This window comes from Shewanella marisflavi, assembly GCF_023283925.1.
Lineage (GTDB): Bacteria > Pseudomonadota > Gammaproteobacteria > Enterobacterales > Shewanellaceae > Shewanella > Shewanella marisflavi.
On sequence record NZ_JAKIKX010000001.1, the window covers coordinates 459,772 to 575,114 of the forward strand.

The 115,343-nt window shown below is 50.3% G+C and carries 85 protein-coding genes (2 of these 85 only partly in view); 39 read left to right on the forward strand and 46 right to left on the reverse strand.

Annotated features, from left to right (window positions below):
- On the reverse strand, positions 1-1,368 hold the beginning of the coding sequence (locus L2712_RS02010) for an ImpA family metalloprotease (protein ID WP_248976740.1). It extends 1,596 nt beyond the left edge of the window; 1,368 of the gene's 2,964 nt are visible here — the first part of the coding sequence; it begins with the start codon at positions 1,366-1,368; its stop codon lies off the left edge, out of view.
- Positions 1,369-1,963: 595 nt separating this feature from the next.
- Between L2712_RS02010 and L2712_RS02015 the strand changes: the two genes are divergently transcribed.
- Positions 1,964-3,619: a methyl-accepting chemotaxis protein gene (locus L2712_RS02015; protein ID WP_248976741.1), complete on the forward strand. Its 1,656-nt coding sequence runs from the start codon at positions 1,964-1,966 to the stop codon at positions 3,617-3,619.
- Between the two features lie 133 nt (positions 3,620-3,752).
- Here L2712_RS02015 and L2712_RS02020 read toward each other — a convergent pair whose 3' ends face one another.
- From L2712_RS02020 to L2712_RS02075, 12 genes are all read right to left on the reverse strand, one after another.
- Positions 3,753-6,632, reverse strand: coding sequence for a valine--tRNA ligase (locus L2712_RS02020; protein ID WP_248976742.1), 2,880 nt, complete (start codon positions 6,630-6,632; stop codon positions 3,753-3,755).
- A gap of 20 nt (positions 6,633-6,652) precedes the next feature.
- Complete coding sequence (locus L2712_RS02025) at positions 6,653-7,117, reverse strand: DNA polymerase III subunit chi (RefSeq protein WP_248976743.1); 465 nt, start codon at positions 7,115-7,117, stop codon at positions 6,653-6,655.
- An 856-nt stretch (positions 7,118-7,973) separates the two neighbouring features.
- On the reverse strand, positions 7,974-8,858 hold the full coding sequence (locus L2712_RS02030) for a hypothetical protein (RefSeq protein WP_248976744.1): 885 nt from the start codon (positions 8,856-8,858) through the stop codon (positions 7,974-7,976).
- 101 nt (positions 8,859-8,959) lie between these two features.
- Positions 8,960-9,466: a hypothetical protein gene (locus L2712_RS02035; protein WP_248976745.1), complete on the reverse strand. Its 507-nt coding sequence runs from the start codon at positions 9,464-9,466 to the stop codon at positions 8,960-8,962.
- Positions 9,467-10,936: 1,470 nt separating this feature from the next.
- A complete protein-coding gene (locus L2712_RS02040; protein WP_033540628.1) occupies positions 10,937-11,359 on the reverse strand; it encodes a nitrate reductase cytochrome c-type subunit in 423 nt (140 codons plus the stop codon).
- Complete coding sequence (gene napH, locus L2712_RS02045; protein ID WP_248976746.1) at positions 11,356-12,243, reverse strand: quinol dehydrogenase ferredoxin subunit NapH; 888 nt, start codon at positions 12,241-12,243, stop codon at positions 11,356-11,358. Before napH ends, L2712_RS02040 begins: the two co-directional genes overlap by 4 nt.
- 8 nt (positions 12,244-12,251) lie before the next feature.
- Complete coding sequence (napG, locus tag L2712_RS02050; protein ID WP_248976747.1) at positions 12,252-12,983, reverse strand: ferredoxin-type protein NapG; 732 nt, start codon at positions 12,981-12,983, stop codon at positions 12,252-12,254.
- A gap of 58 nt (positions 12,984-13,041) precedes the next feature.
- Complete coding sequence (napA, locus tag L2712_RS02055; RefSeq protein ID WP_248976748.1) at positions 13,042-15,525, reverse strand: nitrate reductase catalytic subunit NapA; 2,484 nt, start codon at positions 15,523-15,525, stop codon at positions 13,042-13,044.
- Complete coding sequence (locus L2712_RS02060) at positions 15,522-15,791, reverse strand: chaperone NapD (protein WP_033540625.1); 270 nt, start codon at positions 15,789-15,791, stop codon at positions 15,522-15,524. Before L2712_RS02060 ends, napA begins: the two co-directional genes overlap by 4 nt.
- Positions 15,792-16,392: 601 nt before the next feature.
- Positions 16,393-17,493: a lipocalin-like domain-containing protein gene (locus tag L2712_RS02065; protein ID WP_248976749.1), complete on the reverse strand. Its 1,101-nt coding sequence runs from the start codon at positions 17,491-17,493 to the stop codon at positions 16,393-16,395.
- Positions 17,490-20,141, reverse strand: a complete 2,652-nt coding sequence (locus L2712_RS02070; protein WP_248976750.1) for an ABC transporter permease — start codon at positions 20,139-20,141, stop codon at positions 17,490-17,492. The genes L2712_RS02065 and L2712_RS02070 overlap by 4 nt, the downstream gene beginning before the upstream one ends.
- Positions 20,134-20,799 carry an ABC transporter ATP-binding protein gene (locus tag L2712_RS02075; protein ID WP_248976751.1) on the reverse strand — a complete coding sequence of 222 codons (666 nt, stop codon included), beginning with the start codon at positions 20,797-20,799 and terminating at the stop codon, positions 20,134-20,136. Before L2712_RS02075 ends, L2712_RS02070 begins: the two co-directional genes overlap by 8 nt.
- Positions 20,800-21,305: 506 nt before the next feature.
- Here L2712_RS02075 and L2712_RS02080 point away from each other — a divergent pair.
- Both L2712_RS02080 and L2712_RS02085 read left to right on the forward strand, forming a co-directional pair.
- Positions 21,306-26,600 carry a PAS domain S-box protein gene (locus tag L2712_RS02080; protein ID WP_248976752.1) on the forward strand — a complete coding sequence of 1,765 codons (5,295 nt, stop codon included), beginning with the start codon at positions 21,306-21,308 and terminating at the stop codon, positions 26,598-26,600.
- Positions 26,601-26,760: 160 nt separating this feature from the next.
- Positions 26,761-27,780, forward strand: coding sequence for a response regulator (locus L2712_RS02085; protein ID WP_088905302.1), 1,020 nt, complete (start codon positions 26,761-26,763; stop codon positions 27,778-27,780).
- Positions 27,781-27,848: 68 nt separating this feature from the next.
- Here L2712_RS02085 and ygfZ read toward each other — a convergent pair whose 3' ends face one another.
- Both ygfZ and serA read right to left on the reverse strand, forming a co-directional pair.
- Positions 27,849-28,820, reverse strand: coding sequence for a tRNA-modifying protein YgfZ (gene ygfZ / locus L2712_RS02090; protein ID WP_033540619.1), 972 nt, complete (start codon positions 28,818-28,820; stop codon positions 27,849-27,851).
- Positions 28,821-29,081: 261 nt separating this feature from the next.
- Positions 29,082-30,311 carry a phosphoglycerate dehydrogenase gene (gene serA, locus L2712_RS02095; RefSeq protein WP_033540618.1) on the reverse strand — a complete coding sequence of 410 codons (1,230 nt, stop codon included), beginning with the start codon at positions 30,309-30,311 and terminating at the stop codon, positions 29,082-29,084.
- 426 nt (positions 30,312-30,737) lie between these two features.
- On the opposite strand from serA, the gene L2712_RS02100 reads away from it, so the two are divergent.
- The 9 genes from L2712_RS02100 to katB all read left to right on the forward strand — a co-directional run bounded on the left by L2712_RS02100 (position 30,738) and on the right by katB (position 45,698).
- The gene (locus L2712_RS02100; RefSeq protein ID WP_033540617.1) at positions 30,738-31,343 is read left to right on the forward strand and encodes a DUF2238 domain-containing protein; all 606 of its coding nucleotides are present in this window, start codon (positions 30,738-30,740) and stop codon (positions 31,341-31,343) included.
- A gap of 259 nt (positions 31,344-31,602) precedes the next feature.
- On the forward strand, positions 31,603-32,268 hold the full coding sequence (locus L2712_RS02105; protein ID WP_033540616.1) for a helix-turn-helix transcriptional regulator: 666 nt from the start codon (positions 31,603-31,605) through the stop codon (positions 32,266-32,268).
- A 1,065-nt stretch (positions 32,269-33,333) separates the two neighbouring features.
- A complete protein-coding gene (locus tag L2712_RS02110; RefSeq protein WP_248976753.1) occupies positions 33,334-34,386 on the forward strand; it encodes a porin in 1,053 nt (350 codons plus the stop codon).
- 32 nt (positions 34,387-34,418) lie between these two features.
- Complete coding sequence (locus L2712_RS02115) at positions 34,419-37,631, forward strand: ExeM/NucH family extracellular endonuclease (RefSeq protein WP_248976754.1); 3,213 nt, start codon at positions 34,419-34,421, stop codon at positions 37,629-37,631.
- Between the two features lie 75 nt (positions 37,632-37,706).
- Positions 37,707-40,349, forward strand: coding sequence for an endonuclease (locus L2712_RS02120; protein WP_248976755.1), 2,643 nt, complete (start codon positions 37,707-37,709; stop codon positions 40,347-40,349).
- A 166-nt stretch (positions 40,350-40,515) separates the two neighbouring features.
- On the forward strand, positions 40,516-42,249 hold the full coding sequence (gene ushA, locus L2712_RS02125; RefSeq protein ID WP_248976756.1) for a bifunctional UDP-sugar hydrolase/5'-nucleotidase UshA: 1,734 nt from the start codon (positions 40,516-40,518) through the stop codon (positions 42,247-42,249).
- 544 nt (positions 42,250-42,793) lie between these two features.
- Positions 42,794-43,231 (forward strand): PaaI family thioesterase, encoded by a 438-nt coding sequence (locus tag L2712_RS02130; protein WP_033540613.1) that lies wholly within the window; start codon positions 42,794-42,796, stop codon positions 43,229-43,231.
- A 251-nt stretch (positions 43,232-43,482) separates the two neighbouring features.
- Entirely contained in the window at positions 43,483-43,734 is a 252-nt protein-coding gene (locus L2712_RS02135) for a YgjV family protein (RefSeq protein WP_088905295.1), read from the forward strand.
- Positions 43,735-44,237: 503 nt separating this feature from the next.
- Positions 44,238-45,698 (forward strand): catalase KatB, encoded by a 1,461-nt coding sequence (gene katB / locus L2712_RS02140; RefSeq protein WP_248976757.1) that lies wholly within the window; start codon positions 44,238-44,240, stop codon positions 45,696-45,698.
- 113 nt (positions 45,699-45,811) lie between these two features.
- On the opposite strand, the gene L2712_RS02145 is transcribed toward katB, so the two are convergent.
- Positions 45,812-46,366 (reverse strand): TMEM165/GDT1 family protein, encoded by a 555-nt coding sequence (locus L2712_RS02145; RefSeq protein ID WP_248976758.1) that lies wholly within the window; start codon positions 46,364-46,366, stop codon positions 45,812-45,814.
- Between the two features lie 631 nt (positions 46,367-46,997).
- Here L2712_RS02145 and L2712_RS02150 point away from each other — a divergent pair.
- Positions 46,998-48,197 (forward strand): amino acid permease, encoded by a 1,200-nt coding sequence (locus L2712_RS02150; RefSeq protein ID WP_033540609.1) that lies wholly within the window; start codon positions 46,998-47,000, stop codon positions 48,195-48,197.
- A gap of 224 nt (positions 48,198-48,421) precedes the next feature.
- Positions 48,422-50,578 carry a S46 family peptidase gene (locus tag L2712_RS02155; protein WP_033540608.1) on the forward strand — a complete coding sequence of 719 codons (2,157 nt, stop codon included), beginning with the start codon at positions 48,422-48,424 and terminating at the stop codon, positions 50,576-50,578.
- Between the two features lie 577 nt (positions 50,579-51,155).
- On the opposite strand, the gene L2712_RS02160 is transcribed toward L2712_RS02155, so the two are convergent.
- Together L2712_RS02160 and L2712_RS02165 are read right to left on the reverse strand one after the other, a co-directional pair.
- Complete coding sequence (locus L2712_RS02160; RefSeq protein ID WP_248976759.1) at positions 51,156-52,112, reverse strand: hypothetical protein; 957 nt, start codon at positions 52,110-52,112, stop codon at positions 51,156-51,158.
- A gap of 272 nt (positions 52,113-52,384) precedes the next feature.
- A complete protein-coding gene (locus L2712_RS02165; protein ID WP_074546113.1) occupies positions 52,385-53,296 on the reverse strand; it encodes a LysR family transcriptional regulator in 912 nt (303 codons plus the stop codon).
- A 112-nt stretch (positions 53,297-53,408) separates the two neighbouring features.
- On the opposite strand from L2712_RS02165, the gene L2712_RS02170 reads away from it, so the two are divergent.
- From L2712_RS02170 to L2712_RS02185, 4 genes are all read left to right on the forward strand, one after another.
- Positions 53,409-54,560, forward strand: a complete 1,152-nt coding sequence (locus L2712_RS02170; protein WP_248976760.1) for an alanine racemase — start codon at positions 53,409-53,411, stop codon at positions 54,558-54,560.
- Positions 54,561-54,562: 2 nt separating this feature from the next.
- Positions 54,563-55,486 carry an ornithine cyclodeaminase family protein gene (locus tag L2712_RS02175; protein WP_017066871.1) on the forward strand — a complete coding sequence of 308 codons (924 nt, stop codon included), beginning with the start codon at positions 54,563-54,565 and terminating at the stop codon, positions 55,484-55,486.
- Entirely contained in the window at positions 55,479-55,952 is a 474-nt protein-coding gene (locus L2712_RS02180) for a GNAT family N-acetyltransferase (RefSeq protein WP_248976761.1), read from the forward strand. Before L2712_RS02175 ends, L2712_RS02180 begins: the two co-directional genes overlap by 8 nt.
- A 142-nt stretch (positions 55,953-56,094) precedes the next feature.
- Complete coding sequence (locus L2712_RS02185; RefSeq protein ID WP_248976762.1) at positions 56,095-56,448, forward strand: hypothetical protein; 354 nt, start codon at positions 56,095-56,097, stop codon at positions 56,446-56,448.
- A gap of 664 nt (positions 56,449-57,112) precedes the next feature.
- On the opposite strand, the gene L2712_RS02190 is transcribed toward L2712_RS02185, so the two are convergent.
- From L2712_RS02190 to amrB, 3 genes are all read right to left on the reverse strand, one after another.
- A complete protein-coding gene (locus L2712_RS02190) occupies positions 57,113-57,619 on the reverse strand; it encodes a DUF4823 domain-containing protein (RefSeq protein WP_232479448.1) in 507 nt (168 codons plus the stop codon).
- Positions 57,620-58,026: 407 nt separating this feature from the next.
- The gene (gene amrA, locus L2712_RS02195; RefSeq protein ID WP_248976763.1) at positions 58,027-58,602 is read right to left on the reverse strand and encodes an AmmeMemoRadiSam system protein A; all 576 of its coding nucleotides are present in this window, start codon (positions 58,600-58,602) and stop codon (positions 58,027-58,029) included.
- The gene (amrB, locus tag L2712_RS02200; protein ID WP_248976764.1) at positions 58,580-59,380 is read right to left on the reverse strand and encodes an AmmeMemoRadiSam system protein B; all 801 of its coding nucleotides are present in this window, start codon (positions 59,378-59,380) and stop codon (positions 58,580-58,582) included. The genes amrA and amrB overlap by 23 nt, the downstream gene beginning before the upstream one ends.
- 64 nt (positions 59,381-59,444) lie before the next feature.
- On the opposite strand from amrB, the gene amrS reads away from it, so the two are divergent.
- Positions 59,445-60,533 carry an AmmeMemoRadiSam system radical SAM enzyme gene (gene amrS / locus L2712_RS02205; protein WP_248976765.1) on the forward strand — a complete coding sequence of 363 codons (1,089 nt, stop codon included), beginning with the start codon at positions 59,445-59,447 and terminating at the stop codon, positions 60,531-60,533.
- A gap of 205 nt (positions 60,534-60,738) precedes the next feature.
- Here amrS and L2712_RS02210 read toward each other — a convergent pair whose 3' ends face one another.
- The 6 genes from L2712_RS02210 to L2712_RS02235 all read right to left on the reverse strand — a co-directional run bounded on the left by L2712_RS02210 (position 60,739) and on the right by L2712_RS02235 (position 73,302).
- Positions 60,739-61,383 carry a class I SAM-dependent methyltransferase gene (locus L2712_RS02210; protein WP_248976766.1) on the reverse strand — a complete coding sequence of 215 codons (645 nt, stop codon included), beginning with the start codon at positions 61,381-61,383 and terminating at the stop codon, positions 60,739-60,741.
- 211 nt (positions 61,384-61,594) lie between these two features.
- Positions 61,595-62,479 carry a tetratricopeptide repeat protein gene (locus tag L2712_RS02215; protein ID WP_248976767.1) on the reverse strand — a complete coding sequence of 295 codons (885 nt, stop codon included), beginning with the start codon at positions 62,477-62,479 and terminating at the stop codon, positions 61,595-61,597.
- Between the two features lie 180 nt (positions 62,480-62,659).
- A complete protein-coding gene (locus L2712_RS02220; RefSeq protein WP_248976768.1) occupies positions 62,660-63,427 on the reverse strand; it encodes an EAL domain-containing protein in 768 nt (255 codons plus the stop codon).
- Between the two features lie 248 nt (positions 63,428-63,675).
- Positions 63,676-67,254 (reverse strand): S8 family serine peptidase, encoded by a 3,579-nt coding sequence (locus L2712_RS02225; protein WP_248976769.1) that lies wholly within the window; start codon positions 67,252-67,254, stop codon positions 63,676-63,678.
- 69 nt (positions 67,255-67,323) lie between these two features.
- A complete protein-coding gene (locus L2712_RS02230) occupies positions 67,324-71,070 on the reverse strand; it encodes a S8 family serine peptidase (protein ID WP_248976770.1) in 3,747 nt (1,248 codons plus the stop codon).
- A 192-nt stretch (positions 71,071-71,262) separates the two neighbouring features.
- Positions 71,263-73,302 carry a winged helix-turn-helix domain-containing protein gene (locus L2712_RS02235; RefSeq protein WP_248976771.1) on the reverse strand — a complete coding sequence of 680 codons (2,040 nt, stop codon included), beginning with the start codon at positions 73,300-73,302 and terminating at the stop codon, positions 71,263-71,265.
- A gap of 297 nt (positions 73,303-73,599) precedes the next feature.
- Between L2712_RS02235 and L2712_RS02240 the strand changes: the two genes are divergently transcribed.
- Positions 73,600-73,980, forward strand: a complete 381-nt coding sequence (locus tag L2712_RS02240) for a hypothetical protein (RefSeq protein ID WP_033540161.1) — start codon at positions 73,600-73,602, stop codon at positions 73,978-73,980.
- A 76-nt stretch (positions 73,981-74,056) separates the two neighbouring features.
- On the opposite strand, the gene pepA is transcribed toward L2712_RS02240, so the two are convergent.
- Positions 74,057-75,565, reverse strand: coding sequence for a leucyl aminopeptidase (pepA, locus tag L2712_RS02245; protein WP_248976772.1), 1,509 nt, complete (start codon positions 75,563-75,565; stop codon positions 74,057-74,059).
- Between the two features lie 221 nt (positions 75,566-75,786).
- Here pepA and lptF point away from each other — a divergent pair, with 221 nt between their 5' ends.
- The gene (gene lptF / locus L2712_RS02250) at positions 75,787-76,899 is read left to right on the forward strand and encodes an LPS export ABC transporter permease LptF (protein WP_033540159.1); all 1,113 of its coding nucleotides are present in this window, start codon (positions 75,787-75,789) and stop codon (positions 76,897-76,899) included.
- A complete protein-coding gene (gene lptG / locus L2712_RS02255; protein ID WP_088905281.1) occupies positions 76,896-77,954 on the forward strand; it encodes an LPS export ABC transporter permease LptG in 1,059 nt (352 codons plus the stop codon). Before lptF ends, lptG begins: the two co-directional genes overlap by 4 nt.
- Positions 77,955-78,101: 147 nt before the next feature.
- Here the strand turns inward: lptG and L2712_RS02260 are convergent, their stop codons facing one another.
- Genes L2712_RS02260 through L2712_RS02270 form a run of 3 tightly spaced genes read right to left on the reverse strand, consistent with a single transcriptional unit; the run spans position 78,102 to position 79,439 of the window.
- Complete coding sequence (locus tag L2712_RS02260; RefSeq protein ID WP_248976773.1) at positions 78,102-78,611, reverse strand: RDD family protein; 510 nt, start codon at positions 78,609-78,611, stop codon at positions 78,102-78,104.
- Positions 78,612-78,664: 53 nt separating this feature from the next.
- On the reverse strand, positions 78,665-78,916 hold the full coding sequence (locus L2712_RS02265) for a DUF2960 domain-containing protein (RefSeq protein WP_088905279.1): 252 nt from the start codon (positions 78,914-78,916) through the stop codon (positions 78,665-78,667).
- Positions 78,917-78,956: 40 nt separating this feature from the next.
- Positions 78,957-79,439 (reverse strand): GNAT family N-acetyltransferase, encoded by a 483-nt coding sequence (locus L2712_RS02270; protein ID WP_088905278.1) that lies wholly within the window; start codon positions 79,437-79,439, stop codon positions 78,957-78,959.
- Positions 79,440-79,710: 271 nt separating this feature from the next.
- Here L2712_RS02270 and L2712_RS02275 point away from each other — a divergent pair, with 271 nt between their 5' ends.
- Together L2712_RS02275 and L2712_RS02280 are read left to right on the forward strand one after the other, a co-directional pair.
- A complete protein-coding gene (locus L2712_RS02275) occupies positions 79,711-80,346 on the forward strand; it encodes an OB-fold-containig protein (protein WP_248976774.1) in 636 nt (211 codons plus the stop codon).
- Positions 80,347-80,413: 67 nt separating this feature from the next.
- Positions 80,414-82,201, forward strand: coding sequence for a flotillin family protein (locus L2712_RS02280; protein ID WP_248976775.1), 1,788 nt, complete (start codon positions 80,414-80,416; stop codon positions 82,199-82,201).
- 142 nt (positions 82,202-82,343) lie between these two features.
- On the opposite strand, the gene L2712_RS02285 is transcribed toward L2712_RS02280, so the two are convergent.
- The 4 genes from L2712_RS02285 to L2712_RS02300 form a co-directional block, all read right to left on the reverse strand.
- The gene (locus L2712_RS02285) at positions 82,344-83,852 is read right to left on the reverse strand and encodes a carboxypeptidase M32 (protein WP_248976776.1); all 1,509 of its coding nucleotides are present in this window, start codon (positions 83,850-83,852) and stop codon (positions 82,344-82,346) included.
- 110 nt (positions 83,853-83,962) lie between these two features.
- Positions 83,963-84,595: a DUF2913 family protein gene (locus tag L2712_RS02290; RefSeq protein WP_248976777.1), complete on the reverse strand. Its 633-nt coding sequence runs from the start codon at positions 84,593-84,595 to the stop codon at positions 83,963-83,965.
- 110 nt (positions 84,596-84,705) lie between these two features.
- Positions 84,706-85,362 carry a peroxiredoxin-like family protein gene (locus tag L2712_RS02295; RefSeq protein ID WP_248976778.1) on the reverse strand — a complete coding sequence of 219 codons (657 nt, stop codon included), beginning with the start codon at positions 85,360-85,362 and terminating at the stop codon, positions 84,706-84,708.
- Between the two features lie 161 nt (positions 85,363-85,523).
- Positions 85,524-86,822, reverse strand: a complete 1,299-nt coding sequence (locus L2712_RS02300; RefSeq protein WP_033540149.1) for a DEAD/DEAH box helicase — start codon at positions 86,820-86,822, stop codon at positions 85,524-85,526.
- A 316-nt stretch (positions 86,823-87,138) separates the two neighbouring features.
- Between L2712_RS02300 and L2712_RS02305 the strand changes: the two genes are divergently transcribed.
- Positions 87,139-88,338, forward strand: coding sequence for an EAL domain-containing response regulator (locus tag L2712_RS02305; RefSeq protein WP_033540148.1), 1,200 nt, complete (start codon positions 87,139-87,141; stop codon positions 88,336-88,338).
- A 36-nt stretch (positions 88,339-88,374) separates the two neighbouring features.
- Here the strand turns inward: L2712_RS02305 and L2712_RS02310 are convergent, their stop codons facing one another.
- Positions 88,375-90,162 (reverse strand): aminopeptidase P family protein, encoded by a 1,788-nt coding sequence (locus L2712_RS02310; RefSeq protein ID WP_248976779.1) that lies wholly within the window; start codon positions 90,160-90,162, stop codon positions 88,375-88,377.
- Positions 90,163-90,434: 272 nt separating this feature from the next.
- Between L2712_RS02310 and L2712_RS02315 the strand changes: the two genes are divergently transcribed.
- From L2712_RS02315 to L2712_RS02325, 3 genes are all read left to right on the forward strand, one after another.
- Entirely contained in the window at positions 90,435-91,634 is a 1,200-nt protein-coding gene (locus L2712_RS02315) for an MFS transporter (RefSeq protein WP_248976780.1), read from the forward strand.
- Between the two features lie 146 nt (positions 91,635-91,780).
- On the forward strand, positions 91,781-92,575 hold the full coding sequence (locus tag L2712_RS02320) for an ROK family protein (protein WP_033540145.1): 795 nt from the start codon (positions 91,781-91,783) through the stop codon (positions 92,573-92,575).
- Between the two features lie 290 nt (positions 92,576-92,865).
- Positions 92,866-94,098 carry a M24 family metallopeptidase gene (locus L2712_RS02325; RefSeq protein ID WP_248976781.1) on the forward strand — a complete coding sequence of 411 codons (1,233 nt, stop codon included), beginning with the start codon at positions 92,866-92,868 and terminating at the stop codon, positions 94,096-94,098.
- Between the two features lie 60 nt (positions 94,099-94,158).
- Here L2712_RS02325 and bamJ read toward each other — a convergent pair whose 3' ends face one another.
- The 4 genes from bamJ to L2712_RS02345 form a co-directional block, all read right to left on the reverse strand.
- Positions 94,159-94,632, reverse strand: coding sequence for a BamJ family beta-barrel-assembly machinery protein (gene bamJ, locus L2712_RS02330; RefSeq protein WP_248976782.1), 474 nt, complete (start codon positions 94,630-94,632; stop codon positions 94,159-94,161).
- 96 nt (positions 94,633-94,728) lie between these two features.
- Positions 94,729-95,085 carry a DUF1294 domain-containing protein gene (locus L2712_RS02335; protein ID WP_248976783.1) on the reverse strand — a complete coding sequence of 119 codons (357 nt, stop codon included), beginning with the start codon at positions 95,083-95,085 and terminating at the stop codon, positions 94,729-94,731.
- Positions 95,086-95,260: 175 nt separating this feature from the next.
- Positions 95,261-96,721 carry a hypothetical protein gene (locus L2712_RS02340; RefSeq protein WP_248976784.1) on the reverse strand — a complete coding sequence of 487 codons (1,461 nt, stop codon included), beginning with the start codon at positions 96,719-96,721 and terminating at the stop codon, positions 95,261-95,263.
- Between the two features lie 158 nt (positions 96,722-96,879).
- Positions 96,880-97,356: a hotdog fold domain-containing protein gene (locus tag L2712_RS02345; RefSeq protein WP_088905265.1), complete on the reverse strand. Its 477-nt coding sequence runs from the start codon at positions 97,354-97,356 to the stop codon at positions 96,880-96,882.
- A gap of 213 nt (positions 97,357-97,569) precedes the next feature.
- Between L2712_RS02345 and L2712_RS02350 the strand changes: the two genes are divergently transcribed.
- Positions 97,570-98,496: a polyprenyl-phosphate transporter gene (locus tag L2712_RS02350; RefSeq protein WP_033540140.1), complete on the forward strand. Its 927-nt coding sequence runs from the start codon at positions 97,570-97,572 to the stop codon at positions 98,494-98,496.
- Positions 98,497-98,697: 201 nt separating this feature from the next.
- Here the strand turns inward: L2712_RS02350 and L2712_RS02355 are convergent, their stop codons facing one another.
- Positions 98,698-99,042, reverse strand: a complete 345-nt coding sequence (locus L2712_RS02355) for a DUF3634 family protein (RefSeq protein ID WP_088905263.1) — start codon at positions 99,040-99,042, stop codon at positions 98,698-98,700.
- 125 nt (positions 99,043-99,167) lie between these two features.
- On the opposite strand from L2712_RS02355, the gene L2712_RS02360 reads away from it, so the two are divergent.
- Positions 99,168-99,338: a hypothetical protein gene (locus L2712_RS02360; RefSeq protein WP_248976785.1), complete on the forward strand. Its 171-nt coding sequence runs from the start codon at positions 99,168-99,170 to the stop codon at positions 99,336-99,338.
- Between the two features lie 58 nt (positions 99,339-99,396).
- Here L2712_RS02360 and L2712_RS02365 read toward each other — a convergent pair whose 3' ends face one another.
- From L2712_RS02365 to aptA, 4 genes are all read right to left on the reverse strand, one after another.
- Complete coding sequence (locus tag L2712_RS02365) at positions 99,397-100,116, reverse strand: TorF family putative porin (RefSeq protein ID WP_033540138.1); 720 nt, start codon at positions 100,114-100,116, stop codon at positions 99,397-99,399.
- A 110-nt stretch (positions 100,117-100,226) separates the two neighbouring features.
- Positions 100,227-100,592: a cupin domain-containing protein gene (locus L2712_RS02370; RefSeq protein WP_033540137.1), complete on the reverse strand. Its 366-nt coding sequence runs from the start codon at positions 100,590-100,592 to the stop codon at positions 100,227-100,229.
- A gap of 57 nt (positions 100,593-100,649) precedes the next feature.
- On the reverse strand, positions 100,650-102,140 hold the full coding sequence (locus tag L2712_RS02375) for a CoA-acylating methylmalonate-semialdehyde dehydrogenase (protein WP_033540136.1): 1,491 nt from the start codon (positions 102,138-102,140) through the stop codon (positions 100,650-100,652).
- A 49-nt stretch (positions 102,141-102,189) separates the two neighbouring features.
- On the reverse strand, positions 102,190-103,530 hold the full coding sequence (aptA, locus tag L2712_RS02380; RefSeq protein ID WP_248976786.1) for an omega-aminotransferase AptA: 1,341 nt from the start codon (positions 103,528-103,530) through the stop codon (positions 102,190-102,192).
- A 247-nt stretch (positions 103,531-103,777) separates the two neighbouring features.
- Here aptA and L2712_RS02385 point away from each other — a divergent pair, with 247 nt between their 5' ends.
- Together L2712_RS02385 and L2712_RS02390 are read left to right on the forward strand one after the other, a co-directional pair.
- Entirely contained in the window at positions 103,778-105,274 is a 1,497-nt protein-coding gene (locus tag L2712_RS02385; RefSeq protein ID WP_088905260.1) for an aldehyde dehydrogenase, read from the forward strand.
- A 209-nt stretch (positions 105,275-105,483) separates the two neighbouring features.
- On the forward strand, positions 105,484-106,323 hold the full coding sequence (locus L2712_RS02390) for a sulfurtransferase (protein ID WP_248976787.1): 840 nt from the start codon (positions 105,484-105,486) through the stop codon (positions 106,321-106,323).
- A gap of 228 nt (positions 106,324-106,551) precedes the next feature.
- Here the strand turns inward: L2712_RS02390 and L2712_RS02395 are convergent, their stop codons facing one another.
- Positions 106,552-107,856: an NAD(P)/FAD-dependent oxidoreductase gene (locus L2712_RS02395; protein WP_248976788.1), complete on the reverse strand. Its 1,305-nt coding sequence runs from the start codon at positions 107,854-107,856 to the stop codon at positions 106,552-106,554.
- A gap of 183 nt (positions 107,857-108,039) precedes the next feature.
- On the opposite strand from L2712_RS02395, the gene L2712_RS02400 reads away from it, so the two are divergent.
- The 7 genes from L2712_RS02400 to L2712_RS02430 form a co-directional block, all read left to right on the forward strand.
- Positions 108,040-108,588, forward strand: a complete 549-nt coding sequence (locus L2712_RS02400) for a cupin domain-containing protein (protein ID WP_088905257.1) — start codon at positions 108,040-108,042, stop codon at positions 108,586-108,588.
- Positions 108,589-108,975: 387 nt separating this feature from the next.
- On the forward strand, positions 108,976-109,737 hold the full coding sequence (locus tag L2712_RS02405; protein ID WP_248976789.1) for a gamma-glutamyl-gamma-aminobutyrate hydrolase family protein: 762 nt from the start codon (positions 108,976-108,978) through the stop codon (positions 109,735-109,737).
- A gap of 5 nt (positions 109,738-109,742) precedes the next feature.
- Positions 109,743-111,092 carry a glutamine synthetase family protein gene (locus L2712_RS02410; protein ID WP_248976790.1) on the forward strand — a complete coding sequence of 450 codons (1,350 nt, stop codon included), beginning with the start codon at positions 109,743-109,745 and terminating at the stop codon, positions 111,090-111,092.
- A gap of 289 nt (positions 111,093-111,381) precedes the next feature.
- The gene (locus tag L2712_RS02415) at positions 111,382-112,482 is read left to right on the forward strand and encodes a polyamine ABC transporter substrate-binding protein (protein WP_088905255.1); all 1,101 of its coding nucleotides are present in this window, start codon (positions 111,382-111,384) and stop codon (positions 112,480-112,482) included.
- Positions 112,483-112,657: 175 nt separating this feature from the next.
- Positions 112,658-113,758 (forward strand): polyamine ABC transporter substrate-binding protein, encoded by a 1,101-nt coding sequence (locus tag L2712_RS02420; protein ID WP_283104728.1) that lies wholly within the window; start codon positions 112,658-112,660, stop codon positions 113,756-113,758.
- A 101-nt stretch (positions 113,759-113,859) separates the two neighbouring features.
- Entirely contained in the window at positions 113,860-114,996 is a 1,137-nt protein-coding gene (gene potA, locus L2712_RS02425; protein ID WP_033540126.1) for a polyamine ABC transporter ATP-binding protein, read from the forward strand.
- 10 nt (positions 114,997-115,006) lie between these two features.
- Positions 115,007-115,343 carry the beginning of an ABC transporter permease subunit gene (locus tag L2712_RS02430; protein WP_033540125.1) on the forward strand. 572 nt of this gene lie beyond the right edge of the window, so only the first 337 of its 909 coding nucleotides appear in the window; the start codon lies at positions 115,007-115,009; its stop codon lies beyond the right edge, outside the window.

The following is a 115,343-nucleotide window of genomic DNA, read 5'->3' on the forward strand; positions in this document are numbered from 1 at the left end:
CTCAGAGGTGTCGAAGATAGCCGTCTTCTCTGTGTCCAGACGTTTGATACTGTTTTGGATATGGCTAAGGGCTGTGCGATAGGTCTCGCTAAAGAGAGGATCGCAAGTGTCCGCGCAGCTGGCCAGGTTAAAGCTTGGGGTTTCGCTTTCCAGCAGTTCGAGCCAGAGGGCTTCCTGGGTCAGCGACGGTTTGGCGGCTTGCATGGCGAGGTAATCGCTCCAGTCCGCCTTGTCTGGACTATAGAAATTGCCCGGACCACCAGGTCCCTGCATGGCAAACCCCATGGCGCCGAGTACGGTTTGAGTCAGCGGCACACTGTTCCAGCTGTGCATGTGCAGATACAAAAGCGGTGTCTTGGCCTCTTGCAGGGCGTCGAGTCTCGCCGACACCAGGGTTTCATCAAAGGATTCGATAGAGCCTGTGATCACCAGTTCGGCCTCGCCCAGGCAGCTCGCCAATTCGCTGGCGACCTCACAGCGGCTCACCTGCCAGTTGGGATAGTGACTGGCGAGCCAGGTGGTGATGCGACTCTTACTCCAGTCGCTGATGAGGAATAGACGCACCTGCTTGCTGGCGGCGACAGTCTCTTGCTTCTCACCGGTTAACCAGGCCAGCAGTCGCATCATGCTGGGCTCAAAGCTCAAGTTATTGCCGCCTTGCATGCTGGAGATGATATCTGTACCGAAGGCGGCGTTACGCTGGCCATTGAGGTCGCTGGCCGCCGCAAATAGGCGTCCCTGATTGCCCCTTATCAGCTCGAAACTCTGGTTAATGGGAAAGCCTTTACTGGCCAGCGGCATCTGAATCATCTGCGAGTGTTGGCCCGAATCATAGCTGACTCTGTCAGCCTGATAGATGGTGCTTAAAAAGTGCTTGTGGGCGCTGCGATAGTCTTGGATCAGCTTGAGGCCGCGGGCGATCACCTTAGGCTCAAGATCTTTGATGAGATCGGCATCACCGCTCTGACTGGCGGCGCTGATCTTGTCTTTCAGCTTAAGAGTGAGACTATCTTGGCTACTCAGGCCTGCAGCATCTGTCACCGTCAGGGAGACCATTATCTCCTCATCCTGCATCAGGTCACTGGCATCCAGGGTGAGGGTATCGCTGTTAAGACCGGTTAGTGTGATCTCTGGGCCTTGGGTTTGCTGCCATTGGTAGGTCGCGCTGCCCGGATTAAATAGGGTAACGTTCGCGGTAAGTGAGAGGGTTTCATGATTCCAGATTTGCTGATCTGACCCCAGGTCAATACTCGGCGCCTGTGCCAGTGGTGGCGTCACCACGCCTCCGTTGCCCGCATCCGTATTGCTATCCTCTGAACCGCCGCAGGCCGATAACCCTAAGGCGATAGCGAGTATCCATGGTTTCATTGTTAACCCTCATTTTCAATTTGTGACATTCTGATAGCATTTGCTGCTGAAATCAAATCAAAATTAAGAATTATTCAATAAAAACAATGGTTAAGTCGATATTTTGACGTCTTTGTTTTTTTGACGCTAGCCTTCTACTGTGCCTCGTCGACCAGGGCCGGCTTGTCAGGCACCACCTCGATGAGCGTCTCACTGCTAAGCCCTTTCGCCTCACTGCGAGCTAACCATTAATTTTCAGCTATGCCCAAGAGAAGCTTTGACCCTGACCTTTTAACTCAGTTTGCAGGGCGAAGTGCACCGTCATTGAGGTGATTTCCAAAAACTTTGGCTAAATGTGATCTATTACTTATTGGGTATGTCACAGTACTGTTACTTTAATGCTATAAGTAAAAGTACTATAGATTGCGCTGCGTGAAATACCTTTGTTTTAAATGATTTATGTTTTAAATGGCTAATGCTTTATATGGCTTAAGTTCTAAATTATTTAGGCTTTGAACAAGCTGGCAGAGTCGGCGTTATACAAGCTTTGCGGGTAAGTCAAAATGCGCGATGGCAAAGGTCTTAGGGGAAGTTGATGTCTCAACAGGGAGTAGGAATGATGGATCGTATTAAGTCGGTTCGTTTTCAGTTAAAACTGAATGTCTTTTTAATCATCTTTGCCTTTGTGTTTCTTGGGTACAAAGGCATTACCGGCATGTTAGATGCGGGGGCGTCGATTGGTGAGCTTTATGGTCAGGGGATGCAACACAGCATCAGGGCCGGAAAGATTTTGCATGAATTGGAGATGGCCCGCAGTGGTCTGCTCCTCGGGTTTCAGCATGCTCCCGATAACGCCTTTGCAGATATGCACAATCACCCACTGAGCTTTCATGTGGAGTCGAGCCGCGAATCGATTAAGTTGCTGCATGACATTATAGATAACCAGATCTTAGCGTCGGATCTCGATAGTGATGAGCGTACTCAGGTGAATCGTTTAGTCTCACTGCTCGATAAGGTCACTCAAGAAGGCTTTAACCCCGCAATCGAGGCGCTAAGCCAGGGCGATTACCAGCGTTCTAATCAACTCTTGCTGGAAAATATCAACCCGCTGTTTAAGGACATCACGGCCCAGGCTCAGGCTTTCCTGGATTTGCAGATAGCCGAAGCTAAAGCCAGTTACCAGGACTCTGAGGAAACCGTTTCTCTCTATATCTGGCTGGTGGCTATCTTCTCAGGTGTCGCCATGTTGACCATTACTGCCAGCTCGGTATTTATCATACGCAGGGTCAGCCAATCCGTGGTGCAACTGGAAGAGACGGCGGTGGATATTGCTGCCGGGGATTTGACCAAGCGGATCCAGTTGGGCGGACAAGATGAGTTTGCCCATATTGCCGAACATGTGAACCGCATCGCAAGCGATTTCCAGCAGGCGGTGACCAATACTCATGCCTCCACCTCGCGCCTGGCCAGCGCGGCTGAAGAGAATGCCGTGGTCTCAACCCAGACGCAGCGAAATGTGCTGGATCAACAACAGCAGACCCAGCTGATCGCTACCGCCATCCATGAATTTACCGCCACAGTGCGCGAAGTGGCTCAGAGCGCCGCATCGGCTGCCACTGCCTCCCATGAAGCCAACGAGGCCGCCCATGGCGCCCAGGGGGTGGTGGATGAGAGTATCGCCGTTATCGAAGCCCTGTCTCAGGAACTGACTAGCGCCAGTGAGGCGATGACGCTACTCGCGCAGCATTCGGATGAGATTGGTAGCGTAGTCGATGTGATCCAGGGGATTTCTGAGCAGACCAACCTGCTGGCACTTAACGCCGCGATTGAGGCAGCGCGGGCGGGCGAGCAGGGCAGAGGCTTTGCCGTGGTCGCCGATGAGGTGCGCTCCTTGGCCAAACGTACCCAGGACTCGACCGAGGAGATTCAGAAGATGATCCAGCGTCTGCAACAGGGGGCGCGTGGTTCGATGCAGATGATGCAAAGCGGTACCGAGCAGGTCAAACTCAGTGTGGATAAGTCTCTGCTGGTGCGCGGCGCCCTGCAGCAGATCTTAAATAGCATAGAGGAGATCAATGCCCTCAACGCCCAGATAGCGACCGCCTCAGAGGAGCAGAGCTCGGTGACCGAGGAGATCAATATCAACATCACCAATATCAGCGAGATCTCAGATCAGACCGCCGAGGGCGCCAGACAGAGCAGTGATGCTACCGAAGATCTGGCCAGACTGGCAGAATCTATGGAGGCGGATATCGCCCACTATAAGGTGTAGTCGGCTATTAAGAGGTTACGCCAGGTTTAAGTGAAAAACAGCAGACAAGAAAAAAGGCAGTCAACTGACTGCCTTTTTAGTATCTCAAACCGGGTTAGCCTTTCAGCTTAGCCTTTGAGCTTAGCCTTTGAGCTTAGCCTTCGAGCTTAGCCAGCTCGGTCTTCTGCTCGCTGAGCTTGTCCATATCGCGTTGGAACTCGGCCAGCTTGGCGCGCTCCTTCTCGATAACCGCTTCTGGCGCCTTGGCCACGAAGCCCTGGTTATTGAGCTTGCCTTCGATGCGCTTAGCTTCACCGGCAAGCTTTTCAAGTTGCTTGTCGATACGCGCCATCTCGGCGGCCACATCGATAAGGCCAGCCATAGGGATCAACAGCTCCATCTCGCCAACCAACTGAGTGGTCGACATAGGCGCTGTGTCACCGTCCGCCAGAATCGTCATGCTTTCAAGTTTGGCCAGAGTCGCAAAGAAGGTCTGGTTAGCTTCGACGCGTGCCTTGTCTTGCGCGCTCACGCTGCGTAGCAGGGCATTAAGCGGCTTGCTTGGGGCTATGTTCAGCTCGGCGCGGATGTTACGCACGGCAACGATCACCTGCTTAACCCATTCCAGATCCGCCATGGCGGTTTCATCCACCTTGTCCGCCTGATATTCAGGGAACTCGGCCAGCATCAAGGTATCACCCTCGACGCCCGCCAGCGGCTTAACGCGCTGCCAGATGGTCTCTGTCAGGTATGGCATCATAGGATGCAGCAGACGTTGCATGGCTTCCAGTACCGTCACTAGGGTGTGACGGGTACCGCGCTGCTCGGCCTCGGTGCCGTTTTGCAGTACAGGTTTGGTCAGCTCCAGATACCAGTCACAGAACTGGTTCCAGGTGAACTCGTACAGGGTATTGGCCGCCAGGTCGAAACGGTAGTTTTCCATGTGCTCGTCAAAGGTCTTAACCGTTTGGTTAAACAGGCCGACGATCCAGCGATCCGCCAGTGACAGCTGCATTTCGCCGTCAGCTTTTCCGTTTGGAGACTGATGGCCACAATCTTGCTCTTCTGTGTTCATCAACACATAGCGCGACGCGTTCCAGATCTTGTTACAGAAGCTGCGGTAACCGTCCAGACGCTTCATGTCCCAGTTGATGTCACGGCCGGTAGAGGCCATGGCTGCCAGGGTGAAACGCAGGGCGTCGGTGCCGTGGGCCTCGATGCCATCGCTAAACTCTTTACGGGTGCTCTTCTCGATCTTAGCGGCCAGCTGTGGCTGCATCATGTTGCCGGTGCGCTTCTCAACTAAGGCTTCGAGATCGATACCGTCGATCATATCCAGCGGATCCAGTACGTTACCCTTAGACTTGGACATCTTGTTGCCCTGCTCGTCACGGATAAGACCGGTCACATACACTGTCTTGAACGGCACCTGCGGCTTGCCGTCTTCATCCTTGATGAAGTGCATGGTCATCATGATCATGCGCGCCACCCAGAAGAAGATGATGTCGAAACCTGTCACCAACACATCGGTTGGGTGGAAGGTCTTAAGTGCCTCGGTATCGTCTGGCCAGCCTAGGGTTGAAAAGGTCCACAGCGCTGAGCTGAACCAGGTATCCAATACGTCTGGGTCTTGGCGTAGCACCACTGAATCGTCGAGGTTATGCTTGGCGCGAACTTCGGCTTCGTCGCGGCCCACATACACCTTACCAGCTTCGTCGTACCAGGCTGGGATACGATGACCCCACCACAGCTGACGCGAGATACACCAGTCTTGAATGTCGCGCATCCAAGAGAAGTACATGTTTTCATACTGCTGCGGTACAAACTTGATGTCGCCGTTCTCAACCGCTTCGATAGCCGTCTTGGCCATAGGCGCTACGGCCACATACCATTGGTCGGTCAGTAGCGGCTCGATCACTACGCCAGAGCGGTCGCCGTAAGGCACCTTGAGGGCGTGTGGGTCAATCTTGCCCAGCAGGCCGAGTGACTCGAACTCTTCGACGATAGCAGTGCGCGCCTTAAAACGGTCCATGCCGGCAAAGCGCTCTGGCAGGCTGTTATCTAACTCGTTGTTGGCGGTGCCGTCGGTGTTAACCACTTCAGCCGTTGAGCGAATCGCCGCATCAATCGTTAAGATGTTGAACATAGGCAGGTTGTGGCGCTTACCTACCTCATAGTCGTTGAAGTCGTGCGCCGGGGTGATCTTCACGCAGCCGGTACCAAACTCCATATCCACATAGTCGTCGGCCACGATAGGGATGCGGCGGTTAACGATAGGCAGCAGGATAAACTTGCCGATCAGTGACTGATAACGCTCGTCGTCAGGATGTACGGCAACCGCGCTGTCACCCAGCATGGTTTCTGGACGCGTGGTAGCGACTTCTAGGTAGTCTTTACCGTCGGCGGTCAGCGCGCCATCGGCCAGCGGGTAGCGGAAATGCCACATGCTGCCCTGCTTCTCTTTGTTTTCGACTTCGAGATCTGAGATGGCTGTGTGTAGCTTAGGATCCCAGTTAACCAGGCGCTTACCACGGTAGATGAGTTCGTCGTTGTACAGACGCACAAACACCTCTTGCACCGCGGCAGACATGCCTTCGTCCATGGTGAAACGCTCACGATCCCAATCGACCGAGGCGCCCAGGCGACGCAGCTGCTTGGTGATGGTGCCACCAGATTGGTTTTTCCAATCCCAGATACGGTCGATAAAGGTCTCACGGCCCAGGTCGTGACGGCTCTTGCCCTCTTCGGCTTCGACTTTGCGCTCCACCAACATCTGAGTGGCGATACCCGCGTGGTCGGTACCCACTTGCCACAGGGTATTCTTACCCTTCATGCGATGGTAACGGGTCAGGGTATCCATGATGGTGTCTTGGAAGGCATGACCCATGTGCAGGCTACCAGTCACGTTTGGCGGCGGGATCATGATGCAGTAATTGCCCTTCGACTCATCGCCGTGCGGCTTAAAGTAACCTTTCTCTTCCCAGTTCTGGTACAGAGCCTGTTCGATTGACTGTGGGTTGTATGTCTTTTCCATAGGAGCGTGTGCTTCTCAAACTAATTAATTGGTTGTTGGGTCGTTAGGGGGATCCCTAACTCGCGATACTGGCGATAGCGATCGCGCGCGGTCGCTTTCATAGCAGCATCGTTGGCAACGAAGTCGATAATCTGGCCAAAGTTTACCGCAAATTGCGGCGCTTGGTCTGCAAGATTAATCAGAAGATGACGATTTTTATTGGGGCCCAGTTTATCAAAGCCTATCTCTACTGGCGCACCACCCGTTGGCCCTTCACCTTTGAGGTTGTGGGGCACAAATGCTGTGGGTTCAAATTGCCATAATATTTCGTCAATCTCATAGGCCTGCTGTTGATCATTACAGTGGATATAGACCAGTTGTTGATCGCGATATGCCTGCTCGGCGAGCCGACAGGCAAACAGATAGACATTCTCTCGCTCTGCCTTGGCAACATCGGTTGCGGCAGAAGCTGCTTGTGGCATCAAATAAAACAAGGCGTTAGGCATTATCTGGCTCTATGTTGCTCGAGTATGGCTAGCGTTGACGAAAGAGAGAATTCTACACCTAAAAGGGGGCGTTAAACCAGAGGGGGAGGGGATTTGTCGAATAACAAATTGGGTAATATTTTGGATTTGTTGGCCAAGGCCTTTTGGAATTGAATTTTGCCTGCTGAAGGCCAATGCTTCATTGTCTTGAATTGCTTGGCAGCAGGCCTTTCGTGCAGGTACTGCTGTGACGCGCCGCAAGTACGTTCCCTGTAGGCTCTGCCGTGACATCCCTGTCACGGAAGGTCACAGCCGTACCTACACCGAGTTATCCGTTTCTTCGATTTGGCCGTATTTGATATCCGATCGTATTGAAGTTGCGTTTGCCTAGAGAGGCCTATGTTTCAGTGAGGCTGTAAGTAGTTATTGAAACATCTACCTGACTAGGGTACTTGGTCGGGAGGGCTTTAAACCATAGCTTCATGGTTTATCAATCGCCTGTCCGGCGGGGAATGTGCATGCACTCTTTTGGCACGCTGTGGATATGTCCCTATACGCTCCGCGGCGGCATCTGATGTGAATGGATTCACAAATGCAGCGATGACATGGATGTCAAAGAGCTGCCATGCCGCCGAGGGCCAAAAGCGCGCATACACGGAGTTATCCATCTCTTCGATTCAGCCGCACTTGGCAGCCATCATCTTCTAAAAGCTAAGACCTTTTTGGACAAAAATGAGTTAGAACTTTAGAGCTATATATGTGAGCTTTAGGTTAATGTTTTTATGTGCTAACGCCCGCATAAGGGGTGAGTAAACGTGTGCCATGTTTGAGCAAAGCGAGTTCGGCACGCGTTTACGAATTCCTCTTGAAGCGCTTGTTAGCTACTGACTTTTTCAAGTTTGATACTGCCATCTTCAAAAACTAGAGAACCGTTTGCTTCTCTCACAGCTGCTGGTAAATTGGCTACCTCAGACTTAAGAAGGAGGCCTGCCGATTCAGCCTGTTTGACTACAGGAACAATCTGATGGTCGACAAAATCGATGATTTGAGCACCAAGCTCACCGCCAAGAGTTGATGCGTTAATCTTTAACTTCTTAATATCGTTTAAATGTTTGGATGAAAGTTCAGATAGTTCAATAACTTCATTTCTTAGCAGCTCTCGCGTACGATCAAATGCATCATAAGCCGCCACCTGAGAAATTGATCCTGCTTGCTTTTCTACATCTACCCCTTCTATCTTTCTAGGTTTACTACCATCAGAAGACATGAGGTTTGCGTTGTAATTAATAGTACTAATCACCGCTTTCAATCCATGCCTCAGTCCATTAACGTCATCAATTAGCCCATTGATATTTCGCATATTTTGATAGTGTACCGAAAGACTTGATGCATGAATCTTCACATTTTTCATGGATCTATCGATTATATCAGCAGACCCTCTTAGGCGAGAGAGTTCAACCTGTAAAGCCATGACTTGCTTTGACTCTTTAATTTCAGAATCGTGCTGAATCAATTGACGACTTTGCTCGTTCAATTTGTTCTCTACTTCCGTTGAACTTTTGCTATCGAAAAAATCAGGAGCATTATCGCTAGGCTTTGGGGCTGGCTTTTCTTGATGATATTTGTCAATCACTCGCTCCAGACGATCATAGGCATCCACTGCACTATCTGAAGTGCAAACTTCATAGACTTTTTTTACAACTTTGGATACAGCAGAACCAACTGATTTAACTGTTTCCCAAACACTAGAAAACCATCCCATCAAATATCTCCTTATTTAAAATTTCCACACATGTTGCATGAGCAGCTAACGCCCGCGTCAACTGCCGGAGGTCAGATTGCACGCGCTTGCTAAGCATATCTCTACAAAAGGCCCAACAGTGACGATGCACCCGCGCCAATCAGGCTACCCACAGTACTATTTTCAAGTAGCTTTCTAAGTAGAGTTTTTGCCTCGGGATCATTAGTTTTGGAAACCTCTTCGACCAATTTGTGAATACTAATATTTACAGTCTGAGTATTTCCATTGCCCACCTGTACTTGCTCACCATTTAGAGTTCCAATATTGATCGTACTAGGCGCAATATTTTGAGTGTGGGGTTTTGCGGTCGTATTCTCGACTTTTAAAGCAGCTATATGGGGATGATTTGTTCCTATATTTAACGAACTGTTCTCCGAAAATGATAAATCTAAAATCTTTAAAGCAATTTCTCGTTTCCCAGATTTTAGACTAATTACATCTCCTATCCCGATATCAGGCTCTTCAGTATAAGGAATATCTACTGTCCCTTTGTCCATATCACGATTAGCTTTGTATTCTTCACCTTCAATGTAGACAATCTCAGGATATGCTAAGGCATCAAAGTCCATGTTTTCTTCCTCTTCTTGTTCGTGTGCTTAACAACTTATCAATGAGACCTTGCAAGGTACGCTACCTTGTAAGGTAGGAGACCAAGCATGTAAATAAATGGGGTCAGAGTTAACTTTATAAGGGAGTTGATTGGCGTGTGGAGATTGGCTTTTTCATTCCCTGAATGGCGTGGTCGATGTTTGATTCGATTTGGCCCAGCTCTGTCCTTGATTGGTTACACATTAAGCTATTGCTCAGGAGGCAATCAACAAGTTCTGTCACATTTTTGTACGTTTTTTTCTTAAAAAGAATAACTTGTCTCAATGGCACTCAATGAGGCCAAATCGAAGAGACGTTAGATACCGAGTGTAGATGCATCTGCGGACGTCGATGGCAGGGATGCCATCGTCGAGCCTCCAAGGATGGATTTACGGCGTGTAGCAGATGTATCTGCACATAAGCTCACCGCAGGTGATAGATTGCCATGAAGGTGCGACCTTCAAATCCACTTAGCCAATGACCATGACGCTTAGCGCTAATATTCTGTTTCTCAGACACTAATTACAATGCGTCTCCATATTCCCCCGCCGGGCAGGCGTTAAGTAACAGCGAAGGTGCGACCTTCAAATCCACTTAGCCAATGACCATGACGCTTAGTGCTAATATTCAGTTTCTCAGACACTAATTACAATGTGTCTCCATATTCCCCCGCCGGGCAGGCGTTAGGTTACAGCGACGGTGCGACCTTCAAATCCACTAAACCAATGATAGTGACGCTCAGTGATACCAATCTAAATAGCGAACATTAATCCTTGAGGTGTTGTCACACATCCCCCGTCGGGCAGGCGTTAGGTTGCAGCGAAGGTGCGGCCTTCAAATCTCCTGTAAATACAAATGTGGCCAAATGTTTCTCACCAATGGGCACCCAATGAGGGCAAATCGAAGAGACGTTAGATACTCAGTGTAAACACGATTTTGGCCTTCGAAATCATGGATGATTTCGCAGAGCCCACATGGATGTGCTTGCGGCGAGCCAAAATAGTGTTTGCACAACCCCCGCCGAGCAGGCGTTAGGTTACAGCGAAGGTGCGACCTTCAAATCCACTAAACCAATGATAGTGACGCTCAGTGATACCAATCTAAATAGCGAACATTAATCCTTGAGGTGTTGTCACACATCCCCCGTCGGGCAGGCGATAGATTGCCATGAAGGTGCGACCTTCAAATCCACTTAGCCAACGACCGCGACGTTAACTGCTTACACTGAGTTTTTCGCACATTAATTACAATGTGCCTCCATCCCCGCTAGGCAGGCGATAGATTGCCATGAAGCAGCGATTCTCAGCGCGAGGCCAAACGGCAATACGGTTAGATGCTAACAACTAGCTAGGCCAAGGTTGCGGCCAGGCAATAAAAAACCACCCTTTGTTGGGTGGTTTTGGTGTTTTCAGCGTCTAACGTTCAAGTCTGCAAGACCCGAACTTCAAGTTTTATTGATTCGAGAAATTATTCTCAACCAACTTCTGCTTGTTTTCCGCCTGTGGCACGTGACACTGAGTACAGTTGAAATACTCATAGTTGAGCTTGCTGTCTGGCAGAATGTGCGACGCGTGAATTTCGGTCGCCTTCATGCGCTTAGCTTTCTCTGGGCTGTGACAGGTCATACAGCCATTCTTCTTGATGCTGATTGGGTAGTCGGCCTTGTGCGGGATCAGCGGTGGCTGGTGGACGAAGCCACGCTCGATTGACTGACCTCGACTTGGATAGGTCGGCATCTCGTCAGCGGCACGTACCGCGGTGATCTCGCCTTTTCCGAGTGAACTGATATTCACAGGTTCGGCCGCAATGTCGCTTTGCTGACCGGAACAGGCACCTAGCGCCATCAGCGCGACTAAAGTGAGTACTTTTTTCATTGGTTGTTCTCCGCCTTTAGGGCAATTCGATTTTGATACTGGAAAACGCGTTGGGCACAAACATCGATACATCGGCCGCACTGAGTGCAATCACTGTCGACTATCATGGGGTTGTCGCCTTTAAGAGCAGGCTTTAACACCTGCCGCTCGGGACATACCTCAAAACAATCCATACAGTTGTCGCATGCCTTGGCATTGACCGCAGACACCTTAACCGGGCTCGCCTTGCCCAGCAGGGCAAACATGGCGCCGGTGGGACACAGGTGACCACACCAAGCCCGTTCACTGATGAAGAGATCCAGCAAGAAGATCATCGCCAGTATCCACAGCCCACTACCGGCACCAAACAGCAGGGCGCGGTAGAGGATAGGCACTGGGTTGACCCACTCCCATGCGGTAATGCCTGTGACCAAGGGCAGTAGTAGCACCAGGGCCAGCAGGTAGTAGCGCAGGTTCCTGGGCATCTCGGCGGTGCGTGGCAGACGCAGTTTGCGTCTTAGCCAGCTGGCAGCGTCGGTGACCAGGTTGACCGGGCAGACCCAGCTGCAGAACACCCGTCCACCCGCAAGCAGGTAGAACAGCGCGATGATGAGCGCACCGACAAGCAGCGCGGTTTCGGGAAGGTGTCCCGTCATCAGCACCTGCAGGGTGGCCAGGGGATCTGACAGGGGCACAGCCCCCAGCAACTCGCTGGAAGAGAGATTACCTTTGAGTATCCAGAGTCCCATCCAGGGGCCGATGGCAAAGGTCAGTAGCACACACAGCTGACTGGCACGACGCAGGAACAGGAACTTGTGGGCACGCCACCAGCCTAGTTCATCGATCGCCGCCTGAGCGAAACGTGTCTGAGCCGCGCCTGGCGCTGTCATCTTCGTATTACTCATGCCGTTCTTCATAGTGTGAGCCCCTTATTCAACATCTCCAGCGTGGTCTCTTCTGTGTTGATATAGGTATCGTGGGTTGCGGTTTTACCGAGCGCAATATGAGCAGGCAGCACCTTAATGGCCGCTTCTTCCAACACGCAGGCATGTTCACACTTGCCACAGCCGGTACAGGTGTCGCTGTTGACCGTGGGGATAAACATGGCGTGGTGGTCGCTGCGGTGGTTACGCTGCCGTTCGAGCGTGATGGCGTTGTCGATCAAGGGGCAGACGCGGTAACAGACGTCACAACGTAGCCCTTTGAAGTTGAGACAGTTTTTCTCGTCGATCAGTACCGCTATCCCCATCTTGGCCTCTTCGATATTGGTCAAGTCGTGATTCAGCGAGCCCGAAGGGCAGGCTTTCACACAGGGGATATCTTCGCACATCTCGCAGGGCACTTTGCGGGCCGTGAAGTAAGGCGTACCCGTGGGGGCACCCTCAAACCAGCGAGCCAGTTTCAGGGTGTCGTAGGGGCAGGCCTCAACACAGAGTCCGCAGCGTACACAGGCCGACAGAAAATCTTGCTCATCCAAGGCGCCTGGTGGTCGAACCGCCATAGGGGCCAGGTGCGAGGATTGCTTGGCAACCCCACTGACACCTAGCCCTAAGAGACCCATAGCGCAACCTGCCTTAGCCGTAGTTGCTAAGAACTGGCGGCGATTGACCCCCTTAGTTTTACTATTGCGATTGACCTGGCTCATATCTAGCTCTTCGTATCTGATGTTTAACTCAAGCGATTAAAGGGTTCACTGAACCGCTTTAGGCTTTCATCACTTTTACCGGACACTTCTTGAAATCTGTCTCTTTCGAGAGAGGATCGGTGGCGTCCAGTAACAACTTGTTGACCAGTTGGCGCGCATCGAAGAATGGCATAAATACCACGCCTCGTGGCGGTTTGTTCCGGCCTTTGGTTTCAACACGTGTCTTGACTTCACCGCGAGGCGAGGCCACGACCACTTCATCACCACGTTGTAGACCACGGGCCTTGGCGTCTTCCGGATGCATGAAGATCTGTGCATCTGGGTAGGCGCGATACAGCTCGGGAACGCGGGCGGTCATAGACCCTGTATGCCAATGTTCGAGCACGCGGCCCGTCGACATCCAGAGATCGTATTCTTCGTTCGGCTCTTCGGCGGCAGGCTCGTAGGGTAGGGCGAAGATCACCGCCTTACCGTCTGGCTTACCGTAGAAGTTAAAGCCTTCACCGGCTTTGACATAAGGGTCGCTACCTTCGACGAAGCGGCGTAGCGTCTCTTTGCCATTGACCACAGGCCAGCGCAGGCCGCGGGTCTCGTGGTAGGTGTCGAAGTCGGCTAAGTCGTGGGCATGGCCGCGACCGAACTGGGCATACTCTTCGAAGATACCCTTTTGCAGGTAGAAGCCGAAGGCTTCTGACTCATCGTTTAGCTCACCCTTGCAGTCTGAGGTGGGGAACTTGTTGATCACCCCGTTGGCAAACAGCACATCATAGAGCGTCTTGTCGGCGTATTCAGGCTTCTTGGCCACCAGCTCTGCTGGCCAAACTTCTGATACCTTGAAGCGCTTAGAGAACTCAACTAGCTGCCAAAGGTCAGACTTGGCGCCTTCTGGTGCCTTGACCTGCTGGTGCCACATATGGGTGCGGCGCTCGGCGTTACCATAGGCACCTTCTTTCTCGACCCACATGGCGGTCGGCAGAATCAGGTCGGCAGCCATGGCGGTGACCGTTGGGTATGGATCTGACACCACGATGAAGTTTTCTGGGTTACGGAAACCTGGGTAGATCTCATCGTTGATGTTAGGGCCAGCCTGCATGTTGTTGGTACACATGGTCCAGTAACAGTTGAGCTTGCCATCTTTGAGCATGCGGCTCTGCAGTACGGCGTGGAAACCAGGCTTAGGCGGAATTGTGCCTTCTGGTACTTGCCATAGCTCCTCGGTCACGGCTCTGTGCTTAGGATTGGCCACAACCATGTCGGCAGGTAGACGGTGCGCGAAGGTACCCACTTCACGGGCGGTACCACAGGCTGACGGTTGACCCGTTAGCGAGAATGGGCTGTTACCTGGGGTAGAGATCTTACCGGTCAGCAGGTGGAGGTTGTAGAGCATGTTGTTGGCCCAAACACCACGTACGTGCTGGTTGATACCCATGGTCCACAGACTCATGACCTTCACCTTAGGATCGGCGTAGGCCTTGGCCAGGGTCTCGAGTTTTTCTGGCTCGACGCCACTCATCTTGGCGGCGTATTCCAGGGTATAGGTGCTGACGAACTTAGCGTACTCGTCGAAGCTGATGGCGCTAGACTTGCCATTGCCTGGGTTTTTGGCTTTCTTCTCAAGCGGATGATCAGGACGCAGGCCATAACCGATATCTGTGGTGCCCAGGGCAAACTTAGTGTGCTTGCTGACAAATTCTTTGTTCACCGCACCGTTTTGAATGATGTAGTTGGCGATGAAGTTAAGGATCACCAGATCAGACTGAGGGCGGAACACCATAGGGTTGTCGGCGAGATCGAAACTGCGGTTCTCGAAGGTCGACAACACATGCACGCGGCTATCAGGGCTACTTAGGCGACGATCCGATAAACGTGCCCAAAGGATTGGGTGCATCTCGGCCATGTTGGCGCCCCAGAGCACAAACTGATCGGCGGCTTCTAAGTCATCGTAACAGCCCATAGGCTCGTCGATACCGAAGGTACGCATAAAGCCACCTACGGCCGAAGCCATACAGTGACGGGCGTTTGGATCTATGTTGTTGGTGAGGAAGCCTGCTTTGTGCAGTTTAGAGGCGGCGTAACCTTCCCAAACGGTCCACTGGCCTGAGCCGAACATGCCGACGGCGGTAGGGCCCTTGGTTTTCAGGGTGTGCTTCCACTTTTCAGCCATGGTATCCAGGGCTTTGTCCCAGCTGACCGGGGTAAATTCACCCTCTTTGTCATACTGGCCATTCTTCATGCGCAGTAGCGGCGTGGTAAGACGGTCTTTACCGTACATGATTTTGGATAGGAAGTAGCCCTTAATACAGTTAAGGCCCTTGTTGACCGGACTTTCTGGATCGCCCTTGGTGGCAACGACTTTGCCGTTATTGGTGCCGACCAATACGCTACAGCCCACGCCGCAAAAACGGCAGGGGGCTTTATCCCACTTGATGTTGTCATTCTGCTCAGCGGCTTCAACGATCTTCACTGGCAGAGTGACACCAACCGTGGTCGCAGCGGCAACTGCGGCGTTGGCTTTTAGAAACTCGCGACGGCTAATGCTCATGGTGTTTCCTCACTCTTTTCTTCTAATGGTTCAACTTGGTGATAGACAAGACTGCTTGATAACACCCCGCTAAGGGCGTTGATGGCTTCGACGTTATCGAGGATGGCACCTTGGGTGGCGCCTTCCAGAGTAATGACTAACTTACCCTCGTCGGTAACGGCGTGGATATCGGCGCCCGCGAGGGCGTTGATATCCGCTGTAACTTGAGTTACTGCGCTTGGTGAGGCGTGAACCACCAGGCTGGTAACATGATATTCCTGTGTCATGGGTTAACCCTGTTGTGGCGGCTGGACACCCGGGATATTGGCGATATTTAGGGTGTTGACCGCATAAGGATATGATTCAGTCTAAACCTTGCTGGTTATAGGGGTATACCTCTTGAGAGGTAACTGACGCTTTTGTAGATCGAGATCAAAGTTTTTCGTGTGACCTAACTCTCAGTTCGAAATTTAAACAGGATTTAGCGCTGGACATTGGCTGATTTTTACCTCAACAAGCTTGGATAATTTGTCCAATATTGCCTAGCGACCGATTTAAAACGGTCGATAAAACGAGGTTTTGAAACTCGCGTGAAAGCCTTAAATTAATTGGGTTTGTGCTAATTTAGCGATTTATCCCGCGACGGGATGCAAGGGGAATATCCAAGATTGAAAAGCATCGGCGGCTTGCTTGCAGGTGACTGCTATATACCTTGAGACCACAAGGCCTTGTCGGCTCGGGTTAACTTGGCTCATTTCATCTTATAAGAAGGTGAGGGCAAGCCAGGTAAACATGGATGACGCTTATATCATCATAGGTATATAGCGCTGCGGATCATCAGCGCGCTGATGGGCTGCTCACCATTGACGATCAGCTAGTGACGAGCCGCTAGTAGCCGGTGAGCTCCATATACCCTTGGCCCTGATGGGAGCCGCTTATCTGGATAGGCCCTTCCCAGTAGCGCACGCTCAGGGGCATCAGACTGTCTGGATTGAGGGGCGAGATCGTGAGCTTTAGCTGCTCGCTGGGGATGGCGATCTGCCAGGCCACAGGGTAGCTGGACTCGCCTATCTGTTGCCAGTCGGTGGCTTTCATTGTGATGGCCTGGCTCTCTATGTTGCGGCCGCGGCCATCTGGGTACATGCGCCGGGCGCTGAAAAAGGGTTTCTCCTGGGTGTTTGTTCTGAGCTGAAACAGCATCAGCGCCGAGCCATCATCCAGACGCAGGGCAAACCAATCCCAGCCCTGTTGATGTCGGTCTAAAAATTGTGAGCTCCACTCACGATCTAACCAGCCTTTACCCGTCACTTTTTGGGTTTGGCCGTCGATTTTGACCGTACCACTGATCTCGATAAAGGGTTGGCTGTAGTAGTAGGAGGCCACCTTACCACTGGCGTTTTTGATGCTGTAGCCCTGATCGCCCTGCAGCTGCAACGGCGCGTCACTCTTAAGGGTTAACTGGTAACTCATCTTGTCGCCAACGACCTGTAACTCGGCGGGAAACAGCTGCTCGCCCTGACTCTGCCAGCGCCACTCATCGAGCTTAATCGTCAGCGGCGCCGTGCTGGTGCCTGCCAGTTCAGGGTGGCCGCGAGACCAGCGCTCCTGCGTCAGGTGTTTATCACTTGTGGTCAGTGCGCTATGGGCCATATAGAGCTGATTGGTTGCCCAGGAGGAGCTTGCACTGGCTGACTCAAGGGGGGATTCAGCTGGGCCAGGTGACAGGGCGATACGAAATTGGGTCCACTGCACCCCCAGAGGCTCACCGGATTCTGTGGTGAGGTTGGCGGTCAGATACCACCACTCTTGCCTAAAATCATTATGGTCCTGGTGATCCTTGGGAAAGCTAAGCGCTTTGCCTTTGATGACCTGGGCATAACCATCTGTGTTAGAGCCCATAAGGTTACCCATGGCGCCCGCCGTTTCCTCTTTAGGCGTATCACAGCCCAGTAGCAGAGCGATGAGACTGAGCATCAGTAAGCGTGTCATAGCACCTCCCTCTGTAGGCTTGAGATCAATGGACGTCTGGTCTGTTGGTAGAGGGGGAAGGCGACCGCCAAGGCGCTGGCGAGTAATGCCAGCCCCACCAGTTGCAGATAGGCCTGCCAGTCCCAGACCATGGCGATACTCCAGCCAAAGGCCTGCAGCGTCACCTTGTGGATCAACAGATAGCCCAGCAGCGCTCCCGTCGGCAGCGCCACCAGGCAGGTGAGCAGCACCATTAAGAGCATCTGACCGACGATCATTTGCACCAGCTGGCGGCGATTCACCCCCAGGGCATAGAGGCGGGCGATGGGAGCCAGCCGAGCCTGGGTCAGCATATAGCAAGCACTGAACAGGCCGATGGCGGCCACCATCAGGGTCAGGCTATTGAGCACCTGAGTGATAGAGAAGGTGCGCTTAAACATGGTGATCGCCTGGGCCTTTATCTTCTCCTGGCTGTAGACCAGTGCATCGGGCAGGTTGAAGCGCGCCTGCAACTGCTGGCTTAAGTTATCTAGGTCGCCATCATAGGTGAGCGCCAGGCTGAGCGGTGTATCGCCGAGCTGCGCCTCTTGCCACAAGGCTGGCGCGATGATCACCTCGCCGTAGGGATTGCCGTAATCATAATAGATGGCGGCTATGGTCAATGGTGTCTCCCCAAGTGCGGCGAGCTGAATCTTATCCCCCAGTTGCTTGCCATGCTTGATGGCAAAGGGTTCGCTGACCAGGGCCTGCGGCGTTGTGGAATGCGACGCTGAGTCAGGCATTGATGAGAAAAACGCCTGCCACAGTTCAGCCTGGGCCTGTTTGATGATGGTGGTGTGCTCGATGGAGTAAGGATCTCGCGTCAGCAAAAAGATAGGGGTCTGCTGATAGCGGGTCTTAATCTGCCACTGCTTATAGAGTCCCGTCACCTCAGGCGTTTGTGCCAGCGCCTTTTCCACCTCGATCATCTGGCTGGCGGGTGGTCGCAGATAAAGCTGGGCATGCAGTCTGGCATCCAGCCATTGCTTGAGGGTGATCTCGAAGCTGCCCACCAGGCTGTTCATGGCGATGTTGGCTGTTAGCGCCAGTAGCATGGCCATCATGGCCAGTGAGAGGGGCGGTAATAACTCTTTGGTTTCGGCAATTTGGTAAGCGATAAGCCCCTTTGGACTCAGGCCCTGTATCAGGCCGATAAGCTTTCTTAGCAGATAAGGTAAGGCCATGGGGATGGCCAGCACCACAAGCCCCAGTAAGGCCATGGTGAATTTATAGTCCTGGCTGAGAGGCATGAGTATCAGGGTGATGCCACCGAGAAGAAGGGCGACCAGCATGAGGCGATTTTGCGCCTTAGTCGCGCTGCGTTGCAGGCTGAGCTGGCCACTGCCCTGGGCAAGTGGTTGATGTATCAGCTCGCGCAGCAAGGAGCTACAGGCGAGCAGCGCGGCGACCAGAGTGAGCAGGCTAGCCTGAGCCAGCCATTGCCAACGCCAGCTGCCGGGCAGTATGTGGGCGCCATAGAGCTGCTCCAGAGTGACCGACACCATAGGTTGCAGCCAGTAGCTTAGCTGAAGCCCCAGAATAAAGCCGATAAGTGAGCCCAGCAGCACCAGCACCATAAGCTCCATGCCTAAGGCGAGCATGATGGCGCTGCGCCGTACCCCTTGCTGTTGCAGTTGTATGATGAGTCGCTTGCGCTTGAGCAGGCTATAGCGCACGCCGTTATAGGCGATAAACAGCCCGACAACAAAGGCCAGCAGGCTCATGGCGGTGAGGTTGAGATGAAAACTGTTTGTCAGCGCCTTCATCGCCTCGCCGTTATCACTCTCAACCAGACTGGCCTTATCACTGAGTAGCTGTTCAAGCTCGGCCTGTCTGGCGCCGGGTTCACTGAACAGGGCGATGTAGCTAAGCTCTCCAGGTTTGGCTAACACTGTTTGCGCCAGCGAGATATCCATAAGCAGGCGATCCCCTAGCTGATAACTGTCGTCGATGGCCTGCACTGTCAGTAAGGTGCCATTGAGAATGAGCTGCCCGCCTTCTAGGGCGTCAGCCCGGCTTTGACTCATTAATACCATAGGCTCGCCGGCCAATAGATCGCCAAGGGGGAGCTCTCCCCGTATCGATGGCACAGGTGGCGCGTCTTTCTTGTGGTTTGAGTCTTGGTTTGAGCTCTCTTGGGTTGAGGACTCTTGGGTTGGCGCCGTTGATACCGCCGCCAGCGCGGCAACCAGATCGCTGCCCTCTATCTGCCAAGCCTGCTGGTGTTGATCCAGCGCTCGCCCCTCGAGTACGGCAAGGCTGTGGGAGAAGCCTCGCTGCCTTAGGGTAAAGTAGAGGCTTTCATCAAGGGCTTGGCCCGTGCGCGGCATGATGAGAGAACTGGCCTGGTGGCTCAGTAGCTCGGCGGCCTCGCTGTAGCTGTCGATGGCGCTTTCGTTGGTGGCCCTCACTCCGGTCAATAAGGTGACGGCTAATATGATACCGATCAGAATCGCGCCTGCTTGCAGGGGCGCCTGACGATAGTGAGCGTTAAAGACCCTCAGGGTCTGACGGGTGGCTAACCAAAGGGACGAGTGCTTAGGGCTATTTACATTATCGCCCTTATGGGGCGAGCGCTTAGGGCTATTTACATTATCGCCCTTGTGGGACGAAGGCTTAGGGCTATTCATGTACCCGCCCGAGATCCAGATGCCAGCGGCGCTGCATAAAAGCGGCGCATTCCATTGAGTGGGTCACCATCAATATACTGGTGTTGTTTTCGCCTGCTAGGGCGCAGATAAGCTCCATCACCTCAAGGCTGGTGGTTTGATCCAGGTTGCCTGTGGGTTCGTCGGCCAGCAGTAAGGCGGGCTTATGGGCCAGTGCTCTGGCGATGGCAACCCTTTGCTGTTGGCCGCCCGATAAGGCATCCACATGACGTTTTAGGAGTGGCCTTAGTCCGAGCGCGTTCACCAGGTGATCGCACCAGCTATTCCAGGCCGCGCCATTAAGATGTAGCGGAAAGGCGATATTGTCTTCCACATTGAGAGGGGTGAGTAGGTTGAACTGCTGAAAGACCACACCCAGCTGATGATGTCTGAACTGACTCCAGCGTCTGTCGTCCCAATGGGTGCTGGCCTGATCGAGCAGGGTGAGGGTGCCGCTGGTGGGGCGCTCGAAGCCAGCGATAATATTGAGCAGGGTGCTTTTGCCGCTGCCGCTGGGGCCGGTGAGCGCCACGGTTTCACCCTGGTTGAGGGTTAAATCCAGTTTATCCAATACCAGATGAAACTTATCGCCATCGTTAAACCCTTTAGAGATCTCACTTAGCGTCGCGACACTCGTCATTGTCTGTCCTTAGGTTTTTGCCTGAACCTATAGTCTGGCAAAGTATGATGAAACCCATTGATAACCCCATCGATAGCAGATTGCAAGGTGCAATCAGTAGGGGATGTGATGGCAGTTTGCCTGTGCTTTGCTCACTATACGTATCAAGTGCTCGGTGCGATCCCTTGATGCCTAAGAAATAGGGTTGATGGGGGGAGAGAAATATAAAAAGTCGCTTATTTTTCGCCTGTTTTATACTTAAAACCTAATGGGTAAAGATGTTGTTAAGTTGTTGATTACGGTTAAGTAAGGTGATTTAATGAACAAGTATTTTTCTGGTTCATCATGAAGTTAGCAAGTTTTCACTATTTTGAAGAACCAGATTTTGTGTCAGAAAACGGCAATGACAGACACAAGAGAGTGAGCGCTAATACGGCACCTATGGCCCCGCTTTTTGGGGAGTTAGGTGAGGATAGATGTAAGCAACAGCAGGGCCTTAGGGTCAAGCGCCGATAGCACTGTGGATTATGGATATGAGCAGACTTCGTACCTTTCGTAGCCGGATACTTGTACAAATTGCCTTGCCGCTAATTGCCATCATGGCCATGGTCTTTAGTCTCTATGCCTGGTTTAATTATCAGGCCGAGGAAAAATACCTCTACGGCGATCTGGAGAAACAGGCGGAAATGGTGGCCCGGAAGGTTCATTATTTCCTCTCCTTTGCCGAACAAGATACCCGCACCTTTGCCGATCTGCTGGGGCAAATGGGCCATGACAAATTATTCGCTGAGGATGCCGAGCTTAAACTCCTGCTCACCCGTCGCCTGGAGCGCCAGACAGATTTCTACGCCAGCGCCATCGCCTTTCGCCCCGAACTCACAGACAATCAAAAACCTTATGCTCCCTATGTCTACCGCGACCAAGCGGGGATAAAGATGCTGGATATCGGCGCCGATAGCTATGACTACACCGATGGTCAGTGGGCCTGGTGGAGCGAGGCTATCGATAATATCGACGGTTACTGGTCGCTGCCCTATTTCGATGAGGGCGCCGGTAATATCTTGATGATCACCTTCTCACAACCCTTTGGCCCGTCGCGTCCCTACTGGGGGGTAGTGACGGTCGATCTGGCGTTAGATACCTTGCCGAGTATGGCGGGCATCGAGGCGGATCGTATGCTGGTATTAGATGAGAACGGGCAACTTATCTACCATCCAAACAGTCAGTTGATTATGTCTCAGGGCAAGGATAACTGGCTGTCTTCGTCGAGTGAAAATCAGGATTTTTTGCAATTAATCGGCGGGGCAGAATCTGGCAATAGTCGCATGATAGCCAAAGATGGCCAGGCCTATCTGGCCAGCGTCGGTGTGGTGCCTAAGCTCAACTGGCGCGTGGTGATGATGACCCATGAGGAGAAACTCTATCATCAGCTTTATATGGGCCTCTCTTCGCTGGTGATCACCTTACTGCTTATCTCGATAGTGCTTTATTTAACTGGCTATCTCACCGCCAGGCGCCTGTCGCTACCCATCGAGCGTCTGGCGGCGGGGATAGTTGCCTTCGGCGCGGGTAAGACCAAACGCATCGACAGCCCCAGAGGCGCGGTGACCGAGGTGGTGACCCTGACAGATAAGTTTAATGAACTGGCCGAGGTGTTGGCTCAGCGTGAAGAGGCGCTACTGGATTCCCGGGGGAACCGCTTTGCTAAGTTGATTGATGGAATGAGCGATAAATCGTTTTACTGCTCCCTTGAGCCCGACGGCCAGATAGCCCAGGTCAGCGCCGGCGTTGAGAAGGTCTTGGGCGTAAGCCCAGATCTGCTCAAACGCAAATATCAGCGCATGTTCTCCGATAACCCCATCAACGAGGTGAACTGGGAATATATGGACAGTGCCCTGCAGGGCAATAGCGTGCCACCCCATCAGGTGGAGATGATTGCCGCCAATGGCACGTTACGACGGTTGGATCTCTTTATGCAGCCGCTGCTGGCCGATAACGGTGAACTCCTCTCTATCGAGATGTTGTTTAACGATGTGACCGAGCAGTTCTCGGCGGCGGCCTGGTCCAATGCCGTACTGGAGTCGGCCCCCGAGGCGATGCTGATTGTCGATGAGCAGGGCAAGATAGTCTTTAGCAACAGTCGTTGTCAGCAGCTGTTTGGATATGATGCGCAGCAGATGTTGGCCTTGAGTGTCGATCAGCTGGTGCCCGATACCGTGGACAATCATGCGGCGCTCAGGGCTAAGTTTGTCAGCGAAGGGGTCGATCGCCGCATGGGGCAGGGACTGGGGCGAACCCTGAAAGCCAAGAAGGCCGATGGCAGTCTGTTTTCGGTGGAAGTTAGCTTAGGCCTGTTGCCAGCCGATGTTGATGGCAAGCGTCAGGTCGCCGCTTCGGTGCGGGATATGACCGAGGAGTTGGCGATCGCTAAGCGGATTAAAGACAGCGAGAGTCGTTTTCGCGGTCTGGTGAGCAATATTCCCGGCGCCGTCTATCGTACCCGCCTGGGTGAGAGCTGGGTGATGGAGTATGTTAGCGACAATATTGCCGAGATCACCGGCTACGGCGCCGAAGACTTTATCGAAAGCAGTAAGCGCACTTTTGCCAGTTTGATCCTTGAAGCCGATAGGGCGCTGGCAGATGCGGCGATCAACAAAGGGATCGCCGAGCAGCAGACCTTCGAGGTGCAGTACCGTATTCAGCACAGAGATGGCAGTGTCCATTGGGTGCATGAAAAGGGCAAGGCCAGCTATGACGACGAGGGCAAGGCGCTCTGGTTTGATGGCAGCATTCAGGATATCACCCAGAGTAAGCTGGCTCAGGAGAAGATTGCCCAGTCTCAGCAGCAGCTTGAGACCATCACAGAATCCATTCCCAATACCGTTTATCAGCTGCGCTGGTTCGACAATGACAAGCGTTATTTTACCTTCCTCTCCAGTGCCTGTATTACCACTTTAGGTTTTCATCGCGATCAGCTATTGGCCAACTTTGACCTGGTGGCTAACTGTATTGTCGACTCCGAGCGCCCCCGCATTATTCGGGCCTTGTCGGAGAAAAGTGACTCAGGGCTCAAGTGGACCGAAGAGTTTCGTTACCTGCATCCATCGGGTGAGGAGCGCTGGCTGCAGGCGGGCGCCCGCGGTGACAGGGAGGCAGATGGCAGCCTAGTGTGGCATGGCTACCTCATGGATATTACAGAGCGTAAGCGGATGGACAGAGAGCTGGCCAAACGTGAGGCGCATTTCAGGGCGCTGTTTGATAACGCCGGCATAGGGATTGTGAATGTCGATGAACGTGGTGTCATCCTGGACTGCAACGAGCAATTTAGTCATTACATGCAGCTACCCAGGGCGCTGCTTAAGGGCAGTCTCTTCTTCGATTATCAAGACCCAGAGCAGGGACTGGAGGCGAAGAATCGCTTCAAGTCACTGATGAGTGATGGTGGCGATAGTGCCAACTTGGATATCCGCCTGATCAATCATAGCGGCCAGGCCATGTGGATGGATGCCAACATGACAGGGCTATCGGACAAGCAGGGAGAGTATCGCTCAGCGGTGATCTCTATGGCGGATATCAGCTCCCTCAAGCAGCTGTCGCAGGAGCTTATTTTGGCCAAAGATGCCGCCGATGCCGCCAGCAAGGCTAAGAGTGACTTCCTGGCCAATATGTCGCACGAGATCCGCACGCCGATGAATGCCATCATAGGTATGTCGCAACTCTGTTTACAGACAGAGCTGGATAAGAAACAGCAAAATTATGTAGAGAAGATAGACCGCGCCTCTAAGTCGCTGCTGGGGATCATCAACGATATCCTGGATTTCTCTAAAATTGAGGCGGGCAAGTTGGATATCGAGGCCGTGCCCTTCCAGCTCGATACCTTGCTTGAAGATCTCAGCGACATGTTCTCGGCCAAGGCGGCCGACAAACAGTTGGAGCTGTTGTTTGCCGTAGCGCCCAATATTCCGCGCCACTTGGTGGGCGACCCGTTGCGCCTGGGTCAGGTGCTGATCAATTTAATGAACAATGCCATCAAGTTTACCGAGCAGGGAGAGGTGATGCTCTCGATCAGCCAGCTGGTGCGAGAGGATGAGGAGATACTGCTGAAATTTAGCGTGCGCGACAACGGTATCGGCCTCACCGAGGAGCAGCGCGCCAAGTTGTTCAAGTCATTCAGTCAGGCGGACAGTTCGACGACGCGCAAGTATGGCGGCACAGGTCTCGGCTTGGCGATTTGTAAGCAGTTGGTGGAACTCATGGGCGGTGAGATTGGCGTGGAGAGCCAGTTTGGCAATGGCAGCACCTTCTTCTTCAGCGTCCGCTTTAAGATCTCTGACAGCCAGCTGATCAAGGTGGAGCAGGAGCTGGAAGGGATGCGTATTCTGGTGGCCGACGATAACGCCACCGCAAGGGATATTTTACGCAGCACCCTTGAGAGCATGGGCTTTAGCGTCGATACGGTGCGTAGCGGTAGTGAGGCCCTGACCCGTTGTCAGGAGACAGATTACCAGGTGGCCTTGATCGACTGGCGTATGCCTGAGATGGATGGTCTGGAGACTTCAAAGCAGATGCTGTCTCTGCTGCCGACCCCGCCTAAGATCTTGATCGTCTCGGCTCATGCCGACAGTGATTTTATCGACAAGGCGGAGCAGGCGGGGATCACCGGCTATATCACTAAGCCGATCAGTGCCTCCAGGTTGCTGGACGGTATCATGTCGGCCCTGGGTAAGGAGGGGGCCGTGTCTGTGCGCCGCAAGGGCAAAGAGATCAGCCAGGCATTATTGGCTCAGCTCAAGGGTAAGCGAATCTTGCTGGTGGAAGATAACGAGATGAACCAAGAGGTCGCCAGCGAGTTTCTCGAGCAGGTAGGGGTTGTGCTCTCTATCGCCGAGAATGGGCAGGTGGCCCTGGAGAAGCTGGCGATGCAGAGCTTCGATCTGGTGTTGATGGATTGTCAGATGCCCGTGATGGACGGTTATCAGGCCACGGCAGAGCTGCGCAAGAACCCCGATTGGGCCTCGCTACCGGTGATCGCCATGACGGCTAACGCCATGGCCGGTGACAAGGAGATGTGCTTGCGGGCGGGCATGAATGACCATATCGCCAAGCCGATAGAGGTCTCACTCCTCTATAAGACGCTGCTGGAATACCTGGGGGATAATCTTTCAGCCCCTGATACCGCAGAGGGGCAAAGCGCCCCCCTTGAGGTGGAAGATGCTTATTGGCCTTCTCATCCTTTGCTGGATGTGGACAAGGGGTTACAGCTGGTTCAAAACTCTGCCCGTTTGTATCGCAGAATATTCGAGCGCTTCTACACAGGCCAGTCTCGCTGCGCTGAGCTTATCGCCACCGCCTTGAGTCAGGGCCAGCATGAGGAGGCGATTCGTTATGCCCATACCCTGAAAGGGGTGGCGGGTAACCTCTGTTGCCCAGAGTTAGTCGAGATGGCTAAACAGATAGAGTCGAGTCTGAGTCAAACGCCCGAGGCCGATATTAAAGAGGCGCTGGAGCAGATGGGTGAGCTTATCGACAGTCTGTGCGGCGCCATCGGCGATTGGCTGCGACAGACTGGCGGTGATGACAATCTGCTGGGGGCCGGTGCAGCTCAAACGCAGCCCGAGATGACGCCCCAAGAGCTGGATAGCGAGATAAAGGCCTTGCTACAGATGCTCGAAGAGGCCGACTCTGAGGCGGTAGCTAAGGTCGAGTCTATTCGCGAGCGCCTGCCATCGTCATTGGCGCAGAAGATGGTGCCAGTGCTGAATATGGTCAACGCCTACCAGTTTGATGAAGCGATAGAGTTGGTTGAAGAGATATTTGCTTAAGTTTGATGATCTAAGCCAAAAGCTTGGGACTGGAGCGTTGAGGAAGAGTGCTTAGAGGAAGAACGCTTAGAGTAAGAGTGAAAGCAATACTCTGCCTAGGCTGAGTGCCAACTATACTCAATTGTGATTAGCCCAACGGGGCGCAAAAGGAGAGGGATTGATGGAGAAGGCCACGATATTGGTTGTGGACGACACCCCCGAGAATATCGATATCTTGGTGGGGATCTTAGGCGATGAGTACAAGGTTAAGGTGGCGATCGATGGCCCCAAGGCCCTGGCGATCGCCACTAAGAATGCCCCGGATCTCATTTTACTCGATGTCATGATGCCGGGGATGAATGGCTATGAGGTGTGTAAGCGCCTCAAGCAGGAGCCTCAGACCAGCCATATTCCGGTGATCTTTGTGACCGCCCTGACCGATGTCTCCGATGAAACCCAGGGCTTTGAGCTCGGTGCGGTGGACTATATCACTAAACCTGTCAGCGCCCCCGTGGTGAAGGCCAGGGTAAAGACTCATCTTGCCCTCTATGATCAGAAGCGTTTATTAGAGCAGGAGGTTAAGGCGCGTACTCAAGAGCTGACGGACACTCGCCTGGAGATCATACGCCGCCTGGGCCGCGCCGCCGAGTACAAGGATAACGAGACGGGGATGCATGTTATTCGCATGAGTCACTATGCGCGTTTGTTGGCCCGCCAGGCCGGAATGTCAGAGCGTTTTTGTGAGCTGATCTACAACGCCTCGCCCATGCATGATATCGGCAAGATAGGAACCCCAGATGCCATCTTGAAGAAGCCAGCCAAGTTAGACCAAGATGAATGGCAAGAGATGCAGCGTCACGCCGAGATAGGCGCCGAGATCATTGGCGAGCATCCGGATCCCCTGCTGGAGATGGCGCGGCGTATCGCACTGACTCACCATGAAAAGTGGGATGGCTCGGGTTATCCCAGTGGGCTGGCGGGAAAAGATATTCCCATTGAGGGGCGCATCGTCGCTATTGCGGATGTGTTCGATGCCCTGACTTCCATCAGACCCTATAAGAAGGCCTGGAGCATAGAAGATACCCTGGCGCTGATTGAGCGTGAAGCGGGTAAACATTTTGACCCTGAGCTGGTGGAGCATTTCAAGGTGATCGTCGGTGAGGCGGTGAAGATACGCGATACCCATAACGACAATGAATAATTAAGAAGAACCTAGCTAAAACAGCAAGTAATAAAAAAGGCGCTTATCGCGCCTTTTTTTGTGCTGACTTACTCTTCTTCATCCAGCGAGTAGGGCAGTGGTACCAGAGAGAGCTCGGAGGCCTCATCTCCTGCCACTCTGAGCTTGGCGCTCATGGCGGTATCATTGGGTAGTACGGCGGTTAGCAGCAATTGACCGTCACGTTGTACGGACTCCAGTATGCTGCCAGCACGGCGATAGCCTTCTCCCTCTTCCATTTGCATCTCAAGCTGCGCATCTTGACGTAGCGCGTGGCTGGCGGTGCCTTTAGCGATATAGAGGGCGCGCTTATTGCCGCCGCGGTATTTCATGCGGGCCACGGTTTCCTGGCCCATGTAGCAGCCTTTGGTGAAGCTGATGCCATCGACAGCCTGCAGGTTACACATCTGCGGCACAAATTGTCCCTGGTGACGGGCATAAATATTGGGCAGACCGGCGGCAATTTCCTCGGCCTGCCAGACACTATAGTCGTAGATGGGCTGCTCTATCTTGGCCAGTAATTCTGCCTGAGCCTCTTTCTTGATAGCGAGGATGAAACGCTCGCCGTCACGTAAGATAACGCCGCCTGGTACTGTGGTGAGTGATGGGCTTAGCTCACCAAAGTGTTGGCTCATCCAGTTAGCGGCATCAAGGCCTGTCACGCCCAGCAATAACCAGTTAGCGCTATCATCGACCAGCTCAGCCTTGCTAAATACAGCATACTTTTGTAGCTGAGGCAGATCTAAGGCCAGGGTTTCTTTGGGCATCAAGAGCAACAGGGCCTCTTGATGGGAGAAGGTTCTGAAGCTAGCCAGCATTTTTCCTTTAGGGTCGCAGTGCGCGCCCCAGCGCCATTGGTCGTCTGTCAGCGAGCTGATATCTGTCGTGACCTGACCATGAATAAAGCTGCGTCCCTGCTCGCCCGTGACTGAGATAAGGCCTAGATGAGACAGTTGGCAGAAGACGACGGGAGGCAGTTTTTCGGTAAGAGACCATTGAGGTTGAGAAACGGTAAGCGTCATATCATGTTCCTGGGCGAATGGGAGAGGCTAAAGGTCGATTGTAACCTTTATGGGTTCATTGTCATTAATATAGTGGCGCAGGATTAATTTTAAAGGGGGCGGAGGATGAATCTTCAAAATGATGCCGGGAATTGGTTAAATTTATGAAGTAAATTGCTTTTTAGCGCCAGCAAAGCCTATCGGCGAGACCAGGATGAGAGCCTTCGGGCATTAAAAAGGCATCACCTAGGTGATGCCTTTTGGGTAAGAGCGAGTTTGCGCTTAGTGCAGCAGACGGGTTCTGATAGTGCCGTCGATCGCCTTCATCTCTTCGAGCGCCTCATCGGCCTGATCTGAGTTGACCTCCATCACCACGTAACCAATCTCTGCCGTAGTTTGCAGGTACTGGGCCGCGATGTTGATTCCCTTCTCGGCGAAGGCCTGGTTAATCTTGATCAGAATACCGGGACGGTTGTGGTGAATATGCAGCAGACGTGAGGTGTCTTTATGCTGAGCCAGCGATACTTCAGGGAAGTTAACGGCCGTCATGGTTGAGCCGTTATCTGAGTATTTCGCCAGTTTACCAGCCACTTCGATGCCGATATTCTCTTGCGCTTCCTGAGTGCTGCCGCCAACATGAGGGGTCAGCAGGACATTGTCTAGCCCGCGTAGTGGGCTGATAAACTCGTCATCGTTGGACTTAGGTTCAACCGGGAAGACGTCGATGGCGGCGCCGACGATATGCTCGCAGCGGATCGATTCGGCCAGGGCATCGATATCCACCACAGTCCCCCGTGAAGCATTGATCAAAATGCTACCTTGACGCATAGCTGCCAGCTCTTTGCTGCCAATCATGTTCTTGGTTTGCGGGGTTTCAGGCACGTGCAAACTGACCACATCGGCTAGGGAAAGCAGTTGCTCTAGCGAGTGGATCTGCTGCGCGTTACCTAGGGGAAGCTTATCTTCGATATCAAAAAAGATAACACGCATGCCTAAGGTTTCGGCCAGAATCCCCAGCTGAGTACCAATATGACCATAGCCAATCACGCCGAGAGTCTTACCACGGGCTTCGAAGCTACCAGATGCACTCTTGAGCCAACCGCCACGATGAGCCAGGGCATTACGTTGTGGAATACCACGCAGTAACATGATGATCTCACCCAGTACCAGTTCGGCGACCGAGCGGGTATTGGAGAAAGGAGCGTTAAAAACAGGAATGCCCAGTTTTTCTGCCGCAGCAAGGTCAACCTGGTTGGTACCGATACAGAAGCAACCTATCCCGACCAGTTTTTCCGCCTGTTCCAGCACGCTCTTGGTCAGTTGGGTACGAGATCGAATGCCAACAAAGTGTGCATCTTTAATCGAGGCTAGCAGCGCCTCTTCCCCCAGTGATGCCTTGTGATATTCGATGTTGTTGTAACCTGCACGCTTGAATACATCTACCGCAGATTGGTGGACGCCTTCCAACAGCAGGATCTTGATCTTATCCTTGTCCAGCGAATGTTTCGCCATGATTTAGGTACCCTCTTTGTCGGTTGTTGCTAGGTCAGTATCGCTTTTAGGGCGGCTTTTATTACCCACAGACCTGTTCCCCTTAGATCTCAATGGCCTAATACTTGGTGCAAATCCAGATTAAGCGATTAACATCGATAGCGGCAGGACGCTTAACCTTGCTGCGCAAGGTTAATGGTGACTCTATGCTGTTTTCTTGCTTACTTGTGTAGAATGACTACAAAGAGAAAGTGATTAAGCGCAAAGTACCTGTGTTGCCGTAAAAATGCGCCCAGAAAGGTCTACAAGCCCTGTTCTTATGGTGATTTTTATCTGTTGCATGTCAATGCCTCCACAAAATAGCACCTTTTTTGGTCAGTGTGGAGGGCTAGATGGCTAAAGTTATTATTCTGATATTAAAACAATATCATCTAAGGAGTTCTTATTTTGAATAAAAGCACTGTGTGGCTCACAATTTTTTTCGCCGTGCTGATCTGGTCAGGGATTGAACCTAAAGATAGCTTTACCTGGTTTTTAGAGGTTGTCCCTGCGTTGATCGCCTTGCCTATCCTCTATTTCACCCGCAAACGCTTTCCGCTGACCTCACTGGCCTATGGCCTGATTTTGATACACGCCGTTGTTCTTATGGTTGGTGGGCACTATACCTACGCCGAGGTGCCCTTGTTTGACACCATAGCCGAATGGATGGGCAGCGAACGCAATAACTATGACAAGGTGGGCCATTTTGCCCAGGGCTTTATCCCTGCGTTATTGGCACGAGAGGTGTTTCTGCGTCTTGAGGTGGTGAAACCTGGAGCCTGGTGTCATTTTGTGGTGTGTTGCTTTGCCTTGGCATTGTCGGCCTTCTATGAGTTGATCGAGTGGTGGGTGGCGTTGGCAACGGGCGAAGATGCCGAGGCATTTCTCGGTACCCAGGGCTATGTGTGGGACACTCAGTCAGACATGGGGATGGCCTTGATCGGCGCCCTAGCGTGTGTCATTTTACTGTCTCGCTGGCATGATAGTCTGCTGCAAAAATTGAAAAAGCAATAATAATCTGTAGCTTGTCTCCGACATCAGAAGCATTATTATATGCTTCTGATGTGATAAATTAGCTTGATATAACCAATAGTGATAACTATTCTCACCAGAGTTAGCTAATATAGCTGATACACTTTTTTACTAGTCCTGGTCGATTGAATTCGGTGATGACTTGGACTTTGGAAAGGAAGTTCATAAAGATAAATAATAGGGATAGCTGAACTCATTATGATTGATGATGCGATGAAATGCTTTTCAGGGAGAGAAGCGTATGAGTAAAATTGATGAACTGGTGTTCCTGCATCAAGATTCGACACAATGTCATTTGGCCGTTCTGGCCGAATCTATCGGGTTAAAGACACGCATAGCGCGTCAGGTCAGCGACTTAGATCCTGAGCGAGACCGCAACAGTTTTTATCTGATCGCTCAAAAAGGCGCAGCGTTAGATAGCAAGGGTGTGCCACTGATTGTCGCCCGTTTACTCCCCCATGTGCCTCTGGCCCTCTATCATGTGGATCGCGGTACCCTGGAGCCCGAATCGGCGCTATTACTTGGCGTACGCGGTTTACTCTTTTCCGACCAGCGGATGGATCTCTTGTTAACTGGCCTGCGTAAGATGGTGAATGACGAGCTATGGTATGACAGACCTCTGATCTCTAAGGTGTTTCGCCAACTCGTTAACCGCCAAGATAGCGGGGTGGAGCTGACTCAAGACATGGTGGCCATGCTGCAAAAGTTAACCAGCCGTGAGCGCACCATCATACAGCTGGTCTCAAGCGGTGCCCGCAATAAAGAGATCGCCGATCGTCTTTGTATCAGCGAGCATACGGTGAAGGCCCATATCTCTTCTATCTTTCGTAAGACACAGTCACGCAATCGTGTTGAGCTGCTACGCTGGTCTCAGGCAAACGCCTGTCATTTCGAGTTTTGTTCTTAGGTAGGAACGCTAAGCACAATAGTCCATATATCCCCTTGATTGAAAGCTTCAATTATCGATGTTTGTGTGGACTTAATTGAAAAATGGCGCTGGGTAAAAATGAGTCAAATTTAGTTCGGACTCTGATTTTTATGGCGCCCTTCGATAAACCTATTCATCAAGAGTTGCGTTGGCACCTTGTTATGCAAGGCCACATCTTATTTCTACAATAAGTTTTTAAGTTTATAGATCGATTTCTAATCTCCCCCCCCCAAAAAAAAAAGTCATCGCTAGTATTCTCGTTACTATTCTCGCAACTATTCTCGCAACTATTCTTGCGACTTAGAGTTGAAATTTCTCTTGAGTTAAACACTGGCATTCTGCAATTAAAAAATCACGATATTCCATCAGTTAAACTTTAACGGCAACACAGCAGTATTAAAGGTCAGTAAATGCCTGTTTGAGTTATCTGAGAAGGTATAAAACCTTGGTGGTTCTGGTTATACATTCGAGAGTGCTTAAATCATTCTAATCATGGCGGGTTACCAATGAGGGGCTGATAACTTCTACTTTAAAATGTGGTTAAAAACGGCAGATTTGCCGATTTTACGACCCACCTCTAGTTTGTAGTGGCAGTTTAGTGATCTAAATTTAGTTTTTCATAAAAAAAACATTCAAATTTCACATCAAGTTACACAAAAATAACAGGAAACCTTGTTTTTTATTAAGTCTATGATTAGTTAGAGTTTATGCTCTATGTGTTTTTAGCTTGTTCTTTATCGTGGTCATTCCTGGGCTATTTTTCTTTGCTTAACAACTATTTATGCACGTCAAATGTGACTAACCCTTCTTTTTTTTGTTGCTACATTTTGCAACAATCGCGGCGCACGTTAATGGGATTTAGCGTGATTATTATAAAAATGGGGTTGATATATGAAAAGCGTAATCAAGGTATCGTCGATATTGCCATCGAGTGCTCCACCTACCTAAGTAGTTGGCAGTTTAAGAATTTACTAATAAACATTTTTAATTTTAAGTTCGGCCTTCAACTATTGGCTGACAAATTACTAATTGGAAGTAACAGGAATGTTAAAAAAATCTGTAGTTGCAATCGCTACCGCCACAATGCTTAGTGCCGGTTCAGTGAGCGCGGTGATGTTAGATGGTGATAATCAAGGTGATCACGTTCGCTTATATGGTGAAGTAGGTGTTGGTGGGCATTTTGATACTCATCCAGATTACAACCATGATGAGTTTTACGATACCAAGGGCTATGTCGATGATAGCTTCGCCACCATGGGCGTGGAGGGCCAACGTCAACAGTTTACCTATCGTCTTGAACTCGATTACCAACGTCGTAACTGGCTTGGCGGCGACGGTGAGTTTGAGTTGGCCATCGACAAATTGTACGTAGGCTATCTCTTAACCGATAACCAGTGGATTGAACTCGGCTTGACCGATACTGCATTCGACGATTATGACCACTTTGGTGACTTCACTTTCAACAAGTCTGTTGAAACGGGTGAAGCGGGTGATCAAGAAAACACTGTTAAATATCAAGCTGCGTTTGAAAACCTTATTTTCGGCGTTTCTTACTCATACGAGGGTGAACACAAGAGTGGTGCTCTGCAAGGTGACATAGTTAACGGATATGTTGGCTGGATGTCTGATCTGGTATCTGTCGTGGTTGGCTTAGAAACTCGCGGCGGTTCTAACGGCATCAGTAAATATGGTGAACAGCAACAGATAGGGGTGGGTGTTCGACTGAAAGTGATGCCTGACTTTTCTATTGGTTTAAATGGCTTTTTAGAAGATGAAGACCTATCCACACGCAAGAGTGGTGACGTGCACCTAGATTATCAGACCTTCCGTAATCAGGGGCTAACGGTTAGTGCTAAGTACGATCTGAATGAACATTGGGAATTCATTGGTTCTGTAAACCATGAAGAGTACGAGGGCTGGGATTTGATCGGTCCGAATTACGACTACTCTGAGCTGCCACCTGAGTACGGAAAAGAGCGTCAGTGGGCCAGTTTAGGTTTCAACTATCGTCCTGCCCGCGACATCGTGCTGTCTGTAGAAGGCCGAGTTGGCGAAGCCCCTGAAGCTGGCTATGCGTACGCGCGTATCTACTTCTAGTCCGAATCGAATTCAATTTTATAGAGTTTACTATGAAGAAAAGTTTCCTGTCGCTGGCCATTGCCAGCACCATCAGCATGGGCGCCTTTGCTGGCGTTGAAGACCTGCTGATCACCGAAATGACCCAAAAAGATCATTACCCTGCCGATCCTGGTGCAGAAATGAGCGCTGTTGAGATCACCAATACTCATGCAACAGAAGCCTTTACTTTCACCGATACAACCAAAGCATTTTTGCGTGGTAACGGTAAATACAATAATGAACTGAAAAAGGCGGATGGTTCTCCTCTTTTGACTGGAGCAACCATTGAACCGGGTAAGTCTTTGGTCATTCTTAATAAGGATGCCAGCCAAGACTACAAAGATACGGTAACTGGTAACGGTGGAACCTACGTAATTAGTGATGGCGACCCATCGACCTATTCCCATTTAGATTTAAGCGGGAATGACGGGTTTTTCATCCAACATGATGGCAAACCCATAGACCGTATTGGTGGTGTCGATGACACCAGTTTTTGGGCTAAGAACGTCACTCTTCGCCGCAGGTTGACTCTAGATGGCAATCCACCACCTCAATCAGATAAGTACAATGCATCTCAATGGGAACAACTTGAACTCACTACCGAAACGGTAGGTGCGCCCAACTTTGCCGAAGCATATGTCCCCTTTGTGTGTGAGAACCTTACTCGCATTAATGATATTCAAGGAACTGGATTTGTCTCTCCTGTAGAGAACGAGAAGGTTGCCGTAGAAGGTATTGTTACTGCAGTTGTATCTCTACCCAATAAAGGTTTTTATCTGCGGGATGTGCAAGTTGATGGCGACCCCATGACCTCTGACGGTATCTTCGTTAAGAGTGGCAGTGCAGACAGCGGTATGGTGGGTAAGAAGGTTTGCCTTGGCAGCGTTGTCACTGAATTGGAAGGCCAAACTACGCTTGCTGCAGATACTTGGGAAGTTACCGACTCCAGCATATCCGTAACCGTCCCGACTCCCATTGAGGTGCTAGAAGCCGATAACGGCTCTTTCGATAAGACCCTAGAGCGTTACGAAGGTATGTTAGTTAGCTTGCCTACAGATCTGGATCCTCAGACTGAAGGTAACCAAGATATGCGTATCACTCGCAGCTTCAGTTACAACTACCTCGACAGTCAAAAAGGGCATAACCGTAACAACATGGTGGCGGCTTATAAGCGTCCTAACTTGCAGCCCAACCATTTGCATGTTGCGGGAAGCCCTGAGTCTAAGGCGGCCTATGAGCAAAACAATGACTATCGTTTAGTGATTGAAAGTGCCACTAAGTCAAATGGTACCGAAATACCTTATTACGCTGGTTTCAACAGTGACCCACACACCAACTATATTCGTATCGACGATAGTCTGGTTAACGCCCAGGGTGTGATCAGTCAATATGAAACTGAGTTGATCCCAGGTACTGACACGTATGATCAGGATTACAGCCTGACGATCACTAACCAGTTGACCAGTGATAACTTTATTCACAACCTACCGCGTACGACTAAGCCTGATCTGAAAGAGAACGTGGCAAAAGATGAGTTTGCTATCCGCGTTGCCAGTCAGAACCTGTTTAACTTCTTCAACTCTCCTTTCGGTGGCGACAATAACAACTATGGTCAAAGCCGAGGTGCAGAGAGCTATGATGAATACATTAATCAGAGAGCTAAGCTGGTAGAAATTATCCGTGCTCAGGATGCCGATGTAATGGCCCTGATGGAGATTGAAAACAACGGTTTTGGAGATGCCAGTGCTATCGCTGAGATCGTTAACCAGGTCAATATCGAGTATGTGGAAGAGCGCGCTCAAGATTATAATGGCCCTAACTCCACAGAGAACCGTTATGTGTTTGTTGGCTTCGACAACAACGGCAATCAAATGTTGGATAACCTGGACGCCATTGGTTCTGACGCCATCGCTACCGGTATCATATATCGTCCAAGCAAGATGAGCATTGAACGTACTCGCGTTATCCCAATGCCTCAACAGAAAGCGCCTACCATAGTGAACAATCTCGGTGAGGTGATCAAAGATCAGTACGAGGAGATTCTTGAGAACGGTCAGAATTACCATCGTGATGCCTTGGTTGTAACCTTTATCATAAACCAAACAGGTAAGCGTTTGACGTTATCTGTCAATCACTTTAAGTCAAAAGGCTCTACTTGTTGGGAAGAGTGGCAAGGTGTTGAGTTTGGTAATGCCACGACTTGGAACAACCGTACTGCTCCGGATCTAGATTACCAAGGATCTTGTGCCGAGTTCCGCGTCGCTGGCGCTGTGCACTTAGGCGAAGAGATGGAAGATATTCCAGGGGATAAGATTATCCTTGGTGATTTGAACGCCTATGGTAAAGAAGATCCAGTACTGGTGCTTACTGAGAACCCACGTAACAAGACGATTGTTACCGCTAGCCACACTTTCCTTGGACCTAAGCCCCAGTTTAACGAAGATGGCTCTTCGGTCACCATCACTAAGACCTATGGCTACATAGATATCGTTGGTGAAAAGTTTAAGGAGAAGGGCAAGACACCGTGGAGTTACTCATTCAGTGACGAAATTGGTTCACTTGACCACATCTTGATCTCACCGTCTCTAAAAGATCGCGTGATTGATGCGACTGATTGGCACGTCAATGCGGCAGAGACTAGCCTGTACGACTACCAAAACGCCTTTAAAGGAAGTATCGACGGTACTGGAACGCATAAGTTCTACAAGCCAAACATCTATCGCGCGTCGGATCACGACCCAGCACTCATTACCCTGAGTTATAAGCCAGGTGATGCGGATGCTAACGTGCCGCTTAACCTGCCAAAACTGAGAAAACTGATCAAGGTTCCTTACCAGCTCCCAGCTGACATTGTTCAAGTTGGCGATGTTGCGACCATCAGCATGACGCCAGCAGATGATGAACAGCGCTTAGATTTGACCCAAATGGTTCTACCTAATGTTGTCATTGCGAATGAAGAGACAGCTTTGGTGAATTTCGAGGTCTTTGGCGCGCCGTCAGCTATCTACAAGGTCACCGTAAGCCTACTGCGTGATGGTGAACTTGTAGCAGGATCTAAGCAAGAGTTCCGAGCTAAGGTATCTAACCGTGACGCCTTGATTGCAGACATTGTCGAAGAGGAAGTCGATCACACTGGCGGTAATGGTAAGGCTGGTAGCACCGGCTTTATCAGCTTGTTGTCCCTGTTCGGGCTGGCTGTTATGCGCCGTCGTCTTCGCAAATAAGCGTTGATCTCGATAATGAAACGCCTGCCTTTGGGCAGTGCGTTTCCCATCAAGGATTTAAATAGAGATACGATTATGAGAATTAAAAAGAATGCAGTTGCTGCGGCTACTGCTATGGTTTTGGGCAGCCTATCAACAGGTGCCAGTGCTAATTTAGTGATTACAGAATACATCGAAGGCAGCAGCAACAACAAAGCCGTTGAAATTTCCAACCTAGGTAGCAGCGCTATCGATCTTGATGCCAATGTTTACAAGCTGACGCTGTTTGGCAACGGAAGCACTGACCCAGGTAATACCGAGACGCTGACTGGTACGCTGGAGCCTGGCAAGAGCGTTATTTTCCATAACGCAAGTGCTGCTGAAGAGTTCAAGAAAGGCAGTGCATCTACCGTTACTTACTTCAACGGTGATGATGCCTTGGTATTGACCAAAGACGATGCAGTCATAGATCGTTTCGGTAAGCGTGGTGAAGATCCGGGCTCGGCTTGGAAGGATTCAAACGATGCGAATTTCTCTACTGCGAATAAGACACTGCGTCGTAAAGCCAGCGTCACCACTGGAGATACTGTAGCCGAGGCTGATTTCCCCGGTACTGACAATCAATGGGTGGTCTTCGACCAAGACACATCTGACGGCCTTGGCTGCCCGGGTGAAGGCGCTTGTAGTTCTGAAGCGACGCCTGGCGTGCTCTTGATTACCGAATATATTGAAGGCAGCAGCAACAACAAAGCGATTGAGATTTCCAACGTCGGTGGCAGTGCCATCGATCTGGATGCCAACGTTTATAAGCTGACCCTGTTTGGCAACGGAAGCACTGATCCAGGTAATACAGAGACCTTGACTGGTATTCTGGAACCAGGCAAGACCATTATATTCCACAACGCAAGTGCCGCTGAAGCGTTCAAGAAAGGCAGTGCATCTACCGTCACTTACTTTAACGGTGACGATGCGCTGGTATTGACCAAAGATGATGTGGTTATCGATCGCTTCGGGAAGCGCGGTGAAGATCCGGGTTCTGCCTGGACAGATCCAAACGACGCCAACTTCTCTACTCAAAATAAGACCCTGCGTCGTAAAGCCAGTGTCACTGCTGGTGACACGATAGCCGAAGCCGATTTCCCAGGTGCCAACAACCAATGGGCCGTATTTGATAGCGATACCGCTGATGGTCTGGGTTGTGCTGGTGAGGGGGCATGTGATGGTTCTGTAACGCCTCCAGAACCAGAGCCAGAAACAGGTCCTTGTACGGGGTGTGAGACCCTGACTCCGGTTGCCGATCCTGCTAGTTTCAATGGCGAAATCTATTACTCAGAAGTTTTGAGTGGCGAGTTTGCCAATGCAGAAGAGTTGAAGAATGCCTTGTCAGTTATCATTGCTAAAGATCATAAGCAACTGACTTATAAGCAGGTGTGGAGTGCATTGACCTACGCTGACCAAGATCCCGCTAACGATAAAAATGTTATCGAAATCTACACAGGTGAGTCGATTTCCAAGTACGACAACCAGACGAGCGGTAGTGGTGTAGGCAAGTGGAACCGTGAACACGTTTGGGCCAAGAGCCATGGCTTCCCAAGCGAGTCTCAGTGGGGGTATACCGATGCCCATCACCTACGTCCTTCTGATCCTGGTATCAACACGGCGCGAAGCAATAATGACTTTGGAGCCTGTAAGGATACAGGTGAAGAGGTGCTATTTAATGGTGTGGGTACCGGTAACTATCTGGACTTGGCTACCGACTGCTGGGAGCCTCGCGATCAAGTGAAAGGCGATGTCGCCCGTATGATCATGTATATGGATACCCGCTATCAAGGAACCGATACCGCGACGACTAATATGCCTGATCTCGTTGCCGTTGATCGTTTAACGACGACAGACGAGGATAGCGCTCCGCTGATTGGTACGCTCTGTACGCTGTATGCATGGAACAAGTTAGACCCTGTTGATAGTTACGAGCAGAACCGTAACAACCAGGTATATAAATACCAGGGTAACCGTAATCCTTTCATTGACCGTCCAGAGTTAGTGCAAGAAGTGTATGGTGCCGTCTGTGGTGACGACCCAAACCCCGTTTTGGTGGTCGACGGTGATCTTGTAACGCCTGAGAGTGTCACCGAAGGCGCTGAATACACCCTAGACGCTTCTGCAATCACTGCTGGTGAAGGCGTTGCTCTGACTTATAAGTGGGAGCAAGTCCTTGGTGAAGAGAAGACGCTTGTTGGCGACCAGGCAATATTGTCTCTGACTGCGCCAATGGTTAACGCCGACGAGACGTTGAACTTTACTGTGACCATCAGCGACGGCACTTTGCAAACAAGCAAAGCGGTGAGCTTAAGCGTGATCAATGTGCCTTTGAGTCTGAATGTGGAGTTTGCCGGTACCACCATAGTGAACGAAGGTGATGCTACTTCTATCACAGCAACTGTTGCCGATGCGCCAGAAGGCGCTAGCTATAGCTGGAAGCAGGTATCTGGAAGTTCGGCAGAGTATACCGCTACTGGCCTGACACTTAATGTGACGTCACCTAGCGTCAATATTGACCAAGAGCTTGTGTTTGAGCTCACGGTAACTGTTGACGGAGAAAGCGTCAGCGAGTTTGTTAGCATCGAGGTCAAAAACACCGAAGAGCCTGGTTGGACTAAGCCAGATGGCGCAGGTAGTTTAGGTGGTCTTGTGATGCTGCTACTACCGGTAATGTGGTGGCGTCGTCGCCAAGGTTAGTCATCAGCTAAGCCTGAAAAAGCAGCACCGGAATCGCTCTGGGTGCTGCTTTTTTTAACTCTACAGACGTTGTCTACACCTTACCTTGTGGGCTTAGTTCATTATATCGACATAAAGCCTTTAGGGTCAGTGACAACGCTGATCTGAATAATTTTGAAGGATTATTATGAATACTTCACTCCGTCCTTCTGGCCCGGTTCTAGCCGGCTGCGCTATCGCTATGTCGTTAGCATTGAGCGGCTGTGGTAAGAAAAAGGTGGAAGAGGCGCCTAAGACGACTGCATCGATTGCCTGTCAAGCCGCCGGTGATGACTGTAAGCGTTTCACCTTGCTGCATACCAACGATCATCACGGCCGTTTTTGGCATGGCTCGAGAGGCGAGTATGGTATGGCGGCACGAAAAACCATACTTGATCAAATTCGTAAAGAGGTCGTCGGACAAGGTGGGCAGACGATACTTCTCTCAGGTGGCGATATCAATACAGGTGTACCAGAGTCCGATCTTCAAGACGCTGAGCCTGATTTTATCGGCATGAATCATCTTGGTTATGATGCCATGGCCGTGGGTAACCATGAGTTTGATAATCCATCCGTTGTGATGGATAAGCAGAGAGGCTGGTCAAAATTTCCTTGGTTATCGGCCAATATCTATCGTCAGGTCGATGGTGAATGGCAGCGCTACTTTGAGCCCTACAAGCTATTTGAGATTCAAGGCTTGAAGCTAGCAGTGGTTGGACTGACGACAGAACATACTGCCGAGATCGGTAACCCAGAGTTTGTTGAAGATTTTAAATTCACTTCTCCTCAAGCTGAGGTGAAAGCTATTTTGGCCGAGCTTGAAGAGAAACATCAACCGGATCTTGTTTTTGGTCTCACCCATATGGGCCACTATGAAAATGGTCGACATGGTAGTAACGCGCCTGGTGATGTTGCACTGGCTAACAGCCTAAAGTCTGGCCAAATCCAAGCCATCATAGGCGGCCATTCGCAGTTGCCTGTTTGTATGGAAGGCGACACAGGTGAGTACGTAGAAGATTATGGTCGAGATGAGCCTTGTAAGCCTGACCGTCAAAATGGCACTTGGATCATGCAAGCCTATGAGTGGGGCAAGTTCGTTGGTCGCGCAGATTTTGAATACTATGGCGGCCAGCTACACTTGGCTAATTACCAGCTGGTACCAGTAAATACTGAAACCAAGTTTGGTTCCTATTATCCAGCGCATATGTTGACTCCCAAGGATAAGGAAACCCTTGAACTGCTTCGCCCTTATCAGGCAAAAGGGCAATTGAAGTTGAGAGAACAGATTGGTGTTGCCAAGGCTGATTTCGTTGGTAAGCGTAAGGTTGTCCGTAATCAAGCGACGCCGCTAGGCATCATGATCGCCCATGCTCAGACTCAGCTCCCCGTGCCAGCCGATTTCGGCATCATGAACTCAGGGGGGATTCGCGCCACGATAAAGAAAGGGCCTATTCGCTATCGTGATGTGCTTAAGGTGCAGCCTTTTTCCAACAGTGTGACAGTGACTGAGATGGATGGTGCCGAACTTAAGAAATATCTGTCTAAGGTTGCACTTAAGACTCGAGGTTCTGGCGGCTTTGCCCACTTCAGTGGCATCAAGATGACAGTTGACTGTAAAGCTAAAGATGTCGATATCAGAATGGTGGCTGACAAGCCCTTCAAGTTAACGGATAAGTACCGATTTACCCTTCCTAGCTATAATGCTGCGGGCGGTAACAAATATCCTAAGTTGAAGGAAAAGGCGAGGGACACAGGCTTTATTGATGCCGATATGCTTTATCAATTTATCAAAAAGCATGGTACGCTCGATCCTGCTAGCTATGACAGAGCGAAAGATGTTCGCTATATCAACTCTAGAAGTCCTGATGGCTGCGGCAGTTAGGTTTTAATTTGATATGGTAAATTAACCGATATCTTAGTATTTGAATCAGAGCCCAACCTTTTGGTTGGGCTTTTTTATGGCCTCTTCGCTGTTACGCTTTGGCCCCAATTATGTGTCATCTCTTTAGGCGTGAATTTGGCGCTATGTTAGCGGTTGTTTTACAGAGTGTAGCGCGCGCTCATCAAATCTGTGTCTTAGGTAACGCTGTGATATTTTTCTATTTTGACTCGACTCATCGGGCTTGTTTATTAGGTTTTTCAGGCTAAACTGTCGCGCGAAAATGGCGTGGTACTCAAGGCTTAATGCGGCGCCATAACCTGCAGAAACAGAGACAAATTTTACCTGTTACCCTAGGTCTTCATTCGTCACACAAACACACTTGATGCAGCTTATTGGCGGCAGACGAGACTAATAATTCAGGGCGAATGAAGGCCACCCCTAAGGCCGGGTGTATATAGATAACACCTTGGTTCCTATATCTTATAATCAGTTTCCACAGTAGACTAACTGCTCAGTTTTGATTTTGTGAATAATGGAATGAGCAATGAGTATTTGGTTTAGACCTGTCACCCTTGAAGATTGCGCTAAGATGGACGCCGGTATGCACGGCAAAGGTACTTTGATGCAGACCCTAGGGATCACCATCAGCGAGATTGGCGACGATTATATGAAGGCGACCATGCCGGCATCCCCTGCGGTGCATAATCCTTTAGGTATTGTTCATGGCGGTGCCAATGTGGCCCTGGCCGAGACGGTTGCCAGCTATGCGGCCAATTTTGTGGTGGATTTTGAGCAGTATTACTGCGTGGGTCAGGAGATCAACGCTAACCATCTTAAAGCCTCACGCAACGGCACATTAACCGCAACCGCCAAGCCGGTTCATCTGGGTAAACGTAGCTCAGTGTGGGAGATCTTAATCCACAATAGTGCGGGCGAGCTATGCTGTATCTCCCGTATGACGGCGGCCGTCGTAAAGCGTTAAGACCCAAGTGTTAAGGGCTTAGGTGTTAAAGCTCTAAGTGTCGAAGCTCTAGATGTTAAAGCTCTAGGTGTTAAAGCTCTAGGCGTTAAACATCAGGCGTTAATGGCTTCAGCGATAGCGCCGACGGCGAGGTGTCTGACAATAGCATGGCCATGCATCTGAATTGCAGAGATAATTTTTCGCCTTTGCTGTCGCTTGTTGGTGCTAGTGTCCATAATTAAGGAAAGTTATTTTAGGGTTAAGGAGTGCCTATGGAAATGGCAACAATTTGGGAGTGGGTCGGTTATCTGGCCTCAGTGGTGGTCGCCATCTCCCTGATGATGTCCAATATCAAGAAACTGCGCTGGTGGAACCTGATCGGCGCCGCCCTGTTTGTCGCCTATGGATTGGCTATCGACGCTTTGCCTGTGGCTTTGGTGAACTTTTTTATCGTGTTGATCGATGCCTATTATCTGGTGAAGCTGTATCGAGCCAGTACTGTGACCCTGGATAAAGACCATTGATGGTTAAGGTGCGGGCTAAGGTCCGCGCCTAAGCTTACCCGCACAGCTCTCCCTACTCCACTCCTACTAAACAGTGCCACACCTTAAATCTAAACTTATCTTTAACTGACTGATGGCGACCGGAGTTGTCAGGCCTATCGCTCACTAGTGTCTATGTCTTCAGGTGTGCAAACTTGTTGTTCCAGCGTCAAAGCGCTGTGGGGCTGGCACGCTTTGCTGCGCGCGCCTTGCAGATCACATCACTTGGGAGATAACCGATTTAGCTTTTTATTTCTAATCTAAAAAACAGTTTAGCGTTATTCATTTTAATCGTTTTCGCTTTGTTGGCTTGTCGACTAGTCTTACTGCATCGACAAGTTAAATGCTGGGCTTAGCCACTCAAGGGTGGGACTCAGAGGAGCATAAATCATGGCCACAATATTTGATGTTATCGAAGACTGGTTGAGCTGACTCGACCCCAAAAGCCATTGACCGAAAATAGATCACACAGGATGGAGCGAATTATGACAACGAACTACTTAACCAGCCAAAGCGGTGCCCCGATTGCCGACGACCAAAACTCACTTTCAGCCGGTGAGCGTGGCCCGCTGTTACTTCAAGATTGGCACCTTATCGAGAAGCTGGCGCACTTTAATCGCGAACGCATTCCCGAGCGTATCGTTCATGCCAAGGGCACAGGCGTCTATGGTACCTTCACCCTGACCAAAGATCTGAGCGATTACACCATTGCCGATCATTTTAATGGCGAAGGTAAGCAGACAGAGACCTTTGTACGCTTCTCTACCGTGGGCGGCGAGATGGGCTCAGCCGATGCCGAGCGCGATCCCCGTGGATTCGGCCTGCGTTTTTATACTAAGCGCGGTAATCACGATATCGTCGGTAACAATACGCCAACCTTCTTCTTGCGTGATGGCATCAAGTTCCCAGACTTTATCCATACCCAGAAGCGTAACCCTATGACCAACCTGAAAGATCCACAGGCGATGTGGGACTTTTGGTCACTCAACCCAGAAGCCATGCATCAGGTGACCATCTTGATGTCAGACCGTGGTATTCCGGCGAACTATCGCCAGATGCACGGCTATGGTTCGCACACCTTCTCTTTCTGGAATGCCAAGGGTGAACGTTTTTGGGTTAAGTTCCATTTTAAATCGCAGCAAGGCGTGGCGAATTTGACCAACGAGCAGGCGGATAAGCTTAAGGGGATCGATCCTGACTCGTCACAGCGTGACATGGTGGCGGCGATCCAAGATGGTAACTTCCCGCGCTGGACAGTGAATGTGCAGATCATGCCGGAAGAGGATGCCAACTCTTACTATATCAATCCGTTCGATCTGACTAAGGTTTGGCCACATGGTGACTACCCACTGATCGAGATAGGTGTACTGGAGCTTAACCGTCTGCCGCAAAACTATTTTGCCGAAGTGGAGCAGGTGGCCCTGGCGCCGAGTAATCTGGTGCCCGGTGTCGGTGCTTCGCCGGATAAGATGTTGCAGGCGCGTCTGTTCGCCTATGCCGATGCCCAGCGCTATCGTATTGGTGCCAACTATAACCAGTTGCCGGTGAACTGCCCCCATGCGACTCAGGCTAACCATCATCAACGTGGTGGCGCCATGGCGGGGACTCAATGCCCCTTCAGCGGCAGTCAGACGGGCGGCGATGCCAGTGCCAACTATGGTCCGAATAGCACCTCTGAAGCCTTGGTTGAGCCCACTCAGTTTGCCGAGCCGCCGCTAAGACTCGACGGCGAAGCCGATCGCTATAGCCGTTACGATCAGGATGACTATACCCAGGCGGGTAACCTGTATCGCATCTTTAGTGAGGAGGAGAAAGCCAGATTAGCCGCAACCATCTCAGGTTCGCTAAGTCAGGCAAGCGTGGATGTACAAGAGCGCATGTTAGCCCACTTCTTCAAGGCCGATGAAGACTATGGTCAGCGCATCAAACAGGGATTGGGCCTATAACCGCCTGTAAATAAGTAACCTGTAGAACAAAGCCAGTGACTTGAGTCACTGGCTTTTTTGTTAAGGCTTAATCTGATTTTCGAGTCAGGGCCTTGGTTTAATAGAACCTTGGTTTAATAGATCAGGGTTGCGACACCCAGCAGGGCAAACAGGGCGGCGCAACCACGGTGGATCCATGTCATCGGCAGTTTCTCGGCGCTGAAGTGACCGGCAAGGACGACGGGCACGTTGGCAATCATCATGCCCAGGGTGGTACCTAACACGACTAGGGCTAAGGCGTCATACTTGGCCGATAGAACCACTGTGGCAACCTGAGTCTTGTCGCCCATCTCGGCGAGGAAGAAGAGAATAAAGGTCGCGACAAAGGGACCCATCTTATAAAAACGACTCTCTTCGGCATCAACTTTATCCGGTACCAGTACCCAGAGGGCGATAGCAAAGAAGGAGAAAGCGACAATATAGGTGGCGACTTCTGGGCTTATCCAGTTGATGGCCCATTGGCCTAACCAGGCGGCGGCGAAATGGTTTGCCAGGGTCGAGAGAGAGATCCCTAAGATAATGGCGGTTTTATTTCTAAAGCGTGCGGCGAGTATGAGTGCCAGCAGCTGAGTCTTGTCACCGATCTCGGCAATAGCGACGGTGAAGGTTGAGGCGAGTAAAGCTTCCATCATAGTTCCTAAGGGGGCAAAAAATCCAAGCACGATCCGCCGCCCCCTAATGAATGAACGGTAACCGTGCTCAGGTCTTGCAAAGTAAAAGGTGTTCCCCCTTACCGTGAGTACCATGGCATGTGGCCAAGTATGTTGACACTCACTCAAGGCAATTGCTCGCCTTGTTAGCTACTCCCCTGAAGCAGTGGCGGCAATTATACCCAAATCCGTTTGAGGCGCAAGCTGGTGAGTACCAATGAGCAATTTTTATGCGCAATGATTACGCTGTAGACAAGTTGTTTCGCGCTTTTTGCGCCTTTGTGTAATCTTGCGCCCAATCCCGCGCGATACCTTGTGCGCTGGCAACGCCTCTGTTAATGTGCCAAACAGTCAAATTTATAGAGTAAAGGTAGTGATTAAACAAACCTATCGATATTGTTACCGATTTAGACAGCCTCAGGGGCTTAGTTAAATCGGAAGATAGTGTATAGCTAAGCTGTTGAGGCCAACCCAACGCGTACTAGGACAGAGTTCCATAGTTCGGTTAGGAGGCTATCGCTTAGTGTGTTTTATGACTAATTCCCGCCTTCGCAGCCGTTCTAAATCTGACCTTCCAAAAAGAGAAAATTAAAAAAGACAGGACAATTTTGTGAACTTAAAAATGCTTGGCTCTATTGCCATCGTTGCGGGCACCGCAATTGGGGGAGGCATGTTGGCATTGCCTCTGGCTACCGCTTCATTGGGGACAATACCAGCCTTACTGCTATTGGTGGTGATTTGGGGGGTATCTATTTATACCTCGCTGCTGATGTTAGAGATTAACTTACGTGCTGGGGTAGGGCTTAATGTTCACGCCATCACGGGCAAGACACTCGGCAAGGTTGGACAGCTGATCCAGGGGGGCTCCTTCCTCAGCCTGCTGTTTGCTCTGACCATGGTTTACCTGATGGGGGGATCTTCCCTGTTAGAGTCGCGCTTTGAACCTCTGGGGATCAAGGTGAGTCATGAGGCGGCAGTGTTACTCTTTACCTTGATTTTCGGTGGTTTTATTGCCATTGGTGTGTCTTGGATCGACAAAGTCTCACGGGTGCTGTTTACAGCCATGGTGGCACTGTTTGTTATCGTGGTGCTGTTTTTGCTGCCCGAGGTAAGCCCAACTTATATTCTGCGTGAATCCTCTGCCGAAATCGTCTCTAAGGGCGAGCTGGGTAACCTTTGGTTGGCGGCGATCCCTGTGGTCTTTACCTCTTTCGGTTTCCATGTCTGTATCGCCACTATTGTGCGTTACTTAGATGGCGATGCCATGTCACTGCGCAAGGTGCTCATGATAGGTTCTAGTATTCCACTGCTCTGTTATATCCTTTGGTTGATGGTGACCTTAGGTACAGTAGGCGGGGCAACAGTGCACGGTTTCGAGGGGTCACTACCTAAGTTAGTGTCGGCGCTGCAGGCGATTGCTCACTCAGACATTTTGCGTCAGTGTATCGATCTGTTTGCCAATCTGGCGCTGATCACCTCTTTCCTTGGGGTGACCATGAGCCTGTTTGATTATATTGCCGAGCTGACTCGTGCCAGAGATAACCTCTTAGGTCGCGTACAAACCTGGCTGGTCACCTTTGTGCCTCCGCTGCTGTGTGCACTTTACTACCCAGATGGATTTATTAAGGTGCTAGGTTTTGCCGCTTTGCCATTGGTGGTGATGATCATCTTCTTGCCTATCGCTATGGCGCTGGGGCAGCGTAAACAAAACCTGGGTGGTTACCAGGTCGGTGGCGGTAATTTTGCCCTAGGGGCATCAGCCTTAGTGGGACTGGTGATTATTGCCGCTCAGCTTTGGGTTGCGCTGTAAAATTCGCCTGAATAAAGTGGTAAACGCTAAGGTGTTCCCCTAGCCGGAAATAACTGCTTACTTTTTAGCTTTTTTGCTAAGCTGTTTGTCACTCAGCAATTTATGATAAAGTCGGGCGATTGCCCGACTTTTTTGTAGGGCTTTTTGAGTCTTCATTGCGCTGAATACTCAAAAAGCCAATGGGTATTATAAAAATTTTTATAACGATAAAACGGACTTAGCAAATGAAAAAGTTACTCGTAACAGTGGCGTTCGCTGCTGCTTTCGGCGCACAAGCCGATGAGGGAATGTGGCAGCCATATCAACTGCCCGCCATGGCTGATGAGCTGAAAGCCAAAGGGCTGGAAATCGACGCCAAATCTATCTCTAAACTCACCGAATTTCCTATGAACGCCGTGATCAGCCTGGGTGGCTGTACCGCGTCTTTCGTATCGCCAAAGGGATTGGTGGTCACTAACCATCACTGTGCCTACGGCTCAATTCAATACAATTCGACCCCAGAGAATAACCTGCTTAAAGATGGTTTTCTGGCCAAGAGTTACAGTGAAGAGCTACCCGCTACCCCTGGTTCGCGAATCTATGTCACCGAGGAAGTGACTAATGTGACCGACAAGGTGAAAGCGGGCCTGGAAAACAAGGTCGGTAACGACTTTTATCAAGGTATCGAGGCCAAAGAGAAGCAACTGGTTGCTCAGTGTGAGGCCGGTGGCGGCTACCGTTGTCAGGTATACAGCTTCCACGGCGGCTTGGAATATTACCTGGTTAAGCAGCTTGAGATCCGCGATGTGCGCCTGGTATATAACCCAGCGGCCAGCGTAGGTAAGTACGGCGGTGATATCGATAACTGGATGTGGCCACGCCACACTGGTGACTTCTCCTTCTATCGTGGCTATGTCGCCAAAGATGGCAAGCCAGCAGATTTCAGTAAAGACAACGTGCCTTACGAGCCAAAGAGCTTCCTTAAGGTATCGGCCAAGGGCGTGAGCGATGGCGATTTCGTGATGGTGGCCGGTTATCCGGGTCGCACCAACCGTTACCGCACCGCCAACGAAGTGGAAAACCAGTTCGAGTGGGCTTACCCAGAAGGCAAGATGCTGCGTGAACGCTTTATCGAGATCATCAAAGAAACCGCGCCCGAGGGCAGCGACGAGCGTATCAAGTATGAGAGCTTAATCGCCGGTCTGGCTAACTATGCTAAGAACTTCACTTCGATGATCGAGTTCTATGGTAAGTCGACCATGCTCGAAGATCGCAAGGCTCGCGAGGCGGCTCTGACCACTTGGATCAATAAAGACAGCCAGCGTCAGGCCAAATATGGTGAGACTTTGGCCGAGCTGGACAAGCTGATCAAAGAGAGCCAGGAGCATCAGGCCCGCGACATCATCTTAGGCTATATCGGCTACACCACCATGTTGCCGACTGCACGTAGCCTCTACCGTCTGGCGAATGAGAAGCAGCTTGATGACATGGCCCGCGAGCCAGGTTACCAGGAGCGCGACATGACTCGTTTCAAGTCAGGTCTTGAGCGTATCGACCGTCGTTATGCGCCGAGTGTCGATAAGGCCGTAGTGCTGGATCTGCTGACGCGTTACGCCAACTTGCCTAGCGAAGAGCGTATCCCTGCGCTGGACAAAGCCTTTGGCATAGGCAAGAAGTTTGACGCCGCTAAGCTTAGCAAGACGTTAGACAAGATGTACGCCAAGACTCAGCTAGGCGACAAAGAGACTCGTTTAGCCTGGATGGATAAGTCAGTGGCCGACTTCAAGGCGTCTAAAGATCCTTTCATTCAGTTTGCTGTCGCCATGTATGACACAGATATGGCCCAGGAAAAGAAAGAGAAGGAGCTGTATGGCAAGCTGATGAAGGTGCGTCCTCAATATATGGATGCCATCATCGCCTATAACAAGGAGCTGGGTAATCCTGTCTACGCCGATGCTAACTCTAGCCTGCGTGTTACCGTGGGGCACGTGAAGGGCTACTCGCCGCAAGATGGTCTGCAGGCCGTACCATTCACTCGCCTTGAAGGCATACTGGCTAAAGACACGGGTGAAGAGCCGTTCGATGCGCCTAAGAAGCAGCTTGAGCTGATTAAGCAGAAGCAATATGGCGACTACTATATGAAGTCTATTGACTCTGTGCCGGTGAACTTCCTGTCAACGCTGGATACCACAGGTGGTAATTCAGGTTCACCAACCCTAAACGGCCGCGCCGAGCTTGTCGGTCTGCTGTTTGACGGCGTCTATGAATCTATCATCGGCGACTGGGGTTACGATACCGACACCAACCGCTCTATCCAGGTAGATAGCCGCTATATGCTATGGGTGATGAAGTATCTGGATAACGCCGATAACCTGTTGGCGGAAATGGAGATTGTTCACTAATTCTAGCGATTAGTGGAGGCGCTGGTTGGATGCTATCTAGTTAGCGTTAAGGTTAAAAGGGTTTAGATGAGAATCTAGGCCCTTTTTTACGTTAAAGGGGTAACTTTCTTGGTGTTTACTCTTTGTATTTAGTTGAAATTCATTACCCTTGTTTTAGCGTTAGCCGTAACTGATGTTAATTGCTTGCGGGAGGTTAAATGCTGATAGCATCAAGGTTGCAATGCACTGGAAATCATTAATCTGGTGGGGTAGAAATTTAATACCCTTGCTATAGCGTTAGCCGTATTTTTAATCTATTGCCTGCCGCAGGCTCATGTGCAGATACGCTGGTGAGACGCCGTGAATACATCCTGTAGGCTCTGCCGAAACATCCCTGTTTCGGAAGCTCACCAGCGTATCTACACCCGGTTTTCCATTTCTTCGATTTGCCCTTACTTGTATCACTCAGACAATCAAAAGCTAAATTGTTTTTGGACAAATCCGTGTTATACCTTCAACGTAAGAAGGTAAGTTTTGGATTAAAATATATATTGAAAACGCTAAGAATAGGTGAAAATATGGTGCCATGAATCTCTTATTAAAGAAGGTCATGAACCCCCACATTCCACATTCCACACTTTGACAGAATCAACCGTCGAGCAACGCACTGCACATTATGAACGTCATATGGTCCTAAAAATGACGAGTTTTCACTAAATTTATGAGCAGTCATGAAATTTCGAATATAACTACAGTAGTGTATAGCATCTGGAAGATTGAGCTCTATATCTCGAATAGCTACATTATGTTCATCAATCAGATTACCTAGTCTGGGTTTGACATTATTTTCAGCGGGTGATTCATCACCTCTGAGAATCCATCTAACCTTTTGCTCAGGATCAATTCCAGACTCATGTAATCTGCATTTTATATCTTTAAGAACTTCTGGATTCCAAAATCCAGCTTTATTATCTATAAACCGTTTTTTCTCGCTGCTAGACTTAATTTGAAGCTGAAGTTCTTCGATTGCAGAGAATGCTAGATTTATCGCTACAGACGTACTGACATGTTCAGAGTAATATTCAGAAGATTTTTCAAATACCTGCCCGTACATAGGAGCTGCTGACCACCAAGTTATGCAATCAATAGCTAGACTTCGTGCTAACTTATGAATTGCATAAATCAGAGATTTATCGCGCCATGCCTTCGTAGCAATGTGTATCGCCACTGGTAGTTCAGGTCTATGGACAAACTTTTCAAAGTAGCCATGAGTTTGAAATACATTACAAAAAAGAGACCTCTGTTTCTCCACATCACAAGGAATTTCGAAAGCAGATCGTAACCCTATTCGATCTGTAGGGTTTCCTTCTAATACATCATAAGATGCACAAATAAGTTGGATGATATTATTAGCAGTTATCTCATCAGCTTTAAATACCATTAATTTGCCAGGAATATCATCAGCCAATTGAGAACCCAATGCCGAAGGGTGAGATATTTGGTGAATAACTCCCGTAGATGAAAACCAATATCGCCCTGACGGGTCAGAGTTCATTTCTAAGCTCCAATCATCTATTGAATTTAATGATTTCAACGAACTGAGGTGATAGGGATTAGCTACGAGAAAGCTGCAATATGAATTCATATAGTCTTCTTATTAAATTGTCTGTGAATCGCCACTGATATCGAAGACACTTTCTAGCATTACTAAAATTGGGTCAACAGGCCAATACCAAGCAGAGCTAGTTCAGTCATGCGAAACAAGTAATGGGGCAAAGGTGTGTTTGCCATGATCGGCGCTAGCACACCTCTGGTAACAACATACTATCAACTTAACCACGGCGCTTTTTGGCATTGATCTTTTAATAGTGATAAAAAGCCAGTGACTCGCGCTGACCTCTCATGCGCAGCAGAACTCACGAGGGCAACAATATCGGCATTTGGAAGCTCATAATCTGGCAATAATCGCACTAATTTACCACTATCAATCTGTGATTGAATATCCCATTCAGATCGCATGATAATCCCTAAGTCTCTTAAGGCCCAGTCTTTAATTACTCTGCCCTCATTACTTGCAAGTGAAGGACGAATTCGAACATTTTCTATGGATCCTGAGACTGTATGAGTAAAGCTCCACAACGTGACATCTTCATTATTTTCTCTCAACGCAATACATTGATGCTTCTTAAGATCTTGCGGAGTTTCAGGCTGCCCATAACGTGATAAATACTCGGGCGAAGCGCAAACAAAGCGCTTGTTTGGGGCTAAACTCACCATCTTAAGGCTGGAATCCGCCAGGTGACCAATGTAGATGATAATGTCCCATTTATGATGGTTGGCCCAGTTTGGCTTATCTGATAACTCTAGCTCCACCTCTAGGCGAGGATGAGCTTTTTTATACTCACCTAATAAAGGGGCTATCACATCGTTGCCAAAGCCAAGGGGCGCCAATACTCTTAGACAACCACTGACATCCCCTCTGCTTTCATTGAGTTTATCGGTGAGCTCGTCCAAATCTTCAAGGATCGAAATACCAGTATCAACTAAAACGCGCCCTTCTTCTGTTAAGCTAACCACTCGCGAAGGCCGTTGAAGTAACTTAAGCGATAGCTTCTTTTCGATATGTTGAATACGCTGAGTGACTGATGGCGGCGTTATATTGAGCGTACGAGCCGCATCAGCCAATGTTCTATGGTTAGAAACTACCACAAGAAATCGAATATCTTCTGTCGTTAACATTAACTTCCAACCTAATGTATAAGTAGATTTTTGTTAATATAATTCAACTTCTTCCTACTTCATAATCATTTCATCAATAGTTAATTTCACTTTGCAAGTTTAGGTAAATGAAATGATTAAGCATACGGAACACCCTGATTTAGAAAAAAAATACAATGCTATCGGCACACCATTTCTCTATTTGGATAAACAAAAATTTTTGAGCAACCTTGCTCAAATGCGCAGCCATATGTCGAAACTAGACACACCACTAAGGCCCCACTTTAAGACCGTAAAATCGTTAGATGCGCTTCCGTACTTAATTGACTCTATAGAGGATCCAATCACTGTATCCACCCTTGAAGAAGCAGAACAGCTTGCCAGTTATGGTTGTAAAGACATTCTCTATGCTGTTGGCATATCAAAAGAAAAGCTATTGCGAGTCGAACTGCTACTCAAACGTGGTATGAGTATTGTGGTTTTACTTGATAGCATGGAACAAGTCGATTTCGTTAACACCTACTGTCAAGAACGTGGGTGTGTTATTAGCTGCCTGATAGAGATTGATTGCGACGGACACCGAGGTGGAGTAAGTGCAGATTCCGAAGCCCTGATTGCAATGGCTAAGAGCTTAGATAAGGGGTTGGGCAATTTTAAAGGGGTGATGCTCCACGCAGGTGAGTCTTACCACTGTAAGTCTCGAGAAGCGTTAAACCAATCCGCCAGTAATGAAGTAGCGACTGCACAACTTGCGGCGAAACGCCTCGAGTCGGTTGGGATTTACTGCGAAATAGTCAGCGTGGGGTCTACCCCGACGGCATGCTCATACACAAACACAAGTGGAATCACAGAAGTCAGAGCTGGCGTCTATTCATTGTTTGACTTAGTGATGCATCGGCTTGGAGTGTGTACTTTAAACGATATCGCAATCTCAGTAGTAAGTAGTGTTATTGGACACAACAAATCGAGGGGGCAAATATTTGTTGATGCTGGATGGATGGCTCTTTCTTTAGATAAAGGTCATGACGAACAATGTTATGGCGTGGTTCTCCAACCGAATGGCCAAGAGAGTCAAATACTGAAAGTAGTGCAGGTAAATCAAGAGCACGGCATACTCGAAGCGGCTTCTGGAAGCGAGATCGACTTCGAATGTTTTCCCATTGGTTCTAGAGTACACATCGTCCCAAATCATGCATGCTCTACAAGCGCTATGCACAGTAAATACTATGTCTTTGACTTGGTCGAGGGTCAAATTGAGCAATGGCAACGTGTTTCAGGGTGGTAAACATGATTTATCTAGATGAAAAAACGACAGCAGCGTTAATTTCTCACGAGCTGGCATACAAAGCGGTCAAAGCGGCATTTTCTTCAGTACAAGATCAGCACTCATCAATATTTCCGGTCGTTAACGCATCAGGCCCGATCGAAGGCTCAATGTTTTCACTCAAATCAGCATGCACAAATCAATTACTTGGTTGGAAAATGGGAAGCTATTGGCCTTGCAATAATCAGTTTGGGCGACCGAACCATGGTACTCATATCTTTCTTCTTTCACCGGATACGGGGGAAATGAAAGCCATTTTGTCAGCAAGTTTGGTCAATGCCTACCGAACTGCAGCAGCTGATGCCATCGCTGTTGATCTACTGGCGAGACAAGATTCATCTGTACTCGCGTTATTTGGCACAGGTCATCAAGCTAAATACGAAGCGCTTGCCATTTCAAAAGTTAGGAATCTATCTAAAGTCCTGATTGTTGGTAGAAATCAGACTAACGCCAACCAACTAGCGAAAGAGCTAAGCAAAGAAGGGTTAACAACAGACATCAAATCCGCTCAAGAAGCCTGTGAAAGCGCAGATATTATTGTTACCGTTACAGCGTCCACCGCTCCTTTGTTTGAATCTTCATGGGTAAAACCTGGAACTCATATTTCTGCAATGGGAGCAGATAAAATAGGAAAACAGGAACTTCCACCATCGCTATTTGAGAACGCCACCCTCTATTGTGATTATTTATCTCAGTCCAAAACGATTGGTGAGTTCCAGCATGCGCCAGATAAAGAGATCTATCAGATCGGTGACAAGCTTCAATTAAAAGAAAGGAACAAAAACGACATTACTATTTTTGATAGCTCAGGAATTGCCTATCAAGATCTTTATATTGCGCAAATAGTTTTAGATAAATACCTATCCAAGGGAGATGACCATGAATAACGTTAGCTTTTTAAAAATAAACGGTAACACCATCGATGACATTATCGACCTCTCTGTGGAAGGGTCCCAAAAACATCTCATTGCTAATAACGCAGAATGGCTTGCAGAGGCGAGTTTCAACGACGATAGCGTCAGTTACGGCATTTATTTAGACGACAAGCCAGCAGGGCTCATCTCTCTTATCGATCCAAGACTACTCGACAAGTTCGATGATCACTTTCAAAAGGATCATTTGTACGTGTGGCGCGTCATGATTGACCATCGTTTTCAAGGAAAGGGATTGGGAAATCAAGCGATTAACTTTAGTAAGCGATACGCTTCCATTATCGGTTTACAAGGCGTGTCCCTGACAACAATGGATAAAGAGGAAGGGAATGCTCTCCATATTTACCAAAAGCTCGGATTTATACCAACGGGTAGAAGACTTGATGATGAAATTGAATTAATTTTTAGCTTCAAGATATGATTTAATAATCGGTTTAGATGGTTCAATAAATTACTAACAATTAAACCTTATAGTAAAACATGAAGTGATTATTTTAATCTTACAATCACTCGTTAATTAAACACGTAAAAATGAATTTTAATTTTATCAATTTGGATGGCTAGTGAAAAATATACTTGTATATACCATTTTTATTATTTTATTTTCAGGGTGTAACTATGAGTATGAATCATACTCGGAATCATATACCTCAAAGATTATTAAAAATGTTGTTCTAGACATAGAATGTGTTAAATCTTCTCTTGATAAAAATTTAGAATTTAATACAGTGACTGAAAGTAAAAACTCTCTTAGAACCAGCATTTCGGATATTGAAGTGCAAGTAAAGGTGACTGAGAATGAATTAGTCATCTTGTCTAAATACAAAACAGAGAGTAAACATGACAAGGATATTTATATTGTAAGTGCTGTTGGAAAGAGAGTTGAAAGAATCATTTTTAATGATTGTGATTATTAAAAATGAACATCACCGTCTAAATAATTGCATCCTTGCTTATAAAGTTCATGAGTTCCATCAGCTTGAAAATTTATAGTTAACCCTGTTTATTGATAACATTTTCTAGACAAGCTAATAGAATCGAATTTATATGCATACGGTCAAGTAAAGAGGGTTATTGATGGTAACTTGGCATTAACAAAATTCAAGTAAAATAAATGAATTACTTCCATTCGATTTCACAAGGCTAGCAAGCTTTGGGGCAAAAATCAGTTAGCTTTCACGTCTTAAATACACCAATACCGCCAAATCGAAGAGACGTTAGATACCGAGTGTAGATACGTCGGTGAGCTTCCGAAACAGGGATGTTTCGGCAGAGCCTAACGGGACTTATTCACGGCGTCTCACAGGCGTATCTGCACATACGTCGTTCTTTCACATCCATGTGATCACGGCATTGGTACTTCCATGTACTGCACCCGCCGGGCAGGCGATAGATTACCATGAAGAGGTGACCTTCAACTGCCTCTCCAGCATCGATGAAGGTCAAAGGTACACAGCATGCCGAAACGGTTTGCACATAAGCCCACCGCAGGTGATAGATAACCATGAAGGTATGATCTTCAAATACCTATCAAACTTCAATCTCGCCTGACGCTAAATCATAAATCATACAATCAACAGCCTATTTATATAGGCTGCTCACAAACTCATTGGTGGGCTCGGGTAGGAGATCTTGAGGATGATCACCGCCGAAACTGGCCCATTTGCTCTTGCCTGTGTATGAGGCGTTGGCGATCTCTTGCTTGGTCATTGCATCCAAGACAACAAGCTGAATCTCTATGGTATCTGATATCCCTGACCATTCGGTTGCCCTGTCTTCCCAGTGAAGAATGATTGGTTTTACAAAATAGCCGAATTGATTAGCATCGAGCTGTTTTAGGCAATCGTCACCCACGCAATTGTCCGCGATAATGACCTTATTGGTGTATTTGGAGAAGGCGCTGCGGACAGCATTGGCCGTCATCTGGCCTGAGTTACGATATTCTTTGTTGCCATACCAGCCATCTTTGGGCATGGCGATCAGCACGCCTTTGGCGGGATTTAATTTAGCTGTGGGAGTCTGTAACGCCGAGTGCTGATATGTAGAGCTGCAACCTGCAAGTAGAAACGCGGAGGTAAGAAGTATCATCGCCTTTATCATTGTTGAACCTCATAAAATTAATCCATTAAAACGTAAATCAGCCTAGCTGGATTCTATGACATAATCCATGAACTGCATCACTAACAAATATCTCATTTAGAAATAAAGATTTCATTGTTATCAATATAGTCAAATCGAAGTGAAGTTGGATACTGTGTAGATATGTCGGTGACCTTCGGTTTCAGGGACGAAAATGTTCCTGACATTTTTCGGCATTCCCTCTATCCTTTGAGGTCAGTGGCTTTCAGTGTGTCATATGCGTCTCTGCCCCCACTGGGCAGGTGGAGATTGCTATAGAGATATGACCTTCAGCCCCCTTACCGAATAACCAATTAGCCAGATGCTAACCCCTAGCCTATGCCAAGTGCTAATTTTGGCCGAAGTCGGATTTAAGGTCATGATGAAATGACTTGGGTGGTAAACCTCTGCAGCATGATGCTGTCATGCCAAAAATTTGGGGGCCAGCCGCCTTTCTGCTTGAGCGCGGTAACAAACGCCTTGGGCGTGGGTAAACTGCGCCAGACCGAGGGGAGAAACAGGGCGCGGCGCCGGCCATCATCCATCAGCAGCCCATCTATGTCGGGTCTGAGTGTATCGAGCAGGGCTTGTTCGCCCTGGTTTTCTATCGGCATGAGCGGTGAGAGAATCGCGATATCCAGGCTGAGTTCGGCGCGCTCTGCCAGGGTGAGCGGCAGAAACCTTTGGTCGTTAAAGCCGCTGGCATAGGCGTTTTCACAGGCGACTCGCCATAGGGGATCCTTGGTCTGCACTGTGCCGATACAGCCTCTTAGTTCGCCGCCGTGGTAAAGGGTAACGAAACAGGCGCAGTGGCGTTGCAAGGCTTCACTGCTGGGTGGTGACGGTAAGATCAAGCCTCGCCCTGCTAAGGCATGATCCAGTACCTGCCAGACCATGCGGATCAGTTCACGCTTATCTGCCTGACTCAGCTCAATAGAGGACGAAGCTGGCATAGCCGACCACCTCTTCATTATCTCTGGGTTGGCGTGATTCACTGCGGGCGATAACATCGCCTGAGTTGGTATGGGTGACACATTTTATTTGCCAATTGACCTTCTTCGCAAACGCCAGCAGGCCATTGAGGGGATGGCAGCCACAGGCCTGTTCGGGGCTCAGGTGGGCGTCGAGGGACAATATGTTACTGCGGGTGTCGGCATCGATGCGGTTGGCTTCGCCATAAGGGTGATAGTGACTCAGATCGCTGCTCACTATGATCAGAGTGTCTTGGTCTGCGACCTCGTTGAGCAAGCGATGCACAGCTTCGGGGCTGGTGGCGCCGACGACGACAGGTAGCAGGGTAAACTCTTCCAGGCAAGATTGCAGCAATGGCAGCTGAACTTCCAATGCATGTTCTTTTTGATGTGCCGTATCTGACTCTATGGCTAACCTTTGCGCCAGTAGCTGTGTTACACCCGCCTTGTCGATAGGAATTTCACCTAGCGGTGTGATAAAGGCATCGCTGCGGGGCAGGGCACAGCCATTGAGTCCCACATAGTGGCTGGGGCCTAATAGGAGAATACGAGTGTAAGGCTGTTGACGATTTCTTAGTAGAGTCAGGGCCTTGGCGGCAACGACGCCTGAATAGAGATAACCTGCGTGGGGTAAGATGAGGGCTTTAGGGATGATGTCACAGCATGGAGGCTCGCTGAAATAACCATTAATTTGCTGCATCAGCAGCGGGGGATCGGCTGGGTAAAAACGGCCTGCGACGGCGGCGGGTCGGTATTTCATCTTCTCTTCCCTAGACTGGGCGTCAACTATACTTTTAGTGTAGGTCAACGACAGGTAAACACCCATGTTAACGACGCCGCCCACATACTTTCCCACCCACTATTGGCATGCCTTAGCGGATGGTCGGGTGTGCTGCGATCTCTGTCCGCGAAAATGCACTATGCGTGAGGGGAAACGCGGTGCCTGCTTTGTTCGTATGCACCATCAAGGCGAGATAGTGCTCACCAGTTATGGGCGCTCCTCCGGCTTCTGTATCGACCCTATTGAGAAAAAGCCGCTGAATCATTTCTATCCCGGCTCGAGCGTGCTGAGTTTTGGCACGGCGGGTTGTAATCTGAGTTGCCAGTTTTGTCAGAACTGGGATATGAGTAAGTCCCGCCAGATGGATACCTTGTGTGACACTGCCATGCCAGATGAATTAGCGGCCACGGCTCGTCGACATGGCTGCAAGAGCATCGCCTTTACCTATAACGATCCCGTGGTGTTTATGGAGTACGCCATCGACGCCGCCCAGGCAGCTAAAGAACTCGGGATCAAAAGCGTGGCGGTGAGTGCTGGCTATATCTGCGAGGCACCCAGGGCCGAGTTTTATCAATATATGGATGCAGCCAATATCGACCTTAAGGCCTTTAGTGAACGCTTTTATCACAAGATCTGTCATGGCCAGCTGCAACCTGTGCTGGAGACCTTGCTTTACCTTAAACGGGAGACACAAGTCTGGTTTGAGATAACGACCTTATTGATCCCGGGGGAGAATGACAGCGATCAGGAACTCAACGCCATGTGCCAGTGGTTGATGGAGAATTTGGGCCCGGATGTACCGCTGCATTTTAGCGCTTTTCATCCCGACTTTAAGCTGCGAGATAAACCCGCCACGCCCCTATCAACTTTGCAGCGGGCTCGCCAAATCGCCCTGAATCATGGCTTGCATTATGTCTATTGCGGCAATGTTCATGATCCTGATTCAGATGCTACCTATTGCGCCAACTGCCATAGGCGGGTGATCGAGCGAGACTGGTATCAGCTGGGGCAATATGCACTGGATGAGACTGGTGCCTGCAGGCATTGTGGTGCGCCCTTACCGGGGCGCTTCGATAAGGTTAGGCAAGACTTCGGAGCCCGGCGCATAGCGGTGCGTATTCATCGGAATTAAGCTGACGGTATAGCTTGGCGGCTTAGCCTGGTGGTTTGGCTTGGTTGTTCGGCTTAGTGGTTTAGCCTAGTGGTTTAGTTTGGTATTTGGCTTAGTGGCTTAGTGGCTTAGTGGCTTAGTGGCTTAGTGGCTTAGTGGCTTAGTGGCTTAGTGGCTTAGTGGCTTAGTGGCTTAGTGGCTTAGCCTGGTATTTGGGCCTGGTGATTTAGCTTGGCTGTTCAGGCTGTTGCGGTTTACGTGCGACACCGCGAATCGTTGGTCTGGCAAGGGAGAACGCCTTACGCATACTCTCGCGTCTTATGGACTCTATCTCGAATCCCGCGAGGCGGAGCTGCACCTCAGTCTCTCTGTTGAGGTGGCAATTACCGGCAATTCGGCGCCAGATGAAGTTCAGTCTATCTTGCCAGCGTCGCCGCCTGCTGCCCGGCTCAGCAGCGACATGTTCGAGAAAGAGCAGGTGAGCGCCGGGTTTGAGTACCCGCCAGATCTCCTTTAGCGTCCTTGGGAGATCATTGACACTGCAGCAGACCAGGGAAACAAATACCCAGTCGAAGCTCGCATCGTCACAGGCAAGCGATTCGGCCGGGCAATCGAGCAGAGTGATCTGACAATCTGGCATCTTGGCGATCGCAGCAGCTAGTCGACCTCTCATATCCTTATCGGGTTCTGTGAGTACCAGTTCGAGCTCTTGCTTTTTGGGATAGAGGGGCAGGCTGGCCCCTGTGCCGGCACCAATTTCCAACACGCGGCCACTGACTTGGCTCAGTAATTCCCTGCGCCAGTCGATGAGGCAGGCCTGCTCTGGCCCGCGCATCAAGTAGTCGTAACAATAGGCGATAATACGTGACATCTTAGCCCCCGATTTGCGACCACAATATTTGCCGTGCATATCGTGGATAGGACATTTCACCTTTGGCTTATTTAAGCACCAGCTTATTTAAGTGTCGGCTTATTTAAGTATGGTCACTTTTAATGATGGGCGCTGTTAATTATGGGGGCGGGCGAAAAGGGACACTCATCCCTTTTCTGTGGCCGTGGCGGTGCGGCGCTAGCCGCTGGTTTTAGCTCTCGCTGGTGGAGATCAGAATATCGAACTTAGGATTGTCTCTCAGGTTATCAAAGTCGGCTTCGTTGGCCGCGACCTCTTTAAAGCTGACGCTGTTTTCGATGGCTTGTTCCAGATCCGACAGGGCGCGATCTTCCTGACCCAGGCAGGCAAAGGCGCAGGCGCGCTGGTAGAGGGCATGAGCGTTACTGCCATCGACCTCAAGTACCCTGTTACACAGGCTCAGCGCCCAGTTAAATTCGCGCATCTCCATGGCCGCATCGGCTTTGTAGGTCATGGCCTCAAGGTCACCGGGGCGTATGGTGAGGATCTCGTTATAGACGGCAATCTTCTGCTCTGGGGTCTGAGCGCTCTGGGCGTGTAGCCATAGCGTGTGGATCTCGTTGATGATCTCGATCTCACGGTTGTTCTTGGTGATGATTCGGCTCTTACGCTTAAGGTCTTGTTCCAGCACCTTGAACTTCTCTTCATATTGCTCAGTGATGGATTGTAACTGCTCCGCCGCGAGCTTGGCGGTATTGGTCTTAATCTCCCGAAGGGATTGCCAACCAATAAAGGCGATGAGCGACGCAACCCCCGCGATGATGTAGAAGAAATAGGTCACGGTCACATTGGCATAGTTAAGAGATTTGTCGGCGACGGCCAATTCCCTGTCGGTGATCTCCACCGTAAGCCTGCGCTCGAGATCTTGCTGGTCGGTGCGCAGCGTCTTAAGCTCATCGAGTATGTAGCGCTCTATGAGGGGCTTATCTAATATCGGCTGCTGAGAGTGTGGCAAGTTGGCTTTAGGCGGTTCAATTTTGGCCTCTTCGGCTGCCTTCAGGGTGAGGGGCATGGTGAATGAAATGATGGCGATTAACATGCAAAGTAAGCGTGGCATAACTGATTTCCGTCGTTTATTTGGTGTGAGTCGTCCTAAATTAAGGTCACACTAACAACATAGGGCTTGTGATGCCAATCTAATTGGCAAAAGTTCAGCTTTGCGGCGCGAAAGAGGTAAGCGCCATGCCAACACTGTTTGTTGTGATTGAAAGCGCGTGGGTCATTACCCACGCTTGGTTTAGCCAATAGAGAAGTCGACCTCTGGCAGGCACTCGAAACCGGGCTTAGCAAACAGGTATCCTTGCATCAGACTGATACCAGCGGTCTTGAGCCAGCGCATTTCATCAACTGTCTCTATGCCCTCTGCTAGGCAGGTGATGTTGAGCTCGCGGCAGATGTTGAGCGTGTGCGTGACTATGATTTGTCGCGTCTTGTCTTGGTGGACATTACGAATCAGCTCCATATCCAGTTTGATGATATTGGTTTGAAAGTTGGCCAATAAACCAAGCCCCGCATAACCTGCACCAAAGTCATCGATGGCGGTGATAAATCCCAGTTCTCGGTAGTATTCCACCACGCGTTTGACGTGTCCGCCGTCTTTTATCTTTTCGGCTTCAGTAAATTCAAACATGATTCTTTCTGTCGGAAAACCATATTCCTTGGCGGCGGCCAGTGTGGTGCGGATACAACGTTCTGGTTGATAGATGGCGTTGGGCAGAAAGTTAATACTCAGCATAGTGTCTAAATCTAACTTTGCTGCGAGGGCGATGGCTTTGACACGGCAGGTTTGATCGAAGGCGTAACGGTTTTCATCATTGACCTTGGCAAGTATAGATGCGGCAGATTCATTACTTGGGCCGCGCACTAAGGCTTCAAAGCCAAATATCTCTTGCTTATGAATATCTATGATTGGCTGAAAAGCCATGGTGAAATCAAAGTCGAGAAGAGGATTGTTGACGCACTGCTGGCAGCCTTTGGTGGCTAACTGAGCCTGATCTGCTTCCATCTAGTTATCCTTAATCTATGGCGCACTGTATTGTCCTGCTTAGTGTCGAAAAGATACTACGCAGTGCAGCAGCTTGATTCGACTCGCCGGAGAGTCTAATGATTCAGTATAGTCGTGATTTTAATCGTTTTTGAAGTGAATTCTTTGAGGAAAGTACATTCGGTAAAAAAATTTTGGCTAACGTCCCTGTTAGCCAAAAAAGTTAAGCGATTGCTATGATTGAAATTAGTTATTATTAGTATTGGTTGTTATGAGTACTGTCTGCGGCGTATTCCCAACAGGAGCAGGGGCAGCAGGGCATATAAGCCAATAGCACCGCCGCCACTCGATTCACTAGGTGGCTCGACTGGTGGTAAAGGCGCATCTTCTACAGTAACCACAAATTGGGTGCTCGCCTCAAACTCGCCGTCACTGGCGGTGACCACGAGAGTGAATGTGCCGCTAGCGGTGAAGGTTAGCTCAAGCTGCTGCTCTGACAGGCTGATCCCCTCAATGCCTGAAGCCGACAATGTAAGCGCATCTCCCTCTGGGTCGCTAAATACCTGGCTGAGATCGACGTTGACCACAGCGCTACCAGCGGTGCTAAGTTGTGCTTTAACATCTGCAATAGGGTTAGCGACTACCGGCGGTGTATTGAGCGGCACTTCCACTGGCGTTAAGCCTTTTACCTTGATCAGTGTTGCGCCAATATTGCGCTTAAGATCTGGGGTCGTCCCCAGCTCAAGCAGACCATAGTAGGTGGCGTCAGCTTCCAGTGGCTGTAGCGTCTGGCTATCGTCAAGGTAGCCATTAACGGTCAAGCTAATGTCAAAGCGCTCATCCTGTGCCACCTGGCTTGGCGCCGTGATGTCGAAGCTCGCCTGGTTGCTATAGTTCACATGGGTAATTTCCATGGTCACTTCGTCGGCCTCATCTTCTACTGTGCCTTCGTAGTTATGTGCAAAGACCCAATAGTTACCTGACGGCGGATTTTCTATGACACAACGTTCTTTCGAGTCAACTTCGCCGCTGAGACAAATCAGGGAATAGAACATCTCATAGGCATCTGGCATGCCATCACCGTTCTCATCGATACCGACAAAGAGATCCATATCAGGCGATGTAGTGTCTGTGATCTCAACTACCAAGCGTTTGGTGTAGGGCTTGACCACAGTCGGCACGCTGAAGATCACTTCAGGGTTAGAATAAGGACTGTTACGTTCGATATCATTAGATGAGCCGATCGCGCTGCCAGTGTAGGATTGCGCCTTAAACAGACCAAAACCACGGCTCTGCAGGTCATTACTGCCAGAAGTAAAGATATCTTCTATGAGTATGCTGTTATCGACATTATTCAGCTCGGCGGCGATCTCTTCGATCACTTGTCCAGCTTTAAAGCCAATGGTGGCTTGCAGATGAGTGTCGCTCATGCTGGCATCAGCATTATTAAGCTTGATATAGCCATGCACCCATTCATCTACCAAGTTGATGTTGGCAGTTGCTTTGATAGTGATTACTTGAGATTCACCAGCATTTAGCGAGAAGCTGGCTGGCGTCACTTCCAGGGTGAAACCTGGGTTGAGGTACTCATATTCAGCCGTCCAGCTGCTGCTTTGGGTCGCGGTGACAGTGCGAGTCCAGCTGCAGTTTGAAATACACTGATTTTGCACCATAGAGCTGGTGTTAAGATTAGTTGGGTCGCCTCCTATTTCAGGGTTGGCAGCTAGATACTCCTCCTTGCTAACATCCAGCAGCAGACCGGCCTTCAATGCCTTATTGATGCGCAGGCTACCCGCGCCTTGATCGAAGAAGTCCGAACGCTGGGTGACGCCATCAAAGTCATCGTCTTTATAGGTCGTCTGATGGGCGGTACTCATGATGGCCGACTGTGCTTGTGCCGGTGTCCAAGTTGGATGAGTCGCTTTCAGCAGCGCATAGGCACCAGCCACATGAGGACTGGCCATAGAGGTACCAGAAAAGCTGACATATGGGATGTGGCCAATCTGTCCGTCAAAGATTCTGTCTTCGGCGTTGGCAGCATAAATGTTTACCCCTGGCGCGGCAATATGTGGCGAGAAGATATTGGTGTAGGGCAGGTTAGGGCCACGAGAGGTAAATACGCCGGCGATATCGCCAAGACTTGGATCTCTTGTGGTCTCTGTGGCTTCAATTGTCGCCTGATGACCTTCACCGCTTGCCAACCATTGCGTCAGACGCTCACCGTTATCGGCATTGAGATGAATGGCCGGTAATACATGGTTGTCATGGTTGAGTGAGTCAGCACCGCCAGGCATGTTAATCAAAATCATGCCGCCCGCGCCGCCTGCTTGAACATTGATCCCTTTGCGGACCCTGGCGTTAACGCCGCGTTCGCAGACAACGATTTCACCGTTAAAGCTACCTGGTTCAAACGGTTCGGTGCATTGTGCGTTGTCAGCGCTAACACTTGAGGCCAAGATAACAGGTCCTGTGATCCCTGTTGTCGCGCCAAACCCGCTCATGTTGCCGGGAGGTGTCTCGCCGCCGGTCATGCCGGTTATCTGCTTTTCTTTAAAGGCTAAGTCGTGGCTATAGGCCGCTACTGTGGTTACCCAAGGGGCGTTACCCGGTGCGCCAATGGTGCCGGCTGTTGGGCCTGCGTTACCCGCCGCGACGGCCACGTGAATACCAGCCTGGCGAGCATTGAGGAAGGCTTCGGCGTCGATAGAAGACCAAGGATCTCTTGCCGAGCCTCCCACTGAATAGTTGAGCACTTGTACGCCATTTTCGATGGCATGTTCAATCGCCTTAAGGGTAAATTCTGGATAGCAAGCCCCTCCATCGTCACAAACCTGGTAAGAGACTAGGTTTGCGTGAGGTGCAACGCCGCTAATCGCGTCGAATTCAAAGGCACTCTTTTGAGCGATGATTGTGCCATCTTCCTCTTCCACCTGCAGGTATAAGTTGACGTCATGTAATATATTGCCTGCTGCCGTAGAGGCGACATGTGTTCCATGACCATTGAAGTCATAGCCGACCTGGGTCTTATTTTCTAAGTCATCATACTCAGGGTTATCCAGGCTATCGGCGCTATCGAGACGATATTGAATCAGCTCAGGATAACTGACGATGCCTATGAGTTTGCTATTACAAAATTGGCTATATTGCTGGCAGTCACCTAAATATTGACCCTCTCCCAGAGGGTTGGTGTGGCGGTATCCATCGGCACCCACTTCGGCAAAAGAGGGGTGGTTGGCATTGATGCCTGAATCCATGATACCCACGATGACGCCTTCACCTTGAGTCGCGCTGACTTGCGCATCACCCTGCCAGACCTGTTTAGCGCCAATAAATTCTGGGCCTGTTGAAGTTTGAATAAAGTGCAGGCCGATAGGCTCTACGCTAAGAACATTGGGGTCTTTTGCAACCATGCTGGCTTCGCTCGGACGCAGTTCAACCGCCATGGCATTGACCACAAGCTGGTATTCATGGGTTGGATTGAGCGAACGTTTAAGCAGGTTGTTGAGTCTTTGTTTGGTCTCTGCTTGCTGCTGCTTCAAATAACTTTTGTACTGCAGACTTGCCTTTGAGTGGCTGTTTAACAGGCCTGAGGCTTGTTTGTTTGCGGTGTTAATCTGAATATTGGTCGCCGCATAACCGGCAAGTGAGCCGTCATAACTGGCAACAGGGCTTTCCTTGAAACGTACAAAGTACATACCGTCGTTGCGTTGTTTATCGGCGCGTTCGAGTTTTAGTTTTTCTTGGCCAGGGATAAGGGTTTGCAATGGCTTAGTATCATCGGCATGGGTTGAGCAAGCGATGGCAGCCGTTAATGCACTAAGCAACAAACTTCTACGACTTAATTTCATTTGATTACCTAAAGGGTTGTGAAATGGGGGATAGCCGTTTTACCGGCTATCCCACAAGGGTTTTACTAACTAGCGTGAAGTGCGACGGCGAACTAGCGCCAAAGCACCCAGGATGAGCGACATCCAGCTTAGTGAGCCACCATCGCTTTCAGGTTCAAAGCTTGCATCGACCTCTAGCATATGAGTGACCTGATGCACACCGTCAGAGGCGATGATGGTCAGCATGTGACTACCTTCGTTCTCAACTTGACCTGTGATTTCGGTGCCGCTGATAGACAGCGCCGAGAAGCCAGTGCCTTCCACTTCGTAGCTCAGGCTATTGCCTTCTAGATCGTTGAACAGACCGGCAATATCTAAGGTGAAGTTTGCTGATGAACCAGACTTGAAGATGAGTTCTGGTACCGACAGTGAGGCGGCAACGTCTTCATTGACCTGTGGTGCAACGTCATTGATGTCAACAACACTCACGGTCAGGGTTTCAGTGTCACCTATGTCACGGCCTGATTTAGGCGTTACCTTTATCTCGAACTCACGGTTATTTTCGTAGTCGAGCGCATCAGGGTTAACCACATAAAGCTCATAGGTTTCCTGATTAATGGCAAACGGTGTACCGACCAGTGTATTGGTGATGTGCAGCTCAAAAGGCGTGCGCTCGCTTGATGGGTAGGTGAAGAAGCCTTGTGAATCCAACTCTATCTTGCCTACAACAGTGCCGACTTCAGCGTTTTCTTCAACACTAAAGTGCTGTCCAGCTTGCGCCTTCGCAATCACTGAGCCATCGTCGTCTACATAAGAGTTGTAGCCAACTTGCATGAAATCGTCGTTAAGGCTGACGACCATGAAGCCTTTAGGCGCTTCGATTGGGCCTATGCCCCCCATCTCAGCGGTGCCCACTGAAGCGATATAGATCTCTTCGCCAGGTTGAGCGGTAAAGGTCTGCTGATAATCAAGCTCGCCTGCTGATTTGCCCTCTTCCATTGCGGCAAAACCCACATGCACTGAGCGATCAAAGACGATGTCGCTACAGACTTCTTCGCCACTGAACCAATCCAGGTAGCAAGACTGCTCTACTGTGTAGCTACCGCCCTTGATTGGGTTAAATTGGACCAAAGGCTCATATTGATCCCTGCCCGTATGACGATCGGTTTCGATATGGAAACCAAAGTTTTGATCGAAGTCTTCAACACTGTCCAGCTCATGGTGAAACATATCTTCTAAACAGATTTGCGACACAACATTTTTACCGTTATTGGCAAAATGCGTTGGCAGAGATGACTCTTTGTAGCGTCCGGTTGGATTTGAGTAATCATAAGGGATGGTGTAGTCGATCACATAGGTGGTCGGCTGTCCCTTGTCATTGAGCGCAACAAAGGGTTGAGCAACACGTTGAGCGTCGTCCCAGATGTAGGCTCCTTCGAAGCTGTTATCCCAGCCATTTTCTTTCACCATGGCCTCGTAGAACAGGTCAAAGGTAAATAGGCGTGGACCGCGCTCATAATAGTTCGGTAAGGCGGTGTCGGCGCGATCAAACAGGCTGACGGCGATGTTTAGCTTCTTACCCGTTACGCTACATTGGGCATCATCAAAAATAGCGCCACCGACAGCTTTAATCATATGGCCGCTAAGGTTTTGTAGATGCTCAGGTAGGGTTTTGTTTTGCAGCAGCAAAGGGTAAGCCTGAAAGGTGGTTGCCGAGTCTGAGTTGTTCACGAAAGAGGCGACATAACCTTGGTAGTTGATTGAGCCATATTCATTATCAGGATATAGCTCATGCCCCCATTCGAGATGATCCCACTCGGTTTGGCCCAAGTCTGGGTTATAGCCGAGGTATGAGGGAAATTCGATAGCGTTTGGGCGCTTAGTGATACTGGTGCTGTGACGCGCCTTGAGCATCCAGCCCAGGTTGATCTCAGGCTTTGACTCTGAAGTCAGGCTAATATAGCCGTTAAGTTCGGTGGCTTTTAGATTGGCATCAGTGTGGTCACCGGTACTCATCAGTGGCCATTGAGGCAACTTATTGCCATCGACCGTTATAGTGATCGGTAGGATCACGCTAGAGTTGGCGGGAATATTCACGCTTTCTGGCATGTTGAAGCTAAGTGCCTCGTGAGCGGCTTTTTCGCCTTTCATCTTGTAGGCGATCTGGTACGTCTGAGTGGTATCTGAGATGTTTCTTAGCGTGATGCGCTTATGCAGCGTCTTGCTTTGTCCCACTTCATGCATACCAAACTGCACATAAGGCTGATAACTGTTGGTTTCCCAGGCAACAATTGGCGAAGCAACGGCGTTTTCAAGATTTTCCATGCCGTGACCCATGGCGTAAAGTTCAGCTGGGGTCATGCCATCGCTTTCCAGGATGGCGTTAACATTGGCAGTGTTGGCAAGTATTGCTTTGATTTCTGCAGGGCCGAAACCTGGGAACTCGCTCTTAATGACAGCAGCGGCAGCAGCAATACGTGCGGCGCTGGTTAACGCGCCTGAGCGGCTACCCAGTCTCGGTGCTGTTTCATCAGGGTTAGAGATCTTGGCAACGGTTTGGTTGTCGCTCAAAGTGACGATTTCAGGCTTAAGGGCCTGAGAACCACGAACCGGTCCCATAGGAGCCCATTCAGGGATGACCAGCGTCTCACCATCGTCGGCATAATTGACCGCACCGACAGTGATGGCCGATGTTGAACTACCTTCTGAAGAGATCCAGTTACGGTGTTTAGCCTCTGCATCACCAAAGAGAGAGTATTTCGCCAAATCACCTGCGTGGGTAACCACTGTCATGCCTTGAGCCGATACACGCTCGATTAGCATCTGTATCAGGCTAGGGGATGAATTACCATCGATGTCAAAGAAGGCACCAGCACCGGCAGCTTCTATCAAGGCGATATCCAGATGGTCGCTTGTGTCACCATCTTGGTTAGGATCGAGTGCATGCTCAAGGGCTGCTACGATTTTTGCCATGCTAGGGGCTGAGGCAGACACCCAACCATTGTTTTCAGAGACGTTATAGACCTTGTAGGCGTGTAACTCTGCACCTGGGGCGAGTTGGTGAACGATACTCGCCAGCTCGGTGCCTTGGCCTGTGGGGTAAACCCAGCCGTTATAGGACTCATAGCTTAAGTTTTGATCGATTGGGTTGGCGTCATTGCCAAAGTTCTCGCTAGAGAAATCCCAGCCGCCTTTTACTACAGCTGTTGGAAATCCGCTGTACTCGATGGCGCCGTTTTCAAGGGCTTCTAGGTAGCTTCCCGCTGGTGGTGGCGTTTCAGGGTCGTTATCTTCGCCATAAACACCAGAGCCGCCAAAGACTGGCAAGGTATAGTCGATACCGGTAGAGATGATAGCAACGCTGGCCCCTTTACCTGCGGTTTCTTTGCCCATGTAGGGCGTCATCAGGCTGATCTCTTCTGCAGTCGAAGTATTCATTACCTGATGATTATTTGGATCCTGCTTGGCTGTCTGTAGCTGTTGACCGTAGAAGGTTTGGGCTATGGCATCTAACTTGCGGATCTCTGCCAGCGCGCTGTTTTGTACTTCCAGCGTGATGGTATTTGCCAGCAGATGAGTACTTCCCACGAAGCGAGCTTGTGGGTCGATGGTTTTAATTTGTGCTAGAAGTTCTGCTTGTTGCTTGAGTACCTGCTGAGTGTCCAGAATCTGCTGGCCAGAATCCTTCTCTGATTGCGCTAAAGAGAAAGTATAGGTTCCCTTGGACTGTGCCTGCTCGGCACCGAAAGCCACGATCGATTCTGTCTTGGCCTGAAGGGCCCCAGAGAGAATAGCGGTCGAGACGCATAATGCTAGGGTGCATTTGTTAAATTTCATGTCCTTTCCTTCTTGTTATATTTTTGCTGTCGAGTCAACGATTCATGACTGCAACAATTTAATAACGTGAAGGCTACGTAGGTACAATGAAGGGGAACTCGATTATTCCCCGATTTTTGGTCTATTGAGGTAATATTTTTATCTAAAAAACATCTATTCCGCTTTTAATCAATTAGATACGATATTGTATCTTTAGTTTGCAGTTAGGGAGTAACCATACACATCTGCCTCGTTAGCCAGTTTGAGGGTGACTAAATAGGAGTGGCCATCGGCCCGTGAGAGGCCAAAAAATTTTCTTACCGAGTCGGCCGGATATTGACGAACCACTTCCGGCGTATGGTGCTCACTATCAGGTTTGATGCGCATGATGGTGTCGAACTCAGCGTCTCTGGCCAGAAAGTAGAGATAGCCTTGCTCATAATAAAAAGCGCCATAGTCATATTTTGCCAGCTTGTCGGTAAGCTGGTTCATTTGACCTGTGGTGCGGTCGAAATGCCAGATGCCATTCTGGTCAAACTGTGAAAGGTAGAGGGTATTACTGTCTTTTCCTTCAATCGCATAGACCCCTTTCTGCTGGGTGATCTGCTCAAGCTCGCCGGAATTTACATTCAACTTATAGATACCGTTTCGCTTATCGGCAAAGCCCTTAAAATAGAGGTGTCGGCCATCTTGCGACCAGCTTAAATTCTCGGCTTCTAGTCCCTGGGTATCGATGGCACGATAGTTTTCCGATTCAATATTGCCGATATACAGAGTTCTCCCTGTATCAGTCATGATGTTGACTGCAAAGTCAGTGCTGACGGGGGAGATGGCGGGCACGCCCACATTGCCCAATGAGTGGGTGATATTCTTACTGCTGACCTTGTTGTTTTTCCAGATGGACCAAAGCTTGGAGCGGTTCGAGAGAAACAATATGTCGTCACTGGCCTGTGAATATTTGCCGTACATATCCCTTGAGGAGGAGGAGATGCGGCGCAGCTGCTTGCCATCGGCATAGGCCTGTTGAGTGATGTACTCTTTCGAAATATGTTCTGTGATATATAGCAACTTGTTGTTATCGGACAGTGTGATGCTGCTGGGCAGTCCTGATTGGGGTATCGGTGAAAGTTGGCTGCCATCGGGGCGAATGCGTGAGATGATTGCCGCTGCGCCGTCGATGTTGTTGACGTAAAAGAGCTCTTCTCGTGCCGAATAGTCGAAATCTACTATGCTACCGCTGTCTTGAATCAGTTGTTGCAGCTGGCCATCTTGATCTTGTAGCACCAGGTTCAACAGATTAGAGGCCGCTCGTTCACGAATAAAAGCCAGCTGAGTGTCTTGTTTGAGCCATTTGGGGGCGTAATCGATCTCATTTTTATTGGGAAAGCTGATCTGTTGGCTCTGCTTTGTGGTTAGTGAATAGGCGATAAGTGCGACTCTGTCATCCATTTTTTTAGCATAGATCAAACGGTTATCGTCGACGCCTGACCAAGATACGATGCGCTTATAGGGGATATAAAAACAATCAGAAGCCACTAAGGCATCGGTATTGTCGAGCAGATTTCTTATTCTGACCTGGCATTCACCACTGTGGTCGACTCTAACGTAGGCTAGCTTTTTATCGGACAGGGACCAGGCTGGTGAGGCTTCTTCATTGTTTTCAAAGGAGATCAGCGTGAGCGGCGCATCGGCCTGATTGAGTTCTTTGATGTAGATCTTACCGCTGAGTGAGTTGTCTCGCCATTGCATGGCCAGACGCTGGCCATCGTGGGATACCGCGATATGCTCTTCTACGCCGCCATAGTTAGTGACTTTTATTTTAGTTGGCGCCATGACGACCTGGGCTGTGCTGGCTTCATCGAGCACAGGTGGAGTGCTGGGGCTAAACCATGAATAACCAAGCCAGGTCAGTAGCGTAAATGCAGCCGAAGCGGCCAGAATATTTATGTAGGGCTTGCGTGGAGTCGGCGTTTGTTCAGCAGATAATGACTGTACAGGTAGCGTTAGCTGATAGCCGAGCTTTGGCAAGGTGTTAAACACCTCCTCTTCGATTCCCAGCTCTTTGAAGGCTTTCCTCAGCACCCAGATCCCATTGGTAAACCCCTTCTTGCCAACCCCCTCATTGCCAAGCCAGATGGTCTCAACAGCTTGTTGACGAGACACAATATTGTCTGGGCTGTTAATAAACAGCATCAGGAGTTCAAAGACTTTAGAAGAGAGTTTTATGCTGCTTTGTGCGTGTTTTAATGACATTAACTTGCAGTCTAATTCGCATCCGCCAATTTGGTAGTTAAGGTTTGTCATTAAAATGGGTCCACTTTCTGTTGTTTTTGTTATTAGGCCTATGATAGGAGCAGAGTCGACCAGGACTCAATAGCCAGTGAATATTTATTGATGCTGCCTTTACTAATATACTGTTTTTAAGTGGTTTTAAAAGGTTACAATTTGCTACAAAGTGGTAGTTATGCCTAAATGCCATGATCTTATTAGCCTGATCTACACTAAATGAGAAGATTTCGACGGTTTAAACCGTCAACCGGAGGAATAGTGATGGATAGGCGGTATCTTATTACGGCATTTGTTTATGCCTTGCTCGGGCTCGCCTTAGGGCTTTATATGGCGGCCTCTCATAATCATGGTCAGCTGGTGACCCATGCTCATATCATGATGATAGGTTTTCTAATCTCTTTTAGCTATGCACTTTGTTATCGCTTGTGGCTTAAGGCTGCACAAGGAAAGCTGATGACGGTGCAGTTTATCTTGCATCAAGCGGGGACCATTGGGGTGGCAATTGGCCTGTTTCTCCTCTACGGTGAGTTTGTTGCCTTGGAGGTGGTGGACCCTTTTTTGGCTCTCGCCTCCTTTAGCGTGTTTGCTGGCGTCTTGCTGATGATGATCCAGCTGATTAAGACCAAAGCGCCTGCTGCTTGAGACAATAAAAAAAGGTGAAGCACTGCTTCACCTTTTTATTTCGCTAAATTGCATCGCCAGTGGCTATTACCTGCGACTATTCGCCTTGTTCAACGCCTGCGCGATTGATCAAGAACTGGGTTAATAATGGTACAGGACGACCAGTAGAACCCTTGTTAGCACCGCTGTTCCAGGCTGTACCGGCAACGTCCAGATGCGCCCAGTTATACTTCTTGGCAAAACGCGACAGGAAGCAGGCCGCCGTGATAGAACCGGCTGGACGACCACCCAGGTTGGTCATGTCGGCAAATGGGCTTTCCAGGTGCTCTTGGTACTCATCCCACAGTGGCATGCGCCATGCGCGGTCACCACTTTGCTCGCCCGCATTGAGTAGCTCGTGGGCCAGTGGGTTGTGAGAAGAGAAGAGGCCTGAGGCGTGTTTGCCTAGGGCGATCACACAGGCACCGGTGAGGGTTGCCGTGTCGACGACCAGCTCAGGATCGAAGCGCTCGACATAAGTCAGTACGTCACACAATACCAGGCGACCTTCGGCGTCGGTGTTAAGCACCTCAACGGTCTGGCCAGACATAGTGGTGAGAATATCACCTGGGCGATAAGCGTTGCTCGATGGCATGTTTTCACAGCCTGCCAGCACACCAACCACATTGATGGGCAGTTTCAGCTTACACAGCGCCAGCATGGTACCAATGACACCTGCAGCGCCGCCCATGTCGTATTTCATCTCATCCATGGCTTCGCCAGGTTTCAGTGAGATACCACCCGAGTCAAAGGTTAGTCCCTTGCCCACCAGTACAATAGGCTTCTCTGTGCTGTCCACCGCGCCTTTATATTCCATAACCGTCATCACTGATTCGTTATGGCTGCCGCGACCCACGGCCAGGTAGGCATTCATGCCCAGCTTCGCCATCTGCTCTTCGCCAATCGTGCTGACGGTGAGATTTTCGTGGTTTTCGGCGATTTGACGCGCCTGTGAGGCCAAGTAGGCTGGATTACAGATATTAGGTGGCATATTAGCCACGTCACGGCATAGGTGAGTCCCGCTCGATACGGCCATGCCATGTTCGATTGCACGCTCGCCAACCGTGAGTTCGCGGCGGGTCGGTACATTAAATACCAGTTTGCGCAGCGGACGACGAGTCTCGCCTTTGCGTGTCTTAAGTGCGTCGAAACTGTAGAGACTATTTTGTGTAGACTCAACGGCTTCGCGAACTTTCCAATAGGTATCACGGCCTTTAACGTGCAGTTCGGTCAGGAAGCAAACGGCTTCCATTGAACCTGTTTCGTTTAAGGTGTTGATGGTCTTAGTGATAATTTGCTTGTACTGGCGTTCGTCTAGTTCTCGTTCTTTGCCACAACCTACAAGAAGGACGCGTTCACTTAACACGTTAGGCACATGATGCAATAGTAGCATCTGACCCGGTTTACCCTCTAAATCGCCGCGACGCAGCAAGTTGCTAATGTAGCCTTCACTGATTTTATCCAGTTGCTCAGCAATACCTGAGAGGCGTCTAGGTTCATAGACACCAACGACTATACAGGCGGAACGTTGTTTTTCCGGGCTGCCGCTCTTAACGCTAAACTCCATGAGCTCTCCTAGATTCTTAAAGACAAATATTATTATTTATTAGATAATGTCTGCTTGTGTCCAAAACGGACCTAAAATTGGTACACCAAATGTTAGTTTTTCAGGTGTTTTTCTGCCATTTTTAGTTAAAGGCTGGTCACAAAACTACCAAAAGTAGACAGTCTACATGAAAAGTGGGCTGATACCAGCATAAATATAAGTTTAGGGACTGGATCCTGCCTGTGATTGTATTTAGATACTTGATTCGTGAAGTTTTAAAAGCGCAGATGGCGGTGCTTTTAGTACTGTTAGCTATTTTTATTAGCCAACATTTTGTTCGTGTACTCGCAGATGCGTCCGAAGGCGAGTTTCCCGCCTCTCTAGTGATGACTCTCTTAGGTCTCAACCTTCCCTACCTCGCGGTACTCGTGGTGCCATTAAGCCTATTTTTAGGGATTTTGGTGGCCCATGGTCGTATGTATGCCGAGAGTGAGATGGTGGTTTTTCACGGCGTCGGGATCAGTGAGTGGTATGTCACCCGCGTCACCCTGTTACTGGCCATCGCCAATATGCTGTTTACCGGCTTTTTATCCATCTATGTGACGCCTTGGGCCGAAGAGACCCAAAACCGAGTGTTGGAAAATGCACAGTCGGAGGCTGGCCTTGCGGCCTTGACCCAAGGGCGTTTTCAAACCAGTCCTAATGGCCGGGCGGTACTGTTTGTCGAACGTATCGGTCGGGATAATCAGCTCGATAAGGTGTTTGTGGCTCAGCTGCCAGATCCTGAAGACGTTGCGAGCCAGTCCAATATCGTGGTGGCTCAAGGGGGCAGCGTTGTTGAAAATGAAAGCGGCGAGCAGCGTCTTAAGCTCAATGACGGTATTCAATATCAGAGCAAGGGTAATCAACTCGACTATCAAGTGGTGCAGTTTGCTGGCTACGAGATGCAGATCAAAGAACAGGAAGTGGATCAGCGTCGCCGTAAACTATCGGCCCTACCTATCGATCAACTGCTGGACACTGAGGGCCCTGAGGCCGTGGCCGAGTTCCACTGGCGTCTGGCAATCCCACTGGCAATCCCCTTTATGACATTGATCGCCGTGCCTATGGCTAGGGTGAATGTCAGGCAGGGCAAGTTTGCCAAGATGTTCCCGGCGATTTTACTTTACCTTGGCTATTTCGGTTTGATGATTGCAGGGCGTAAGGCGCTCGAAGATGAGGTGGTACCAGCATATTTGGGGATGTGGTGGATCCACGCCTCGGCCCTGGTTATGGGGATATTATTGCTGAGTAAGGAGCGTCCTACTGGGGCCAAGCTTTCTGGCTTGATTAAGCGTAAGAAGGTGAAGGCATGAAGATATTAGATTTATACATAGCTCGTGTTTTGGTAAGCACCTCTGCCCTGTGTCTGTTGGTGTTGACAGGCTTGTCAGGCATCATCAAGTGGGTGGATCAGCTGCGCCTTGTGGGGCGGGGCACCTACACCATGGTTGATGCCGCTATTTATGTACTGTTTCTGATCCCTCGTGACATTGAGATGTTCTTTCCCATGGCGGTGCTCTTAGGGGCTTTGATCGGCATGGGCATGCTGGCGTCGAACTCTGAGCTGGTGGTGATGCAATCATCAGGCTTGTCCCGTTTTCAGATCACCCTGTCTGCGATGAAAACCGCGGTGCCCTTGATGATTTTGGTGATGGCTTTAGGCGAGTGGGGAGCCCCCGTTGCCGAGCGTCACGGTAAGGAGTTACAGGCGGTTAAGCTCTCAGGCGGTAGCCTATTTAAGTCGAGTCGTGGTATCTGGGCCAGAGATGGCGATCTGTTTGTAAAAATCGGTGAGATTGAAAACATCAATACCCTGCATAATGTCGTGCTGTATGAGTTTGACGATAACCTCAACCTGGTGGGTACCATTGAAGCGAGACGTGGTGTTTACTCGAGTGATCATTGGCGACTGCTGGATGTGCGCCAGACCAATATCTCTGCTGAAAAGGTGAGCCAGACGGACCTGACACTGTTCCGCTGGGAGTCGACCCTGACGCCCGATAAGCTCAGTGTGGTCTCGGTGAAACCTGAGGCGTTATCGATTCAGGGATTGGTGGATTATCTTGAGTATCTGCGGGTAAACAATCAGGATTCAGGCCGTTATGAACTGGCGCTGTGGCGAAAGATCATGCAGCCGATAACGGTTGCGGTCATGATGCTGGTGGCGCTGTCATTTGTGTTTGGCCCATTGCGCACTGTCACCATGGGTGCACGTGTGCTATTAGGGGTGATGGCAGGTTTTAGCTTCTATATCTGCAATGAGATCTTTGGCCCTATGACGCTAGTGTACGGCTTGCCAGCTATATTGGGGGCCGTGATGCCGCCTATCATCTTTAGCGGCGTAGCGATTTACTATATTCGAAAATAGCGCAGGCTGATTAAATCCTGATGCTAAGCAGACTAACAAAAAAGGACCCTAGAGGTCCTTTTTTAATGGCAGGTTAATGCGGCCAAAGTTGCGGTGAGCCGGTATCTGTCAAAATGAGCCGCTTATACAGCTATCACAAATCAACCATTAAACGCCGTGCCAGTTACGCATCTGATTGGCTTCTTTGGACAACACCACCACCTCTGAGCGGGTCATCATATCTTGCAGCGCCAGCTTGTCGCCGTTGATTAAGATCCATAAATTACCTATCCCCAGCAGAGACCAGACCAGGCGAGCGCCGGCTGTGATCATGCTCAGGCACTGGCCGTTAGGATGTTGGATCTTGAGGCGCCAGGCGCGCATGCCCAAGGTTTGGCCACCACGACTCCAAAACAGTACATAGAAGAAACCGACACACAAGGCGATCCACAGTTGGTACAACCCTTTGTAAAGCGGTGTCGCGTTGAGCAGATCTGAAACATGCTCGAATCCCTGCATTGAGATCAAGCCACTGCTGGTGAGGGCAATAAAGACGCCAAAGCCGATGGCACCGGCCACCATATAGACGGCAACGGCCAGTAGGAGATCGTATACTATTGCGCCCATACGGCGAAAGAAACCGGCTCTGGGAAAATTGGCATGTTCAATATTAGACATCTTGGGCCTACATCATCTGGTTAAAGGCATAAATGGGGGCTATTCTAGCTAAGTTAGTCTTGGCTTTCATCTCGGATAAAGTGGATATCGCTAAAGCCGAAGCGGGCAAACTCCTTCTGACGATAGTCTTTCACCGCCTGAGAGCCTTTGGATGTCATGGCGACCTGAGCCTCCATGGCGAGATAACGAGTCAAATCTATCCCTTCTGCGGCGGCGACTGCCTCATAGATATCGTGGTACTTGTCGTAAACGAAGTTGATCTCTTTGTACTGATTTTTAAAGGTATAACCGACTCTACGGGCCATAATATTCTCTTACTGATAAATTGAAGCGCAGCGGACAATGCTAATCGATGGCGTACACCATATAGCAGGCATCATCCGGGTAGCTATCTAATGATTTGTCGATTATACGCGATTTAAATCCCAGGCGTTGCCAATATGTGTGTGCGCCGCCCACGGCCACCAGTGAGATGCTTGGCAGTGACAGACGTTTAGCCTGAGCAAGCAGACGGTCGAACACTGCGGTGCCAGCACCTAGGCCACGGGCCTTGGCGGAAAAAGCGATATCGTGCAGGTAGAGGGTTTCTTGCTTTTCCAAGGTGTCCAGTACCTGCTCCAGACTCGGCGGGGTATCACGCTGCCAGGGATGCGCCAGGCAGTATCCGATAACTGTGTCATCTTGAGTCACCACACAGCAGGTGCTTGGTGAGAGCATTGCCTTACTCTGCAGGGCGGTCTCGGATTCGGGCGCTATGTTGGGGTAGCACTCATCTTGTATTACTAATATGGCGGGCCAGTCCTGAGTCTGTATTTCTCGTATCTGCATAAGTCGGGCTTAAATGGGGTAAAGGCTAGATGTTCGCACAGCTTGTAGGGCTTATCAATGGCATGGTATGGCTGTTTAGATTAGCAAAAACAAATGTGTAATTTGGCTATTTAACTCAATTATTCAGTCTGTTATTCTCTCAGACTTGATGACTTTATCGTTTTGTCAGTCATTCGTTGCCCAAGTTGCCAAGCTAGGAAGATATGCGCTCAATATTAAGCAGGCCTTAAATTTTCTTGAAGGAAATAGGCTTTTCTCATGGAGAGAGACAGTGGACTTTTTACTTCTTACCGACAACTTACCCTATAGCCTAGCACTGGCATTCGTGATCTTACTGGGATTGGTCGAAGGCCTGTCTATGGCCTTTGGTCTGAGCCTGTTCGGTCTTCTGGACGATATGACACCCATGGAGATGGACGCCGATGTCGATACCGGCGTGTCTGGTGTCACAGGCGTTGCCGGCTGGCTCTGCCTGGATCGTTTACCGCTACTTATTTGGTTGGTGTTAGCCTTAACCAGTTTTGCCATCGCGGGCTTTGCGATTAATTATCTGGGGCTGACCTTTGTGACGTCACTTTCTCCCGTGATGAGTATTCCTGGCGCCCTGGTGTTAACCGCGCTCTCCTGTCGTTTCCTTGGCAGTCGCCTTGCCGATCTACTTCCGAAAAACGAATCTTCTGCCGTCTCTGTTGATGAACTGAGCGGACTGGTGGGGGTCGTAACCTTAGGTTGCGCTCGCAAGGGATTTCCTAGTGAGGCCGTGGTACGAGATATCTATCAGCAGAAACATTATGTACTGGTGGAGCCCGAGTTGGCCGGTGAAGCCTTTTCTCAGGGCACCTCTGTGGTACTCCTGCATCGCAACGGCAAGGTATGGTCTGTGGTGCAGTTTAACGATGACCTTTAACTTTCGGCGAGCCTGAGGCTCGTCATTTTACCCGCTTGATACAAGTGATTTAGATTAAGGATGAAAAATGAATGAAATTGAAGGAATAGGCGTCTCATTGGGTGGCAGCTTTGTTTTTATTGCCATTGGCGCTGCGTTTATCGGTCTCTTGGTTATCGGCCTGATATTTGCCAAGTTATATCGACGGGCCTCGAAAGAGACCGCCTTTGTCAGGACGGGTTTTGGCGGGGAGAAAATCATTAAAGATGGCGGTGCTATCGTATTGCCCGTGTTACATGAAACCATCGCGGTCAACATGAATACCCTGCGAATTGAAGTGGAGAAGATGCAGAAAGATGCATTGATCACCAAAGATCGCATGCGGGTCGATGTGCGCGCCGACTTCTATCTGCGTGTGGCGCCAAGTGTCGAGGGGATCTCCATGGCGGCTCAGACACTGGGGACGCGTACCACCCGTGTCGAAGAGGTGAAGAAGCTGATGGAGTCCAAGTTTGTCGATGTGCTACGTGCGGTGGCGGCAGAGATGACCATGACAGAGATGCATGAACAGCGCGCCGATTTCGTGCAGCGGGTACAGAATAATGTCGCCAACGATCTGGAGAAAAACGGTCTCGAGCTGGAGTCGGTATCACTGACAGGTTTCGACCAGACCGACCTACAGTTCTTTAATGAAAATAACGCCTTCGATGCTGAGGGTCGTGCTCGCTTGGCGAAGATCATCGAAGAGAAGCGCAAAGAGACCAACGACATCGAGCAGGAAAACCGCATCAAGATAGAGCAGCGTAACCTGGAAGCCGAAAAAGAGTCGCTTGAGATCGAGAAGGCGGAAGAGGAAGCGCGTCTAATTCAACAACAGGCGCTGGAGTTTAAGCGCGCCGAACAAAAGGCAGAGATCCTCAAGAAGCAGGAACAGAAGACCCGTGAAGAGCGCGAGGCGGAGATCGCCAAGGAGCGTGCGGTAGAGACGGCGCAGATCGAGAAGACCAAAGATATCGAGACCCGTGAGATCGAGAAGCGTAAAGCTATTGAGCAATCTCGCATCCAGCAGCAGCGCGATATTGAGGTGGCCGAGCAGGATAAGCAGATCGCCGTGGCGCAGAAGTCGGAAGAGGAATCCGCTGCGCGCGCCAAGGCTGCCGAAGCCGAGAAGCTCAAAGTTGAGAAAGAGGAAGCGGTTATTACCGTGCGTCAGGTGGCCGAGGCTAACCGTCGTAAGGAGATCGAGGTGATCGACGCCCGCAAGGAAGCCGAGCGAGATGCGGTTGGCGTAACTGTGGAGGCGGAAGCCGAGAAGCGCGCCGCCGAAGATAAGGCAAGCGCGATCCTTACCGAGGCAAAAGCGGCGGCGGATGCCAAGAAGCTTAAGGCCGAGGCCGACGAGAAGGTGTATGCGGTCGAGGCGGCCGGTAAGCAGGCGCTGCATGAGGCGGAAAACGTGCTGAGCAGCGAGCAGATCGAGCTGCAAAAAGCGCTGGCGATGCTTAAAGCCTTGCCGGAAGTGGTGGCCCAGGCGGTTAAGCCGCTGGAGAACATCGAAGGGATTAAGATACTGCAGGGCTATGGTACCTCTGGTGCGACACAAGGTAGCGGCGAGACGGTATTGAGCCAGGGCGGCATTGCCGAGCAGGTCACTTCGGCGGCGCTGAACTACCGGGCTAATGCGCCTATCGTCGATGCCATGCTTAGAGAGCTAGGCATGGTCGATGCCAAAAAGGGCGGACTCAATGATCTGCTCAAAGGTCATAACATGATCACTAACGATATGCTTGGCTCGGGCGAGTTAGCCGAAGAGAGTCAAGGGTCGCACTCTCCCTTAAATGGCAAGACGCCGCGCGAGGGCGAAGTCGCTAACTAAGCTTAATGGTGCTGACGAGTCACGTCAGCCTGGGAGATAAAGCTGTCGGTAATAGAAATAAAAAGGCTAGCGTATTGCGCTAGCCTTTTTATTTGTCTGTTAGTTTAACTAATACCAATCACAGTAAGTGAGCAGTTGTTTACTACCATTGGTGTAAGTAGCGTTGCTCCAGATGGTGCTTGAAGTGCACCGGATTAAGCACCTCGCCGGTTACCTGGGTGACTAGGTCATCAGTGGTCAGCAGCGACCCTTGTGACCAGATGTTTTGTTCGAGCCAGGCCATGATCTGCCCCATCTCTCCCGCCTGAATCAGACTGTCGATATCACCGAGTGTCTTGACCATGCTTGCCTTAAACTGGGCAGCAAACATGGCCCCCAGGCTGTAGCTTGGGAAGTAGCCCAGCTCACCGACCGGCCAGTGAATATCCTGCATACAGCCGTTGCGATAATCTCCCTTAGTGGAGAGCCCAAGCAGGCTTTGCATCTGGTTGTCCCAGAACTCGGGAAGATCGGCGACCTGCAGACTGTTATCGACCAGCCCCTTCTCCGCCTCGAAACGCAGCATGATATGGCAAGGGTAGGTCACCTCATCGGCATCGACCCGGATCTGGCCCGGCGTGACGCGCTGAACCAGATGAGTCAGGGACTGGTTGGTTAGAGCTGTGCCTAGGTGTTGATTAATCTTCTCTGTCAGCAGGGCAATCATTGCCGGGCTTCTGGCCAGCTGCATCTCGAAAAACAGGCTCTGGCTCTCATGGATAGCCATTGAGCGAGCCAGCCCCACAGGCTGAGTGCGCCACTTTGGCGGCAGCCCCTGTTCGTAGCGGGCGTGGCCTACCTCATGGATGGTACTGTAAAGCGAGGTGATGAAGTCGGTCTCATCATAGCGAGTGGTGATCCGCACATCGCCGGGCACGCCACCTGAGAAGGGGTGACTGCTGGTGTCTAGTCGGCCCTGATTAAAATCAAATCCTAAGAGTGTCATCACATCCAGGTTGAGCGCCTGCTGGGCTGCCGCGCTGGTGTGTGGCACGGGCGCCGATGGCCAGCTCTGCTGCTTGGCTTGTACCTGCTTGATCATATCTGGTAGCCAGGTTCTGATTTCGCCAAAGACTTGATTCATTGATTCGGTGCGGGTGCCGGGCTCAAACTTATTGAGTAGCGCATCATAAGGTGACAACTGCTGCGCCTCACCTAAGATCTGTGCCTCTTCGCGCACCAGGGCAATCACCTGCTCCAGGTTGGGCTTAAATCCCTGCCAATCATTGTCCTTGCGTTGCTGGCGCCAGGCATGTTCGCAGGCATAGGTAAGTGCCGTCTTTTGCTGCACCAGCTCGCCGGGTAGGGCGGTGGCTTGCAGCGTCTGATAGCGCATCTCTCTGAGGTTAGCGACTTGTTCGCTCGACAGGGCTTCTTCGCCCGCAGCGGCTAATCTATCCACCAAATCTGGCGCCGTCTTTAGCCCGTGGATATGCAGTGCCAACTCAGCCATGGCATCGCCTCGCGCCTGACTGCCGCCACTTGGCATCATGGTCGCTTGGTCCCAGTCACCCAGTGCTCTTAGGTGTTCGAAGTGGTGGATCTGTTTAAAGGCAGCGCACAGGGCGTTGTAGTGCGGTGTTGCCGAATCTTGGTGCTTGTTCGCTGTCATATTGCCTGTTGAATTTAAGTGGATCAGGCTGACATGCTACCACGAGATTGGGCAGAAGGAAGTGTCGATGAGATAGGCCGTCTTGGCTGAGACGACCTATTTAAGTCTACTTAGGCTTTTAGCAATGCTAAGGCGGGCAGACGATTGCCCGGATAGACGCGATAGGCCTTATGGTGTTTGATGCAGCTGGCTTTCTTGTCCCCCTGGCTAAGCAGGAGCGCGTGTTTAACGGCGCTTTGGGCGATAAGCTGCTCATCGGCACGTATGTAGAGTGTGATGGGCTTGAGGAGTTTGCCGTCGACCAGATGCTGCTCATATTGCTCGACCGAAATCACCAGGCTGTTTTGACCATCGCTGTCGAGCTTGAGTTTGCCGCTGACTTCGCAGTCGAGAATAATTAGCCAATCTTGAGCTTCAAGTTCGGCAATCATCGCCTGTAGTGACTCTCCTACCTCATGGTTTGCCATGGCGGGCAGGTATTGGGCCTGGATGCGCTCTAACAGCAAGGGTAACTGAGCATTTGCACCGCGGCTACGTCCCTCTCTTACCCAGCGGGTGAGATCGTCGGCCACCAGTTTAGAGAAGCGGCGCTCCTTGAGTGCCTGGGCCATCCAGTTGCAGATAAAGTGGCTTTCGGCCGCCGGGGTCTTGATGCTGGAGGGGTTGTCGTTACGTGCCGTTAAGGCTGCCAGCCCGGCTTCGGCTAACGCCAATAGGGCCTGATTATAGCTTTGCTCTGTCATTGCGTCTCCGCGCAGAAATGGGATAAGAATGCGCTGGCAAGTATACCCTATCGCCGCGATGAGCAATATGGCGCAGGCAAAGAAAAGCAGGCGCTGGGCCTGCTGTGTATTTAAGATTTTACCAAACTGGCAGCGGTGAGGATAAGCTTGGGTTCGGCGCGCACCTTGTAGTTGGGATTGAGGTATTGAAAGTGCACCAGCCCAGTTTTATCTGTGATGTAGACGGCGGGTACCGGCAGCACTAAGCGCTCCTCTCCGGCCGCGTTTTTCCACAGACGGTTGTTAAGTTGCATCTTGCTCATGTAACGCTCGGTAATGCTTTGGCTGCTAAAGTAGGCCAGGCCGAAGGCGCGCATGGCGTTGAGATCGGCATCGGAGACCAAGGTATAGTTGAGATCGTTTTTGGTCATCGAGGCGCGCAGTTCTTCCGGCGCGTCGGGTGAGATGCCAATTAATTGAAAGCCCATCTTGAGTAGATCGCCCTCGATCGCCTGGAGCTGACCCATCTGAGCATTACAGAAGGGGCACCAACCGCCGCGATAGAAAAAAATCACGCTGGGTTTACCCTGGAGCAGTTGCTTTAGCTCCACAGTCTCTCCCTGGAGATCTTTGACTAACACCTTAGGCACTTGCTGGCCATTGAGGAGCGGTGAGATAGTCGTCGGGCTTTCTGCGATAGGCTTGACTGTAACAGGCTCAGCCGTCAGCGGCAGACTCATCAGGAGTAGCAACAGGGTACCGAGGAGGGGATTGGAGGTTTTAGTCATCAGGGGGCCTTTATTGTTATATGCGGATTGTTTTATCTGTCGAACAGACCCTGGCGGGCGATTTAAACTTTCATCCTGATGTGGAATTAATCGATGCGATCAAAAAAGGCACTGTTAAGTGCCTTAATTGATTAGATAATAATTTTGTGACCGTACGTCGATTATTTTTGCTTCTTAATTTTCGCGTTAGATGAGTTCTTTACCTTGACCCGGCGAGCGCCCATGTTCTTCTCTGCGACCACCTGAGCACCGACATTGTCGCTGCGTTGCTGCTTCTTGGCAAAGCTGCGACGTTTCTGCAGCTGTTTGATCAAGAGATCGCGACTGCCTACCTCGTAGCCAGGGATAGTGACTCGGCGGATCTTATTGCCGATCAATTTTTCGATATCGGCCAGAGTACGTTCTTCTTCGCGGCTCACCAAAGAGATGGCGACGCCACTGCGTCCGGCGCGGCCGGTACGACCGATGCGGTGAACATAGTCTTCTGCCAGGAAGGGCAGGTCGAAGTTAACCACATATTCCAACTCAGGAATATCTAGGCCACGTGCCGCGACTTCGGTCGCGACCAGGGCGCGTACCTTGCCCTCTTTAAATTCGCGCAGGGCGCGGCGGCGGTTGCCTTGGGCCTTCTCACTGTGCACCACAGCCGAAGGGATGCCATCCAGATTGAGCTCCTTCACCAGGGAGTCGGCGGCCTCACGGGTGGCGGTAAATACCAACACCTGTTTCCAGTTCTTCTTACCAATTAGTTCAGACAGTAGCTCACGCTTACGGCGCTGCTCGACTGGATAAACCACCTGGCTGACGGTCACTGCCGTCGTGTTCTGCTTGTCGACGGCGATTGACTTAGGCTTGACCAGCATCTCGTTGGCCAGTTGCTTAACGGCGCTGGAGAAGGTGGCTGAAAACAGTAAGTTTTGGCGATCGCGATTTACCGACTGCAAGATCTTCTGGATGTCAGAGATAAAACCCATGTCGAGCATACGGTCGGCTTCGTCCAGCACCAAGAAGTCGACGTTGGAGAGGTTAAGGTTACAGGCTTGAATGTGCTCCAGTAGACGGCCAGGGGTAGCGACTATGATGTCGGCGCCTTTCTTCACCTTGGCTGCCTGGGTGTCCATCTTAACGCCACCGTAAACCGTCAGCACTGAAATAGGCAGATAACGGCTGTACTGCTTGATGTTGTCGGCCACCTGAGCCACTAGCTCACGGGTTGGAGCTAGAATGAGTGCGCGGGTATTTGAGCGCTGTGTCTCGGCCGGGGTATCAATCATCTTCTGCAGGATAGGCAGGGCGAAAGCGGCGGTTTTACCTGTGCCGGTTTGCGCACTGGCCAGCACGTCTTGTCCACGGCGGATAGCCGGGATAGCCTCTTTCTGAATAGGCGTCATTTTTTGGTACCCGCACTCTGAGACGGCGCGCAAAATCTCGGGAGCAAAACTGAAAGATTCAAATTTCATGGGATATCCTGTTGTTTACCTTTTAAAATAACGACATATCAGATTGAGTTTAGTCCAGACTCGAGCTGTACCTTAACCCATAACGACCCTAGGCCACAAAGGCGGCCGCGGAGTATAGCAAAAATTTTGGTTAAAACCTGCACTTTTATTGCTTCAAGGCAGTGAGGTGTTGGTGATTTGGGTCATTTGACACGATAGCGAGCTGAACTAACCTTATTAGGTTAACTCTTGGAGGTTGTCATTGGCACGGAGGCTGAGGTGGAATGTTTCTATACTCGAAATCTAATACAGCATCCTACTTGCTATAGGGGATGTCATGTCGATAAATGTCTTGATCGTCGATGATTCGCTGAGTGCCTGCCGTGTACTCAGCCGTCACTTCTTGCTGCTTGATGTCGACAAGGTGGAGTTCTGCCGTGATGCTCGCAGCGCCATTCGCACCCTAAGTAAATACAGCGATGACTACCAGATAGTGGTGGTTGACCTGCATATGCCAGAGGTGGATGGCATAGAGTTTCTGATGCGCCTGAGCAAAATGGAGTTCAAAGGGGGGATCATTATTGCCTCCGGCATGGAGTCGCGTATCGTCGAGGCCGCCTCTCAGCTGGTGGAAGCCTCGAAACTCAGGTTGCTTGGGGCGCTGATGAAACCCGTCACTACAGAACAACTTAGGATCTGTGTTGAGCGCTATCGCCTGATGGCCTATCAAGGTGTCGGTGCGCGCCAGAAAGGCTTGATGAGCATCACAGAGATCCGCCGCGCGATCAACTCCAACAAGATCATTCCTTATTATCAGGCGCAAGTTGACATTCTTAGCGGCAAGATAAAGGGCTTCGAGGTGCTGTGCCGCTTGCAACAGGGTAATCGCCTGCAGCTGATCACCCCTGATATGTTTATCGATGTGGCCGAGTGCAACAATGCCCTCAACAGCCTGACCACTAAACTGCTTAATAATGCTATCCCTGAGTGGGCGCTCATCAGTCAATTTGACTCTTGTCGGCAATGCCACCTGTCAATCAACCTGAGCCCTAAGCAACTCAATCAGAGTGGTTGGCATACCCGCTTGATTCAATATTGCGAACAAAATCTCCTGTCGCCTTCGCGCCTCACGGTGGAGATCACCGAAAATCAGGTGCTGGATAAGCAGCGCCAGCATTCCACCATCAGTCAGTTGAGGATGAATCGTATTGGGGTAGCGATTGACGATTTTGGCACAGGTTACACAAATCTTTCTCAGCTCTGCACTTTGCCGATCAGTGAGTTGAAGTTAGATCGCAGTCTGGTTCATGGCATACATAAAGATCCGGTTTCCCAGACAATCTTAAAGTCGATGCAGGCCATTAGCGGCAAGCTCGGCATACATCTTGTGGCTGAAGGGGTTGAAGATATCCATGATCTTAACTACCTGGAGCAGGTGCCAGATATCTCCTTGCAGGGTTATTTAATCTGTCGGCCCAAACCCTATAGCGAGCTGGTACGTTGGTTAAAGGCGCGGGAGCGCCTGGTTCAAGCCTGAAAAAAACAGCACCCTGGGGTGCTGTTTTACTATCGCTTAAATAGCTTCTGTAACCTTGAGGAGCCAGTTTAACTCTGCGCCCTGCATCAAGGGGCTTAATGTCTCTCTGACTCTCTGATGGTAGGCATTAAGCCATTGGATTTCAGCATCTGTGAGTAACTGCTTATCGATCAAACGGGTGTCTATGGGGATAAGCGTAAGCGCATGGAACTCGTAGATCTCGCGCTCGGCGCCAGCCAAGGCCTGACATGTTTGGACAGTGATCAGGTTTTCGATGCGTATGCCAAAGGCATCGGCGCGGTAGTAACCTGGCTCGTTTGATACCACCATGCCCGGTAGTAAAGGTACGGCATTGCTGTTCTTGGCGATGCGCTGTGGGCCTTCATGGACGCTGAGGAAGTGGCCGACGCCATGGCCCGTGCCGTGGTCGTAGTCAAAGCCATGCTGCCACAGGTATTGACGGGCAAAGCCATCGAGTTGCTGGCCTGTGGTGCCTTTGGGGAATCTGGCTTGATCCAGAGCGATATGCCCCTTCAAGACTAGAGTCACCATCTTGCGCTGCTCGTCTGTGACCTCACCGATAGCTATGGTGCGGGTAACATCTGTGGTGCCATCAAGGTATTGGGCGCCAGAGTCCACCAGATAGATGCTGTCCATCGTCATCATGGCGGGAGTGCCATTGTTGTGATTGTAGTGGCACATGGCCGCGTTGGCGCCAGCGGCCGAGATGGTGTCGAAACTGGGTTCGCGATAGAGAGGATCTTCCTGGCGGAAACTCTCCAGCTTGTCGGCCAAGGTGCCTTCATCATAAAGGCGCTTCGCCGCCACTTCGCTGTCGAGCCAGGCGAGGAAGCGGCTCACGGCAACGCCATCGCGAACATGGCAGGCGGTCAGCCCGGCAAGTTCGGCTGGATTTTTCTGTGCCTTGGGCAGGGCAACCGGATCTTGACCGGCTATCAGCTTGGCGCCGGCCTCTTGCGCTGTTAGCTGCATCCAGGCATTGGCACTGTCTGGATCGGCCAGCAGTTTGACGCCCGCTAATTGTTCCAGGGCGGCGGCGAGCTCGGTCTCGGCTCTAAATTCGACGCCAGCGCCGACGTGCTCAACAATGCCTTCTGGCAATTTCGCCAGATCGGTAAACAGTGTCATGTCGCCATTCTTGTACAAGAGTGCGGTGCCCAGCACCACGGGAAGACGAGGAACGTCACTGCCACGAATGTTCAGCAACCAACAGAAGGAATCGAGGGCGCTGATAAGGGCAACATCGGCTCCGCTACTGGCAACTTCTTGGCCAATCTGGCGGCGCTTTTCCAGGCTGGAGAGTCCAGCGCTTTGCTCGCTAAATAGGGTGATAGCTGTGCTTGATGCCGCGGGTCTTTCCTGCCAGTGCAGATCGATAGGGTTTTGAGTGACAGGTACCAGGGCTATCCCGGCGCGTTGGCATTGGGCTAGGGCTTGTTGCTGCCAACTCAGGGTATGCAGGCGCGGATCGTAACCTATGCGATCGCCTTCACTTAGCTGGGCTATCAGCCAAGGGATCTGCGGCGTGTCATGCAGACTCTGGTATTCAAATAGCGTGGCGTCTACCTGTTGCTTCACCTGAACCGTGTAACGGCCATCGATGAAGATGGCGGCACTCTCTTTGAGCACTATGGCCATGCCAGCCGAACCGGTAAAGCCGCTAAGCCACAGGAGTCGCTCGTTACGCGCCGGCACATATTCTCCCAAGTATTCGTCGGCCCGTGGCACGATAAAGGCATCGAGTGAATGATTGAGCATTTCGGTTCTAACGGCGTGCAGACGTTGTGCAGTTACAGATGTCATGTAGGCTCCTCTTTTGGCCATCTATGGGTGGCTTAATGTGCAGGGATTATCTCAGTTGCGGCCAAGACTTGGAAGGGAAGTCAACAAAACTGCTGGGTTGTCGGCGTAAACCTTAGGTGAACTAAGGTTGTTTTCAAGTGGCCTGAGCCAGATCGTTAATCGCTCTTGGCACATGGATCCAACACATATTGGCTAATTAAGCTCAGTGCAGACTGGTAAATTGAGTCATGAGTCAGTATTTTGCATATAAATAGCCTGAAGATGAGATCCTGATGCCAAGAAATGTTTGGGTGTTAACCCTGGCGCAAGCTTTTGCCATGAGTGCCACGCCCATGATGATGTTGCTGGGTGGATTGATTGGTGCCCAGCTTGCGCCCACTCCCGCTCTGTCAACTCTGCCTATCGCCGTGATGGTGATTGGAGTTGCACTGTCAGTTGTGCCCGTGAGTCGTTTGATGCGCCGCTTTGGGCGTAAGAAGATTTTTCTCTTGGGCAGCGCGCTCGGGATGTGCGGTGGCCTGTTGGCCGCCTTTGCTACCTTGATGCAACTCTTTATACCTTTTTGTATTAGTGGTCTGCTGCTGGGCGCGGCTGGGGCCATAGTGCAGCAGTACCGCTTTGCGGCGATGGAATCGGTCGCGCCAATCGACGGCGCGAAGGCGGCCTCTCGGGTGCTGGTTGGTGGCTTAGTTGCTGCCTTTATGGGGCCTGAACTGGCGGTGCTGGGGGAGAAATTGTTTGAAACGCCCCATGTTGGTGCCTTTCTGTTTCTGATCTGCGTCTGCTTGTTGGCGGGATTGGTGCTCTGTTTTTATCAGGATAACCAGGAACATCAGGCGGCGGTTGAGCTAGCGCCTCTGCCAGTACGCCCCCTTGGTCATATTTTGCTGCAACCCTCTATTTGGACAGCCATAGGCGCCGCGACAATAGGCTATGGCATGATGAGTTTTATCATGACGGCCACGCCACTTCACATGCATCATATGGAGCATTACTCGCTAGCCGACACCAAATGGGTGATTCAGAGCCATATTATCGCCATGTATTTCCCCTCACTGTTTAGCGGTTACCTGGTGGCTAAGTTTGGCACCAGCCGTATGATGCTGGTGGGCTTGCTTGCCTATGGGGTGACCATTACAGTTGCTTTGCTAGGACGAGAGTTACTCAATTACTGGGTGGCGCTGGTGTTACTTGGCTTAGGGTGGAACCTGCTATTTGTGGCTGGGACTGTATTATTGTCCCGTCATTATCATAGCGAGGAACGTTTTAAAGTTCAGGCGTTTAACGACGCTTTTGTGTTTGGTTCTCAGGCTGTGGCCTCATTAAGCGCTGGCTGGGTACTGCATCAGCTCGGTTGGGAGGTGATGTTGCTTAGCTGCATTCCATTACTTGCCATACACTTGTTGTTGATGGCCTGGGGTAGGGTACCAATTGACCTCAGTATACAGACGGCTGAGGAAAAAAATCGCTGACCCTGCATAAGGCTTGGTGGAAATTCAATCAAAGCAAAGTGTTAGTATGATTTTGTGTAGCCTAATGCGACTATTTTTATGATAAAATTCGGCCATACATAACTCTCATTGTCTCTGTAATGAGATAGCTGGTAACGGAGCTCGCTATGCAATCCCTCACCATAGATATTGGCGCGACAACGGCCTTGTTTGAAATCGAGACTCAGGGGCGTACCGAACAGTATAAGATCGCCACGGGTGAGCATTTTACCTGGGACGATCTTAATCGGCACATTGCCGACATCGAAGCGGACTATGGATTGACCGATTATGCACTTGGGGTGGCCGTACCAGGCTTAGTCAAGCAAAACACTCTCATTGCCTGTAAGGTGGCGCCTAAGCTCAATGGACTCTCTTTGCAACACCTTCATACCCAGGCTCGTTTCAGTCTGATCCACAATGATATCGATGCCGGCATGTTGGCGGTGTGTGATCCAAAAAATGCTTGCGAATTACTGCTGATGAGCGGCGCAGGGATAGGCATGGCAATCGCTATCAAGGGAGAGCCTTTTCTCGGGGCGGGTGGCGTTGCCGGTGAACTGGGTCATTGCCGGGTGATGAGTGAAGGCGGCGAGTACAGTTTGGAGCAGCTGGCCAGCGGCGAGTCGATCCGCATCAGAGGCCTTAAGAGCCCGCAGGAGCTTTACCGTGCAGGCAGTTATTTAGGGATGGGGATTGCCTGGGCGATCAACCTGTTCAACCCTAATCGTATCTGGTTGGCAGGCCCTATGATGAATCAGCCCGACTACTATAAGGGCTGTGTCGAGTCTCTGAAGCAGTTGGCACTGACATCGCCACTCAGTGATGTCAATATCGCCCGTGTCGATGATATGGAGACCCTGGTTTGTCGTGGCCTTAAGGTGTTGCTCGACAAGCATCAGCTAGAAAAAGAGCAAGCCTAATCGACTCTAGTGTTTGACGCCGTCTGAGAGATATGAGACTGCTGCCCTGATGTGAGGCTGTAGTTTATCTGATAAAAACACGCCGATACCTTAGCTGACTGGCACATTAATCTACAGGTGTCGGTCTCAGTTGTCGGTACCGCAATATGTTTGCTACCCCACCTTGAAGATTTTTCTTTCTTTACACTACTGCTTTTTTGTATACAGTATGCTAAAAATGCAGGTTACCCATTGATGTTTTCTACGGTGACCGCAGACTTGTTCGGCGGTTGCCTTGTAAGGTGTAAGATATGATTGAAGTGAGTGTAACAACCACCAAGGGCGTGGGCGGCTCAACGCCCGAGCAGGAGCTGGCAAAATTATCTGATATGACTCAAGGCGTTGAGGCTCCCTCGGCGCAAGAGTATCGTGCCCGCATCGAAAAGGCGCAGGGCCTGATGCGTCAACAGGGGATAGGGGCTATCTACCTCAATGCAGGCACTAACCTTTACTATTTTACCGGAACACGCTGGTATGCCAGTGAGCGTATGGTGGGTGCCATTTTGCCTGCCGATGGCGAACTGGAATATATCGCACCGGCGTTTGAACTCGATACTCTCAAGGGCTACATGGTGATTGAGGGGCGGGTGAACTGCTGGCACGAAGATGAGAGCCCCTATGCGCTGTTTGTTAAACGTCTGGGGGAGCTGGGGATTTGTCAGGGTAAGTTGGCCATGGATGAGTCGGCGGCTTTTTTCATCTTCGATGGTGTGCGTCAGCTGAGCAGTGAGTTTGAATTTGTGAACGGTAAGTCGATCACCGCTGCCTGTCGCATGACCAAGTCTGAAGCTGAGTTGGCCCTGCTGCAGCGTGCTAAGGATATGACGCTGGAGGTGCATAAGGCGGCGGCGCGTATCTTACGTGAAGGGATCACAGTGGGCGAGATGGAGAGTTTTATTCATCAGGCGCACAAAGCCGTGGGCGCACCGGCGGGTTCATACTTCTGTATTGTGCTCTTTGGCGAAGATACCGCCTATCCCCATGGGGTGAAATCGCCTAAGGCGCTGGCGTTAAACGATACTGTGCTGATTGATACAGGTTGTCAGTTACATGGTTATAACTCAGATATTACTCGTACCTATGTGTACGGAACCCCAAGTGAGCGTCAGCGTCAGTTGTGGCAGCTTGAGCAAGATGCCCAGCTGGCGGCCTTTGAGGCAGCTAAATTGGGTGCGCCTTGTTCTAGCGTCGATCGCGCCGCCCGCGATGTGATCGAGCAGGCAGGTTTCGGACCTGGCTATGATCTACCGGGTCTCCCCCATAGAACGGGCCATGGTATAGGGCTGGATATTCACGAATGGCCCTATCTAGTGCTAAACGATCACACTCCGCTGGCCGCCGGCATGTGTTTTAGTAATGAACCCATGCTGTGTGTTCCGGGCGAGTTTGGGGTGCGTCACGAGGATCATTTCTACATGACGGAGAGCGGGCCGAAATGGTTTACCCAACCAGCTCACTCAATCGATAATCCCTTCGGGTATTGATATAAAAAAACGCGCCCTAAGGCGCGTTTTTTATTGCTGCAGAAGCGAGTTGCGCACCAGCTATTTATCTATGCTGATCAGCTCAACATCGAAGATGAGCACTGAACCGCCGGGGATCTTGCCAGCGCTGCGGTTGCCATAGGCCAGGCTGCTGGGAATAAAGAAGCGGGTCTTTTCGCCTTCGACCATCAGCTGCACCCCTTCGGTCCAGCCTTTAATGACACGATTGAGTGGGAAGGCGATAGGTTCGCCGCGCTCGACTGAGCTGTCAAATACCGTACCGTCGATCAGGGTACCATGGTAATGCACTGTCACTGTATCGCTCGCCTTTGGGTGGTCGCTGCCATCGCCCTTTGCCAAGACTTGGTATTGCAATCCCGAGGCGGTCTCAACAACTCCCGCTTGTGTCTTGTTTTGGGTTAAAAAGGCTTCGCCCTTGGCGATATTTTCCTTTGCCGCCTTTTGGTTGTTCATACTGGTAAAGAAGTAAAACAAAACGCCGGCGATCACCACGACTGCTAATATGATTCTCATTATTGATTTTCCTGTAAAAGTGCGGCCCTCATCATAGCCAATTGTCTCCTTTGGGTAAACGAGCCCTAGGTAAACTTATTCTTGGCTAATTGGCTTTTAATTAAATGAAATCAGCGCTTGCCCCTGGGGTGACAAGATGGCGAATAACAGCCCGAGATTGATCAATACCGTTAGCCAGAGCGTCAAGCGAAAGGAGCGCTTACTGGATTTGTGCCTGAGTTGCTGCTGACCCAGCATAGCCCCCGGCCAGCCACCAAGAAGCGATAACCAATGCAATCGACTCTCTCTTATACGCCATCTGTCTTGTTGGGCAGCCCTTTTGTCTAGGGCATAGCAGATAAAAGTGAGCAGGCTCATAATGGCATAATAGATAAAGACGCCTATCGGCAGCAGGTGTTGCTGCTCGGCAAGTAGCAGGCCGATAAATAGCCCGATAATCAAGAATAGGCGCAATTTAGCGCCTAACGTCCATCGAGTCTTTTTCTGTTTACGCTTGTTCCCATTGCTCCTTGTGGCACTGGGTTTGGCCCTATGCTCGTCTAATTTTTGATGCTGCTTTGGGTTATTTGGGCGATGTTTTCTCATAGTTTAATCTAGGGATAAATGCCGACAGTGCGCTTTATACCATTTAGAAATAGACGATCTCCAGTTCATACAGGGTGGCGTCATCATCATAAGAGTCATACTTAGCCACGAGAGAGAAGTTGTTCTCTGAAACTTCGACGCTGTCGAACTCATCGTTAGCCTGGTCGAACTGCTCAAGCAACTTATTTTTTCGCGATGGAATAGCCATACTTTCGCAAAGCTCTGTGAGGTCGGCATCATCCATTTGTTGATAGATGCCAGAAGCCAGTTTGACCTTATGCAAGGTGTCGCCGTTGAACTTGAGCTGCAGATGGTTGCCTAGCAGCCACCATCCGCCATCACTGGAGATCGCTAACCTTGCCATGGTGGGATAAGTTTTCTGAAGCTGCTGCAGGCTGGGGCGGTCCTGGAGTAACGAAGGGGTAAGACGCTGCAGCAGTGGCGAGAGTGACTCCTTGTCGGGTTGTTTTCCTCGCAGCGTCAGTTTCCCCTTGTCTTGATAGAGACTGAAGCCGGTTAATTGGGCTTCAGGTGCGGCGTCCTTGTTCTGATGAAAGGTGTCAAAATTAAGGGTTAGATGACGATTACCGTCACTAAGTTTTAGCTGGTCAGGACGTTTTGCTTGATTGATGCCTAAGGCTTGGCTCACCTGAGACATGGGCGTGCGATAGGCGAACTCACCATTAATCAGCCAGGGAGCGCCATCGAATCCGTCGCGATAATCGATAAGATTCTGCCCCGTATTATTCAGAGGACTAAAGTCAGTAGAGATGGCCGATAGTCGCTTTTTGGTAAATACAAACCAGAGTTGCCTGCCGTAACCCCAAGCAAAATCCTGCGCGCTAAGCGGTAACTCTATGCTTGCGGGGCCGAGTAACTCATAGATCGCCTCGGGGCTCATGCCAAGTGTTGCGCCGTAGACCCCTTTGTCTACCGAGACTAAGGCGGGAGGCACAGTCTTCGCCGCCGCAAGCTTGGCGGCTGATTTAGGCGTAGGTGGCTCGAAGGTGTATTCAAAGTGTGACTGACGGATCTCATAGCCTTTGCTGTCATAGGCAGCCGCTTGTTGAGACAGGCTTTTATCATGGTCGCAGAGACGATATAGCTCAGCTTCGAGATGGGTCTTTAGCTGTGTCATTTTAACCATCTCTTGTTGCGAGCGTTGAGACAGCTTTTTTTGCTTCATCTTGCTGACAATATGGTTGCCCACCTGGGTGAGTAAGATAGCTTCAGCACCTTGCTCTGTGGCCTGTTGGACAAGTTGCGCCAATGCCGCCTTAAAGGCCTCACTTTCCAGAGGCTTAGTATCAGCAGGGTATTTATGGCTGGTAAGGGTCAGAGAGATAGGTGTTAGCGTTTGTTCAATACAGCTTGGCTTTTTATCATAGATCTTGGCGCTTATATCTGCGCCTTTATGATCGTCATTGGCCGTGGCGTTAGCGGTAAGGCAAAGAGATCCCAATAGCAGAGTGAAAGGTGAGAGTGTCCTGAAAGTCGATGTCATGTGGCGCGTCCCTGATGCCAAAGTATGTCACTAACTTGAGAGACTGAGGACAAAATGTCAAATTTTCATAGGATTATCGATATTCACTTTGCTGGGAACGGGGGCGGAGTTTAAGCCGCCCTATAACACTGTTTGTTAAATTTGCCTCTAACGAGCGGCTATGCTTTTGTGGGTTTAAGGGAGATCCACAGCTTGATATGACCTTCGACCACCACAACATCGTTCTCATCCAGAGCGGTCACAGCCACCAGCATGTCACCTTCAACCCACTGCTCTGGCTTAACCTGGGCGATACAACGGATATCGCTGCCTGCTTTGGCGGTGTAGTCGACGCTCATCCCCTTGGGGATCCAGCGCAGATGAGGCGGAATAGAGGCCTCAGCCATAGTCCCCATAGCCATCTCCAGGCCGTTACAGATAGCAATCACATGTACCGTGCCTATGTGGTTTTGTACTGTCTTACGCTTTCGCACCAGCACCTGGCAATAGTTGGGTTTTAGCTCGGTGATAAGTGGTTTAACGGTGGCAAAGTAGGGGGCCATACGAGACACCATGACGGAAAAGAGCTTATGGCCAAATGGCCATTTGGTCAGTCGGTGGTAGAGTGCCATCACTTTTGTTGGTTTGTTATTCATTGGCTTATCTCGCTAATAGAAAACCTTGTCTGCTGTATAGAGAAAGTTAGGTCTGGTCAGATGAGTTGCTAGACTAGCCTAATAACAACCGCTTAACAATAGTGGGCCGGACGTCTCGTTAAACCAAACTTCATTTTCCATTGCTGGGCGAGGATGCGTATAATCTGCCCCGACAAGCGAATGCTGTAACTAAGACCAACTTAAGGATTTTGCGTGAAATATCTGCTGACCTATTTTAAAGGGATGGCCATGGGGGCCGCTGATGTGGTGCCCGGCGTGTCCGGTGGCACTATCGCCTTCATTACAGGCATACTCCATCCACTATTGGACAGCATAAGAAAGGTCAACCCCAGCCTGTTAGGCATGATACGCCAGCAGGGGATAAAAGCCGCATTTATGCACATTAATGGGCCATTTTTACTGGCGGTGTTTGGCGGCATTTTGACCAGTATTTTTACCCTGGCAAAGCTAATCACTTACATGCTGCATAACCATCCTATTCCTGTGTGGTCATTTTTCTTTGGGCTGATTCTGATCTCTGTGGTGCACATGCTTAGACAGGTTAATGGCTTCTCTGTCGGACGTTTGCTGCTGTTTGCACTCGGTGTGGCCTTCGCCTGGGGGATCACCGTATTGCACCCGATAGATATGCAGATGAATACCCTGAATGTCTTCATTGGCGGCAGTATTGCCATTTGTGCCATGTTGCTGCCGGGGATCTCCGGCAGTTTTATCTTGTTGCTACTAGGGCTTTACACATCAGTGCTGGGCGCCGCTAAGAGCCTGGATATTCCTGTGTTGCTAACCTTTGCCAGCGGTTGTGTGTTTGGGCTGCTCTCATTCAGTCATCTGTTGTCGGCACTGCTGCGCAAATATCACGACGCCACCCTGATCTTTTTAACCGGCTTGATGCTCGGTACCTTGGGTAAGATTTGGCCCTGGAAGCAGGTGCTGACCTGGCGTGAAAATTCGGCCGGAGAGCAGGTGCCTTTGCTGGAACAGAATCTCTCTCCGATGAGTTTTGAGCAGTTGACGGGACAGCCGTCTCAACTTGCGCTGGCGATCTGCGCCATGTTGCTGGGCATCGCCTTGGTTGGTGGGTTAGAGTATTTTGCTGGCGCAAAGGATAAAGCTGAATAAGAATGGAGTCTGGACTCATGGGCGTGTTGTTTTAGTCGCTTTTTCCACGGCCAGAATCGCACGACCAAGTCCTAGTGAGCAAGTACGCTGCTACAGGTCAAAAGGTTAAGCTCTTAGCACTAGCATTAGAGCAGAGAAAGTGCCACGCAAGATGGCCGCTGGAATCAGGTATTCGCGGCCATCATGACAGCGCAGACTGGTTTAGCCTGCCTGGCGAGAGTTGTCGATGGTTTTCTTGTCGTAATATTCGAAGGGGAATAGGTTGCGAATGCGCTGGGTGACGGCATCACTGACGTTTGCTGACACATGCAGTCTCACACCGCCGTTCTTTTCGGCGCGCACCACGCAGGTGAGTTTTTCACTCTTGGCGATAGCTCTGCACTCTCGTTGAAATTTCTCTGGGATCTTGCCCTTATGGGAAATAAGACGCCCATCCTTAAAGTGCATCTCAAACAGGGTTAAGCCACGTTTGCCTGAGAAGATCAGCTTATAGATCACAAAAAGACCCACCAGGATAAAGACGATTTTAAATAGGGTTTCAGTCATAATCACTCCTTAGCTTTATAGCTTGAAGATACTCCCGGCAACGCTTTTTTCCTAGCGGCTTAGATCAAATTTTTAATAAACTGGCTATACTCTTCGAAGGAGTTTAATACGTTAAGGACAACACTATGCACCTCTCTAATGCCCGTTGCTGGGAAAAGCTCTGCCATCAGCAAGCTAATATTCTGCAAGATTTATCAAAAACCTTTCCCGAGCGCGCGCGGGAGCATCAGGAACTGGTTAACTATTGGCGTATGCTGGCTGAGCGGGTTCGCCGCGGTGAGAGCCTGAAGCTGTAATAAAAAACCGCCAATCATGGCGGTTTTTTTGACAATCACTTAGGTTGGGGAAAGAGGGTTAGAAGCTGTAGCTGGCTGACGCCAGAATAGTGCCTTCATTTTTCCAAGGACCATCGGTGATCTCATTTTCGCTGCTCAGGTTAGTGTCTAACCAAGCCAGTGAAAAGCCAAATCCATTCATCTCTGTTGAGACGCCGATTGAGTAGTCTAGATAGTTTTCACCCCAGTCCAGATCGGCACCGTCGCCATAGTTGTAGCCTACATGAAGGTCAAGGCTCCAGTTTTCGGCGAACCCGTAAGAGTAGTTCACTTCAGTGTAGTGCAGTGACACGTCTGCGTTGGCATAGTCGTTGGTGTACCACTGTGCAACATGGAAGTCGGCGATATAGAAGCCTAGGGTCGCTTCCAGATACTGGCTGCTCTCATCTTGTCCAGGATAGGTGTAGTAGGTGAGGGTAAAGTCATATTCTACTGCATCATCTTCGCCAAAGGCGCCGGCATAACCTGCGTAAATGTCAATCTCGACATCGGCGTCATAGCTTTCATCATCGACATTACTTCCCCAAGCGCCGACAAAAAAACCACTTTCCATGCTGTAATCTATGCCGGCTTGAACGGCAAAGTCGCCAGCGGTTTGTGAGACACCGCGAAAGCGGTAATCGTTAGTGATGCCTATCTCTCCCGAAACTTCGGCTTGAGCTAAAGGTGTAATTAGCGCAGTTGCCAAGGTTAAGCCAGCTAGTTGGGCTATCCGTTTCTTATTAAATTTTTTATACACGGTGGTTTCTCCATTTCACTTTGTTGACACCAGTCTGATTAGCAAGCTAACCCGACCAGATTAAGCCAAACAACAGCTAAGATGCTGAGACAACATGGCAATACTGATAATTATTTTTGTTCAAAAACGACGTAGATCTTGCGGCACTCTTGCAGCACTCGCCATACCCCTTTAAACCCTGCTGGGATAACGAAGCGATCGCCTTTAGTGACCGTGATGCTATTGCCAGCTTCATCGATAATTTCGCTGCTGCCTGACAAGATCTCGCAATACTCATGTTCGCTGTAGTTGACCTTCCAACTGCCGACCTGACCCTGCCAGACCCCGGCGTGAAATTGATCGCAGGGGCTGGAGTAGTGATTCTCCAGTTGCTGTTTCGGTTCCCCGCTAAGCACCTTCTCAGGTGCGACTTCATAATGTTCTGTCTTAACCTTATGTTGGCCAAAATTGATGATGGCATCAATAGTTTGCGTCATATCGGCTCCAAAAACTATAACAAATATTTAAGGCGCAGCACTGCGCCTTAAGGGAATTTATTTCATGGTAGGCATCACAAACTCTGCCTGACCGCTGTTACCTTTTGGCCAGCGGGCGGTGATCGCCTTTCGCTTAGTATAGAAACGCACCCCATCTGGACCATGCATATGTAGCGGGCCAAAGAGTGAGCGTTTCCATCCACCGAAGCTATGGAATGCCATAGGTACTGGGATAGGGACATTGACCCCTACCATACCGACCTGTACATGATGACAGAAGTGTCTGGCTGCCTCACCGCTCTGGGTAAAGATGGCGGTGCCGTTACCAAACTCATGCTCATTGATCAGCGCTAACGCCTCGCTATAATCTTTGACGCGCACGATAGCCAGTACCGGGCCGAAGATCTCCTCTTTATAGATGGTCATCTCTGGGGTGACATGGTCGAACAGGCAGCCACCGAGGAAGTAGCCCTGCTCGTGGTCTGCAACTGTGAGTTGACGGCCATCGGCCAGCAGAGTCGCCCCTTCGGCAACACCTGTGTCCACATAGCCGCGCACCTTCTCCAGATGCTGAGCCGAGATTAATGGTCCCATCTCCATCTCACCTTCGAGGCCATTGCCCACCTTGAGTGCCTGGATCTGTGGCAGGAGTTTCTCTACTAGCGCATCGCCCACATCACCGACGGCAAGTACTACTGAGATCGCCATGCAGCGCTCCCCTGCACTGCCATAGGCGGCGCCCATCAGGGCACTGACCGCCTGGTCGAGATCAGCATCTGGCATCAACAGCATATGGTTTTTCGCGCCGCCCAGCGCCTGGACTCGTTTGCCGTGTGCGGCTGCGGTTTGATAGATATACTCGGCAATAGGGGTTGAGCCAACGAAACTCACCGCTTGAATATCTTTGTGGGTCAGTAGGGCATCTACCGCTTCCTTATCGCCGTTGACCACGTTAAACACGCCATCTGGCAGGCCTGCCTCGGTGAGGAGTTCGGCCATACGCATTACAGAGGTAGGATCTTTCTCTGAGGGTTTCATGATGAAGGTGTTACCCGCTGCAATGGCGATGGGGAACATCCACATAGGTACCATGACCGGGAAATTAAAGGGCGCGATGCCTGCAACCACCCCTAAGGATTGGTTGAGTGTCCAGGCATCGACGCCACCACCGACTTGCTCTGTATGCTCGCCCTTGAGCAGATGTGGGATACCGCAGGCAAATTCCACGACTTCCAAGCCGCGAATGATTTCGCCCTTGGCATCGTCAAGCACCTTGCCATGTTCACGGGTGATCATGGCGGCCAGTTCATCCATGTTGGCTTCGACCAGGGCCTTGAACTTAAACAGGATGCGCGAACGGTTGAGCGGGGTCATCTCTGACCAGGGGCCGTGGGCCTTTTTCGCCAACTCGACGGCTGCATCGACCTCTATGGCGCTGGCCAGAGAGACATTAGCCTTGTGCTGACCTGTCGCGGGTTCGAAAACGGCGGCGCTGCGTTCACTCTTGTCTGTGTGTCGGCCGTTGATGTAGTGGTTTATCTGCTGCATAGCACGTAAATTCCCTGCAAAAATCTTAATGTCTTTCTATTGAATAGGGTTAGCCAACGCTGATGATGGCATCGCTTAAGGTATTGATTATCTGATCTATCTGCGCCTCTTCCACTATCAGTGGTGGCGATAGGGCGATAGTGTCGGCCGTAGCCCTGACTAAGGTTCCGTTCTTGAAACAGGTCTCGAAGATACCGTAGCCACGCTTACCAATGCCTTTGTCGCTTGGGCTAAACTGGATGCCAGCCACTAGGCCTGTGTTACGAATGTCGATGAGATTCGGCAGGCCTTTGAGGCTGTGTACCGCCTGTTCGAAGTAGCCTTCCAGCGACTTGGTGCGTTCGAACAGCTGCTCCTCTTGATAGATATTTAAGGTGGCTATCGCGGCGGCCGCAGCAACCGGATGACCCGAATAGGTATAGCCATGATAGAGTTCGATGGCGCCCTCTGGAGCGTCCATGCTGGCATCATAGATAGCATCATCGATCAGCACGGCGCCCATAGGAATGGTGCCATTGTTGAGCGCCTTGGCGGTGGTGATCATGTCTGGCGTGACGCCCCAGCGCTGACTGGCAAAGGCATCGCCTACGCGTCCAAAGCCGGTGATCACCTCATCGAAGATCAACAAAATACCATGTTGCTTGGTGATCTCGCGCAGACGCTTGAGGTAGCCCTGTGGCGGCAGTATCACGCCGGCAGAGCCTGACATAGGTTCGACGATCACCGCGGCGATATTTTCGGCGCCATGGAGCGTGATCAGTTGTTCGAGTACTTCTGCTTTTTCTGCGCCAGCCTCAGGGAGTCCTTTGCAGAAGGCATTGGCCTTGATATCTAGGGTATGGGGCAGATGATCGACCCCTTGCAGTAGCTGCTGGCTGAAGGTGCGGCGGTTACCGCCAATGCCACCTACTGAGATACCGCCGAAGCCGACGCCATGGTAGCCGAGCTCTCGACCTATAAAACGGGTACGGGTGGCTTCACCACGGGCTCTGTGATAGTTGAGGGCGATCTTTAATGCGGTGTCGACAGACTCAGAACCCGAGTTAGTGAAAAATACCTTGTTGATCCCCTTTGGAGCGATGGCAGCGAGACGCTCGGCCAGTTCGAAGGCCAGCGGATGGCCCATCTGGAAAGAGGGGGCATAATCCATTTCGTGGATCTGTTTGCTAACCGCTTCAGAGATCGCCTTGCGACCGTGACCGGCATTACAACACCATAGACCTGCGGTGCCATCGAGTACCGGGCGACCATTCACATCCGTGTAGTACATCCCCTCCGCCTGCGCGAGCAGGCGTGGGCTTTGCTTAAACTGTCTATTGGCGGTAAAAGGCATCCAATAGTGTTCCAGAGTGCCTGTGGCCTGCTGGTCAGCGCGATTAAAATCTTCCATATCATCTACCCTGGTTCTGTGTAATTGTTGTTTTATTGAGTGGTTGATATTCGCTATGCTATGTCAGAAATAATGAACATGAAAGCTTTTTGTTCATTATTTATAGCAAAAAATAACTTTTTGTAAAAAATATTGAAATTGAATTGGGGTTAAGCGTAATCTAGGGCAGGCATTGTCGCTGTATGAATCGCGCCTGGGCCGGTTCAGCATTGACGCTAAAGCAATTATCACCCGTTAAGAGGTCAGAATGAGTACTCCACAAAATCGTGAACAATGGCAACAGATGGCGGATAACCTGGTTATTCAGGGGCAGGCATTTATCAATGGCGAGTATTGCGCCGCCGATTCAGGTGACACCTTTGATTGCATCAGCCCTATAGATGGCAAGGTGCTGACCCAGGTAGCCAGTTGCGATCTCGTTGATGCTAACCGCGCCGTGGCCAATGCCCGCGAAGTGTTTGAGCGCGGCGATTGGTCTCAGCTGCCGCCGGTTAAGCGCAAGCAGGTGATGATTCGCTTTGCCGATCTGCTTGAGGCTCATAAGGATGAGTTGGCCCTGCTGGAAACCTTAGATATGGGTAAGCCTATCCGTTATTCTGGCGCCGTCGATGTGGCCGGCGCCGCCCGTGCCATTCGTTGGTCGGGTGAGGCGGTCGATAAGATCTATGATGAGATTGCCCCGACGGCCCACAATGAAATTGGCATGATCACCCGTGAGCCTGTGGGTGTGGTGGCGGCGATTGTTCCCTGGAACTTCCCCCTGTTGATGGCATGCTGGAAGTTGGGCCCTGCGCTGGCTACAGGTAACAGTGTGGTGTTAAAGCCGTCAGAAAAATCTCCCCTAACCGCCATACGTATGGCGCAGTTGGCGATAGAAGCTGGTATTCCTAAAGGTGTGCTTAATGTGCTGCCGGGTTACGGTCATACCGTGGGCAAGGCGCTTGCGCTGCATATGGATGTCGACACCCTGGTATTCACAGGCTCGACTAAGATCGCCAAGCAGTTGATGATCTATGCGGGCGAGTCCAACATGAAACGTGTCTGGTTAGAGGCGGGCGGCAAGAGTCCGAATATCGTCTTTAATGATGCGCCAGATTTGAAAGAGGCGGCCATTGCGGCGGCCTCAGCCATCGCCTTTAACCAGGGCGAGGTGTGCACCGCAGGCTCTCGTTTGCTGGTGGAGTCGGGCGTTAAGGAAGAGCTGATTAAACTTATTGAAGCTGAGATGCAAGCCTGGCAGCCAGGGCATCCGCTGGATCCTGAGACCACCTGTGGCGCCGTCGTCGATCAGCAACAACTGGATAATGTACTGCGCTATATTCGCGCCGGAGTCGCCGAAGGGGCCCAGCTACGCCAAGGTGGACAGCAGGTGTTGGCTGAGACTGGTGGTGTGTATGTGGCGCCGACTATCTTTGCCAATGTGAACAATGAGATGACCATCGCCAAGGAGGAGATCTTCGGGCCTGTGCTTTCTGTGATCACCTTCGATGGGATGGAGGAAGCTATTCGTATTGGTAACGATACCATCTATGGATTGGCCGCAGGTGTGTGGACCTCAGATATTAGCAAGGCCCACAAGACGGCCAAGGCGCTGCGCAGCGGCATGGTGTGGATCAATCACTATGATGGTGGCGATATGACAGCGCCGTTCGGCGGCTATAAGCAGTCGGGCAATGGCCGGGATAAGTCGTTACATGCCTTCGATAAGTACACAGAGATCAAGGCAACCTGGATTGCTCTCTAGTCTGGTCTAGGTTCAGCTCACGCTGAAAACTGCTTTACCAATAGCCCTTTAGCTTATAAAGGGCTTTTTTATGTCTGTCATTTCGCTTGGTCATTATAAGTCACTTGTCCTTATCCCTATGCATCGTATATTGTTTTAGCAGTAAAACGTTATCACATTGAGAAGAGGGGCGAGGTTGATGCTGACGAGCCCCCAGATTGGGAGTCTATATGGAATATCCGTTGGTGACGACGGCTTGGCTTGAAGCGAACCTGTTTGAGTCAAATCTAGTCCTGCTCGATGCGAGCATGGAGAGTGTCGTTGGCAAAGAGCCTATCTTGTATGACGAGTTTGTCTGTATCCCCAGGGCGCAGAAGTTCGATCTTGAGAAGGTGTTTTACGACAGCACATCAACTCAGCTTCACGCCATGCCGACGCCAGAGCAATTTGCCAAGGAGGCCACGGCGCTGGGGATCGACAGAGACAGCTTAGTGGTTGTCTATGATAATCAGGGGATCTATAGCGCGCCCAGAGCCTGGTGGATGTTTAAACTCATGGGCCATGCAAACGTCTATGTGCTCGATGGTGGATTGCCTCAGTGGCTAAGCGAGTCACGCATGACCAGTGAAACCTATCAGAAACCAGTGCTCGATGAGGCGCGCGAAGCCTTTCGGGTCGATTATCAGCCGTCGTTTATCTGTGATGCCAATCAAGTGCTGGAGCGGCTAGGCGGTGATAGTGCCATCTTAGATGCCAGGGCGGCAGCGCGTTTTAGCGGTGAAGCCAGTGAGCCAAGGCCTGGGGTGCGTAGCGGGCATATTCCCGGCTCAGTTAACCTGCCGTTTGCCGATCTACTGCGTGGTCACAGAATTAAGCCTGTTGAAGCACTTGAGCAGATCTTTGAATCGCTGCTCAGTGATAAGGAGGCTGAGCGTATCTTCAGCTGTGGCTCAGGTATTACCGCCTGCATCTTGATCTTGGCCTCGGTGGCCGCAGGTCACGACAAGGCGGTGCTTTACGACGGCTCCTGGGCCGATTGGGGCAGCAACCCTGATCTGCCCATTGAATGATACCAATCGTAATAAATAACTGATCATTTTAGCTTGTTAAAACGCTCGATAACTGCGTTAGTATTTTTGATTGTAGAATAACTACTTATCGAAAAATCCTGCCTTGTTCTCAAGCGTTTTTCCTGTGCTATTTCTGATCACTTACTTACTGTGATTGGTATTAGGGCTTAATTGCCACTAACAGAAAAGGTGCCTAGGGCACCTTTTTTATAGGTTATCGATTTAAGGCTAAAACAGATCTTTGAGCCTGTGGTATAGCATGCCAGCTGCCAGCATGGGTGACCGAAACGTTGGTCCGCCGGGGAAGGTCATATGTTGTACCCTGTCGAAGATATCGAAACGCTCAGCCTGGGCCGTCAACGCTTCGGCGATCAGCTTGGCGGCCATGTGGGTGGCGTTAACCCCGTGACCGGCGTAAGCCTGTGCATAGAGAATATTGGGACAATCAGGTAGCCTGCCGATCTGCGGTAGACGATTGGCGCCAATGCCTATCATGCCACCCCATTCGTAGTCGATTTTGACCCCTTTAAGTTGAGGGAATACCTTCTCCAGGTTAGGGCGTAGGGCGGCGTTGATATCCTTGGGATCTTTGCCCGAGTAGGTACATAGGCCGCCAAACAGCAGGCGACTATCCTGGGAGAGGTGGAAGTAATCGAGATCGATACGCATATCGGCAAAGGCCATATTTTGCGGAATGATCTCGTCACACTGTTCCTGGGTCAGTGGTTCGGTGGCTAACAGATAACTGCCTGCTGGCAGCACCTTACCACCCACATAGCTATTGAGTTCGTGGCCGATATAGGCGTTGCCGGCGAGCACCAGATAGCGACAGTCGACGCGGCCGTGCTGAGTATGCACTATGGGGCGCTCTCCCTTAATTATCTTGGTGGCGGCGCTATATTCGAACATCTTCACCCCTAAACTGCGGGCCACCTTGGCTTCGCCAAGGGCCAGATTGAGGGGATGCAGGTGGCCGCTGTTCATGTCGACTAGTGCGCCACTATAGATGTCTGAGCCTATCACTTCGCCGAGCTGGTGTTTCTCCAGTAGTTTAAAGCCTTCGCGCCCCTGACTGAGCATCTCCTGGTAGTCGGCGGTAAGCTCCTTCATGTGTCTGGGCTTGGTGGCCAGATCGCAGTAGCCCATCCTTAGGTTACAGTCGATATTATGTTCGGCGATACGGTTACGCACAATCTCCACCGCTTCGAAGCCCATCTCGTGAATGGCTGCCACACCCTCAGAGCCTATTTCGTTACGAAACTGTTCGACATCGTGGCCTATACCACGGATCAGCTCGCCCCCATTGCGGCCCGATGCCCCCCAGCCGATCCGCTTAGCCTCAAGCAAGACAATGCTGAAACCTTTTTGAGCCAGCTCTATGGCGGTGTTGATACCACTAAAGCCGCCACCAACGATGCAGACATCGGCGCTGATCTGTTCGGTGAGCTGAGGCTGCGGTTCTAGGGCATTAGCTGTGGCATGGTAGTAAGAATCAGGATATTGGTCACTGTGGACCGGGCGCTTGCTAGTCATCTTGGCTCCGAATGCGGGGTTTATTCTTGTTATTCGACTAAATTGGTCAGAGTAAGTATACTTTTGACCCTTGAGTTGGTTATACTTCACACCTGTTGATTATATTTAACATGCTTTTTAGTTTGATACAAACTAGTATGGGAAATTGTTTCGGCTGGGGTCTTGTTGGATAGGAGATGTTTTTTGGATATAGGCGCAAATCTCAAAGCTGTTCGTAAAATGAAAGGGTTATCGCAACGCGAGTTAGCCAAACGTGCCGGCGTGACCAACAGCACCATCTCTATGATCGAGAAGAACAGCGTCAGTCCGTCGGTAAGCTCCCTGAAGAAAGTTTTGTCGGGATTACCTATGTCTCTGGTGGATTTCTTTTCCATCGAAGAAAGCATGCCCAGTGAGCAGAAGGTGGTTTACCGCTCAGGTGAGCTGCTGGATATCGGCGATGGTAATCTGGATTACAAGCTGATCGGCAGGGACTACCCTAATCGTGCCATGTCTGTGATGAACGAGGTTTACCCGCCAGGGTCTGATACCGGAGAAGAGATGTTACAGCACGAAGGTGAAGAGGCGGCCATGGTGATTGAAGGTAAACTGGAGATCACCATAGGCGATGAGGTCTATGTGTTGTCCGAAGGCGACAGTTACTACTTTAACAGTGAGCTGCCCCATAGGTTCCGCAATCCATTCGATAAACCTTGCCGTATCGTCAGCGCGACCACGCCTGCCAATTTCTAATCTGTCTGCTGGGCGCAGAGCCCAGCACCTTCACTTTTCCCTCATGTTTTCCAGTTCATTTCCCTGTAACGTTTTCGCTTACTTGTGTAAATAATTTTACCCATAAGATTGGCTTTTACGATTTTTAATCGCCGCTAAACTTTGAGAGCTGTTTCACAAAACAATTGACCCTAATTTAGTCGATTATCGGTGGTGATATTAAATTTTATCGTCTTTCACTATTGTTTTAATTGGTTTTTATTTTATTTGTTACCTGCTTGTTTATTTTGTTTTCTAAGACCTATTGCCTCGTTAACTATTTCAGTGTAGTGTGTGAAAAAATGAACATTGAATGAAGTCTGTTCATTGCTATAACGATAAAAAGACGCAATAAGCTAAAGGTGAACTATGTCCGATGAAGGACTTGCTGTTATCGGTGTTACGGCCTGTAATCAACAGATAGGCCTGCACCCTTTTAATATCGTCGGTGAGAAATACCTACTCAGTATTGCCGACGCGACTCAAGGCTGGCCACTGGTCATTCCTGCGCTGGGACATTGTCCTGCGTCAACTATCTTACCCAGGTTAGATGGTCTGCTGTTCACCGGTTCGCCCTCTAACATCGAGCCCCATCACTATGACGGGGCGGCGAGTGACCCTGATACCCTACACGACCCTAAGCGAGACGCGACCAATCTGCCGCTTTTAAAGGCGGCTATCGACGCTGGCGTGCCTGTGCTGGCCATCTGCCGCGGATTTCAAGAAATGAACGTAGTGTTTGGCGGCTCTTTGCATCAAAAATTGCATCAGGTTGGCGATTATATTGAACACAGAGAAGATACGACGGCAAGTGTCGAGGTGCAGTATGGCCTGTCTCACCCTGTGAAGATTGAACCGGGAGGATTGCTCCACGAGGCTTGGGGCCGCAATTTAGCAGAGGTGAACTCTGTGCATACTCAAGGTGTTGACCGTTTGGGTGTTGGATTGCGGCCAGAAGCTTACGCTCCCGATGGATTAATCGAGGCGTTTTCGGTCAAAGAGGCTAAGAGTTTTGCACTAGGGGTGCAGTTTCACCCTGAATGGAAGGTGCTAGAGAACCCCTTCTATCGCGCGATTTTTAGTGCCTTCAGTCAAGCCTGCCAAGCCAGAGCAGCGCAACGCAAGAGATAGTAACCATGAAGAAGTTAATTGAATATTTAAAAGCCAATAAGATCACCGAAGTTGAATGTGTTATCAGTGACATGACGGGTATCGCGCGCGGTAAAATCGCCCCCGTCGACAAGTTTATCGATGAAAAGGGGATGCGCCTGCCTGAGAGCGTCTTGCTGCAAACCGTTACCGGTGACTATGTTGATGATGACATGTATGACAGCCTGCTGGACAAGGCGGATATCGATTTTGTCTGTGTGCCCGATGAGAATGCGGTATTTATGTTGCCTTGGACAGTCGAGGCGACGGCTCAGGTGATCCACGACACCTTCGATAAAATGGGGAATCCAATTGAACTATCTCCCCGTAACCTGCTGAAGAAAGTGCTTAAGCTTTATGAGGACAAAGGTTGGAAACCTGTGGTTGCGCCTGAGATGGAGTTTTATCTTACCCACAGAAACTCGGATCCTGATATTCCATTAATCCCGCCTGTGGGACGCAGTGGCCGTAAAGAATCAGGACGCCAGTCGTTTTCTATCGATGCAGCCAATGAATATGATCCCCTGTTTGAAGATATGTACGATTGGTGTGAGGCTCAGGGGCTTGATATCGACACTCTGATCCACGAGGAAGGCACCGCCCAGATGGAGATCAACTTCAGTCATGGCGACGCTCTGTCACTGGCTGATCAGGTGTTTGTCTTTAAGCGTACTCTGCGCGAGGCCGCTCTTAAGCATGACGTGTGTGCCACCTTTATGGCTAAGCCTGTAACCGATGAACCGGGCAGCGCCATGCACATTCACCAGAGTGTAGTGGACACCAAAACAGGCAAAAATATCTTTACCAACGAAGACGGCACAAAAAGTGCTAAGTTCCTGAGCTATATCGGTGGATTGCAAAAATATATTCCAGAGTTGCTGCCGCTGATGGCGCCCAATGTGAACTCGTTTAGACGTTTCCTACCTGGCACCTCGGCGCCTGTTAACCTGGAATGGGGCGATGAGAATCGTACCTGTGGTCTGCGTATTCCTGAGTCGTCTCCACAGAATCGTCGTATCGAGAACCGCATTGCCGGTGCCGATGCCAATAGTTATCTGGCGATCGCTGCGACCTTACTGTGCGGCTACATGGGGATGGTGGAAGATGTGAAACCATCGACACCTGTGCAAGGCCGTGCGAATGAGAATCGTCAGGGGATCAGTCTGCCGTTGACCTTGGAAGAGGCGCTAGCCGTGATGTCTGAAAGCTCTGCGGTGAGGGAATATCTAGGTGATACCTTTACCTCTGGTTATATCGCGGTGAAGCAGACCGACCTTGAAAATTTCCGCCGGGTAATTAGTTCGTGGGAACGTGAGTTCTTATTGCTGACAGTTTAATTGGTTACTGCACTTTGATGGTGCACTCTTCTCATCAGTTTGGGGCGTTGGTACGTCATGTGACGTACCGATTACTGAGGTGGGAATAGCGAGCGTTTAATCGTTTTAAATTCAGATTGAACGGAAAAATATTCAGTTTTACACTACGGGAGAAAAAAGAGGTAGATGGGTTCGATGCGATTGTAAGCTGTAGCATTGGTCAATAATAACAAAATAATGATGTCGATTAGTCGACACTACTATGACTGACAGTTTTACCCGTGAAAACGTGGTAGCAATGGAGAAATCGATGACACTTTTAAATACTGTTAAAGCATCTTGTTTGCTGGTGGGATCTGCCTTAGCGAGTGGTGCACTTCAGGCTGAAGAAGTACTTAAAGTCTATAACTGGAACGACTACATCGCTGAAAATACACTCGATAACTTTTATAAAGAAACCGGTATTCGGGTCATTTATGATGTTTTCGACAGCAATGAGATGGTTGAGGCTAAGCTGTTATCGGGTCACTCTGGTTATGACATCGTTGTACCTTCTAATGATTTTCTTGCTAAACAGATCAAGGTTGGGGCGTTCGCTCCGCTGGATAAAAGTAAGCTGACGAATCTTGGCAATCTTAATGCCGATCTAATGAAGCAGTTAGAGAAAGCCGATCCACAAAATCGTTATGCAGTGCCTTACCTTTGGGGCACAACAGGCATAGGTTATAACGTTGAAAAGGTGAAAGCCGTTTTAGGTGAAGACGCGCCCGTTGATTCCTTAGCCCTTATTTTTGACCCTAAATACGCCGAGAAAATCTCAAGTTGTGGTTTCTCTATGATGGATTCCGCCGATGAGATGATGTCGCAAGCGCTCTCTTACTTAGGGCTAGATCCAAACAGCACTTCAGTTGAGGATTACAAAGCGGCAGGCGAGGCGATTGAAAAAGTGCGTCCTTACGTGACCTACTTCCACTCATCACGTTACATCACTGATTTGGCCAATGGAGACACTTGTGTTGCCTTTGGGTTCTCCGGCGATGTGTTCCAAGCCGCTGCACGCGCAGACGATGCGAAGAATGGGCACGAGATCAAGTATTCCATAGCCAAAGAGGGCGCGAACCTGTGGTTCGATATGTTAGCCATTCCCGCCGATGCTGAGAATATCGATAACGCCCATGTGTTCATCAACTATCTGATGCGTCCAGATGTGATTGCCGAGATCTCTAATTACGTGGCGTATGCCAACCCAAATGATAAGGCTCAGGCTTTGGTAGACAAGGAGATATTAGATAATCCTGGCATCTACCCGAATGATGAAATAATTAAAAACTTGTATATTCGCGAGGTTCGTCCCATGAAGGTTCAACGTGTAATGACTCGCGCTTGGACTAAAGCAAAATCAGGTTATTGATGTGAAAATTTATCCTACTCGCATTGGCGAGTAGGGTAGTTAACTTTTTGAATGTTAGACAGGTTCGATGCGGTTGTAAGCTGTAGCATTGGCAATAATAACAATGAAAGCCGTCACAAGCGGCAATGCAATGGCAGTAATCATCAGACTACTGGCAAGCTAACAAGGAGATAGCATGAAGCTTTTAAAGAAAATGACAACACTGGCTCTAGTGACAGCTGGAGTATTTAGCAGTTCAATGGCGACCGCTGAAGAGGTTGTACGTGTATATAACTGGTCTGATTATATCGCCGAAGATACGCTTGCCAATTTCGAAAAAGAAACCGGCATTAAAGTTATCTATGATGTGTTTGACAGCAACGAAGTGGTCGAGGCCAAGCTACTGTCTGGTCGCTCTGGCTACGATATCGTGGTGCCGTCAAATAACTTCCTCGCCAAGCAGATCAAGGCCGGTGCTTTCCAGAAGCTGGATATGGGGCAACTGAGCAACCATAAAAACTTAAATCCAGAACTGATGAAGCAACTCGAAAGTGCCGATCCACGTAACGAGCACTCAGTGCCTTATCTGTGGGGTACTACAGGTATCGGTTTCAACGAAGCTAAAGTGAAGCAAGTACTGGGTGAAGATGCGCCGGTAGATTCCTTGGAGCTGGTATTTAATCCTAAGTATGCTGAAAAGATTTCCAAGTGTGGTTTCTCGCTGCTGGACAGTGCCGATGAGATGTTGCCTATGGCAATGGTCTATTTAGGACTGGATCCAAACAGTACTAACAGTGAAGACTACACCAAGGCGGGTGAAGTCTTAGCTAAGGTGCGTCCTTACGTTACTTACTTCCACTCATCACGTTACATCACAGATTTAGCCAACGGTGACATCTGTGTGGCATTTGGTTACTCGGGTGATGTTTTCCAAGCCGCGGCTCGTGCCGATGAGGCTGAAAATGGTCATGTGATTGGCTATTCGATCCCGAAAGAGGGCGCAAACCTATGGTTTGATATGTTGGCTATCCCGTCTGATGCCAAAAACGTGAAAAACGCGCACACCTTTATCAACTATCTGCTACGTCCAGAGGTGATTGCGCCAATTACCAACTATGTGGCTTACGCCAACCCTAACGTACCAGCACAAGAGCTTGTGGATGAAGAGATCCGCAACGATGCTGCTATCTATCCAACTCCGGAAGTCTTGTCTCGCTTGTATGTGGCCGATGTTCGTCCAATGAAGGCGCAGCGCGTGATGACCCGCGTATGGACCAAAGTTAAATCTGGCATGTAATGCCGAGTGTCGAGAGGGCAAGTTCGCTTGCCCTCAATTAATCAAGATCATCTAAATATTGCAGTAGGCGCCCCCTGTGGTGCTTTTTGTGGAGAAGTATTATGGCTAGCAATTCGGGCGTCACCAATAAACCGACAACAAAGACGCAAGGAGAGGTGTTGCTGAAGATAGAGAGAGTCAGCAAGCTATTTGACGATGTTCGTGCTGTTGACGACGTCTCGCTAAATATTAATCGTGGGGAAATTTTTGCTTTGCTTGGCGGTTCGGGTTCAGGGAAATCCACACTGCTTCGCATGCTGGCAGGCTTTGAAAAGCCGACCGAGGGGCGTATCTACCTCGATGGCCAGGATATTACCGATATGCCGCCCTATGAGCGTCCTATCAACATGATGTTCCAATCTTATGCTCTGTTTCCACATATGACAGTGGCACAAAATATCGCCTTCGGTCTCAAGCAGGATAAGATGCCAAAGGAAGAGATAGAGCAAAGAGTTAATGAGATGCTCAAGCTGGTGCATATGGAAGCTTATGCAAAGCGTAAGCCTAACCAGCTTTCTGGCGGTCAGCGCCAGCGTGTCGCCTTAGCGCGTTCACTGGCTAAGCGTCCGAAACTCTTACTGCTCGATGAGCCCATGGGCGCACTCGATAAAAAACTTCGTACCCAGATGCAACTGGAAGTGGTCGATATTCTTGAGGCCGTTGGGGTGACCTGTGTGATGGTAACTCACGATCAGGAAGAGGCCATGACCATGGCCGAGCGTATTGCCATTATGAGTGACGGCTGGATAGTGCAGACCGGTTCACCTATGGATATCTATGAGAGCCCGGCGAACCGCATGGTGGCTGAGTTTATTGGCAGTGTTAACCTGTTTGAAGGGGATATTGTCGAGGATGAGGTTGACCATGTGGTGATCAAAGCCCCCAACCTTCCTCAGCCTTTCTATGTGGGCTACGGGGTATCAACCAGCGTCGATACCACCAAGGTTTGGGTCGCTATCCGCCCCGAGAAGACCCATATCAGCCGCGAGCAACCCCAGGAGTCTTACAACTGGTGTGCTGGGGAGGTTGAAGATATCGCCTACCTCGGGGGGATCTCGGTTTACTACATACGTCTGAGCAATGGTCAGTTGATTCAGTCTGTCATGACTAACAGCGATCGCCGTGCCGACTCGCCAACCTGGGAAGAGCATGTCTTCGTGAGTTGGGAAGCGACCAGTGCCGTTGTATTGAGATCTTAACGGGGGCGTTATGAAGAAGAAATCATTGAGGTTCCGCTTGCCCAAGGGGCAATGCTGGACCATAGGTGTGCCCTATTTTTGGCTGTTGATGTTCTTTGCCTTGCCTTTTGCCATCGTATTGAAGATCAGTTTATCGACGCCAGCTGTGTCGATTCCGCCTTATGAGGCCTTGTATCAGTATGCTGATGAGTCACTGCAGATCATGCTGAATCTGGGCAACTACATATTGATTTTCCAAGATAGTCTCTATGTAAATGCCTATTTGGGCTCCCTTAAGATGGCCTTTATCACCACGTTAGGTTGTCTGCTGATTGGTTACCCTATGGCCTATGCCATTGCCAGGGCGC

Bases quoted from the DNA above. Each gene is read 5' to 3' on its own strand.
- L2712_RS02015 (WP_248976741.1), top strand. From the start codon at position 1,964: ATGATGGATCGTATTAAGTCGGTTCGTTTTCAGTTAAAACTGAATGTC.
- L2712_RS02020 (WP_248976742.1), bottom strand. From the start codon at position 6,632: ATGGAAAAGACATACAACCCACAGTCAATCGAACAGGCTCTGTACCAG.
- L2712_RS02025 (WP_248976743.1), bottom strand. From the start codon at position 7,117: ATGCCTAACGCCTTGTTTTATTTGATGCCACAAGCAGCTTCTGCCGCA.
- L2712_RS02030 (WP_248976744.1), bottom strand. From the start codon at position 8,858: ATGGGATGGTTTTCTAGTGTTTGGGAAACAGTTAAATCAGTTGGTTCT.
- L2712_RS02035 (WP_248976745.1), bottom strand. From the start codon at position 9,466: ATGGACTTTGATGCCTTAGCATATCCTGAGATTGTCTACATTGAAGGT.
- L2712_RS02040 (WP_033540628.1), bottom strand. From the start codon at position 11,359: ATGAAAAAAGTACTCACTTTAGTCGCGCTGATGGCGCTAGGTGCCTGT.
- napH (WP_248976746.1), bottom strand. From the start codon at position 12,243: ATGAGTAATACGAAGATGACAGCGCCAGGCGCGGCTCAGACACGTTTC.
- napG (WP_248976747.1), bottom strand. From the start codon at position 12,983: ATGAGCCAGGTCAATCGCAATAGTAAAACTAAGGGGGTCAATCGCCGC.
- napA (WP_248976748.1), bottom strand. From the start codon at position 15,525: ATGAGCATTAGCCGTCGCGAGTTTCTAAAAGCCAACGCCGCAGTTGCC.
- L2712_RS02060 (WP_033540625.1), bottom strand. From the start codon at position 15,791: ATGACACAGGAATATCATGTTACCAGCCTGGTGGTTCACGCCTCACCA.
- L2712_RS02065 (WP_248976749.1), bottom strand. From the start codon at position 17,493: ATGACACGCTTACTGATGCTCAGTCTCATCGCTCTGCTACTGGGCTGT.
- L2712_RS02070 (WP_248976750.1), bottom strand. From the start codon at position 20,141: ATGAATAGCCCTAAGCCTTCGTCCCACAAGGGCGATAATGTAAATAGC.
- L2712_RS02075 (WP_248976751.1), bottom strand. From the start codon at position 20,799: ATGACGAGTGTCGCGACGCTAAGTGAGATCTCTAAAGGGTTTAACGAT.
- L2712_RS02080 (WP_248976752.1), top strand. From the start codon at position 21,306: ATGGATATGAGCAGACTTCGTACCTTTCGTAGCCGGATACTTGTACAA.
- L2712_RS02085 (WP_088905302.1), top strand. From the start codon at position 26,761: ATGGAGAAGGCCACGATATTGGTTGTGGACGACACCCCCGAGAATATC.
- ygfZ (WP_033540619.1), bottom strand. From the start codon at position 28,820: ATGACGCTTACCGTTTCTCAACCTCAATGGTCTCTTACCGAAAAACTG.
- serA (WP_033540618.1), bottom strand. From the start codon at position 30,311: ATGGCGAAACATTCGCTGGACAAGGATAAGATCAAGATCCTGCTGTTG.
- L2712_RS02105 (WP_033540616.1), top strand. From the start codon at position 31,603: ATGAGTAAAATTGATGAACTGGTGTTCCTGCATCAAGATTCGACACAA.
- L2712_RS02110 (WP_248976753.1), top strand. From the start codon at position 33,334: ATGTTAAAAAAATCTGTAGTTGCAATCGCTACCGCCACAATGCTTAGT.
- L2712_RS02115 (WP_248976754.1), top strand. From the start codon at position 34,419: ATGAAGAAAAGTTTCCTGTCGCTGGCCATTGCCAGCACCATCAGCATG.
- L2712_RS02120 (WP_248976755.1), top strand. From the start codon at position 37,707: ATGAGAATTAAAAAGAATGCAGTTGCTGCGGCTACTGCTATGGTTTTG.
- ushA (WP_248976756.1), top strand. From the start codon at position 40,516: ATGAATACTTCACTCCGTCCTTCTGGCCCGGTTCTAGCCGGCTGCGCT.
- L2712_RS02130 (WP_033540613.1), top strand. From the start codon at position 42,794: ATGAGTATTTGGTTTAGACCTGTCACCCTTGAAGATTGCGCTAAGATG.
- L2712_RS02135 (WP_088905295.1), top strand. From the start codon at position 43,483: ATGGAAATGGCAACAATTTGGGAGTGGGTCGGTTATCTGGCCTCAGTG.
- katB (WP_248976757.1), top strand. From the start codon at position 44,238: ATGACAACGAACTACTTAACCAGCCAAAGCGGTGCCCCGATTGCCGAC.
- L2712_RS02145 (WP_248976758.1), bottom strand. From the start codon at position 46,366: ATGGAAGCTTTACTCGCCTCAACCTTCACCGTCGCTATTGCCGAGATC.
- L2712_RS02155 (WP_033540608.1), top strand. From the start codon at position 48,422: ATGAAAAAGTTACTCGTAACAGTGGCGTTCGCTGCTGCTTTCGGCGCA.
- L2712_RS02160 (WP_248976759.1), bottom strand. From the start codon at position 52,112: ATGAACTCTGACCCGTCAGGGCGATATTGGTTTTCATCTACGGGAGTT.
- L2712_RS02165 (WP_074546113.1), bottom strand. From the start codon at position 53,296: ATGTTAACGACAGAAGATATTCGATTTCTTGTGGTAGTTTCTAACCAT.
- L2712_RS02170 (WP_248976760.1), top strand. From the start codon at position 53,409: ATGATTAAGCATACGGAACACCCTGATTTAGAAAAAAAATACAATGCT.
- L2712_RS02175 (WP_017066871.1), top strand. From the start codon at position 54,563: ATGATTTATCTAGATGAAAAAACGACAGCAGCGTTAATTTCTCACGAG.
- L2712_RS02180 (WP_248976761.1), top strand. From the start codon at position 55,479: ATGAATAACGTTAGCTTTTTAAAAATAAACGGTAACACCATCGATGAC.
- L2712_RS02190 (WP_232479448.1), bottom strand. From the start codon at position 57,619: ATGATACTTCTTACCTCCGCGTTTCTACTTGCAGGTTGCAGCTCTACA.
- amrA (WP_248976763.1), bottom strand. From the start codon at position 58,602: ATGCCAGCTTCGTCCTCTATTGAGCTGAGTCAGGCAGATAAGCGTGAA.
- amrB (WP_248976764.1), bottom strand. From the start codon at position 59,380: ATGAAATACCGACCCGCCGCCGTCGCAGGCCGTTTTTACCCAGCCGAT.
- amrS (WP_248976765.1), top strand. From the start codon at position 59,445: ATGTTAACGACGCCGCCCACATACTTTCCCACCCACTATTGGCATGCC.
- L2712_RS02210 (WP_248976766.1), bottom strand. From the start codon at position 61,383: ATGTCACGTATTATCGCCTATTGTTACGACTACTTGATGCGCGGGCCA.
- L2712_RS02215 (WP_248976767.1), bottom strand. From the start codon at position 62,479: ATGCCACGCTTACTTTGCATGTTAATCGCCATCATTTCATTCACCATG.
- L2712_RS02220 (WP_248976768.1), bottom strand. From the start codon at position 63,427: ATGGAAGCAGATCAGGCTCAGTTAGCCACCAAAGGCTGCCAGCAGTGC.
- L2712_RS02225 (WP_248976769.1), bottom strand. From the start codon at position 67,254: ATGAAATTAAGTCGTAGAAGTTTGTTGCTTAGTGCATTAACGGCTGCC.
- L2712_RS02230 (WP_248976770.1), bottom strand. From the start codon at position 71,070: ATGAAATTTAACAAATGCACCCTAGCATTATGCGTCTCGACCGCTATT.
- L2712_RS02235 (WP_248976771.1), bottom strand. From the start codon at position 73,302: ATGTCATTAAAACACGCACAAAGCAGCATAAAACTCTCTTCTAAAGTC.
- L2712_RS02240 (WP_033540161.1), top strand. From the start codon at position 73,600: ATGGATAGGCGGTATCTTATTACGGCATTTGTTTATGCCTTGCTCGGG.
- pepA (WP_248976772.1), bottom strand. From the start codon at position 75,565: ATGGAGTTTAGCGTTAAGAGCGGCAGCCCGGAAAAACAACGTTCCGCC.
- lptG (WP_088905281.1), top strand. From the start codon at position 76,896: ATGAAGATATTAGATTTATACATAGCTCGTGTTTTGGTAAGCACCTCT.
- L2712_RS02260 (WP_248976773.1), bottom strand. From the start codon at position 78,611: ATGTCTAATATTGAACATGCCAATTTTCCCAGAGCCGGTTTCTTTCGC.
- L2712_RS02265 (WP_088905279.1), bottom strand. From the start codon at position 78,916: ATGGCCCGTAGAGTCGGTTATACCTTTAAAAATCAGTACAAAGAGATC.
- L2712_RS02270 (WP_088905278.1), bottom strand. From the start codon at position 79,439: ATGCAGATACGAGAAATACAGACTCAGGACTGGCCCGCCATATTAGTA.
- L2712_RS02280 (WP_248976775.1), top strand. From the start codon at position 80,414: ATGAATGAAATTGAAGGAATAGGCGTCTCATTGGGTGGCAGCTTTGTT.
- L2712_RS02285 (WP_248976776.1), bottom strand. From the start codon at position 83,852: ATGACAGCGAACAAGCACCAAGATTCGGCAACACCGCACTACAACGCC.
- L2712_RS02290 (WP_248976777.1), bottom strand. From the start codon at position 84,595: ATGACAGAGCAAAGCTATAATCAGGCCCTATTGGCGTTAGCCGAAGCC.
- L2712_RS02295 (WP_248976778.1), bottom strand. From the start codon at position 85,362: ATGACTAAAACCTCCAATCCCCTCCTCGGTACCCTGTTGCTACTCCTG.
- L2712_RS02300 (WP_033540149.1), bottom strand. From the start codon at position 86,822: ATGAAATTTGAATCTTTCAGTTTTGCTCCCGAGATTTTGCGCGCCGTC.
- L2712_RS02305 (WP_033540148.1), top strand. From the start codon at position 87,139: ATGTCGATAAATGTCTTGATCGTCGATGATTCGCTGAGTGCCTGCCGT.
- L2712_RS02310 (WP_248976779.1), bottom strand. From the start codon at position 90,162: ATGACATCTGTAACTGCACAACGTCTGCACGCCGTTAGAACCGAAATG.
- L2712_RS02315 (WP_248976780.1), top strand. From the start codon at position 90,435: ATGCCAAGAAATGTTTGGGTGTTAACCCTGGCGCAAGCTTTTGCCATG.
- L2712_RS02320 (WP_033540145.1), top strand. From the start codon at position 91,781: ATGCAATCCCTCACCATAGATATTGGCGCGACAACGGCCTTGTTTGAA.
- L2712_RS02325 (WP_248976781.1), top strand. From the start codon at position 92,866: ATGATTGAAGTGAGTGTAACAACCACCAAGGGCGTGGGCGGCTCAACG.
- bamJ (WP_248976782.1), bottom strand. From the start codon at position 94,632: ATGAGAATCATATTAGCAGTCGTGGTGATCGCCGGCGTTTTGTTTTAC.
- L2712_RS02340 (WP_248976784.1), bottom strand. From the start codon at position 96,721: ATGACATCGACTTTCAGGACACTCTCACCTTTCACTCTGCTATTGGGA.
- L2712_RS02345 (WP_088905265.1), bottom strand. From the start codon at position 97,356: ATGAATAACAAACCAACAAAAGTGATGGCACTCTACCACCGACTGACC.
- L2712_RS02355 (WP_088905263.1), bottom strand. From the start codon at position 99,042: ATGACTGAAACCCTATTTAAAATCGTCTTTATCCTGGTGGGTCTTTTT.
- L2712_RS02360 (WP_248976785.1), top strand. From the start codon at position 99,168: ATGCACCTCTCTAATGCCCGTTGCTGGGAAAAGCTCTGCCATCAGCAA.
- L2712_RS02370 (WP_033540137.1), bottom strand. From the start codon at position 100,592: ATGACGCAAACTATTGATGCCATCATCAATTTTGGCCAACATAAGGTT.
- L2712_RS02375 (WP_033540136.1), bottom strand. From the start codon at position 102,140: ATGCAGCAGATAAACCACTACATCAACGGCCGACACACAGACAAGAGT.
- aptA (WP_248976786.1), bottom strand. From the start codon at position 103,530: ATGGAAGATTTTAATCGCGCTGACCAGCAGGCCACAGGCACTCTGGAA.
- L2712_RS02385 (WP_088905260.1), top strand. From the start codon at position 103,778: ATGAGTACTCCACAAAATCGTGAACAATGGCAACAGATGGCGGATAAC.
- L2712_RS02390 (WP_248976787.1), top strand. From the start codon at position 105,484: ATGGAATATCCGTTGGTGACGACGGCTTGGCTTGAAGCGAACCTGTTT.
- L2712_RS02395 (WP_248976788.1), bottom strand. From the start codon at position 107,856: ATGACTAGCAAGCGCCCGGTCCACAGTGACCAATATCCTGATTCTTAC.
- L2712_RS02405 (WP_248976789.1), top strand. From the start codon at position 108,976: ATGTCCGATGAAGGACTTGCTGTTATCGGTGTTACGGCCTGTAATCAA.
- L2712_RS02410 (WP_248976790.1), top strand. From the start codon at position 109,743: ATGAAGAAGTTAATTGAATATTTAAAAGCCAATAAGATCACCGAAGTT.
- L2712_RS02415 (WP_088905255.1), top strand. From the start codon at position 111,382: ATGACACTTTTAAATACTGTTAAAGCATCTTGTTTGCTGGTGGGATCT.
- L2712_RS02420 (WP_283104728.1), top strand. From the start codon at position 112,658: ATGAAGCTTTTAAAGAAAATGACAACACTGGCTCTAGTGACAGCTGGA.
- potA (WP_033540126.1), top strand. From the start codon at position 113,860: ATGGCTAGCAATTCGGGCGTCACCAATAAACCGACAACAAAGACGCAA.